111 protein-coding genes and 3 pseudogenes (1 of these 114 only partly in view) are annotated in these 113985 nt (G+C 65.1%); 55 read left to right on the top strand and 59 right to left on the bottom strand.

What is annotated here, in order from left to right:
* Nucleotides 1-959, top strand: the 3' portion of a protein-coding gene (locus AB0J47_RS29035; protein ID WP_364352861.1) for an amidohydrolase family protein. Its footprint begins 430 nt before the window's first position; 959 of the gene's 1389 nt are visible here — the last part of the coding sequence; its start codon lies beyond the left edge, outside the window; its stop codon occupies nt 957-959.
* A gap of 105 nt (nt 960-1064) precedes the next feature.
* Here the strand turns inward: AB0J47_RS29035 and AB0J47_RS29030 are convergent, their stop codons facing one another.
* The 6 genes from AB0J47_RS29030 to AB0J47_RS29005 all read right to left on the bottom strand — a co-directional run bounded on the left by AB0J47_RS29030 (nt 1065) and on the right by AB0J47_RS29005 (nt 7184).
* Complete coding sequence (locus AB0J47_RS29030) at nt 1065-2192, bottom strand: ABC transporter substrate-binding protein (protein ID WP_364352858.1); 1128 nt, start codon at nt 2190-2192, stop codon at nt 1065-1067.
* 51 nt (nt 2193-2243) lie between these two features.
* Entirely contained in the window at nt 2244-3110 is an 867-nt protein-coding gene (locus AB0J47_RS29025) for an ABC transporter permease (RefSeq protein ID WP_364352855.1), read from the bottom strand.
* A complete protein-coding gene (locus AB0J47_RS29020; protein WP_364352852.1) occupies nt 3107-3934 on the bottom strand; it encodes an ABC transporter ATP-binding protein in 828 nt (275 codons plus the stop codon). Before AB0J47_RS29020 ends, AB0J47_RS29025 begins: the two co-directional genes overlap by 4 nt.
* A gap of 69 nt (nt 3935-4003) precedes the next feature.
* The gene (locus AB0J47_RS29015) at nt 4004-5206 is read right to left on the bottom strand and encodes an amidohydrolase (RefSeq protein ID WP_364352849.1); all 1203 of its coding nucleotides are present in this window, start codon (nt 5204-5206) and stop codon (nt 4004-4006) included.
* Nucleotides 5207-5237: 31 nt separating this feature from the next.
* Nucleotides 5238-5981 carry a sulfite exporter TauE/SafE family protein gene (locus AB0J47_RS29010; protein WP_364352846.1) on the bottom strand — a complete coding sequence of 248 codons (744 nt, stop codon included), beginning with the start codon at nt 5979-5981 and terminating at the stop codon, nt 5238-5240.
* 123 nt (nt 5982-6104) lie between these two features.
* Complete coding sequence (locus AB0J47_RS29005; RefSeq protein ID WP_364352843.1) at nt 6105-7184, bottom strand: acetamidase/formamidase family protein; 1080 nt, start codon at nt 7182-7184, stop codon at nt 6105-6107.
* 180 nt (nt 7185-7364) lie between these two features.
* On the opposite strand from AB0J47_RS29005, the gene AB0J47_RS29000 reads away from it, so the two are divergent.
* The 6 genes and pseudogenes from AB0J47_RS29000 to AB0J47_RS28975 form a co-directional block, all read left to right on the top strand.
* Entirely contained in the window at nt 7365-8015 is a 651-nt protein-coding gene (locus tag AB0J47_RS29000; protein ID WP_364352840.1) for a GntR family transcriptional regulator, read from the top strand.
* Nucleotides 8016-8097: 82 nt separating this feature from the next.
* Entirely contained in the window at nt 8098-9381 is a 1284-nt protein-coding gene (locus tag AB0J47_RS28995) for an amidohydrolase family protein (protein ID WP_364352837.1), read from the top strand.
* A gap of 296 nt (nt 9382-9677) precedes the next feature.
* Entirely contained in the window at nt 9678-10118 is a 441-nt protein-coding gene (locus tag AB0J47_RS28990) for a hypothetical protein (protein ID WP_364352834.1), read from the top strand.
* Between the two features lie 17 nt (nt 10119-10135).
* On the top strand, nt 10136-10627 hold the full coding sequence (locus tag AB0J47_RS28985; RefSeq protein ID WP_364352831.1) for a hypothetical protein: 492 nt from the start codon (nt 10136-10138) through the stop codon (nt 10625-10627).
* A 167-nt stretch (nt 10628-10794) separates the two neighbouring features.
* A complete protein-coding gene (locus tag AB0J47_RS28980; RefSeq protein ID WP_364352828.1) occupies nt 10795-11019 on the top strand; it encodes a hypothetical protein in 225 nt (74 codons plus the stop codon).
* 744 nt (nt 11020-11763) lie between these two features.
* A pseudogene (locus tag AB0J47_RS28975) lies at nt 11764-11868 on the top strand (dihydroxy-acid dehydratase); the annotation flags it as partial.
* 74 nt (nt 11869-11942) lie between these two features.
* Here AB0J47_RS28975 and AB0J47_RS28970 read toward each other — a convergent pair.
* Nucleotides 11943-12866, bottom strand: coding sequence for a helix-turn-helix transcriptional regulator (locus AB0J47_RS28970; RefSeq protein WP_364352825.1), 924 nt, complete (start codon nt 12864-12866; stop codon nt 11943-11945).
* A gap of 117 nt (nt 12867-12983) precedes the next feature.
* On the opposite strand from AB0J47_RS28970, the gene AB0J47_RS28965 reads away from it, so the two are divergent.
* Nucleotides 12984-14027 carry an NAD(P)-dependent alcohol dehydrogenase gene (locus AB0J47_RS28965; RefSeq protein WP_330256289.1) on the top strand — a complete coding sequence of 348 codons (1044 nt, stop codon included), beginning with the start codon at nt 12984-12986 and terminating at the stop codon, nt 14025-14027.
* 1041 nt (nt 14028-15068) lie between these two features.
* On the top strand, nt 15069-15515 hold the full coding sequence (locus tag AB0J47_RS28960; RefSeq protein ID WP_364352821.1) for a hypothetical protein: 447 nt from the start codon (nt 15069-15071) through the stop codon (nt 15513-15515).
* A 497-nt stretch (nt 15516-16012) separates the two neighbouring features.
* Here the strand turns inward: AB0J47_RS28960 and AB0J47_RS28955 are convergent, their stop codons facing one another.
* The gene (locus AB0J47_RS28955) at nt 16013-17152 is read right to left on the bottom strand and encodes a hypothetical protein (protein ID WP_364352818.1); all 1140 of its coding nucleotides are present in this window, start codon (nt 17150-17152) and stop codon (nt 16013-16015) included.
* A gap of 59 nt (nt 17153-17211) precedes the next feature.
* Nucleotides 17212-18090, bottom strand: coding sequence for a hypothetical protein (locus AB0J47_RS28950; protein ID WP_364352815.1), 879 nt, complete (start codon nt 18088-18090; stop codon nt 17212-17214).
* A 359-nt stretch (nt 18091-18449) separates the two neighbouring features.
* Here AB0J47_RS28950 and AB0J47_RS28945 point away from each other — a divergent pair, with 359 nt between their 5' ends.
* Complete coding sequence (locus AB0J47_RS28945) at nt 18450-19268, top strand: alpha/beta fold hydrolase (RefSeq protein WP_364352812.1); 819 nt, start codon at nt 18450-18452, stop codon at nt 19266-19268.
* On the opposite strand, the gene AB0J47_RS28940 is transcribed toward AB0J47_RS28945, so the two are convergent.
* Nucleotides 19265-20707 (bottom strand): XRE family transcriptional regulator, encoded by a 1443-nt coding sequence (locus tag AB0J47_RS28940; RefSeq protein ID WP_364352809.1) that lies wholly within the window; start codon nt 20705-20707, stop codon nt 19265-19267. The two genes, AB0J47_RS28945 and AB0J47_RS28940, sit on opposite strands and share 4 nt — an antisense overlap.
* A 196-nt stretch (nt 20708-20903) precedes the next feature.
* Between AB0J47_RS28940 and AB0J47_RS28935 the strand changes: the two genes are divergently transcribed.
* Genes AB0J47_RS28935 through AB0J47_RS28925 form a run of 3 tightly spaced genes read left to right on the top strand, consistent with a single transcriptional unit; the run spans nt 20904 to nt 23388 of the window.
* Complete coding sequence (locus AB0J47_RS28935) at nt 20904-21587, top strand: hypothetical protein (RefSeq protein ID WP_364352806.1); 684 nt, start codon at nt 20904-20906, stop codon at nt 21585-21587.
* Complete coding sequence (locus AB0J47_RS28930; protein ID WP_364352803.1) at nt 21584-22729, top strand: radical SAM protein; 1146 nt, start codon at nt 21584-21586, stop codon at nt 22727-22729. Before AB0J47_RS28935 ends, AB0J47_RS28930 begins: the two co-directional genes overlap by 4 nt.
* A gap of 5 nt (nt 22730-22734) precedes the next feature.
* Nucleotides 22735-23388, top strand: coding sequence for a hypothetical protein (locus tag AB0J47_RS28925; protein WP_364352800.1), 654 nt, complete (start codon nt 22735-22737; stop codon nt 23386-23388).
* Here AB0J47_RS28925 and AB0J47_RS28920 read toward each other — a convergent pair.
* Nucleotides 23385-24011 carry a carbohydrate kinase family protein gene (locus AB0J47_RS28920; protein ID WP_364352797.1) on the bottom strand — a complete coding sequence of 209 codons (627 nt, stop codon included), beginning with the start codon at nt 24009-24011 and terminating at the stop codon, nt 23385-23387. The two genes, AB0J47_RS28925 and AB0J47_RS28920, sit on opposite strands and share 4 nt — an antisense overlap.
* Before the next feature lie 299 nt (nt 24012-24310).
* Nucleotides 24311-24778 (bottom strand): NUDIX domain-containing protein, encoded by a 468-nt coding sequence (locus AB0J47_RS28915; protein WP_364352794.1) that lies wholly within the window; start codon nt 24776-24778, stop codon nt 24311-24313.
* 205 nt (nt 24779-24983) lie between these two features.
* Here AB0J47_RS28915 and AB0J47_RS28910 point away from each other — a divergent pair, with 205 nt between their 5' ends.
* The 4 genes from AB0J47_RS28910 to AB0J47_RS28895 all read left to right on the top strand — a co-directional run bounded on the left by AB0J47_RS28910 (nt 24984) and on the right by AB0J47_RS28895 (nt 29916).
* Nucleotides 24984-25169, top strand: coding sequence for a hypothetical protein (locus AB0J47_RS28910; protein ID WP_364352791.1), 186 nt, complete (start codon nt 24984-24986; stop codon nt 25167-25169).
* Nucleotides 25170-25269: 100 nt separating this feature from the next.
* A complete protein-coding gene (locus tag AB0J47_RS28905; protein ID WP_364352788.1) occupies nt 25270-25587 on the top strand; it encodes a hypothetical protein in 318 nt (105 codons plus the stop codon).
* A gap of 1325 nt (nt 25588-26912) precedes the next feature.
* A complete protein-coding gene (gene ltrA, locus AB0J47_RS28900; protein ID WP_364352785.1) occupies nt 26913-28691 on the top strand; it encodes a group II intron reverse transcriptase/maturase in 1779 nt (592 codons plus the stop codon).
* Nucleotides 28692-28893: 202 nt separating this feature from the next.
* On the top strand, nt 28894-29916 hold the full coding sequence (locus AB0J47_RS28895) for an NADP-dependent oxidoreductase (protein ID WP_364352782.1): 1023 nt from the start codon (nt 28894-28896) through the stop codon (nt 29914-29916).
* Nucleotides 29917-30037: 121 nt separating this feature from the next.
* Here AB0J47_RS28895 and AB0J47_RS28890 read toward each other — a convergent pair whose 3' ends face one another.
* Together AB0J47_RS28890 and AB0J47_RS28885 are read right to left on the bottom strand one after the other, a co-directional pair.
* The gene (locus AB0J47_RS28890; protein WP_364352779.1) at nt 30038-30316 is read right to left on the bottom strand and encodes a hypothetical protein; all 279 of its coding nucleotides are present in this window, start codon (nt 30314-30316) and stop codon (nt 30038-30040) included.
* A 193-nt stretch (nt 30317-30509) separates the two neighbouring features.
* Nucleotides 30510-30632 (bottom strand): annotated as a pseudogene (locus AB0J47_RS28885) (hydroxyisourate hydrolase); the annotation flags it as partial.
* A 233-nt stretch (nt 30633-30865) separates the two neighbouring features.
* Between AB0J47_RS28885 and AB0J47_RS28880 the strand changes: the two are divergent.
* Both AB0J47_RS28880 and AB0J47_RS28875 read left to right on the top strand, forming a co-directional pair.
* Nucleotides 30866-31555, top strand: coding sequence for a hypothetical protein (locus AB0J47_RS28880; RefSeq protein ID WP_364352776.1), 690 nt, complete (start codon nt 30866-30868; stop codon nt 31553-31555).
* 5 nt (nt 31556-31560) lie between these two features.
* Entirely contained in the window at nt 31561-32076 is a 516-nt protein-coding gene (locus AB0J47_RS28875) for an HAD domain-containing protein (RefSeq protein ID WP_364352773.1), read from the top strand.
* Nucleotides 32077-32079: 3 nt separating this feature from the next.
* Here AB0J47_RS28875 and AB0J47_RS28870 read toward each other — a convergent pair whose 3' ends face one another.
* The 3 genes from AB0J47_RS28870 to AB0J47_RS28860 all read right to left on the bottom strand — a co-directional run bounded on the left by AB0J47_RS28870 (nt 32080) and on the right by AB0J47_RS28860 (nt 33757).
* Nucleotides 32080-32166: a hypothetical protein gene (locus tag AB0J47_RS28870; protein ID WP_364352981.1), complete on the bottom strand. Its 87-nt coding sequence runs from the start codon at nt 32164-32166 to the stop codon at nt 32080-32082.
* A 210-nt stretch (nt 32167-32376) separates the two neighbouring features.
* Nucleotides 32377-32508, bottom strand: coding sequence for a hypothetical protein (locus AB0J47_RS28865; protein ID WP_364352770.1), 132 nt, complete (start codon nt 32506-32508; stop codon nt 32377-32379).
* A 163-nt stretch (nt 32509-32671) separates the two neighbouring features.
* Nucleotides 32672-33757 (bottom strand): sulfite oxidase, encoded by a 1086-nt coding sequence (locus AB0J47_RS28860; RefSeq protein ID WP_364352978.1) that lies wholly within the window; start codon nt 33755-33757, stop codon nt 32672-32674.
* Between the two features lie 367 nt (nt 33758-34124).
* On the opposite strand from AB0J47_RS28860, the gene AB0J47_RS28855 reads away from it, so the two are divergent.
* The 6 genes from AB0J47_RS28855 to AB0J47_RS28830 all read left to right on the top strand — a co-directional run bounded on the left by AB0J47_RS28855 (nt 34125) and on the right by AB0J47_RS28830 (nt 38968).
* The gene (locus AB0J47_RS28855; RefSeq protein WP_364352767.1) at nt 34125-34400 is read left to right on the top strand and encodes a hypothetical protein; all 276 of its coding nucleotides are present in this window, start codon (nt 34125-34127) and stop codon (nt 34398-34400) included.
* The gene (gene tal / locus AB0J47_RS28850) at nt 34397-35509 is read left to right on the top strand and encodes a transaldolase (protein ID WP_364352764.1); all 1113 of its coding nucleotides are present in this window, start codon (nt 34397-34399) and stop codon (nt 35507-35509) included. Before AB0J47_RS28855 ends, tal begins: the two co-directional genes overlap by 4 nt.
* 15 nt (nt 35510-35524) lie before the next feature.
* Nucleotides 35525-35908: a DUF488 family protein gene (locus AB0J47_RS28845; protein ID WP_364352761.1), complete on the top strand. Its 384-nt coding sequence runs from the start codon at nt 35525-35527 to the stop codon at nt 35906-35908.
* Between the two features lie 46 nt (nt 35909-35954).
* Nucleotides 35955-37478, top strand: a complete 1524-nt coding sequence (locus AB0J47_RS28840) for a helix-turn-helix domain-containing protein (RefSeq protein ID WP_364352758.1) — start codon at nt 35955-35957, stop codon at nt 37476-37478.
* A 355-nt stretch (nt 37479-37833) separates the two neighbouring features.
* A complete protein-coding gene (locus tag AB0J47_RS28835; RefSeq protein WP_364352755.1) occupies nt 37834-38352 on the top strand; it encodes a GreA/GreB family elongation factor in 519 nt (172 codons plus the stop codon).
* A gap of 25 nt (nt 38353-38377) precedes the next feature.
* A complete protein-coding gene (locus AB0J47_RS28830) occupies nt 38378-38968 on the top strand; it encodes a CBS domain-containing protein (RefSeq protein WP_364352752.1) in 591 nt (196 codons plus the stop codon).
* A 157-nt stretch (nt 38969-39125) separates the two neighbouring features.
* Here AB0J47_RS28830 and AB0J47_RS28825 read toward each other — a convergent pair whose 3' ends face one another.
* Together AB0J47_RS28825 and AB0J47_RS28820 are read right to left on the bottom strand one after the other, a co-directional pair.
* Complete coding sequence (locus tag AB0J47_RS28825; RefSeq protein WP_364352749.1) at nt 39126-40307, bottom strand: cation:proton antiporter; 1182 nt, start codon at nt 40305-40307, stop codon at nt 39126-39128.
* A 4-nt stretch (nt 40308-40311) separates the two neighbouring features.
* Nucleotides 40312-40794: a TrkA C-terminal domain-containing protein gene (locus AB0J47_RS28820; RefSeq protein ID WP_364352746.1), complete on the bottom strand. Its 483-nt coding sequence runs from the start codon at nt 40792-40794 to the stop codon at nt 40312-40314.
* Between the two features lie 361 nt (nt 40795-41155).
* Between AB0J47_RS28820 and AB0J47_RS28815 the strand changes: the two genes are divergently transcribed.
* Nucleotides 41156-41632, top strand: a complete 477-nt coding sequence (locus tag AB0J47_RS28815; protein ID WP_364352743.1) for a nitroreductase family deazaflavin-dependent oxidoreductase — start codon at nt 41156-41158, stop codon at nt 41630-41632.
* 380 nt (nt 41633-42012) lie between these two features.
* Here the strand turns inward: AB0J47_RS28815 and AB0J47_RS28810 are convergent, their stop codons facing one another.
* Nucleotides 42013-43086 carry an NADPH:quinone reductase gene (locus AB0J47_RS28810; RefSeq protein WP_364352740.1) on the bottom strand — a complete coding sequence of 358 codons (1074 nt, stop codon included), beginning with the start codon at nt 43084-43086 and terminating at the stop codon, nt 42013-42015.
* Complete coding sequence (locus AB0J47_RS28805; RefSeq protein ID WP_364352737.1) at nt 43061-43594, bottom strand: PadR family transcriptional regulator; 534 nt, start codon at nt 43592-43594, stop codon at nt 43061-43063. The genes AB0J47_RS28810 and AB0J47_RS28805 overlap by 26 nt, the downstream gene beginning before the upstream one ends.
* Nucleotides 43595-43709: 115 nt before the next feature.
* Between AB0J47_RS28805 and AB0J47_RS28800 the strand changes: the two genes are divergently transcribed.
* Complete coding sequence (locus tag AB0J47_RS28800) at nt 43710-44129, top strand: ester cyclase (protein ID WP_364352734.1); 420 nt, start codon at nt 43710-43712, stop codon at nt 44127-44129.
* Nucleotides 44130-44448: 319 nt separating this feature from the next.
* Here AB0J47_RS28800 and AB0J47_RS28795 read toward each other — a convergent pair whose 3' ends face one another.
* From AB0J47_RS28795 to AB0J47_RS28770, 6 genes are all read right to left on the bottom strand, one after another.
* Nucleotides 44449-44898 (bottom strand): tyrosine-type recombinase/integrase, encoded by a 450-nt coding sequence (locus AB0J47_RS28795; RefSeq protein WP_364352731.1) that lies wholly within the window; start codon nt 44896-44898, stop codon nt 44449-44451.
* Nucleotides 44861-45430 carry a hypothetical protein gene (locus tag AB0J47_RS28790; RefSeq protein ID WP_364352728.1) on the bottom strand — a complete coding sequence of 190 codons (570 nt, stop codon included), beginning with the start codon at nt 45428-45430 and terminating at the stop codon, nt 44861-44863. The genes AB0J47_RS28795 and AB0J47_RS28790 overlap by 38 nt, the downstream gene beginning before the upstream one ends.
* A gap of 72 nt (nt 45431-45502) precedes the next feature.
* Complete coding sequence (locus AB0J47_RS28785) at nt 45503-46288, bottom strand: MerR family transcriptional regulator (protein WP_364352725.1); 786 nt, start codon at nt 46286-46288, stop codon at nt 45503-45505.
* A gap of 37 nt (nt 46289-46325) precedes the next feature.
* A complete protein-coding gene (locus tag AB0J47_RS28780) occupies nt 46326-47120 on the bottom strand; it encodes a CPBP family intramembrane glutamic endopeptidase (protein WP_364352722.1) in 795 nt (264 codons plus the stop codon).
* A 129-nt stretch (nt 47121-47249) separates the two neighbouring features.
* Nucleotides 47250-48812 (bottom strand): serine hydrolase domain-containing protein, encoded by a 1563-nt coding sequence (locus AB0J47_RS28775; protein WP_364352719.1) that lies wholly within the window; start codon nt 48810-48812, stop codon nt 47250-47252.
* 632 nt (nt 48813-49444) lie between these two features.
* Entirely contained in the window at nt 49445-50107 is a 663-nt protein-coding gene (locus AB0J47_RS28770; protein ID WP_364352716.1) for a GntR family transcriptional regulator, read from the bottom strand.
* 124 nt (nt 50108-50231) lie between these two features.
* Between AB0J47_RS28770 and AB0J47_RS28765 the strand changes: the two genes are divergently transcribed.
* Both AB0J47_RS28765 and AB0J47_RS28760 read left to right on the top strand, forming a co-directional pair.
* Nucleotides 50232-53153, top strand: a complete 2922-nt coding sequence (locus AB0J47_RS28765) for an AMP-binding protein (protein ID WP_364352713.1) — start codon at nt 50232-50234, stop codon at nt 53151-53153.
* Between the two features lie 166 nt (nt 53154-53319).
* Nucleotides 53320-54630 (top strand): MFS transporter, encoded by a 1311-nt coding sequence (locus AB0J47_RS28760; protein WP_364352710.1) that lies wholly within the window; start codon nt 53320-53322, stop codon nt 54628-54630.
* Between the two features lie 270 nt (nt 54631-54900).
* On the opposite strand, the gene AB0J47_RS28755 is transcribed toward AB0J47_RS28760, so the two are convergent.
* From AB0J47_RS28755 to AB0J47_RS28745, 3 genes are read right to left on the bottom strand one after another with little or no spacing between them, the layout of a single operon-like run.
* The gene (locus tag AB0J47_RS28755; protein ID WP_364352707.1) at nt 54901-55920 is read right to left on the bottom strand and encodes a dihydrodipicolinate synthase family protein; all 1020 of its coding nucleotides are present in this window, start codon (nt 55918-55920) and stop codon (nt 54901-54903) included.
* Nucleotides 55921-55976: 56 nt separating this feature from the next.
* Nucleotides 55977-57461 (bottom strand): NAD-dependent succinate-semialdehyde dehydrogenase, encoded by a 1485-nt coding sequence (locus AB0J47_RS28750; protein WP_364352704.1) that lies wholly within the window; start codon nt 57459-57461, stop codon nt 55977-55979.
* Between the two features lie 9 nt (nt 57462-57470).
* Nucleotides 57471-58451 (bottom strand): ornithine cyclodeaminase family protein, encoded by a 981-nt coding sequence (locus AB0J47_RS28745; protein WP_364352701.1) that lies wholly within the window; start codon nt 58449-58451, stop codon nt 57471-57473.
* Nucleotides 58452-58510: 59 nt separating this feature from the next.
* On the opposite strand from AB0J47_RS28745, the gene AB0J47_RS28740 reads away from it, so the two are divergent.
* Nucleotides 58511-59302: a GntR family transcriptional regulator gene (locus tag AB0J47_RS28740; RefSeq protein ID WP_364352698.1), complete on the top strand. Its 792-nt coding sequence runs from the start codon at nt 58511-58513 to the stop codon at nt 59300-59302.
* Between the two features lie 10 nt (nt 59303-59312).
* Here AB0J47_RS28740 and AB0J47_RS28735 read toward each other — a convergent pair whose 3' ends face one another.
* Nucleotides 59313-60584: a helix-turn-helix transcriptional regulator gene (locus AB0J47_RS28735; protein WP_364352695.1), complete on the bottom strand. Its 1272-nt coding sequence runs from the start codon at nt 60582-60584 to the stop codon at nt 59313-59315.
* Nucleotides 60585-60766: 182 nt separating this feature from the next.
* Here AB0J47_RS28735 and AB0J47_RS28730 point away from each other — a divergent pair, with 182 nt between their 5' ends.
* Genes AB0J47_RS28730 through fdhD form a run of 4 tightly spaced genes read left to right on the top strand, consistent with a single transcriptional unit; the run spans nt 60767 to nt 65666 of the window.
* Entirely contained in the window at nt 60767-61852 is a 1086-nt protein-coding gene (locus AB0J47_RS28730; protein ID WP_364352692.1) for an S-(hydroxymethyl)mycothiol dehydrogenase, read from the top strand.
* Nucleotides 61849-62481 (top strand): MBL fold metallo-hydrolase, encoded by a 633-nt coding sequence (locus tag AB0J47_RS28725; RefSeq protein ID WP_364352689.1) that lies wholly within the window; start codon nt 61849-61851, stop codon nt 62479-62481. Before AB0J47_RS28730 ends, AB0J47_RS28725 begins: the two co-directional genes overlap by 4 nt.
* Before the next feature lie 48 nt (nt 62482-62529).
* Nucleotides 62530-64836: an FdhF/YdeP family oxidoreductase gene (locus AB0J47_RS28720; protein WP_364352686.1), complete on the top strand. Its 2307-nt coding sequence runs from the start codon at nt 62530-62532 to the stop codon at nt 64834-64836.
* Nucleotides 64833-65666, top strand: a complete 834-nt coding sequence (gene fdhD, locus AB0J47_RS28715) for a formate dehydrogenase accessory sulfurtransferase FdhD (protein ID WP_364352682.1) — start codon at nt 64833-64835, stop codon at nt 65664-65666. Before AB0J47_RS28720 ends, fdhD begins: the two co-directional genes overlap by 4 nt.
* A 7-nt stretch (nt 65667-65673) precedes the next feature.
* Here fdhD and AB0J47_RS28710 read toward each other — a convergent pair whose 3' ends face one another.
* Nucleotides 65674-66597: a LysR family transcriptional regulator gene (locus AB0J47_RS28710; RefSeq protein WP_364352679.1), complete on the bottom strand. Its 924-nt coding sequence runs from the start codon at nt 66595-66597 to the stop codon at nt 65674-65676.
* Between the two features lie 100 nt (nt 66598-66697).
* On the opposite strand from AB0J47_RS28710, the gene AB0J47_RS28705 reads away from it, so the two are divergent.
* From AB0J47_RS28705 to AB0J47_RS28675, 7 genes are all read left to right on the top strand, one after another.
* Nucleotides 66698-67876, top strand: coding sequence for a cytochrome P450 (locus AB0J47_RS28705; RefSeq protein WP_364352676.1), 1179 nt, complete (start codon nt 66698-66700; stop codon nt 67874-67876).
* Nucleotides 67876-68211: a non-heme iron oxygenase ferredoxin subunit gene (locus AB0J47_RS28700; protein WP_364352673.1), complete on the top strand. Its 336-nt coding sequence runs from the start codon at nt 67876-67878 to the stop codon at nt 68209-68211. Before AB0J47_RS28705 ends, AB0J47_RS28700 begins: the two co-directional genes overlap by 1 nt.
* The gene (locus AB0J47_RS28695; protein WP_364352670.1) at nt 68208-69386 is read left to right on the top strand and encodes an FAD-dependent oxidoreductase; all 1179 of its coding nucleotides are present in this window, start codon (nt 68208-68210) and stop codon (nt 69384-69386) included. The genes AB0J47_RS28700 and AB0J47_RS28695 overlap by 4 nt, the downstream gene beginning before the upstream one ends.
* Before the next feature lie 116 nt (nt 69387-69502).
* On the top strand, nt 69503-70369 hold the full coding sequence (locus AB0J47_RS28690; RefSeq protein WP_364352667.1) for an ABC transporter substrate-binding protein: 867 nt from the start codon (nt 69503-69505) through the stop codon (nt 70367-70369).
* Nucleotides 70370-70449: 80 nt separating this feature from the next.
* On the top strand, nt 70450-70803 hold the full coding sequence (locus tag AB0J47_RS28685) for a hotdog fold thioesterase (protein WP_364352975.1): 354 nt from the start codon (nt 70450-70452) through the stop codon (nt 70801-70803).
* Nucleotides 70804-70912: 109 nt separating this feature from the next.
* On the top strand, nt 70913-72430 hold the full coding sequence (locus AB0J47_RS28680; RefSeq protein WP_364352664.1) for a bifunctional 3-(3-hydroxy-phenyl)propionate/3-hydroxycinnamic acid hydroxylase: 1518 nt from the start codon (nt 70913-70915) through the stop codon (nt 72428-72430).
* A 30-nt stretch (nt 72431-72460) separates the two neighbouring features.
* Entirely contained in the window at nt 72461-73399 is a 939-nt protein-coding gene (locus tag AB0J47_RS28675) for a VOC family protein (RefSeq protein WP_364352661.1), read from the top strand.
* Nucleotides 73400-73413: 14 nt separating this feature from the next.
* On the opposite strand, the gene AB0J47_RS28670 is transcribed toward AB0J47_RS28675, so the two are convergent.
* Nucleotides 73414-73611 (bottom strand): hypothetical protein, encoded by a 198-nt coding sequence (locus AB0J47_RS28670; protein ID WP_364352658.1) that lies wholly within the window; start codon nt 73609-73611, stop codon nt 73414-73416.
* 50 nt (nt 73612-73661) lie between these two features.
* Between AB0J47_RS28670 and AB0J47_RS28665 the strand changes: the two genes are divergently transcribed.
* Entirely contained in the window at nt 73662-73808 is a 147-nt protein-coding gene (locus AB0J47_RS28665; RefSeq protein ID WP_364352655.1) for a hypothetical protein, read from the top strand.
* Nucleotides 73809-73941: 133 nt separating this feature from the next.
* Here AB0J47_RS28665 and AB0J47_RS28660 read toward each other — a convergent pair whose 3' ends face one another.
* The 4 genes from AB0J47_RS28660 to AB0J47_RS28645 are packed head-to-tail and all read right to left on the bottom strand — an operon-like array spanning nt 73942 to nt 78461.
* Nucleotides 73942-74913 carry a fumarylacetoacetate hydrolase family protein gene (locus AB0J47_RS28660; protein ID WP_364352652.1) on the bottom strand — a complete coding sequence of 324 codons (972 nt, stop codon included), beginning with the start codon at nt 74911-74913 and terminating at the stop codon, nt 73942-73944.
* Nucleotides 74910-76856: an acetoacetate--CoA ligase gene (locus tag AB0J47_RS28655; RefSeq protein WP_364352649.1), complete on the bottom strand. Its 1947-nt coding sequence runs from the start codon at nt 76854-76856 to the stop codon at nt 74910-74912. Before AB0J47_RS28655 ends, AB0J47_RS28660 begins: the two co-directional genes overlap by 4 nt.
* Nucleotides 76853-77428: a cupin domain-containing protein gene (locus AB0J47_RS28650; RefSeq protein ID WP_364352646.1), complete on the bottom strand. Its 576-nt coding sequence runs from the start codon at nt 77426-77428 to the stop codon at nt 76853-76855. Before AB0J47_RS28650 ends, AB0J47_RS28655 begins: the two co-directional genes overlap by 4 nt.
* Before the next feature lie 13 nt (nt 77429-77441).
* Nucleotides 77442-78461 (bottom strand): fumarylacetoacetate hydrolase family protein, encoded by a 1020-nt coding sequence (locus AB0J47_RS28645; protein ID WP_364352643.1) that lies wholly within the window; start codon nt 78459-78461, stop codon nt 77442-77444.
* A gap of 102 nt (nt 78462-78563) precedes the next feature.
* On the opposite strand from AB0J47_RS28645, the gene AB0J47_RS28640 reads away from it, so the two are divergent.
* Entirely contained in the window at nt 78564-79160 is a 597-nt protein-coding gene (locus tag AB0J47_RS28640; RefSeq protein ID WP_364352640.1) for a TetR/AcrR family transcriptional regulator, read from the top strand.
* Nucleotides 79161-79193: 33 nt separating this feature from the next.
* Here AB0J47_RS28640 and fahA read toward each other — a convergent pair whose 3' ends face one another.
* From fahA to AB0J47_RS28615, 5 genes are all read right to left on the bottom strand, one after another.
* The gene (gene fahA / locus AB0J47_RS28635) at nt 79194-80399 is read right to left on the bottom strand and encodes a fumarylacetoacetase (RefSeq protein ID WP_364352637.1); all 1206 of its coding nucleotides are present in this window, start codon (nt 80397-80399) and stop codon (nt 79194-79196) included.
* Nucleotides 80396-81229: a hypothetical protein gene (locus AB0J47_RS28630; RefSeq protein WP_364352634.1), complete on the bottom strand. Its 834-nt coding sequence runs from the start codon at nt 81227-81229 to the stop codon at nt 80396-80398. The genes fahA and AB0J47_RS28630 overlap by 4 nt, the downstream gene beginning before the upstream one ends.
* A complete protein-coding gene (locus AB0J47_RS28625) occupies nt 81226-82419 on the bottom strand; it encodes a homogentisate 1,2-dioxygenase (protein WP_364352631.1) in 1194 nt (397 codons plus the stop codon). The genes AB0J47_RS28630 and AB0J47_RS28625 overlap by 4 nt, the downstream gene beginning before the upstream one ends.
* Nucleotides 82420-82501: 82 nt before the next feature.
* Nucleotides 82502-84115, bottom strand: a complete 1614-nt coding sequence (locus AB0J47_RS28620; protein WP_364352628.1) for an FAD-dependent monooxygenase — start codon at nt 84113-84115, stop codon at nt 82502-82504.
* A gap of 10 nt (nt 84116-84125) precedes the next feature.
* The gene (locus AB0J47_RS28615; protein WP_364352625.1) at nt 84126-85088 is read right to left on the bottom strand and encodes an MBL fold metallo-hydrolase; all 963 of its coding nucleotides are present in this window, start codon (nt 85086-85088) and stop codon (nt 84126-84128) included.
* Between the two features lie 119 nt (nt 85089-85207).
* On the opposite strand from AB0J47_RS28615, the gene AB0J47_RS28610 reads away from it, so the two are divergent.
* Together AB0J47_RS28610 and AB0J47_RS28605 are read left to right on the top strand one after the other, a co-directional pair.
* A complete protein-coding gene (locus AB0J47_RS28610) occupies nt 85208-85747 on the top strand; it encodes a MarR family transcriptional regulator (RefSeq protein WP_364352622.1) in 540 nt (179 codons plus the stop codon).
* Nucleotides 85748-86101: 354 nt separating this feature from the next.
* Nucleotides 86102-86776, top strand: coding sequence for a TetR/AcrR family transcriptional regulator (locus tag AB0J47_RS28605; RefSeq protein WP_364352619.1), 675 nt, complete (start codon nt 86102-86104; stop codon nt 86774-86776).
* A gap of 418 nt (nt 86777-87194) precedes the next feature.
* Here AB0J47_RS28605 and AB0J47_RS28600 read toward each other — a convergent pair whose 3' ends face one another.
* Both AB0J47_RS28600 and AB0J47_RS28595 read right to left on the bottom strand, forming a co-directional pair.
* Nucleotides 87195-90506, bottom strand: coding sequence for a protein kinase (locus tag AB0J47_RS28600; RefSeq protein WP_364352616.1), 3312 nt, complete (start codon nt 90504-90506; stop codon nt 87195-87197).
* Between the two features lie 186 nt (nt 90507-90692).
* Nucleotides 90693-90929: a hypothetical protein gene (locus AB0J47_RS28595; protein WP_364352613.1), complete on the bottom strand. Its 237-nt coding sequence runs from the start codon at nt 90927-90929 to the stop codon at nt 90693-90695.
* 151 nt (nt 90930-91080) lie between these two features.
* On the opposite strand from AB0J47_RS28595, the gene AB0J47_RS28590 reads away from it, so the two are divergent.
* The 5 genes from AB0J47_RS28590 to AB0J47_RS28570 all read left to right on the top strand — a co-directional run bounded on the left by AB0J47_RS28590 (nt 91081) and on the right by AB0J47_RS28570 (nt 95148).
* Nucleotides 91081-91686 (top strand): hypothetical protein, encoded by a 606-nt coding sequence (locus AB0J47_RS28590; protein ID WP_364352610.1) that lies wholly within the window; start codon nt 91081-91083, stop codon nt 91684-91686.
* Nucleotides 91687-91856: 170 nt separating this feature from the next.
* Nucleotides 91857-92462: a DUF4232 domain-containing protein gene (locus AB0J47_RS28585; protein WP_364352607.1), complete on the top strand. Its 606-nt coding sequence runs from the start codon at nt 91857-91859 to the stop codon at nt 92460-92462.
* Between the two features lie 430 nt (nt 92463-92892).
* Entirely contained in the window at nt 92893-93570 is a 678-nt protein-coding gene (locus tag AB0J47_RS28580; RefSeq protein WP_364352604.1) for a hypothetical protein, read from the top strand.
* A 19-nt stretch (nt 93571-93589) separates the two neighbouring features.
* A complete protein-coding gene (locus tag AB0J47_RS28575) occupies nt 93590-93928 on the top strand; it encodes a hypothetical protein (RefSeq protein ID WP_364352601.1) in 339 nt (112 codons plus the stop codon).
* 164 nt (nt 93929-94092) lie between these two features.
* Nucleotides 94093-95148, top strand: a complete 1056-nt coding sequence (locus AB0J47_RS28570; RefSeq protein ID WP_364352598.1) for a DUF4185 domain-containing protein — start codon at nt 94093-94095, stop codon at nt 95146-95148.
* A gap of 71 nt (nt 95149-95219) precedes the next feature.
* Here the strand turns inward: AB0J47_RS28570 and AB0J47_RS28565 are convergent, their stop codons facing one another.
* The 13 genes and pseudogenes from AB0J47_RS28565 to AB0J47_RS28505 form a co-directional block, all read right to left on the bottom strand.
* Nucleotides 95220-96653 carry an NAD(P)/FAD-dependent oxidoreductase gene (locus AB0J47_RS28565; RefSeq protein WP_364352595.1) on the bottom strand — a complete coding sequence of 478 codons (1434 nt, stop codon included), beginning with the start codon at nt 96651-96653 and terminating at the stop codon, nt 95220-95222.
* Nucleotides 96650-98407 carry a DUF3556 domain-containing protein gene (locus AB0J47_RS28560; protein WP_364352592.1) on the bottom strand — a complete coding sequence of 586 codons (1758 nt, stop codon included), beginning with the start codon at nt 98405-98407 and terminating at the stop codon, nt 96650-96652. Before AB0J47_RS28560 ends, AB0J47_RS28565 begins: the two co-directional genes overlap by 4 nt.
* A 33-nt stretch (nt 98408-98440) precedes the next feature.
* Nucleotides 98441-99919, bottom strand: a complete 1479-nt coding sequence (locus AB0J47_RS28555; RefSeq protein ID WP_364352589.1) for an AMP-binding protein — start codon at nt 99917-99919, stop codon at nt 98441-98443.
* A gap of 128 nt (nt 99920-100047) precedes the next feature.
* Nucleotides 100048-101280 (bottom strand): helix-turn-helix domain-containing protein, encoded by a 1233-nt coding sequence (locus AB0J47_RS28550; RefSeq protein WP_364352586.1) that lies wholly within the window; start codon nt 101278-101280, stop codon nt 100048-100050.
* Between the two features lie 18 nt (nt 101281-101298).
* The gene (locus AB0J47_RS28545; RefSeq protein ID WP_364352583.1) at nt 101299-101925 is read right to left on the bottom strand and encodes a TetR/AcrR family transcriptional regulator; all 627 of its coding nucleotides are present in this window, start codon (nt 101923-101925) and stop codon (nt 101299-101301) included.
* A 15-nt stretch (nt 101926-101940) separates the two neighbouring features.
* On the bottom strand, nt 101941-102942 hold the full coding sequence (locus tag AB0J47_RS28540) for an NADP-dependent oxidoreductase (RefSeq protein WP_364352580.1): 1002 nt from the start codon (nt 102940-102942) through the stop codon (nt 101941-101943).
* A gap of 39 nt (nt 102943-102981) precedes the next feature.
* Nucleotides 102982-103305 carry a putative quinol monooxygenase gene (locus AB0J47_RS28535; RefSeq protein WP_364352577.1) on the bottom strand — a complete coding sequence of 108 codons (324 nt, stop codon included), beginning with the start codon at nt 103303-103305 and terminating at the stop codon, nt 102982-102984.
* 48 nt (nt 103306-103353) lie between these two features.
* Entirely contained in the window at nt 103354-104454 is a 1101-nt protein-coding gene (locus AB0J47_RS28530; RefSeq protein WP_364352574.1) for an acyl-CoA dehydrogenase family protein, read from the bottom strand.
* Nucleotides 104451-105644, bottom strand: coding sequence for an acyl-CoA dehydrogenase family protein (locus tag AB0J47_RS28525; RefSeq protein ID WP_364352571.1), 1194 nt, complete (start codon nt 105642-105644; stop codon nt 104451-104453). The genes AB0J47_RS28530 and AB0J47_RS28525 overlap by 4 nt, the downstream gene beginning before the upstream one ends.
* 57 nt (nt 105645-105701) lie before the next feature.
* A pseudogene (locus AB0J47_RS28520) lies at nt 105702-105797 on the bottom strand (beta-ketoacyl-ACP reductase); the annotation flags it as partial.
* A gap of 25 nt (nt 105798-105822) precedes the next feature.
* Nucleotides 105823-106575, bottom strand: coding sequence for an SDR family oxidoreductase (locus AB0J47_RS28515; RefSeq protein ID WP_364352568.1), 753 nt, complete (start codon nt 106573-106575; stop codon nt 105823-105825).
* A 29-nt stretch (nt 106576-106604) separates the two neighbouring features.
* The gene (locus AB0J47_RS28510) at nt 106605-107822 is read right to left on the bottom strand and encodes an acetyl-CoA C-acetyltransferase (RefSeq protein WP_364352565.1); all 1218 of its coding nucleotides are present in this window, start codon (nt 107820-107822) and stop codon (nt 106605-106607) included.
* 357 nt (nt 107823-108179) lie between these two features.
* Nucleotides 108180-108368 (bottom strand): hypothetical protein, encoded by a 189-nt coding sequence (locus tag AB0J47_RS28505; RefSeq protein WP_364352562.1) that lies wholly within the window; start codon nt 108366-108368, stop codon nt 108180-108182.
* Nucleotides 108369-108568: 200 nt separating this feature from the next.
* Between AB0J47_RS28505 and AB0J47_RS28500 the strand changes: the two genes are divergently transcribed.
* From AB0J47_RS28500 to AB0J47_RS28485, 4 genes are all read left to right on the top strand, one after another.
* Nucleotides 108569-109234 carry a DUF2267 domain-containing protein gene (locus AB0J47_RS28500; protein ID WP_364352558.1) on the top strand — a complete coding sequence of 222 codons (666 nt, stop codon included), beginning with the start codon at nt 108569-108571 and terminating at the stop codon, nt 109232-109234.
* A gap of 1 nt (nt 109235) precedes the next feature.
* Entirely contained in the window at nt 109236-109439 is a 204-nt protein-coding gene (locus AB0J47_RS28495; protein ID WP_364352555.1) for a hypothetical protein, read from the top strand.
* A gap of 67 nt (nt 109440-109506) precedes the next feature.
* Nucleotides 109507-111513, top strand: a complete 2007-nt coding sequence (locus AB0J47_RS28490) for an erythromycin esterase family protein (protein ID WP_364352552.1) — start codon at nt 109507-109509, stop codon at nt 111511-111513.
* Nucleotides 111494-112408, top strand: a complete 915-nt coding sequence (locus AB0J47_RS28485; RefSeq protein ID WP_364352549.1) for a universal stress protein — start codon at nt 111494-111496, stop codon at nt 112406-112408. The genes AB0J47_RS28490 and AB0J47_RS28485 overlap by 20 nt, the downstream gene beginning before the upstream one ends.
* 48 nt (nt 112409-112456) lie before the next feature.
* Here the strand turns inward: AB0J47_RS28485 and AB0J47_RS28480 are convergent, their stop codons facing one another.
* Complete coding sequence (locus AB0J47_RS28480) at nt 112457-112636, bottom strand: hypothetical protein (RefSeq protein ID WP_364352546.1); 180 nt, start codon at nt 112634-112636, stop codon at nt 112457-112459.
* Between the two features lie 26 nt (nt 112637-112662).
* Nucleotides 112663-113016 carry a carboxymuconolactone decarboxylase family protein gene (locus AB0J47_RS28475; protein ID WP_364352543.1) on the bottom strand — a complete coding sequence of 118 codons (354 nt, stop codon included), beginning with the start codon at nt 113014-113016 and terminating at the stop codon, nt 112663-112665.
* Nucleotides 113017-113336: 320 nt separating this feature from the next.
* Here AB0J47_RS28475 and AB0J47_RS28470 point away from each other — a divergent pair, with 320 nt between their 5' ends.
* Nucleotides 113337-113816: a GNAT family N-acetyltransferase gene (locus AB0J47_RS28470; RefSeq protein ID WP_364352540.1), complete on the top strand. Its 480-nt coding sequence runs from the start codon at nt 113337-113339 to the stop codon at nt 113814-113816.
* Nucleotides 113817-113985 lie beyond the last annotated feature (169 nt).

Raw genomic sequence — 113985 nt, 5'->3', positions numbered from 1 at the left:
GGCCGCTCGAGTTTCTCACCCGCCAGATCGACGCCACCAGCGACGCGGGCATCCGATTCGTCGCCAGCGTCCGCCTCGACGATGAGCAACTGCCCGAAGACGAAGCGCTCGGGACCTTCGGTGCGGTGATGGATTACGCGAAAACGACGGTGCCGCCGAATCTTTACCTGGGGGGATCGGTCTACGGATCCGTACAGTGGTCGACCTCGCCTGCCACCGCCGAGCGTGAACGCACCATGATGGACCGTCACGGTGTCACCAACCAAGCCCATTTCGTCGAAACCGCGGAACAACTCGACATCCAGCAAGCCAAGTTCGACTGGTACGACGAAGCCGGAGTCCTTGGCCCGGATTTCGCGTTCGGCCACTTCGTCCATCCCACCGACCGAATGATCGACCGCGCGGCCGAGACCGGATGCGCCATGGTGTGGCAGCCGATGTCCAACGGCCGCCTCGGATCCGGGATCGCCGATATACCAAGGATCTCGGCCACCGGCATGCGTGTAGGGATCGGGCTGGACGATCAATCGTGCACCGACGTGTCCGACCCCTTCGAAAACATGCGCACCGGCCTGTACACCCAACGCGCGCTGCACAGCGACGCAGCCATCCTGACACCGGCACAGATGCTCCGACTGCACACACTCGGCGCGGCATCAGCCATCGGCGCAGCAGACCGAATCGGCTCGCTGGAGGTCGGAAAATACGCGGACTTCATCATCGTCGATCCGTTCGACCCCGACACTGGACCAGTCTGGGACCCTGTCGCCACCTACGTCTTGGCCTGCTCGACACGCAACTTACGCGCGGTGTACGTCGGCGGGCACTGCGCATGGGCCGGTAACCGCTCGACCCATCCGCTCGCCGATCAGGCCACTCGCGAACTGCACCAACGAATGGTCCGAGTAGCGGCGGTCAACGGCTTTCACCCAGCCCTTCGGTCACAAACCCACCATTAGCCCGGCATTGGTCGCTGCCCACGGCGGCAGGGCGGACCTGACCTCGTCATTCCCCTGGCTCGTCGCCCGCCTCGGGCTCCCCGTACCCGAGGCGACCTGAGCGGACTACTGGGCCCGCAAACCGACTGCGGGGTCGATGAATTGGTTGGTAACCAGGTCGGCGGCGGCGACGCCGTCGGGAACCTGCTGACCACGACCGCGCAGCGTATCGGTCACGGCGGTGATGACGCGGTCGACCCGGGCGGTGTCGAAATTGCCCAGGGTGTCATCGGTTCCGTTTCCGACGATCTTCTCCGCGAGCTGAACCTCAACCGAGTTCGCATTGCCCGCCGCGGTGATCGGCGGACCGTCCGGAATGGTCTGTGCGATGCGCAGCAGTGCCTGATTCGTCGGCTCCGGGTTGGTCACGTAGTCGATCTCGGCCTGTTGCAGTTTCGGGACCAGCTTGGTCAGGCATGGACTCAGTTCGGCGAGTTTGTCACTGCGGACCGACCATTGATGCGGGTAGATCTCGTAGCCCGCCTTGTGCACGAGCAGATACTTCGTCGGCTCGAGCCAGCCCTTGACATCGTGTTCCCAGCGGTAGGGCTCATTGGAGACATAACCCTGCTGCATCACCTTGCCGCGCTCGGCGACGAACCGGCTCGGCGTCCCGTCGAAGGAGGCGTCGGCTTGTTCGGGCCGTATGTAGCCCTTGGCGATCAGGTAGTCCATGTAGATCTTGCCCTCGCTGTACACGACGGTCGCCCCGGTCGCGGCCACGTCGTTCCAGGACTCGACATGATAGGTCGCGGGATCCCACATCACGATCTGCGGATTGATATCGAGAGATGCGAAAACGCCAGTGACATTGAATTTTCCGCGCGCCTGCAGCGCCTCATCGGTCGGAATCATGCCGAGGGTGATGCTGGCGTCCTGATACATCTGCGCCGGAACCGGCTGCCCACCGAGGAAGGGACCGCCCAGGCGCACTTCGACATTGACGCCGGTATCGCCGAGTGGGCCGGAGTAGGCGCCCTTCTTGACGTCGACGGTGCCATCGGGTCCGACCAGTTGGAAGGCGGCGGCGCGTTCCGGTGTTGCGTACCAGTCCGTTTGGATCACGACGGTCGAGGGGCAGACGCCCGCGAGTTCACCCTTGCCGGTCGGTGCGGGTGTAGAAGTGGCACCGCTACAGGCGGTGAGCAGTGCGGTGCCGGACAGCGCGGCAGCGGCGAGGAGGCGTTTCTTCACGGGATTTCCTTGGGGTCGAGCGGGTTCGGAGCAGAGCGAAGCGGGTCGGCGTTACCTGCCGCGACGGACACCATGTGCGCGGTCGACGCGCCGTGCGAGGAAGTCGAAGCACCAGAAGAGGATCAGACCCACCAGCGAGGACAGCAGCAGCGCCGTGAGCAACTCCTCGGTGGCCAGGCGCTGGCGGTAGACATCGATCATGCGACCGATGCCCGGCTGGCCCTGGCGAAAGAAGAAGTCGGCGACGATCGAGCCGATCACCGCCATCCCACCGGAGATCTTGAACCCGGAGATCATGGCCGGAAGCGCCGCGGGCAGTTGCAGTTTCAGCAAGCGCTGCCAGCGATTGGCGCCGTGGAGGGTGAGCAGATCGTGTTCGGCCGCAGCCACCGATTTGAGGCCGAACAGCGTGTTGGTAATGATGGGGAACAACGCCACCATCACGCATACGATCACGCGGCTGCCGAACTCGTAGCCGAACCAGAAACCGAACAGCGGTACCACCGCGAGGATCGGAATGGTCTGCAGGATCACCGCATACGGATACAGCGAATACTCGGCCCACCGCCCCTGACTCATGAGCACCGCGAACCCGACGCCGAGCACGATGGCGATGCCGAGCCCGACCAGCGCCACCTGCACCGTCGACCACAGCGCGGTCAGAATCTCGGTGCGCGCCACCGAATCCAGCAGACCGTGCGACACGACCGCCTCGGGTGCGGGCAGCAGGAATCGCGACTCTTCGGCCAGCAGAAAGTGACTCGCGATCGACCACAGCGCGATGACCATGACGAAAACGACGGCCGGTGCGATGATGCGAATCGGTGCGATCGGCGTGCGCCGGTACCGTTTTCCGGTGGCCGATTCGATCTGACTCGCGGTCGCCGCCGTGACCGGACTCGCAGTGGCGGCGGTCATGCGGCAACCGCCTGTCCGGAGCCGCGCAGCGCGGCGGACACATCGGCGGCGATATCGGCGAACTCGGCCGTATACCGTAGCTCCGGTGCGCGTGGAAAGCCCAGTGGTACCGGAATATCGGCGCATACCCGGCCCGGCTGCCCGGCCAGCACGACGATCCGGGTGGACATGAAGACCGCCTCGGCTACCGAATGAGTGACGAACACCCCGGCGAAACCATCACGGCGGAACAGCGTCCCGACCTCCTCGTTGAGCCGCTGGCGGGTGATCTCGTCCAGCGCGCCGAAGGGCTCGTCGAACAGGAACAGTTCGGGCCGCACGGTGAGGGCGCGCGCGATGGAGGCGCGCATCCGCATACCGCCGGAAAGCTGTGCGGGCTTGTGCTTCTCGAACCCGGCGAGACCGACCCGCTCGATGGCGTCGCGGGCGGCAGCCCGGCGGGTCGCCTTGTCCACGCCCGCGAGTTCGGCGGGCAGTTCGACATTGCGCAGCACACTGCGCCACGACAGCAGGGTCGACTCCTGGAATACATAGCCGAGTTGGGCGGTCGCGACGTCGACAGTGCCCGCGGTGGCCCGCTCGAAACCGGCGGCCAGCCGCAGCAGCGTGGACTTACCGCAGCCGGACGGGCCGACCAGTGACACGAATTCACCATCGCGAATAGCGATGTCGATATCGGCGAGCGCCTGGGTGCCGTTCTCGAAGGTCAGGGATACGCCGCGGAACGCGAGGGCCGGTGCGGCATCCGCGGGACTGCGGTCGGCAGCGGTCGTATACGCAGATGCGCCCTGCGTCGTCGACGCTGGAGAAGCCGTTGTGCTCATGGACTAGTTCTATCGGCGGGTGATTGCCGAACGCGGTCGGCGCGATTACACGCCTGTTTCGTATACAATTTATTTCTCGGTAACGACCACACCGTCCCGGACGACGATCCGGCCACGTTTGAGCACCAGTTTGCGAGGCGGCAGCGCGACCACCGCGGCCGCCGGTGTCGGTGCGTCGACGACGAGCAGATCGGCCGATGCTCCGGCCATGAGCCCGTAGTCATCGAGTCCGAGAACCATTGCGCCACCGTAGGTTCCGGCGAGCAAGGCCAACTCGATCTCGGGATCGGCGACCAGCCGGTCCCGATACGCGACGCTGTTGATCCGACGCAGCATGTCGCCATCGCCGTACGGGGTCCACAGGTCCCGCACACCGTCATTTCCCAGCGCCAGGGTGGCGCCCGCGTCGTGCATGACCCGCACCGGCACGACGGGCGCCTCGCCAACCGCGCAGGTCACCATGGAAACACCTGCCTCGGCGAGGTTTTCGGCGACTCGCCGCTGCTCATCGGGTGCGAGGGCGCCCATCGCGTACGCGTGGCTGATCGTGACCCGCCCCGCCAGGCCGGTAGCGCGGGTGCGCTCGATGATGAGGTCGAATTCCCAAGCGCCGAGGGCGCCGCCGTCGTGCAGGTGAATGTCTATCTTCGCGCCGTGGCGTTCCGCGAGGCCGAAGATCACATCGAGCTGCCCCACCGGATCACGGTCATAGCCCGCCGGATCGAGACCACCGACGACCTCGACACCGTCCGCGAGCGCCGACGCCATCAACTCGGCGGTCCCCGGTCGGGTCAGCAGCCCGCCTTGGGGGAACGCGACCAACTCGACATCCACCCGATCCGCGTGCCGCGCGGCGGCTTCCCGCACCGCTTCCACACCGCCCAGACCGACCTCCGGATCGATATCGATGTGGCTGCGCACCTGTGTGGTGCCCCCGCTGATCATGGCGTCCAACAGGTTTGCGGCGTAGTCCGCGCTGGGCAGGCCGAGTTCCGCCCGCCGGCCCTCACCATTCGCGATGCGCCCGGGCAGGGTTCGGCCACCGGTGTTGGGTACCCATGGGCCGCCGAACAGCGTCTTGTCCAGATGGCAGTGCGTATCGACCAGGCCAGGAAGTACCAGCGCGCCGGCCAGATCGATGATCTCGCCGTCCGGCGCATCCAGAGCGGGCGCGATCTTCGCGATCCGTCCGTCGACGATGAGGATATCCGCGGTGTCGGTCGGCAGCCCAGGAATCCAGGGGCGTCCGCCTCGCAGCAGCAGGTTGTTCATTGAGCGTCCTCTCGGTATTCAGGGTGAGTAGTCAGCTGAGCAGCATCGTTGCCCCCGCACCCACGCCGAAGATGATGACCACGGCGCGGAAAGCGTTGGGGTGCAGCCGGTCGGCGAGCTTCGCGCCCACGACGCCGCCGATGACGCAGGCCGGTGCGAGGACCGCGACCGAGAGCCAGTGCACGGGGCCGAACAATGCGACGGCAACCACGGCGGTCGTCGAAACCGTGAGGGTCAGTATGCTTTTCAGACCGTTCAGGCTGGTGATCGTGGCGTCGATGCCGAGGGCGAGTGTGGTGAGGACGACGATGCCCATGCCGCCGTTGAAATACGCGCCATAGGCACCGCCGAGGAATACGCCCAGGAACAGGGTTGTCCTGGAATCACCTTGTCGCGCGGTCAACTTCCGCGATACCAACGGCTGGGCGGCGAACAGTGCCGTCGCCGACAGAATCAGATAGGGCACCAGCGCGGCGAAGATCTGCGGCGGCGCGGCGAGCAGGGCGATCACGCCGCCCACCGCACCGGCCGCCCCGGTCGCGACCAGACGCGGGACGAGCGCGCGATAGTCGTCGAGTCGCCGTCGCAGCGCCGCCGCACCACCGAAATAGCCGGGCCAGACCGACACCGAATTGGTCACCGTGGCGGCGACCGGCGGCAGTCCCGTGGCGAGCAGTGCGGGAAATGAGAGCAGACTGCCGCCCCCGGCAATGGCGTTGCATACCCCCGCGCCGAAACCCGCGATGAGCAGTAGGGCCAGATGTGGGAGATCCATCCATGAAGTCCTTCCAACGGGTCCACGAAGACGGCCGCGGGCGGCGCGGCGCGAGACTCCGGCGATCAGCCGTTCACGGCGCCACCGCGCCGCGCTCGGACGCGGAGAACCGGATGCACTCGCTCACAGCCCCTCCAAATGGCTCTTTCTGACACAGCAGTGCACGCCCTTCACCACATCCACCACCTGAGAGATGCGGAAATCCGCTGCGGCACTGAGGTACGCGAGCGCGACGGCCGGGGGTATCCGATAGCGCGCACCGAGGAACGTGATGGCATTGCGGGTGGCCTGTTTCACCGCCTCGTCCAGATCGGTGTCCAGGCCGAGCAGCAGGTGGTCGGTCGCGGTCTCCGCATACGGAAGAGCCAGGGCGGCAGCCATTTTCCGCGCCCCGGGATCGGCGTGCAGTGTCAGTCGCACGGTGGCGCGCAGCGGGGCCTCGAAGGCGGTGAGCGCGACTTCACCGTCGCCCATCGCGAAATGCGGGTCACCCGCGTAGAACATCGCGCCCGGCACCTGAACCGGAAGGTAAAGCCGCGCACCGACTCCCAGCATCCGCACGTCGATATTCCCGCCGTGCCGGCCAGGCGGCACCGAATGCACAGCCTGTTCGGTGGCCGCGGCCACGCCCATGATGCCGAGGAAGGGGTCGAGCGGAAAGCGCAGCGCACGACCGTCACCGACATCTATCACCCCGCGCTCGGCCGCGTCGACGGTGGCGATCGTGCATACCGGGGGCACCGGACCATCCGGATCGTGGTCCCCGAGCTGCGGAAATTCGCCGGGCAGTGCACCTTTGCCATGCCGATTGCTGATGACGCCGTAGGGCGCGCGCCGCAGCAGTTCGAGCACCTCGACCTCGAGCACGTCGCCGGGGCGCGCACCGCGCACCGCGATCGGGCCGGTCACCACGTGCGGCCCGTGCACGCTCGGGTCGTGTACGACCGAGCGTGCCACCTCCGCGGTGTCAGCCAGGATCTCTGTGATCCCACACGCTGCGAAGAAGGTCGCCGGATCCCGGCCCTGATCCTCGAGTATGCCTTCGTGGCTGATCGTGTCCAAACACACAGCCGTACCGGAGTCCACCGTGATCACCGGATTGGCGAGGGAATTCGGCAGTAGTCCCCAGGAGATCCGGTCGGGATCTGCGGGAAGGTATATGTCTGTGGAGCGGGCACCGGCACGCGACTGTAGTAAATTCATGGCATCCGATCCGACGGTTGAGGAGTGGATCGTATACAACCACTGCTCTCGGTCGTCCGCCACCGCTAGCGACTGCTTGCAGGGGCGCTCGAAAGAATCGGCCAGCGACTGCTTGCAGGTCGCTCGGAACAACACCACCCAGCGCGCTGTGGGAGCCATGTGAGCAGCACCACCCGGCGAATGACTCCGCAACAAGTGTGCCGAGCCATTCGCGACGACATCATCCGCGGCGTCTTCGCGCCCGGCCAACGGCTCACCGAGGACACCCTCGCCGAGCGCTACGGCGTATCCCGAGTTCCGGTGCGCGAGGCGCTACGCACCCTGGAGGCCGAGGGGTTCGCCTGGTCGCGCCCATACGCCGGGACCTTCGTCGCCGAACTGACCGAGGCCGACGCCGCCGATCTGCTCGAAATCCGCGCCTTGCTCGAACCGCTGTGCGCGGGCCGCGCCGCCGTGCGCCGCACCCCGGAGCAACTCGGCAGGCTCAAGGAACTCACCGAACTCGGCCAGGACGCCGTGCGCGACGGACGGTTCGACGAGCTCACCCGACTCAACAGCCGCTTCCACGAGGTGCTCGCCGAGGCCTCGGGCAGCACCCTGCTCAGCCAGCTGATCACCCAGCTCAGCTGGAAGATCGCCTGGGTATACGCGGTCGAACTGCCCAGGCGCGCCGAGGATTCCTGGCACGAGCACGAGGAGATCTGCGCCGCACTCGATGCCGGCGATCCGGAGCGCGCCACCCAGGTGGTCGCCGCACATATCGCCCACGCCACCTCGGCATACCGGCGCCGCGACCGCGCCGCTGATCCAGCGGCGCAACAGGATCGGTAACCCAGACGTCGCATTTCTCGCGGCGGAACGAAACACGAGGGTCGTATACAACCTTTGTCCGTTCTTCTCCCGGAGGTTGCCCATGGCGGATCTGCTGCTGCGCGACGCCCGCATCGCCGACGACGCGGCCTTGGTCGACATCGTCATCGACCAAGGCGTCATCATCCAGCTCGACCACCTACCGCCCGGGCGTGCCGACCACGAAATCGACTGCGCCGGACGCGTCGTCATCCCGGGACTTATCGAATCACACCTGCACCTGGACAAGGCACTGCTCGACCGCGAACGACCGAACCTCGACGGCACCCTGGCCGGGGCGATCGCGGTCACCGGCGAACTCAAGCGCACCTTCACCCGCGCGTCGATCCGCGACCGGGCACGGCGCGTTCTCGACCTGGCGATCACGAACGGCACCACCACGATTCGCGCCCATCCCGACGTCGACCCGATCATCGGGCTGCTCGGCGTCGAGGCACTACTCGACCTGCGCGAGGAATATCGCGGCAGAATCGACCTGCAGATCGTCGCCTTTCCGCAGGAAGGCATCCTGCGTGCCCAGGGCACCATCGACCTGCTGCGCGAAAGCCTGCGTCGCGGCGCAGATGTCATCGGCGGTTGCGCCTACAACGAAGCGACCGTCGCCGACTGCCGTCGCCATATCGATCTCATCTTCGAACTGGCCACCGAATTCGACGTCCCGATCGATATCCACGCCGATTTCGCCGACGACGCGACCGATCCCCGCTTCGCGCTCGCCGACTACATCGCCGAGGTCACCGAGCGCACCGGCATGCGAGGCCGAGTTGCGTTGGGCCACATGACTTCCCTGGCTGGACAGCCACCGAGGCAGCGCCGCGAAACCCTGAACCGTCTGGCCGCAGCAGGCATCGCGGTCGTCCCCCTGCCCGCCACCGACATACATCTCGGCGGACGCGCTGATACCACGAATATCCGCCGCGGCATCGCACCGATCCGTGAGCTCTGGGACGCGGGCATCACCACCGCGTACTCCTCCAACAACATTCGCAATGCGTTCACCCCCTACGGCAACGCCGACCTCCTCGACATCGGCCTGTTCCTGGCCCAGACCAGCCACCTATCCACTCCCGCCGAGCTGACCCGGATCCTGACCATGGCCACCACCCAGGCCGCCGCCGTCATCGGGATCGCCGATCGCTACGGCATCCGCCCCGGCGCCGCCGCGGATCTCGTCGTCCTGTCCACCCATCGCGTCGCCGATGCCCTACTCGATCGCCCGGACCGCTGCTACGTCATCAAAGCGGGCCGGATAGTCGCGCGTACAACGCGAACCCACGAACTGCTGCCCGCCGCCGATCCACCGGCACGGCAGCCACTGGCCAGCTGACATACGCCGAACAGCGATTCAGCCCAGCGAATCCGCTTCCGCGCGAAATGTCCAGCGATAGGCCAGCGGCGAGACACCGGTCGAATCATGCAGGTGCGGGCGCAGGGAATTGCCGGTGGCGAAAACCGACCGGGCCTGCAATGCGGTCCACGGTCATATCCGTCCGTGCTCGATGCCGCAGCCTCCCGCGGCGACATCCCCCAGCCTCCATGACCCTGATCTTGCGCTCGAAAGCAAGGGCCCACCTGTGATGAGTGGGCCGAACCCATCACGACCGTGCGAGAGGTCCGACGCTGATGTTCCCCGAAACCCTCACCGCACGAGCCGTGGTCTACGACAATGGATCCCGCGAAATGGGCTGCGCCGAGCTCACCGCCCGCCTGCGCGAGGTCGGCTCCGACCACACACTGCACACAGCCGCACGGGCGCTCGGCGACCTGGTGCGCGGTATCGCCCTGCCGAGAATCGCCGAGGCCGTCGACGGCCTGCTCGACATCGATCTCGGTGACGCGGCGGTCGCCGGCTGGCGCCGCTGCGATCACCTCCGCTCCGCTCCCGGCGCGGCCCCGAGGAAATCGTCGAGCTGCTCGCCCACGAAACCACCCACACCTACCGCCCGAACCTGGAGATCCTCGTCGACAGGCAGTCCGCCGGCTCAGTCGCCGTCGAGCTCGTCCTCATTCTGGAGATCCAGCCGCTGGCCGCCACCGTCCGCCACGGCGCCCGAACTTGGTTGAAATGGTTGGATACGGGGATGGACGGCGGCCACCTGGAATCGGGTCTTTCCAAAAGCGTCTGGACCGACGCCGACTTCTCGGAGATGGGCTGGCACGACGCCACCATCCACGGCCTGTGTGTACAGCCGACCGACGGCGTCCTGCCGCGGCTTCTCCTCGATCTCGACTACATCGTCCGCTGGGTCCATCCGGTCCCACCGGCGACATATTTCTCCTTCTGGATGGCCCCGGCGACGCTCGTCTTCGAAGACGTTTGGGACCTCGAGGGGGACCTCGATTTCAAGGGCACGACCCCGGACCTGGAGATCGATGACCTGCACCGACTGGTACCCGACGATCGACGGGAGGACCTTCCGCTCTGGCACATCGAAGGTCATGCGTTCGATCTGAAGTTCCGCGCAACCGGTTACCACCAATACTTCCGAAAGACCCCGACACTCGCTTCTCGACATGCGCTCTCTCACGCAGAACGGGGTGGGTGCACCTTCGCCGAGGTCGGCTTTTGCTGACACGCCTGCCCTTCGAACGGCGGTGCGTGAGAGGCGCGGTATCGGCGAACATGCCCATGGTGGGGCGTGACCGCCAGTGCGGCGGACCAGAACGTTGTCGCTCGAAACATCCGCTTCGCGCCGGACCGCCATCGAGGTGAGCCAGGCGGCGCACGACCGACGTGCATGTGAGGTGGTGGAGTGCCGCGAAGCTGCGTCTGGAGCTGGTGTCCGCGCGTCCCGAGCCACTGCTGGACACAGCGACGGCCCAGGTCAACGATCTGATCAAGGCCGAGAACTTGACAGATCTCAAATCCCGGGAGCGCGCGGTGGAGGGTGCCTTGTCCGCGTTCATAGCAGACGCGGCGGCGCGACTCCTGACCGATTACCACGGCGGCGTAAGCAGGCGCTGAACGGCCGCTTACCGAGCGGTTTTCCGCCGGTCACAGCCTGCGCGAGATTCGGCCGGACGGTCAGCTTCTGAGACAACGGCTGCCCCGCCGGACGACGGACAGCCACCAACGGGGGCGACGGATACAGACAAGCGGGCATGTCGACGGCTTCTGATAGTCGTATCCCGTACCAACCGTCAACAACGCCTCACAGCATGAGGACTTGACTCAAGGGACTCAAACGCCGTCTGGCCGACCATGTTTGGCGCATCATGATCGCCGACGAACAACACCACACGATCGGGGCGGGCTCCGCAGGACAGTCGAGGGCGACTACGAAATCCTGCGCGGCCGGCTCAACCCCGCACACCAACACTTCGGATCGGTCACTTCCGGAACCCGCCACCGAACAGGCTACGACCAAACCCGCTCCAGCAGCTTGACGAACACAGACGAACGAACCCCCGCCTGGCCAGGATCGGCTTCCCAGGTGCCCGGCAAGTTCTCGAAGTCGAGCGCACCCGAACCAGCGGCCGCAAGATCAGCGGGGCGAGATCATCGCCCAACTCGAGGTGCCGACGCTAACCGATGGCACGGTAGACACGCTTGGCGCACGTGCGCTCACCTCCGAACACACGCTCCTGCCCACTGTGCTGCAGCAGATAGCTCGCGGACGAAGGGCACAGGTGCACTGGTCACACTGCGGGGATCACTCGCACCCGAGGGCGCGGTCATCAAAGCAGCGGCGGCGTCACCACATCGCGGGGCCCGCTCGCACTCGTGTGCAACGGCGATCGCATTCGCCTCGATGTACCCAACCGCACCGTTGATCTCCTCGTCGACGATGAGGAACTCGACATACGCCGTACCCGACCTGGTGCTGCACCTCCAGCATGATCGGGGGGAGCGATGCGACCGGACGCGAACCCAGCCCAGCCGGGGCGTCAGGGGCGGGCTGAGTTGATGGGCGCTTGGGCGGCGTCCGTGCCCCAGCTGGCCAGGAGACACAGCGCCTCCGCCGACGGCGAGCCCGGTTCCGCGTGGTAGACACACAGGTACTGCTCCGCGTCGTCCGGGAGGTACAACGTCTCGTACGCCAGGGTCAGCTCACCGACCAGAGGGTGCCGCATCCGCTTCACACCATGCCCCTTTTCCTTCACGTCATGCGTGGCCCACAGCCGCCGGAACTCCTCGCTCTTGACCGATAGTTCCCCCACCAGCGCCGACAGTTCCGGGTCGTCCGGATGCTGGCCCGCGTACAGCCGCAGATAGCTGACCATGTCGGACGCCTTGGAATCCCAGTCCAGGAACAGCCGCCGGTAGTCGGGAGAAAGAAAGGTCAGCCGCGCCCAATTGCGTTCTGCGGGCGGCAGCTGCCCCCAGTCGCCGAAGAGCGCCGCCGCCATCTGGTTCCAGGCGAGGATCTCCGACCGCGCCCCGGCCACGTACGCGGGCATCCCGTCCATCGACTCCAGCAGTTGCTGCAACGTGACCCGCACCTGCTGCTGCTTGGGTGCCCGATACTTGCGCCGCAGTTGCTTGGGCTTGGCGAGGCGGGTGAGGTGCGCGTGCTCGGCGTCGGTCAGCCGCAGGGCGCGCGCGATCGAGTCGAGCACCTCCGCCGACACATTGCGCCCGTTGCCCTGCTCCAGCCGTGTGTAGTAAGCCACCGAGACCCCGGCCAGCTGAGCCAGTTCCTCGCGACGCAGGCCCGGCACCCGCCGGTGCCGCCCTTGCCAGGGAATCCCTACGTCACCCGGCTCGAGCCGGGCCCGGCGCGTACGCAAGAACTCGCTGAGCTCGGCGCGCTGGTCCAGGCCGTCGGAGTGCGCGGCCTGAGCGTCGTCCGGGGCAGGATTGTCGCTCATGCTCTCCAGTATTCCCGGTCGTACGACTACGAGCCTGATCCTGTCAGTGGTAGGACCACTGGACGTACGCAAAGCACGGCCTAGGCGAGTGCCGGTTCGTCCAGCACGCTGGAAGCCATGACCACCACTGTTGCCGCATATGCCGCGCCCAGCGCCAAGGCTCCGCTGGAGCGCACCACCATCGAGCGCCGCACGGTCGGCGAGCACGACGTACTGATCGCCATCAAGTTCGCCGGGATCTGCCACTCCGACATTCACCAGGCCCGTGCGGGCTGGGGTGAGGCCATCTTCCCGATGGTCCCGGGGCACGAGATCGCCGGCGTCGTCGAGGCGGTCGGTTCCGGTGTGACGAAGTTCAAGGTCGGCGACCGCGTCGGCGTCGGCTGCATGGTCGACTCCTGCCGCGAATGCGAGCCCTGCCGCAACGGCCAGGAGCAGCACTGTGTGCAGGGAAATGTGCAGACCTACAACGGCATCGGCAAGGACGGCGAACCCACCTACGGCGGCTACTCACAGAAGGTCGTCGTCGCCGAGGCATTCACCGTACGCATCCCCGAGGGCCTCCCCCTCGACGTCGCGGCGCCGCTGCTGTGCGCCGGCATCACCACGTACTCCCCGCTCAAGCACTGGGGCGCCGGCCCCGGCAAGAAGGTCGCTGTGATCGGGCTGGGCGGCCTGGGACATATGGGCGTCAAGATCGCCCACGCTCTCGGCGCGGAAGTCACCGTCCTGTCGCAGTCGCTGCGCAAGAAGGACGACGGCCTGAAGCTGGGCGCCGACCACTACTACGCCACCAGCGATCCGAAAACGTTCGAGGAGCTGGCCGGTTCCTTCGACATCATCCTCTCCACGGTGTCCGCGCCGCTGAACTTCGGCGCCTACCTGAGCCTGCTGAAGACGGCCGGCGCGCTGGTGAACGTGGGCGCTCCCGAGGAACCCATCTCGCTGAACCTGTTCTCGCTGATCGGGGGCGCCAAGATCCTCGCCGGCTCCATGATCGGCGGCATCGCCGAGACCCAGGAGATGCTCGACTTCTGCGCCGAGCACGGCCTGGGCGCAGAGATCGAGCTGATCGAGGCGAGCCAGATCAACGAAGCGTACGAACGGGTCGACAACTCGGACGTGCGCTACCGCTTCGTGATCGACACGGCCACGATCTGATCGACACCTCGTTGGTCGGGGGCGCACTCACCGTGCCATCGGCCTGATCCCACGGGTAATCGAAGCCCTCCTCGGGCTCCGGCAACATCGCGCACAGAGAGATCGCCGGATCCAGGAGGGCTCGGACGCTTGGTTACGCTTCGTCCTCCCCTGATTTCTCGTCTTTCCATGCCGCACATAGGGTGCACCGAAAGTCGGCTATGCGCTACCGGATGCCCTGGATCACTACACCCGCCGGCCCATCCGAAGAATCCGATACAAACCAGAATGCAAACCGTGGGGTTTCCGCGGGGCTGGGCCAAATAGAAACAGGTCAGGACCGGCACAATACCGGTCCTGACCTGCTATTTGAGTGGGCCTAACACTCCACAACCCGAACCCGCTGTCGGTCGAAGGGCCAGCGATTCGGATCATGCCAGGAGGCAAGCGGCAGGTTCGAACCACAGCTTGACCGGCTGATTTCACCGATCTGTGGGCGGTGGTGTCCCTCGCTGCCGCCTTGGATACCACCGCGCACATCCAAGCTTCAACGCGGGGCGTTCGCTCAGAATGCTGTATGAGCGGACGTTCGTCTGCTTCCCCCAGGTCCGCGACCTGTTCGAGATGGATCGACCACGCTCCGCAGGCCCACCTTCCACCACGACTGCGTCGTATGACCGTGCGGCCGATGAGAGCGTCCTCATCGAGTCGAACGATCCACCTACGTTCGACACCGAGACGACAGCGTCGGCTAGTAACGGCGTGGCACCCCTGTGGCACGGCCGATTTCATCCGCCTAGACTCTGCCCGGTGAGCGAGCAGCGTCCGCCCACGGGGGGAGCCCGTGCGAACCATTCTGAGCAACGACCTTCTTCACCGACACACGGAACATCACCAGCCGAACCAGCACCCCGACATCGATCCAGGATCGGTGATCTTGGGCCAACTTGGATCACCGCGATCTCGGGGCTCATTGTCGCCCTGACCGGGTTGGGGGTGCTCGTCGGACGGCAAACAGCGCCAACGAGTTCGGAGGCAACGGCCCAAACAGTCACATCAGTTGTGACCGTTGCCGCCGAAGCATCACCACGTACCAGCGCTACCGGCACGCACCAGACGACCACAGCTACGGCCGGACAGGCGGCAGGGACCGCTCTCGTCGAGAACTGCCCGATTGTCCTCGCGCAAGACTTCGATCTTCCTGTCGGAAGGATGGCGGAATGCCCGTTTCCAACCAGCGATACAACTGTCGGAATCGGCTGGCAGGGCTACACGCTGAAAGTGACCGACAACAAGGCGACGTTTGCAAAACTGGACGGTGAGTCAGCCAGCCTTGAAGGCTGCAAGAAAAACACCCGCTACGTCAGGGTGATCGACGCACCCGCCGCTGGCGACGTGATCTGCTACGTGAACAAAGGAATCGTCGCAGCGATTACTTTCACGAAAACGATTGCTGCCGGACAGTATTCGGATCCAGCCGAATTCAACATCACGATCTGGCAGACGTGAAGCGCCAGCAGATCCTCCGGTTCATCGACCTAGTGAACCCCGCACGTCCAGGCTCCGTTTGGGAAGGTTTCTGCGGCGCTCCCGCAAACTCATCAACTCCGTGTTGACCTCCCGGGCTCCGACATCGAGGTCACGGTGCTCGATACCGAGATCCGTGAGCCGGCCTGTTCCTGATCGAGAGAAACCTTGCCTCCGGCGACAGCATGCTGGCAGCCAACTGCGCCGCGTCCACGCTCCCCTGGGTAGCCCCTCCGCATCCAGGTGCTCCTGGTATCGGTTATCTTGCGTCTTCCGCCGGGCGCGTTCCTAATAGGCCGTCAACGGCCAGCACCGAATACACCGACACAGACGCCCTGATCGGTCTCGCCACAATTTCAAGCGAAACCGTGGGGCTGGATCAGATAGAGCAGGTCAGGCCCGATCTCCGGGACCGGGCGTCCGTCGGCGACGATAGCCGCGCGCAACTCGCCGGACGCGCCAACAGCTTTCGCAGTGATTCATCGTTCAAGGACACCGTGTACCGAGAACAAGTCAGCGAAGAAGCTACGCAACATCTCCGGAGCCTCTGGTTGCATCAACTCGTATCCACCGAATCGGAACACCTCGTATCCGCGAAGCCGTAGCGCACGATCCTCGGTAACCATCTTGGCGTATTCCTGAGGCGATGCCTTGTCGCCATTAGCGTAATGCTGCTTACCATCTACCTCGATGACGACTCGAACATGATCAGGCAATAAGAGGAGGAAATCCATTCGCTCTCTCCTCAGACGATTCGGCTTCCCCAGCGTTCGGCGTTCGGCACCAGTTAGCGGGTCGAAATGAAGATAGACCTGCGGCAACAATGCAGGAGCTTTCCAACCCGACTCACCTCGATAGTTCTCGCAGTATATACGAAATACGATTCGTTCGACCGAGTTGTTTCCAAGCGAGGAGTCAAGCCGCCGATAGAGACTGCGCGCGCTTTCAATCTCCGACTCCGAGCCCGAGCTGTCATGACCACTCCACCACGTTACGAGGGCCCCCCAACTCAGTCCGGTCCCAGCCAAGGGCTTATCATATATCAAGCAGTGTTCGCCAAATTTCACGATCTCAATGACATTGTTTACAGCATCGCGCAGCACAATTTCAGGTTTAGGGCCAGACGACGCAAAGATAATGTTCTTTAGCTGCCCATCGACGCCACGAGCGGAAGTGCTAGCGTCGTTCAGTTCTTCGAGATCAGATAAACCATTCCAGATCGGCTCAAAGAGTTCGCTCAGATAACCACGCCGAGCAGCCCACCCACCCCCACCGCTCATTCCCTCACGGCTCCAGTAGTCATGAAACCCGGTAAAATCCCGGAAGGGCAGTTTAAATTCAAGTCCGAGCCGTCGTAGCACAGCTCGCAAAGCTCGTAGCGCGACCGGAATCTCATCATTGCTGAGCTTGTGAGTAGAATCGGTGCCAAAGCTACGAAGTTCATCGTGAACCAACTGAGTAAGCGCCTGTGCAACGTCAAGATCGCTGGCCTTCTCGATTGCGCCCTTGGCAATAGCGGCAAGCAAGTCGTTGTCGAGCACTTCCCTAAACGCCCACGGGTCGCCATTCATAGCCCAAGTGGAGTCGCGCTCAGTTTTGAAGAAGCCGCTTGGCTGCATTGTCTGATACCTTGTCCATTTATCTTATTGTATCAAAGTTTAAATTTCACTTTAGACGTCTATCCTCGCGCAATTCGCCGCCGCTCATCAAGATAGGACTCGATAGCGTATTCTTCCTCGGCGTCTAACTCTTCCTGTGTGGGCTGGACAGGCTCCAGATGGTACTCGTTACCCATGTCAGCCTCAAAAAGAAGCTCTTCATCCAGTCTTAGCGAACAGACTCGGCAAAAGAATTCTTTGGGTGTTGCGGTAAGATCAATATATTTTCCTAAATTTCCATCGTAGTCACCGTCTGTGATGATTCCGCTTCTTCTGATGACGTATTCTAGCCATCCATCGAAGCCACACACAGGACAAAGCCTACGGCGAAATCTTTCATCAGAGTTTTCTGAGTCATCGAAGTAACTGTCAGGCTCCTTTTCTGCGAGCTCAAACAGCGCATCGTCATCCAACCGCTTACGCAAGCGCTCAAGCTCGCGGAAAGCCAGCCCTTTAAGTTGCTCAAATCTAATCCGACGTTCACGCTTTTGCCGCCTTAAGCGCTCATCCACCTGCGCGATAAGGGACATTCCCCAGTAGGCAACGCGATGCAGTTCGGCATTCTCACTGCCAACTACGGCCAATAGTTCTTCACTGAGTTCGACCATCTTGTTCAATGCTTCTTCAAGCTCAGATCTGTCGACCAACCCCATATGTGCAGCAGCGTTCCGCACATCAAATACCAGTGCGTGTCGCTGCTGGTCGTAATTTAGCGTGTACGCCTCTTTTAGTAAATTCATGCAGTCTGCGACAGAGCGAGACTTTCCCCTATGAACCGCAACGCCCGAGAACCCGGAAAACAGCAAGGCGCTCTTTACATCTCGTTCGGCTATCAGAGTCGGGGAAATGGTCGCTAACGCGCATTTCGCAAGTAGCTCAACCGACGTTCCGATAGACATTGCACAATCCAAGAGCTCTAATTCGTCGTCCGACGAGGATGTGAGTGCACGCCTTCCATGAAGCGATGCCGCACGGAAGAGATGTAGAGCCAGGTCAGCGTGAGCGACCGCGCGTCCGATTCCGGGCCATATCATTGGGATCTTCCTCGCCATGCCGACCTTCCCCGTCTGAGCGACGCACTCGTGCAGCACCTACCTCGGCCCGTCGTTGCGTCCCCGCACATATGCGTCTTATACATACTCCGCTTTACGCCAAGGTCGTAGCGGTTTTGTGTTCTCGGCAACCTGTCGAACAAGCCACCGACCACGACGTGGGACGACCGCTCGAAGCGTCGACCTGAATCTGGTTGACTGGCTCCGTGGTTCCGACGAGCACCATCACCCGCATACGTACCCTCGACGGCCTGCACCTGGCAGCCACCCTCGTCACTCCCGGTCAACCCACCACGCACGCCGTCGTGCTGGTGCATGGTGGTGGCGTCACCCGCGAGGAGGGCGGCTTCTTCACCCGTCTCGCGACTGGCCTTGCCGATGCTGGTATCGCGTCGCTGCGGTTTGACCTTCGCGGCCACGGCGACAGCGAGGGCCGCCAAGAGGAACTGACCCTCTCCGCCATCCTCAACGACATCCGCGTCAGCCTCGCCGCTGTGCAGGATGCCACGGGTGCCAGTGACCTGGCGCTGCTCGGTGCCAGCTTCGGGGGCGGCATTTGTGGCTATTACGCTGCCAAACGCCCAGATGATCTGTCTCGGTTGGTGTTGCTGAATCCTCAGTTCGACTATAAGAAGCGCACCATCGACACTCGCGACTACTGGACGAACGATGTCATCAGCGACGAGAAGGCCGAAGAACTCAACGAAACCGGAGCGATTCAGTTCACGCCGACACTCCGGCATGGTCGGCCGCTGCTCAACGAGGTGTTCTGGCTGAAGCCGAACGAAGTCCTCGGCGAGATCAAAGCATCGGCTCTGATCGTCCATGGCAACGCAGACACCTTGGTCCCAATCGACGGTTCCCGTGCTGCCGTTACCCAATTCACCGCACCCGTTGAGCTGGTCGAAATCGAGGGATCACAGCACGGGTTCGCCGTCCATGACGATCCGCAGTACCTCAACCCGAAAAGCCAGGAGTTCCAGGCCGAAGTGATCCGCATCGTGGCGGACTGGCTCACGGCTTAGCGCGACGGCATCAAGGCTTCACGGAGCTGCCGCACATTCGGCCGGTGGTTCCAAGGGGCGAGCGTCCGCACTACGTCCACAACGACATTCATCGTGCGCTCCGAATGGGTCTCGCGCGCCACCGCGACCGATTTGGTTGCCACCGTGGCGGCCTCGTCTGGTTCGCCGCTGAGTGCGAGTGCTTTTGCCTGTCGAGCGCTGAAGAAGCCAGCATCGCGCCGGGACAGTCCCCCGTCGGCGAGCACCTGACCGAACAGTTCAGTGGCCCGCTGCGGCTTGCCGGCCTCGGTGTAGCAGCAGGCTGAGCGAACCAGAAGCGTGCTCTCGTTGAAGTAGCTCACCAACTCTTGATCGTCGGCACCGCTGGCCTCGGTGAGGAGGTGTTGAGCCTGGCCAAGGCTTTGTTCGACGGCGGCTGCTGGCTCGCCAATCATGGCGAGTCCCAATGCTTCCTGCTGCACAACTTCCGCCTGCACCCGGATCGGAAGCTGCCACGGCCCCTCTTTGGCGGCTTGCGCCAATCCGAGCAGCGTCCCCGGGTCGCGCGAGTCATAGGCCATCTGGGATTTCTTGAGCAGGACGTATCCCTGCATGGGCAGGCTGCCCGCGGCCTGCGCCCACTCCATCGCGCGGTCGTACAGGAAGGTCGCCGTTACCGGGTCATGGAGGTCGCGGTACAGCCACCCTGCGAATTCCGCGCCATCTGATCCAACCGCCAGCAGTTGCCGACGCACGTCTGACTGAACATCCTTGCTGTGCCGTTGGATTGCGCCGAGCACGGCGAGCGTTACTGGCAACGCTTCGGCTGGACCGAGGGAACCGTCATCGGCTTTGCAACGCGCAAGCTGAGCACGGAAGAACTCCAGGACTGAGCCATCGAAGTAGCGGTGGGCGTCCTCCAATGCCCGGCTCACTCGCTCCAGATCGTCACTGTGGCTAATCGGCGGGATGCCGGTGCCATCGCCAGCTAACCAATGGGCAAGCGCCAGCGCGTTATTACCTGTCGTGCTTGTAGGTTCGACGGCTACAGCTGCCGAGCGCAGGTCGTCGGGCAGCTTGAACCACAGCAACTCGGGCGGAATTCGGAGAATCTGTGCCCACCGCGTCAATTTGGACAGTTGCTCTGGCGCTGAACCCTTTTCGATTCGACTGATCTGCACCTGTGTCATACCGAGCCAACTGCCCATCAGTTCCTGCGGCAGCTGTTGTCCGTGATACGGGTGGTTGCGGTACGCGAAGAAGACCCGGCCCATGTGCCAGGTGGCGAGAGCATCGCGCATTTGGTCGGTCTGCCAAAAGTCCGGCGGAAGCGTCGGCGGGCGGTGCCGCTGTCCCCGTGCCATGACTTCGCAAGCACCACAAACAGATTCGGCGTTGTAGCGGCTCAAGCGGTTGCCACAGCGCGCGCAATAGCGCTGGTAGTGCGGCGTTTCGGTCATGTGAACCGCTCCGGATCGTCCACGACGGTTGCCTTATCCCCCGTTTGCCCTGGTCAGAGAAAGCTACCACTGGCTTCCGTGATCGGTATGCGTTCCATGTATATCGCGTATTCGCCGTGGTCGTGGTGGTTTTTTGGCCGAAATCCGACGCTTGGGGACCAGACACATTCAGGCCCTCAAACGAAAGGAGTAGGCCGTGGCCCTGTCCCTTGTTGTACCCATCTTCGGTCCACCGGCCGCAGGCAAAACCGCTCTCACACTGCGCCTCGGATCGGCACCAGGGCGGCGTATCTTCCGACTGCGCGAGCACGTCCCCACAGACGTACTGGCCGCCACCGCGACCAGCAGCGAACGACTGGGCTGGATCGACGAGTTCACTGTCGGGGAAGCGCTGCGCTCGTACTTCGATGCCGCGCACGCCGATCCAGACGCGCATACCGTGCTGCTGGACAACTTCCCCGGTTCTGCGAGCCAGGTCGACCAACTGCTCACCACCCTTTGGGCGTTGACGCCACCCGGTCATATCGAGGCGATCGAAATCGTAACCGACGCAAGGACGCTCAAGCAGCGGGCGAAGAACCGAAAGGTGTGCCACCAGTGCGAGCGTGATCCCATCCGCGATCCCCGACTTTCAGCCATACCCAGCCGGGATGACCCCTGGCAGTGCGCCCACTGCGGTGGCTTGTTGCATCCACGGCGCGGCGACTCGCCCCGGCTGTTCAAGGCCAGGTTGCAGCGCTACCACCAGACGGCTGCCGGTATACGAGCAGGCTTCACCGACTCCGGTCTTGCCCTCACTCAGCTCGACACCACCAACACCATCGACGGGGCGGCGAACCTGCTTGCCCCGCTCCTTATTTCACGGAGTTCCACACGATGAATACTGTTCCATTGCCCATGCCCAGCCTCAAACCGAGCAGTGATGGGTACGGCCACGCCCGCATGCCGCGCGGTGCCACCGTTCCTCAGCCGGACCGGATCGACCGCGTGGCCTACGGCCGCTTCCGCAACGTATACCTCTACATCACCGAGGCGTGCCAACTTCGCTGCGAGCACTGCTACATGGGCGAACGGCTAGACCGGGCGTTGAAGATGCCGCTGCCCAAGATCGTGGACACGCTCACCACGTGGCGTCGGCTGGGCGGGAGCAAATTGACCATCCTCGGTGGCGAGCCCACGCTCCACCCCCACTACTGCGAGGTGATCCGACTGAGCAAACAGCTCGGCTACGAGCACGTCATCACCACGACGAACGCTCAGAAACCGGCACTTCGGCGCTTCCGGCAGCTCGGGCCGGAGGACTTCGCCTACGTACAGGTGAGTCTCGACGGCGGCAGCCGCGAGACCCACGATGCCGTGCGTGGTGCGGGCACGTTCGATGAAGCCATGGAAACCACGCGGGAGCTGGCCGAACGCGGGTTCGACACTCGCATCATCTGCACGGTCAACAAGGCCAACGAACGAGATGTGTTCCAACTCCTCGACATTGCGGATGTCCTGGGGGTGAGCCTGGTGAAGTTTCACGTCTTCTCGACCATCGGCACCGGGCACGGCAATGCGGAGATGGCCATGACACCGCCGGAATGGGTGAGTTTCTGCGACACGCTCAATGATGTTGCGCCCCAGTACAAGACAAGGGTGTGGTACCAGCCGACGTATGCCCGGCGCGATCAGATGGAGCGCTACGCCGCCGAGGGCTATCAGGGGTGCATCGGCCGAACACTGGACCGGATTTCGATCTTCCCGGACGGCCGCTGCTACGTCTGCTCCTACCTGTTCGACACCGAGCTGCACTTCGCCCAGATGGTCGACGGGCAAGTGCAGCTCAACCACAGTGCCAACGAGTTCGAGCTGTTCACCAGTGTCCTCGCCGAAAGCTCATGCGGCGGATGCAAAGCCGGTGCCTGCATGGGCGGGTGTCCGGCCGAAGAGGTGGTGATGGGCCAGTCCTCGTGCACGGCCTACGAGGACATTGTGCCCGTCTGCCGCCTGTGGAAATCCAGCGCCAAGCCCGAGGAGTGAACCCAATGGACGATATGGATCGGATCGCCGAAAATCTGCGCTGGATCGACTGGGGCGACATCGACGATGTCGAGCTGAACTGTCGTGAGGCATTGAACGAACTTGCGGCCGAACCGCGAATTGTGCGTGCACGGCTGGAGGAACTACCCAACCGGCCCGAGCTGCTCGACCTGTGCGAGCACTACGACATCCTGGACAAAATCGTGCTGGCCAGCGGGGACGATCCGGGAGTACGGGTACGGCTGCATGTATTCCTGCCGGGCTACTTCGACCGCCCGCACAATCACCGCTGGTCCTACGCCAGCAAGATTCTGCGCGGGCACTACCGGCACTACTTGTTCGGCAACGCCGAGCTGGACGAACAGGTGGAGCCGAACAAGCTGCCAGTGCTGCACGTTCGAGAGGAGCCGGTGGGCACCAGCTACGCGCTGCACCACTCGATGGTGCATGCAGTAGTCGCGGAGCAGTTCACGGTGTCGCTCGTGATACGCGGGCCAGCCGTCAAGGACCGGTTCTTGGTTATGGATCGGCAGACGAACGAGGCGTGGTGGCAGCTCGGGGCCAAGGATGAGTCCGAAGCGGAGGCCAAGAAGAAACAGATGAGCCGTACGCGATTCGCGGAAGTAACTGGCTGGATGGATGAGTGGGGGTTGTTCTAGCTGGCGGCGAACTGTTGGCGACTGGCGACTAATGCCCGCAGTTCGGCCAAGGTCGGCAGTGGGGCACCCTGGTGTCGTGAACACCGGAGTGCCCCACTGGCCGATCCGAGCAACATACTTTGCCCCATGGACCAGCCAGCCCAGAGGCCATAAAGCAGGCCACCCGTGAAGGCAGCACCCGCGCAGTGCGTATGTCGAACCTCCACCGGAAACGCTGGCACCGAGACCAGTTCCGACCGACTGAGCCCGACGGCACCATGGGCACCAGCGGTCACGATCACCCAGGCTGCACGAGTCTGGTCCAAGATGGATCGGGCCAGAGCTGGCGCATCGGCGTGGGCAGTGTCATCGACATTCGTTTGCACCAGCAGGCCGGAGTACCCGCGTACAGCAGCTGCCACCTCAGGCGAAAGCACGGAGCCACCGAGATTTAGCAACAAGGGCACCTCGGCGGCACGGGCGACCTCGATCACGCGAAGTGCGGCTGATTCGATCAGCTCGTAGCAATCCAGGTAAACGAATGCCGCATCCGCCAGCGGCGACAGGTCGGCACGCTCCAAACTGGCGGCAACGCCCGGCAAATGGGCGAACCATGTGCGGGTGTGCTGGTCGTCGCCTCTCACGACGATTCGTGGTGTGACGACATCCGGCCCGATCGCGAAGGCTGGACCTCGCGTTGTTCCAGCCAGCGGGCAACCCCTCGGCCGTGCTCATCGTCGCCAATGTCGTTGGCAATCAGCAGGGTCGGTGCTCCCAGAGATGCGAGCACCGCCGCTGTCATTGGCCCGTCAGCCGCTACCGACCATTCGATGGTGCGGATTTCCGCTCCGTGGTTGGCGAGGGGAAATACGGGCACCGTCCATAATTCCGCCTGCGCCAGGTAGCTGACGCATATCACCGGGCCAGACGGAGGCACAGTGAACTACCAGCCGTAGACCGAGAAGGAATCGCCAGCCGCGATGCGCTCTATTGCTGTGCGGCAGTAGGGGATCATGTGATCGGGCAGTGCATCTGCCGCGAACCATTCGAGCGCACTGCACTTTTCAGGTTCCAGGTTGGTTGGCTCCCCCTGCCATGTGTCCACGGTGAAGAAGAACGCTATCCGCCCGCCTGAGGACGAGTTGTGCATGATGTGGCTGAAGTGCACATCCTCCGGCGCGATGCTCACGCCGATTTCTTCCCTGGCTTCGCGGATCAGGGCGTCGACCACCGATTCGTCGGCTTCGAGATGACCGCTCGGCAGGTGCCAGGCTCCATCCTCGAAGCCGGTGTTCTGGCGCCGGCCGAACAGCACTTCAGTCCCTCGGCGCAGCAGCAGGTGAACGTCACCAGTCACCTTGTGCCGCTGCGGCTTTGCTTCTCGGGCGAGTGCGGTCGTTGTGTCAGTCATCGGTTGGTTGTCTCCTCTCGTAGTGGTTGAACTGGTTGTTTGATGCATTGAGCCCCTGAACGCACCGAGCCTAGATCTCCCGTCATCGGTGCGATATACACCGAACGTATACCGACCAACGGGTCACGATATGGATTGGTCCCGGATGCGGATTCACCCTCGTTACCAGGCAATTTCGGCCGTAAACGGAACGGGAGTGGTGGACATGCGTAGGCCGCGACACATCCGGATCGAATCCGGTGCGCTGAGGTTGGACTACCAGGGGTCGGCCGAACAGGCCCAGAATGTCGCCGATGAGCTGGCCCACGGATCGCCGGAGGTCGTTGTCACGGTCGATGACAACGTGACCGAAGACCTTCCAACATTGCCGTGCTCGCGGTTGTGGGAGTGAAATTCGCTGTGACCGAAGGGATTCCCCGTACTCACGGTAGCAGACGTCACGTCACGAGCATTTGTACCGAAACCACGCACCTGCGATTGAGGTTACGCGGTTGACTTCATCGCTGGTGGTGATCCTCTGGCCAAGTTCGCTGTTCTTCACAGCAGTAGCGTGTTTCCGAATCGGCAAGCGCTGGAAGTCAGTCCATCCGCCGGACGGGCGGGGTGGTGAGTTCATCAGCTGTCACCGCGACGACGAGGACCATTACTGCCATGAGGAAAATGACACGCAACCGATGAAGACAAACGCAGCCCAAGAGTTCTGGGTCAATGAAGATGACACGGAGATACTGCCACGACTGCAGGACATTGTGCCGCCGCTGCGGCAGACGCCAATACGGCGACCGCCATGGCTTCACGGCCGTTCTTGAGCCTTCATGACGTCGATCGCGAGTTTCACTGCGGCAGCCGTATTAGGCACGATCCAGTTCGGCTCGAACACGCTCTCCGAGCGTGCGTTAATCGCAGCAACTCGGCGACGCCAGAAAAATGGCGTTTCGAGTTTAGTAACATGGCTCGGAATGAAGCTCTGATACCAGCGGTGTCGAACGAACATATTTGTATACTGGAAAACGGCAACACCGCCGCATATCGGCAATTATCCCACCAGACCGGGTGGAGAGATCACCTTCAAACGTTCTGGATAACCGCTTCGCTCCGGTGGCAGAACAGATTTTTGTGCGGTGATCTTGATGCGTCCATTCCAGGGGGTGTTCCATGGCGGTATTCCGTGGCGGTTTCGGTGCGGTGCTCAAATCGCCCCACCCCGAACCTGCGAACCCACTGGTCAGATGGCACATATCCGGCTGAGTCTTACCCAGGATTGTCTATATATCACTCATATATAGACATCCGCCGTCGCGCCGTACACGGGGGTGTCGCTGCCGCCCGGGCTGGTGCCCGATCGTTCCTGTAGTGCCCCTCCTCATCTCCGCTTTCTGCCTTTGTTCGCGTTTGTCTTGCCCCCGGGAGCAATACCAGAGTGCCGTCGCCGCGCTCGCCGTAGACGGCGGTCTCCTGTCCTCGAAGGGAACGTCCTGTATTGCCGTTGCGACACGATGTCGCTCGATGCGAGTGAACTCGCAGATAGGAGGGCCGAATTCGGTTTCGGCTGTGTGAGTTTCGGGCTCGTGCTCGATGCCCGGCCCCGCTCTGACGTGCGCTGCTGGTAACGGCGGGGTGCGAAGCTCAGGGAAACGCCGAAGGGTTCTCGTTCCATCCGAGGGCCACGGGCCAGGGGCAGGCCGGACGGGTGAATCGCGTGAACCTTCGTTGATGTCTCGTAAAGAGGGCCCTGTCGATGGGATGTGTGTTGGCGGGGAGTAGGGGCTGGCTGCTGGGAAGTGGCAGGCGCCGGTCGGGCACGGCATCCGGCCGGGAGAGCACCGCCGTCCCCGGGATATAGAAGGCACCCTCCCCGGTCAAATCTCGCGCGTGTGAAACGTGGTAACCCCGACGGGGTCCGGGCATCGAATCTGTTGTCCGGTAGGCCGACTGTGAGGAAAGCTGAACTCCCCGAGCGGGATTGGGATGGCCCGAGAAGCGAATGCCGGTGGCCGAAAGGCAACGGGAAACCACGACCGCAATGACTGGCCCCTCCGCCAGATGATCGTGGATAACCGACCGGATACCGGACCTCGAGTGCCCGGCCCTGAAAGGGTGCTGACGCGGGCCAGGTGAGCCTGTGAGGTATTGGTTGACAACGACACTGGAACCGACGGACAAGTTGGACGCCGGAGCGGCGCGAGCTGTGATGGTGAACGGACCCGAGGGCGACGAATTCGACTGGGCCGCGCTGGATTGGCGGGCCGTCGAGGACAACGTACGGAGTCTGCGGCAACGGATCTTCACGGCGACGCAGGCGGGCGACCACAAGCGGGTCCGCAACCTGCAGAAGCTGATGCTCCGTTCCCGCGCCAACACGCTGGTCAGCGTGCGGCGGGTGACGGAGGTTAATGCTGGCCGCAAGACCCCGGGCATCGACGGGCAGGTCATCTCGACCGGCCCGGAGAAGGTGGAACTGACGCGGTGGGTCCACCGCCAGGCGAAACCGTGGACGGCCCGGCCGGTCAAGCGGGTGTATATCCCCAAGGCCAACGGGAAGCGGCGGCCACTGGGTATTCCGGTGATCGTGGACCGGGTGCTGCAAGCGCGGGTGGTCAACGCGCTGGAACCGGAGTGGGAGGCGCGATTCGAGCCGAGGTCCTATGGATTTCGGCCGGGTCGCGGCTGCCACGATGCGATCGAGGCCATCTTCCAGGTGGCCAAGGGCGCGAATCCGGCCCGTCAGTGGGTGCTCGACGCCGACCTGACCGCGGCGTTCGATCGCATCGACCACGACCGCCTGCTCGATCAGCTCGGCGGACTGCCTGCCCGCCAACGCATTCGGCGATGGCTGGCAGCGGGTGTGGTCGAGAAAGGGCAGTTCACTGCGACCGAGGCGGGAACACCGCAAGGTGGAGTGATCAGCCCATTGCTACTGAACGTGGCCCTGCACGGGATGGAACATGCCGCCGCAGTCCGATACGACCGGATCAGCCCTAAAGCTGCTGCGGCGCACCGCAACTCCCCGGTGCTGATCAGATATGCCGACGATCTGGTCGCCCTCTGTCACTCCAGGCAGCAGGCCGAGCAGATCAAAGCCCAGCTCGCCGCATGGCTGGCGCCGAGGGGACTGGCTTTCAATGAGGACAAGACACGCATCACCTGCCTCGACGAGGGCTTCGACTTCCTCGGGTTCAACGTCCGCCGCTACCGCGACATACTGCTGATCAAACCGAGCAGGGCGGCATTGAGACGGATCCGGGAACGGCTGCGCACCGAGATACGGTCCCTGCGGGGAACCAATGCGGCCGCAGTGATTTCACGGCTCAATCCCATCATCCGGGGGTGGGCCGCCTACTACCGGAACGTGGTATCCAGCGAGGAATTCAACGACCTGGATTACTACCTGTGGAAGCTCACCTACAAGTGGGCCAGACACACCCATCCGAACAAGCCGACACGGTGGATCGTCCGCCGCTACTTCGGTGCGTTCAACAAGTCCCGGCGTGACCGGTGGGTGTTTGGCGACCGCGACAGCGGCGCCTACCTGCTCAAGTTCGCCTGGACCAGGATTGTCCGCCACCAGATGGTCGCGGGCACAGCATCACTCGATGATCCTGCCCTCACCGACTACTGGAAAACCCGGCGGCGCAAAGGAATACGCCTTCCCATCGACAGCACCAGGCTGCGGCTGCTGCAAGCCCAGCACGGACGCTGCGCACGATGCGGCGAACTACTCCTACACGCCGACCACCCGCCACAAACCCCCGCTGAATGGGAACGGTGGCTGGCGGCCACCCGCAAGGCAATCACCAAGAATGCCATCACCTTACGGGACCGGGCACCGGAACAATCCGAACTCCGTCTTATCCACACACGCTGCCACCCCCGGCAGCACGGCACACCATCAGCCCGCCATGGGCTTGCTTGAGCCGGATGCATGGAAATCGTGCACGTCCGGTTCTGAGGGGGGCCGGGCGCAGCAATGCGCCCGGCCTACCCGGCTTGGTTGAGCGGTCGTCACGGTGAGATCGACTGCGCCGCAGGATGTCCGGTAGTGCCGAGTTTCGTATGAGTTGACCGGGACGATAAATGGTTCGAAGGCGATGTGGACGGTGAACTAGCATCGCCCGGTGGCGGATGTGGTGAATCGGCAGTGGGTCGTACGGCGGCGGCCGGAGGGCGCTTTGCGTGACGAGGATTTCGAGCTGCGAACGGGGCCTGTGCCGGTTCCGGGGCCGGGGGAAGCCCTGGTCAGGGTGCACTCCCTGGGTATTGATCCCACCCAGCGTGGCTGGCTCAACGAGGCCGACAATTACATCGACGCCGTACCGGTCGGCGCGGTGATGCGTGGTAGCGGTGTCGGCGAGGTGGTCCGCTCGAATGATCCGCGCTATCCGGTCGGAAGCTGGGTTGCGGGAATGGTGGGGTGGCAGGACTACGCTAGGGCGTCCGAAAGCGGATTGTTCGGGCTGAACGTGATTCCCGACGGTGTGCCGCCCACGCTCATGCTGAGCCTGTTCGGAGCACCTGGCCTGACCGCGTACTTCGGCCTGACGGACGTCGGTCGCCCTGAGCCGGGTCAGACGGTGCTGGTATCGGCCGCAGCCGGCGTGACCGGATCCATCGCGGGCCAGATCGCGAAAGCGTTAGGGTGCACGGTTATCGGGATCGCGGGCGGCCCGCGCAAATGCTCGTGGATCACCGATTGTGCGGGCTTGCACGCCGCCATCGATTACAAGAACGACGACGTCGACGCCTGTTTGACCCGCTTGGCCCCGAACGGCATCGACGTCTTCTTCGACGGTGTCGGTGGTCACATCCTCGAATGTGGTCTGGCGCACCTCGCACGCCACGCTCGTGTCGCGCTGGCCGGAGCCATCTCGTCCGGCTATCAAGGCTCCGACCCTTCACACGGCCCACGGAACTACATGCGCCTGGCCCTCGATCGAGCACGCATGGAAGGCTTCATCTTCCTCGACTATGTGGACCGATTCCCGGAAGCCTTCACAGCCTTGCGCGACTGGCACGACCAGGGAAACATTATGATCGCCGAAACCGTAAGCAGCGGACTGGAATCCGCACCGAGCGCGTTGCGCGCGGTCTTCGAGGGCGGCAACCTCGGCAAGCAGTTGGTCCAGATCGTGCAACCGTGATGCCACCATCGCGACAGTCGGCCATCAGCGATCGCGACGGACGAGCTGGGCGTGCCTGACGGCCGAACATCCGCCCATGGCAAAGTCGGTCTGCCACACCCGGTTCCGGTCCGTGGGCGGGTCATGGAACACCTTGCGCCGCAACATGGCCCACGACTTGCGGTCGGCGCGATATCTCCGCGGCGGCAGCAGCCCGCGACGCCGCAGCGCCCTCTCCACTATCGACGTGGACAACTTCATAGCCGTCGGCGCGCATCAACGCCGCGATCTTGCGATGCCCCCACACCGGCCACTCCTCGGCACGCTTCGCCGCGATCGGCTCGAACCGCTCCACCGTCGACGTCGGCCACGGCCCCCGCGACGGGTCACCGCCGCGCGCAACCAGGACAGCTGTATCCATGTGTTCCCTGCGGGCATCGGTGACTGTGGTGACGGAACGTGAACGTCGCCGCATGAATATTTCTGCCACGTCGACCGCTTTTCCGGTTGGCCGTGAGACTTCGTGGGCGGCCAGGGCGGTGCGGCGATCGTGACGACGGTCCCTGGAAGTGTCACCGTGGGTGTCGGCATGGGAATGGGCATGGGCTTGCGCGTCACCGTATTCGTGGGCGTGAATTGGGCTTGGACAGGGGCTCCGCTGGCGACAACAGCAACGGCACGTGACAGTGCCGTTCGTCGGCGACGGTGAAGGCAATGGTGACCTCAGGGTAGAAGGTCGCGACCCGCTCGACGGCTGGGCTGCGCGGGGCGGATGGCTCGCAACGGGCGGCCCAACCTTTCGGCATGCGTGGTGGTTGTTTCCTGTAAGGAGGTCGATGCCAATGACTTTCACTGGAGGTGCGCCGATGAACAGTGGCCGAACCGAGCAGGGGCGGACATGGTCGCGACGTTGCGCGGGATCGTGTGGGGGTGGGTTGTGAGGCTCCGTCGACTGCCGTACGGAGGATCCTTGTGTGGGCGTTCTCTTCCGCAGTGGATCGTCGTCGCGCTCGGTCTGGGTGTGCTTGTCATAGCGCTCGCCTCCGCCGCTGGCCCATACCGGCAGACCCGGGAGTTCCGGGCGGCCGTGGGGTGCGGGGCGAGTGCGGGCGACTGTTTGGCCAGCGAGCGGGGTTCCATTGCGGAGCGGCGCACCTACACCACGACGACGACGGAGACCGACTCCAACGGCCACATGAGCACGACCACGACCACCCACTACGAGGTCACCTGGCAGCGGACCGACGGGTCCCGGCAGACCTGCGAGGTGTCGTCGAGCTTCTACGGTAAGGCACGGGAGGGACAACCGGCCACACTGCGACTCTGGCGCGGGGAGGTCGTCGGCGTGGAGGTGACGGACGGGAGCGAGTGGTTCCTGCCGAAGTCCGGTAAGACGCTCGGCTACTGGCTGTTCCTGGCCTTTTTCGGCCTCGGTGTTCTGCTGTGGGGACTGTTGTTCGGCTGGTGGGACGGGTTGTTCATGCTCGCCTTCCGTACGTTCGCCTGGATGTTCATCGGCTTCGTGCCGGTAGGCATGACGACGGATGCCTTGGCCTACGGCCTGCGGCCCGGGGTCGGTCTCGGCATAGAGATCGCGTTAGGCGCCTTGTGCATCGGCGTCGCCGGTTGGATACTGATCGGCTCGCTCGACGGCAGGTGATGCGGGTGAGCGACCGCACGGCCCTCCCCCTACTTTTCCTGGATATCGACGGACCGCTGCTGCCGATCGGCGGGGATCCACGCCCGCGACCCCCGATTCCGGATCCGGAGTGGCACTTCGCGGGGCTGAAACGCGCGGCCGGGCTTGCGCTTTCGGCGCTGCCGTGTGTGCTCGTCTGGGCGACTGCGTGGGAAGAGGAGGCGAATACGGAGATCGCGACGCGGATCGGACTACCGCCGCTGCCGCGGGTCGCGTGGTCGCGGTCCACCGACGAACGTCAATATCGAGAAGACCGGCGGATCGGCTTGCACTGGAAGACACGAAATCTGGTGGACTGGGCGGCCGGACGCCCATTCGCCTGGATCGATGACGAGATCACCGATGCCGACCGGCACTGGGTGAGCGCGAACCATCCCGGGCATGCTCTGCTCCACCTCGTCGATGCCGTCCGCGGTCTCGATGACGCAGATCTCGTCGCGATCGGGGACTGGCTGCGAACGGTCTGGAATCAGCAGCCGTGACGCTCAGCTCCCCCCGTACGGCGAATACGAGAACGGTGACAGCGGCAGCGGTCCGTGACACTGCCGTTCGTCAGCGACGGTGAAGGCGATGGTGACCTCCGGCTAGAAGGTCGCGACCCGCTGCGCGGCGAAATAGTCGCCGGTGCCGAATCGCAATCGCTAGGGACGCAGCGGCGGTGTTTGCTGATCCAGGCCGATGGGTCGGCCGCGCGGCGGGGGTGCCAGTGGTTCTGGCCCTTTTCCGACGGCCCCCTCCTAACCAGCCGTGCCCGATTTCCGTGGCGGCTTGCTCTCCAGTGCTCATCGTGGCCTGCCAGTTGGGCATGCGGCGTGGCAGGCGCGGCAGACGAGGAGGGTCTTGCCGCGACGAGCCGCCATCTGCTTGACCCAATCCGGTTGTGATTTCCGGCTTTTCGGGTTGAGGTCCTTCAATGCTCTCGAGTGGTGGACCTCGACCTTGTGGGTGGAGCCGCATCGTTCGCAAGCGCGACTACGAATCCCGCCCCGGCCACCAGAAAGCCATGATCTGCATCGCCATGATCGCCGTCATGTCACGCCGCTTCGCCCGCATCTAACACAGTTGTCAGACGCTCACTTACAGGATCGTCAGTTTGATGTGGGCCCAGGCGTTGTTGCCGTATCCGCGGGGATTCCATATGGATGCTGGGCATTCGGGTTGTGTGGCTCCGGCATCGTCCCAGGCGCGAGCGGTGATGTTGAGTGGCCCGGGTCGCATGTCGACGGTCAGTGACCACGGCCGCCACGCCCACCGGCTGGGTGCGGGGTGCAGGTCGGCCTGCCGCCAGCTGCGGCCGTCGTCGACGGAGACGTCGACCCGTTCGATGCCGTGGCCGTCGCCGGCGATTGCCCATCCACGAACGGTACGGGAGCCACGCGGAATCTGATCGCCCTCGGTGGGCACGAGGATGTCGCAGTTGAGCGCCAGCGACGATAGCGAGATGCCCTCGCCCGGTGCGACCGCCTCTGGGTCGGCCTCGGGCGGAAGAATACGGTAGTCGAAGGCCTGAAAATAGTTCTGTGATGGCATGGATTGCACGGTGAGGGCGGTGACCCATTTGACGCTGCGAGCCCCGATGTAGCCAGGCACCACCACACGCACCGGGCCACCGTGAGCGCGCGGAAGTGGCTGAGAATTCATCTGCCAGGCCAACAACACCTCCTCGCGGAGCGCCTTGGACAGCGGGATGGAGCTGCCGTAGGACTGGACCGGCCGGGCCTCTTGGGCCACGTCGGGCGCAGCGAATGCGACGTGCAGACGGTCATCGTGGTCCACCCCGGCCGCCTGCAGCACATCGGCCAGCCTGGGCCCGACCCACTCGGCGGTCGAGATCGCGCCGTGCTCCCATGGCTCCTTGCCGGGGATCGGGCGCACCGCCAGCAGTTCAGCGCGCCGGTTGCCGGCACACGCCAGCGTCGCTACCACGCTGTGTTGCTCAAAACCGGTCGTCAGTTGGTCGTAGGTCACGGTGAGCGGATTGTCCACCCGGCCATCGACGCCCAACCGCCACTGCTCGGTGGGGATGTCGGGGAATGGACCGTGATTGCGCGCATAGAACGCGTCCACCGCGGTGATTTCGCTGCTCGCCAGCACCGATGGCGGCGGCTCGGCGTTGAACGGCAGCCGTCCCCGCACAATCATGTCCTTGCGCTTACCCCACATCTCACCGCCCCGCCAACGAGTAGTCGCGGACTGCGACTTCAATCCTATCGCCGGTTGAAGGGGATCTGCTGGGGTCGGCAGCCCGCAGAATCGCCAGGATCCCACCCAGGGTGTCGGCGCCTTCCTCACATCGAGCGCCCGCTGCCATCCTGGGCCTGCCGATACCGCCTGAACCCATGATGTGCTCGCCCAGCGCAAATCGTAAAAGTTTGGTCGGTCGGGCGCGTACCGTTCGATATGTGGCAAGGGCCCGGCCGCGGTGACCGGTGACCGGTGCTCGGCAGCGTCCGCGCGGCCCGGCCGCGGTGCTGTCCCCGCTGAGACTCCGCAGGCGCAATCGGTGAGATGAACAACCGCTGGAGGGCTTATGACGCCCGTCGAGGCTAATGGTCTGGTCGTGAGGCCGTATCCGCGCAGGGTCGGCCTCGAGAGCTCCTACATCGTCGAGTTCGTCACGACGACCGATCCCAAGCAGTTGGGGATCATGTCTCTGTTCACGTCGTTTTCGTTTTTCTTCGGCAGCGGGTTGATGGCGTTTTTGCTGCGTGCGGAACTCGGTCGTCCCGGGTTGCAGAAGGGCGATCCCCCCGCTCGGTCCCCTTGCGGACTCCACGTGTCTTCCGGGCAGGAGCAGCAGCGATGAACAGATTGGTTCGGCTCTACACCGAACACGGTCAAAGCCCGTGGCTGGACAACCTCACCCGTCCCTACCTGCGTGACGGTGTTCTCGCGGCAATGGTGGCCGATGGGATCCGTGGCGTGACGGCCAACCCGACGATCTTCGCTCGCGCCATCGAAGCCTCCGACGCATACGACGACCAGTTCGCCGCCTTCATCGCCGCGGGCTCCACCGTCGAAGACGCCTATTGGGAGTTGGTCGTCGATGACGTCCTCGATGCGGCGACCGTCCTGCGACCGACCTACGACGACTCCAGCGGTACCGACGGATACGTCTCTGTCGAGGTCGCACCGGAACTGGCTGATGACACCGACGCAACAATCGCTGCGGCGCGCATGCTGCACCAGCGGGTCGCCCGCCCGAACGTGTTCGTGAAAATCCCGGCCACGGCCGCAGGAATACCGGCGATAACGGCGATGATCGCCGAAGGCGTCGGTATCAACATCACCCTGATCTTTTCCCTGGCCCGCTACCAGCAGGTGATCGAGGCCTTCCTGCAAGGTCTGGAGACGTTCACCGCACACGGCGGTGACCCTGCCACCGTCCACAGCGTCGCGTCGTTCTTCGTCAGCCGCGTCGACACCGAAGTCGACCACCGTCTCGAACACGTCGGCACCACCGACGCGCTCGCGCTGCGGGGGCGAGCGGCGATCGCGCAAGCCCAACTCGCCTACCAGATCTTCCGCGACAGCTTCAGCGGCCCACGATGGGACTACCTTGCCGCTCACGGCGCGCATCCGCAGAAGCCGCTGTGGGCCTCGACGTCCACCAAGAATCCCGCCTACCCCGACACGAAATACGTCGACCGTCTCATCGCCCCCGACACCATCAACACACTGACCGAAACCACGATCGCGGCCTTCCAGGACCACGGCACGCTCACCCGCAGCGTTGACACCGAAGGCGCACCTCAGGCAGCCGCCGGGGTCATGCGTGAGCTTGCCGCCCTCGGAGTCGACATGGACGATGTCGGTCGCGCCCTCGAAACCAAAGGAGTCGCCAGTTTCCACGCCTCCTTCGCCGATGTGCTGACCGCACTACACACCAAAACCCGCCAACTCGAGCAGCAATAGAACCGGGGATCGATGATGTCGACTCGACACGATGTGCAAATCCGCAGAATCTATGACGACCCGACCCCGCATGACGGCACCCGTGTCCTGGTAGACCGGCTCTGGCCCCGCGGCGTCAGCAAAACCAGGGCCCACCTCGACGAATGGTGCAAACAGATCGCTCCATCCACCGAACTGCGCAGATGGTACGGCCACGACCCGAAACTCTTCGACGAATTCGCCCGCCGCTACCGCGACGAACTGACCGAACCCGAGCGCGTCGAAGCGCTCGCCCACCTGCGCGAACTGGCAGGCCAGAACAAACTCACCTTGCTCACCGGCACCAAGAACACCGACATCAGCGAAGCAGCCGTACTTGCCGATATCGTCGCACGACCGGGCAGATCCCCCAGAAAGTGACAGGCTACGACGCGACTGCACCTCTGGTTCGACACAGGAGCGGCTCATGGTGACGTTGGACCGGTTGGCGAACGTACTGGGTGGCTATGGGATCCGTTTGCGGTTGTGTTCGGTTCCACGGTCCACCCAATTGCGGAGTGTGGTGATCCACGGGGCCGATCAGGACCCCACGGAAGTGGGTGATGTGCTGCTGGGGATCGGGGCACGCTCAGTGTCGGAGGTGGTGGACTGGGCGGTGTCGGCGCGGGCTGTTGTCGCGCTCGTCCGTGGGGGTGAGCAGACCGCGGACGAGCCGGAGATCGAGGGGGTGGCGGTGATGGTGGTCGATCCTGCGGTGACCTGGAGCGAGGTGGCTGCGGTGGTCTATGGAATGGTGCTGGAAGGCCGCGAGACCGAGGCCGGTCGCGGCCCGACCGATTTGTTCGCCTTGGCCGACAGTCTGGCCGACGCGGTCGGGGGTGCGGTGACGATCGAGGACCGCCGGTCTCGGGTGCTGGCGTATTCGAGGCCGCAGCAGCACCTCGACCCCGCACGGGTCGAGACGATCCTGAGCCGGGAAATGCCGCAGTGGTTGCGGGACTTGTTCGACGCGCGTGGTGTCTTCGCACATTTGGCGGCCTCGGAGGAACCGTTGTTCGTTCCCGCGCAGGAAGAACATAGTGTGACGGGGCGGATGGTCGTGGCCGTGCGCGTGGGCCGGCAATTGCTGGGCTCGGTATGGGTGTCGTGCCCGGCACCGTTGCACGGGGCTCGACGGATCGCCTTGGCCGACGGCGCGCACACGGTGGCCCTGCATCTGTTGCGGTCGCGGGCCAGCGCGGACCTGGAACGTCAGGTGGAATCCGAACTGGTGATCAGTTTGCTGGAGGGCGCCGCGGACGCGGCGACGGTGGCCAGCAGGCTGGGGTTGGCGCCGGAGACTTTACGGGCGATCGCGCTGCGCGCACGAATCGCCGACGAGCAGCACGCCGCGCTGCTCCAGGTTTTCGAGCGAGCGACAACCGGATTCGGCTGGTCCCGTTCGAGCCGCAGCGCCTTGGTCGGTGACACCATCTACACCGTGCTGCCCGCCGATCAGGCGGCGACCGCACGACGCTGGATAAGCGAGCTACAGGCGGCGCTGCCTGCGCAGATAACGGTTCTGGCCGGCATCAGTGGTGTCGCCCGGGCCACGGAATTGGCGTTGGCACGCCGAGAGGCCGACGAATGTCTGGCGCTGCACGAGGCCCGCTCAGCGGATGCGGTGCCCCCCGCCTATGACGAGTCGTGGGACGAGATCCTGCTGCAACGGTTGCGCGCCGCGGGGCTTTCTGAACGTATCCCCGCACGGGGGCCGGTGTCGCAGTTGCGCCGCCACGACCGCGCAAACTCCACCGAGTACGTGGCAACGCTGCGCGCCTGGTTGCATGCCCAAGGCGACCCCGCCCAGGCGGGCGCGCAGCTCGGCGTGCACGAGAACACTGTCCGTAACCGTCTGCGCAAGATGGCAGAGGTGACCAACCTCGGCTTGGACGACCCCCGCAAACGACTCGCCATGATGATCGAACTCGCCGTCACCGACAACGACTGACCGTGCTGTGCCATCGCCACAAATCTCGACCCCGCGATTGTCGGATCAGCGCAACTGATCGCCTCGACAACCACGCCATCATGGAGTTGACAGGAACGCCGCAGGTAGCAGGAGCGACATGGTGAGCATCGATCGGCCCGATAACCGACCATAAGCCAGCCAGTCGCCGAAGACGCAGCTACGGACCGGACACGCCGCGCGAATCGATTCGGCACGAGCACCGCGAGAGCCGTGGATCCCGGGACTCAGACCCGGCCCGACATCAGGGCCTGCGCGTTGTCAGGGGCGGCACCGCCGCCTTGGCCCGCCCCTGACGACAAACTCCAACCCGTCTTATAAGGAAGGACACAAACACGTGACCAGCACCGCAGCTGTCTGGATGACATCTCGAGCCCGTAATCGGCTTCAGACCGAATTGCAGGAACTGCTCGCCCGACGCGACATCGAGCCCGATGGGGACAGTGACGATTACGCACGCAACCAGGCTCTACAGTCCGCGCGCCAGGCACGCATCGGCCGGATCCACCATCTGCTCAGCAACGCCCTCATCGGTCGCAACCCGCCCGACGACGGTATCGCCGAGCCCGGCATGGTCTTGACCGTCCGCTACGACGACACCAAACAGGTCGAGACGTTCCTGCTCGCAGTACGCGAAGCCGAAGACAACGAAATGGAGGTCTACTCCACGCAATCGCCACTGGGCAGTGCCATCGCCGGAGCGCGACCGGGCGAACGCCGTATCTACGACACACCCAGCGGCGCGACCATCGCGGTGACGCTGCTACACGCGGTCCCCTACGGACTGACGAACCCAGCCCCGGAAAACACGAGAACAGTCCAGCGAAGGATCTGCCCTGTCGTGCCCAACCGGTAGCTAGCCCTGAACGGAGTTGAACGGAATGAAGAACATGCGGGTATGCGAGGTCATGCAACGACCGATCATCGCGGTGCGGCACAACAACACGGCACGCGAGGCGGCGCTGATGCTCGCCGAACTGGGCTACGCTGCGTTGCCCGTTCTCGACCAGGACGATCGCCTCATCGGGGTAGTCACCAGCGGTGACCTCTTGCGGGCCGGCGAACTCAACGACCCGGTCAGTGCGGTGATGACCACACCAGCGATCTCGGTCCCCGATAACGCGGCACTGGCCGAGGTCATGGGCAGGCTGGTAACGCACGGACTGCGCAGTGTGCCAGTCGTTGATGCCGAGGGCCGCGTGATCGGCATGTTCAGCCGTGGCGACGCGTTGCGAATCATGCTCACCCCCGATGACGCACTCGCCGCCGGTGCACAAAACCTCCTCGATCAATACACCGGCGCACGGCGCTGGCACGTCACCGTCGATGAAGGCGACGCCACCATCTCCGGCCGGTTCGCCGACGAATCCGAACGGCGAATCACCGTCGCCCTCACCCGCACGGTGCCCGGCATCCGCACCGCGACCATCGCGACCAAACCGGTTGCCGCGGCCGCCGCAGCCGTGCACTAACCCGCAACCGCAACAGTCCGAATCCAACCTTGACGCAAACGACGTGACGCCACATTGATGGATTCAGGACTGCTGCACCGAACGTGGACAGATTGTGGCACTACGCCATCCGCGCCGGGCTCATCGAACCCTGACCACCACACCAGCCCGCACAGGATCAGGTTGTCGGCACCTTTCGCCGGTCGGCCCACACCATGATCGGCTCCACCACTCGCGCTGCGATCGGACCGAGCACCGCCATCAACAACACATACGTGGTCGCCATCGCTGCGAACTCGGCTGGTAGCGCGCCGGCGGTGACAGCGAGACCGGCGATCACGATCGAGAACTCACCGTGGGCGACCAGCGCGGTTCCCGCGCGTGCCCGCCCGTACCTGGCTACCCCGGCCTGCTTGGCCGCCCACCATCCGGTCGCGATCTTCGTCGCCACCGTCGCCACCGCCAGCACACACGCCCAGCCCAGCACCGGAGGGATACTGGCAGGATCGGTACTCAACCCGAAGAGCACGAAGAACAACGCCGCGAATAGGTCCCGCAGTGGTTCGAGGAGTTTGGTGGCGTTGTGGGCGGTCGAGCCCGAGATCGCGATTCCGAGCAAGAACGCACCCACCGCCGCGGACACCTGCACCGCGGAGGCGACACCGGCCACCAGTAGCGCGGAGCCGAGGAGTTGCAGCAGGAAGATCTCGCGGTCCTCACTGTCGACCAGCATCGACACGTATCTGCCGTACCGCAATGCGACGATGAGTACGATCATGACCGCTGCCAGTGCGATACCCAGGGTCTCGAGTCCGGCGAGGAATCCGAGTCCGGCCAGGACCGCGGTCAGCACTGGCAGATATCCGGCCATCACCAAGTCTTCGAACACCAGGATCGACAGGATCGTCGGGGTTTCCCGGTTACCGAGGCGACCGAGATCGTTGAGAACTTTCGCGACGATGCCGGAGGAGGAGATGTAGGTGACACCGGCCATGGCGATCGCGCCGGTGATACCCCATCCGAGCATCAGGGCGACCATCACACCAGGGGTGGCGTTGAGCACGATGTCGAGAACACCGGCGGCCCAGGATCTTCGCATGCCGGTGACCAGTTCGGCGGCACTGTATTCGAGGCCGAGTAGCAGCAACAGCAGTACTACGCCGATCTCGCTACCCAGGTGGATGAACTCATCGATTTGCCGCAGCTCGACCAGCCCACCGGAGCCGAACACCAGCCCCCCGACCAGATACAGGGGAATCGGTGACAAACCGATCCGTGCGGCGACGCGGCCCAGCAGACCCAAACCGAAAATTACCGCGCCCAGCTGAATCAACGCGAGCGCGGTTTCGTGTGCCACCATCGGATCAGCCGTCGGTCAGAATTCTGGCGGCGGCGTCTAGCCCCTCCGCGGTACCGACAATAACCAGCAGGTCCGCCGCAGTGAAAACGAAATCGGGGCCGGGCGAAGGTAACGGGTTCCCAGCCCGCATCACCGCCACGATGGATGCCTTTGTGCGCGTCCGCATCTCGGTATCACCGAGGCGACGCCCGTCGTAGGGGGAACCTTTGCGGACCGGCAACTGCCGGGTAGTCACTCCATCGAATTCCCGATGCTCCTCCCGCAACTGCGCCACCAACTGCGGGGCCCCCAGGAGGTTCGCCAGTGCCGCGGCTTCCTCGGCGGCAAGCGGAATCTGTTCGGTTGCTTCGGAGTTGTCGGCCTTGCTCACGATCAGATCGATCGAGCCGTCTTTGTGGTCGATGATTCCTATCCGGCGGCGCCCCCCTCTGAGCGGAAAATCTTTGCGTATACCGATACCCGGCAAGGGAGTCACCTCAACGTTCACCCGAACCACCCTAGCTTCCACTAGGACAGAAGTTTGTCCGGTTTGTCCGGTCCTGTGTGGGGGCCGAATGGACGACGGGTTTGTCAGTTCGGTCTATCGCCTTTCAGCTATGAGTCGCGGAAGTTCCCGCCGAACCCTGTCGTTCGCGGTGAATGCGTTCAGGGCTTCCACAAGGCGGGGTGATACTCGGGGCAATGCCGCGCTTACGGCTTGATCGGCATGGGCGCCGCACTGGGCGGCGATCCATCGTGTTCGAGCACCAATGACCCGCCGCCGGCTCGTCGAACGGATCGACGTCGCCCGCGTGGTACGGGAACGAGCCTGGTGCGCCTGGCTGCTGCAACCTACGGGAGGAACGGAAATGACCTCACCAAACCTCGTCGCAAAGGTGGGCGCCCGCGCCCTGCAGACCCGATGGCTGGCGCGCGCACCCATCTGGCTCTACCGAGCCGGGCTCGGGTTCCTGTTCGGCACACGGATGCTCATGCTGCAACACATCGGGCGCACATCCGGCGAACGCCGATTCGTCGTACTCGAGGTCGTCGACCGGCCCGCGCCGGACGAGTTCGTCATCGTCTCCGGGTTCGGCACGAAAGCCCAGTGGTACCGCAATATTCAGGCTCATCCACAAGTCCGGCTCTCCACCGGCCTGCGGCGCAACATCGCCGCGATCGCGACTCCGATGACCGACGACGAGTCAGCGACCGCGCTCGAGCGTTACGTCGACCACCATCCCGGCGCTTGGGACAAGCTGCGCGAGACCATCGAACATGCAACCGGCAGGCCGGTCGCCACGCTGCCGATGGTTCGGCTGAATGTATTGACCGCCGCGTCCTGATCACGAGGCGGATGATCAACCGCGTTGGCGATCACGGTTCCCTGGGCAGCTCACCACCCCGGCCGGCAAGACACCACGCTGCGGAGCGCAACGACTCCGACGGCTGCGCCGCAAAGCCCAACGCGTAGTCCAGGTACTCGGGGTTCCGGACTGGCAGGGCCCGGTATTCAAATAGGCGGAATTCGGACTCGTTGGGTCTGGCTACATCGGTGAACCGTGACGGTCGTTCATCGGAGAATCTCGACGGCGGTGTCGGCGGGCAACGTCACGATCGGACTTGACAGTCGTCGGTGGCCGTTTCGAACCGCGCACTATGCGGCTAGTTAGAGACTGGTGTCGGTGCATTCCTCCGGAATTTCGCCGTTCGGGGTGCTCCCCTGTCAGCGTGGGATCGTGAGGAGGACGCGGCCGCGGCTGCCAGCATCTACGCGGTCGTGGGCTTTGGCGATGTCGGTGAGCGGGTAGCGGTCGCCGACATCGACGGTGAGAGCGCCGACGGCGGCCGCAGAGGTCAGGTCGCGGGCGGCCAGTCGCTTGGCGGCGGTGGGGAAGTCGTCGCTGCCCATCAGGCGCAGGGTGACGTTGTTGAACAGCAAGGTCCAGAAGGGGATTTCAGTGCGGTCGGCGCGAGTTGCGTACGCGGCGATGGTTGCACCGTTCGCAGCGACGGCGTTGTCCAGGTCGGCGTTGTCAGACAGGGACACCTCGATGATCCGGTCCACTCCCCCGGGGGCGTGGGCGCGGATCCCGGTGGCGGGATCGTCAGCGTCGAGGGCGACGGCGTGGGGGACGACCGACGGATCGACCCGGTCCAATTCGGTGGCGCGGCGGACGGTGCCGATGACGGTGGCCCCGCCCCAGGCGGCGAGTTGAGCGGCCAGTGACCCGACCCCGCCGAGGACACCGTTGACCAGAACGACCTTCCCGTCGACCGGGCCGTCTGCGAACACGGTGCGGTGCGCGGTGATGCCGGGGATGCCCAGGCTTGCGCCCAGATCGTCGCAGACATGGTCGGGCAGCAGGACAGCCAGGTCCGCGGGTACGACGGCGTACTGGGCGGCGGTACCGAAGGGCCGGTAGGACTGGGCGCCGTAGATCCACACACGCTGCCCGGTACGGCGCGCCTCGACGCCGGCGCCGACCGCGTCGACAACGCCGGCGGCGTCACTGTGCGGGATCACCCGCGGGTAGGGCATACCTGACCCTGTCCAGCCAGCGCGCTTCTTGGTGTCGCCGGGGTTGACACCTGAGACGGCGACGCGGACGCGGACCTCCCCGGGGCCGGGAGCGGGGTCGGGCACCTCACCGACCTGCAGTACCTCAGCGGCGGGGCCCTGTTCGTCGTACCAGGAAGCAAGCATGGTGGTGCCTTTCGTTGTCTGCAGCTCGCCGATCCGCTCAGCGGCGAGGAGATCGTGTGGGTTGGCCCTAAGGGTCTGGCTGGGGATTGCCATCGCCGAGGACCTCGCGGATCCAGATGCGTTCAGCTTGGCTGGTGGCGCGGGCGGTGAGCAGCATGCCGCGCCGGTAGGGGTCACTGACATCCTCGGCGCGCAGCGGCCTGTCACCGTCGTAGAAGAAGCTCGCCGATTCCTCCAAGAAGGCCAGCCGACGTCGGAGTACCGCGTGCTGGTCGGCGACATCGGGCAACAGGGACAGGAACGCCAGGATCGTGAACCAGCGGGAGAAGTCGGTGAGCTCATGCGCGGCCGGCTCGCGCAGGCGCCGAAGCATGTCCTCGTGGCCCGCGTCGGTCAGATTCAGCACATACCGGCCGGCCCCTGCTTCCGGCGCGGGTCGCCGCTCGATCAGTCCCGCCTTGACCAGGCGGTTGACCGCCGGGTAGAGGGTGCCGTCGCTGACCGGCCGACTGTATCCGGTGAGCTGCGTAATGCGACGGCGCAGCTCGTGTCCCAGAAGGGGGCCGGCGGCCAGGAATCCGAGGAGGGAGAGTTCCAACACTCCTCCAGTGTCGCACATCGATTCGATGTGTACATCGAATCGATGTTATCGTGGCGATGGTCCTGCCGGGTTCGTTTCGAACACCACATCGCAGGCGGGGAGAGAGAAGTGCTAAATGTCGTCGAAATCTGTTGAATCAGTGATGCATCGCTTCGTCGAGTTCATCAACACAGCCGATGAGGATCTTGCCCGGGAGGTCATCGCTCCCGACGCGGTGTTTCATGCACCCAGTCACGCCGAACCCCTGCGCGGCCCTGCGGGCTATCTGGAGATCATCGCGATGATGCGCGGCGCGTTTCCTGATGTGCGGTGGACGCTGGACGAGAGCGTCACCGAGGGAAGCACAGTGGCCGCGCGGTTCACCATGCGCGGAACCCATGAAGGCGAGTTCTTAGGGGTCCCTGCCACGGGCAACAAGATCGCGGTCCAGGCCATGAACTTCTACTACCTCGCCAACGGCCGGATCGTCAAAGAGCGGGGCCTGCCCGATCTGCTCGGGGTCATGCAACAGATCGGCGCCGTACCAGCGCCGTGAGGAAGCTTCAAGCGCGGAGGGCTTACTCGGTGTCAGGCGGTACCGCTTCACCTGCGACAGATCCTCAACCCCTGCGTACGAACGCATCACGTATTTGATATGCACGTGCCATCAAAAATCGATGCAGCGACACCGCCCGGAGAGGGCACGATCATCGGCAGAAGAGTGCGTTCGACAGCCGCGCCGAACGATCAGGACATGCCAACTGGCGACGTCAATTTTAGTCGATACCAACGGATCCCGACTGTGCTGCGCGACGTCACAGTTGGCCGATGATCGACGTCCGATCTCACCAGCACAGCCATTGGGTCGGTAACGATCAGCGAATGTGGTCGCCTGGTGCGTAGCGGTTCCAGGTGCCGCCGACGTGGTCTCGGTGGCGGTGGGCGGTCGTGTAGTGGATGCCGAGGGCGTCGGCGATGACAGGTGCGGGTACTTGCAGGACGAGCTGCCGCAGGGCGGAGACCGTGTAGAGCGAAGTCGTGGACGCGTGCTCGTGGCCGACCTGTTCCTGGACGAACCGCGGGTCCCAGTTGTCCTCGATCAGATGGGTGACATAGGAGCGACGCAGCGAGTGGAAATCGAGCGCCGGGTCCAGCCCGACCGCGTCACGATAGGCGGCTAAGCGGGTGTTCATCCGAGTGAACCCGATCCGGGCGCTGCGTTCGGATGGCCAGCATGCGCCCTGGGCTGCAGTGGTCAGCAGTGGCCAGACCTCCTCCTTCCACTGCTCAAGGATCTCGGCCGACCAGGGCCAGACCGTCAACACGCTGCGTCGTTTCGGCGGGGAGCCCTTCTTGGCCTTGCCGTGGCGGACATAGACGACGCCGTAGTCGCCGAACTCCGCGCCCTCGGGGTTGCGCCCGAAAGTCGACCGCGTCGAGCATGCGAGTTTCGTTGCGGCGCAACCCGAATGCGTAGGCGGTCTTGAACAGCACCGCGTCCCGGAACGCCGGAAGCCAGCCCTTGCGGCCGCGGCCGCGGACCTCGTCGATCTGGGCGTCGGCATGGTCGAAGAACGCCTGCAACTCGTCTCGGGTGAACGCTCGCTTCCCGGCATCGGCCTCGGCCTCCTGGACGTGCACGGCGGTATTCCATTCGTGGACAACCTGAATCGGATGTGTGCCGAAGCGCTGCTCGCACTCGCCAGCCCATTGATAGGCGGGATCGATCAGGTAGGCGCAGAACAGGCTGATCGAGTTCTGGTAGTTCCGCAGTGTCGACCGCTTCAGATTCCGCAGCGCCCGCAGGTCACCGAGCCATTCGTCGGCTATCTGCGAACGGATGGCACCCCGGTGCACTACCCGCGTGACGCCCGTGCAGCCGCGCGATGTCTGTGGGCAGGCTGAGCTGGAGGACCGCGCACGGTGCGCTCAGTGGGAGTCCGATCTGGGGATGCGGATACCGGCAGCGCGGAGCTTGGTCTCGAACAGCGCGGCCGCCCGTGTCGTGGCCGACGTCTGCTCTTCGCCGTGGCGGGCGATCAGCGTGTACCGGGTCGCGGCCTCGGTGCGGGCTTGCAGGGCGGTGACGATTTTCAGGTGAGCGGGGTTGGCGAGGTAGTGGTCGGCCATCGCAGTGGCGAGCTCGGCGATGCGAGGGTCGTCCGGTTCCCAGGCCGCGGCCTGGGCGGCGCGCTTGATCAAGGCGACGTAGCGGGGATCCTCAAGGGCGTGCTCGAGATGGGTGAGGTAGTCGTCGAAGCCTTCCGGGACCAGGGCCTTGGCCAGCACCCAGCCCTCCCGGGCGGTCGCGATCTCGTCCGCGGGGAGGCCGAGGCCGGCCATCCGTTTCAGCAGCGCCACGGCGCGGTCGCCCAGCAGCGCCCGGTCCCCGTCGGTGAGCCGGTGCAGGGTGTCACGCCGCGCGATCATCTCCTCGATCCGTTCAGTGAGCTGACGCTCGACGTCGGCGAGCGCGGTCGCGAACGACACGGCGTCGGCGGCGAGCAGGGGCCCGATCTCGGCCAGCGGCACCCCGGCGGCGGCCAGCGTCCGGACCTGCACCAGCCGCGACAACTCGGCCGATCCGTACCGCCGGAAACCGGAGCTGTCGCGTTCGGGCTCCGCAACCAGGCCGAGCTTGTGGTAGTGCCGCACCGTCTTCACCGTGACACCGACGAAGGCCGCCGCCTGCCCGATCGTGACTCCGTTCCTCATCTGCTCAGCCTTCCTTGTGCTCGCAACCCCTGCGCCACTAGATGAGGTTCAGCGCAACCGCGATGGTGCCGAGCGTCGCCACTATGGAGGTCACGCCGACGTGCATCCCAATCGACAGCCGGATGTCCTTGTGCCGCCAGGCGAGCCAGTATCCCGGGAACGTGAAGATCACCCGCGACACGAACACCCACGGCGACCAGAAGTGGTACAGCGCGAACAAGACCGTGCTGAGGACCGGCGCCCAGCTGCCCAGATGGGCGATGCGGGGGAGCAGGAAACCGCGGAAGTACAGCTCCTCGATGAGCGGGAGGGAGATTCCGGTCAGCGGCAGGCAGATCACCATTGTGGTGAGCAGCGTCGAGTGCGAGTATCCGTCGAGGTCGAGGTAGGTGTTGTTGCCGCTGCCGCCGGTGTCCGCGTACGGGAGCCATGAGAGGAATTCGAAGACGAAGTTGTTCAACGGTGCCAGCGCGAACCCGAGCGCCATCATCCACAAGATGAGCGGGATGACCATCGCCACAAGCTTCCCGCGCGGGACCGGCTTGTCGGTGTAGTGCAGCACGCCGTGCATCGAGAAGTGGCCGTTGTGCGTGTGGCCCAGCCACAGCAGCCCCACCTGGAGCGGTATCAGAACCAGGCACAGGGCGACCGCCCAGCCCGCGAAGGCCGGATAACCGATGACGGTGACGAATGGCTCGCCGATGAGCAGGTAGGCGGCAACGATCAGGGCGCCCGGGACAAGATGCAACACGATGGACATCGGCAGGGGGTGTCGGTCGCCCAGCAGTCGCTTGACTATTCCGTTCGGTCGGGTGTCTTCGAAGGCGCGCATGGCAAGAATTCCTCGAGCAGTTTGTGAATGGGTACGTGAAGTCGGAAACTGCCCGCCCAGCCGGGCAGGTGGAACAAGACATGTGAACGGGGGCACGCCGATTGAGTTCGGCGTGCCCCGGTTCGCGTGCTACTGAGCCAGATCGGCCTGTCCGCCGCCGAACACCTCGGCGAGGAGCCTGTGCTGTGCGTTCTGAAACAGCACCGCCACAGACATTGCGGAGTCGTCAACGCAGGTCAGCGCGGCGGTCATGGTCTTGCTGCCGTCGGGCGTGCTGTACATCAGCGTCGCGTAGCCCGCATGGCCGCCGTTGTGGGTGATGACGATGCCGCCGTCCGGGGCCAGGTCTCGCACGAACACTCCCAGGCCGTAGTCCATGGTCGGGATGCCCGTCGGATGCGGCGTGCACATCTCGGCTAGCAGCTCGGCCGGTAGGAGCTTGCCACTGAGCAGCGCGGAGATGAATGTGTGCAGATCCCGGGTGGTCGAGATCATGTCACCGCCGCAGGGGTTCCAGGAGGGGTTGTGGCGGGTAACGTCGACGGTCTTCTCCTCGCCGTCCTCCTCGTACCGGTAGTAGGCGTGGGGGTGCGGCTCGGGAATCTCCGGGGAAGCGTCCGGCACCACGGTGCCCGACAGCCCGAGCGGCCCCAGGATCAGCCGCTGCATCTCCTCGGCGAACGATCGGCCAGTGACCTTCTCGATCAGCAGCCGGGCCAGCACGTAGTTGGTGTTGGAATAGCTCCAGCCCGTCCCCGGCTCGAACCGCGCGGGCTTGGACAACGCCAGCTCCACCAGCTCCTGCGGGCGGTAGGTGTGGAATCGGTTGTCCACCCACTCTTTACCCAAGGGGGTACCCGGCGCGGGGATCCCCAGCACGATCGTCCCGTCCTCGTACATTTCGCCGGTGAAGTTGAACACTCCACTGGTGTGCTGCAACAGCATTCGCACCGTGATCTGCTCGTCCAGCCCGAACTCGGGCAGGTAGTCCGCCGCCGGGGTGTCCAGCTCGATCTTGCCCTCGGCCACCAGCCGCAGCACCAGGGTCGCGGTGAAGGTCTTGGTATTGCTGGCGATCCGGACGTGCCCGTCGATCGGCGGCTTCGCGGTCCCGCCCAGCTCGGCCACCCCGGCGCTGCCGACCCACTCGCCCCGCTCATCGTGCACGCGCAGCGACACCCCGAGGAAACCGGATTCGACGATCTCCTCGATCGCCTTTTGCAGCGCCGGGCGATCCTGTCCGACAGCGGTATTCGGCACGGCGGCCCCGCTGTCCGCGGTGGTTACCCCAGTGGCGTCGAGGGCGGCCGTGATCTTGCGGGCCATCTCGGCTGTCGTGGGGCTGGGCTGGCTCTGGTGGGTCTGGGCTGCTTCGATGGCGACGAGGACGGTGGTGCGGAAGTTGTCGGCCTCGGCCGGATCCTGCTGCTCGAGCAGGTTCATGGATTCGGTCAGGGCCGGCAGCACCTGGTCGGCGAGTTCGGCCACCGACTTGCCCGTCACGTCGATGTCCTTTGATTTTGCGGCGAGTACGTGCCCGACCGGGCCGGTCGCGGTATACAGGGCGAGGGAGCCTTCTGTGGCGATCTTGTGGGGCTTGCTGGCGGCACCGGCGGCGGCGATCAGCGAGACGGCGCCGTACGCGGCAGTCCGCAGAGTGCTCTTGTCCTGGTCGGAAAGGGTGATCGACATGGTGGTTGCTCCATCGAATCTGTTATGTCCCGGTCGGCGTCGTGCCGCTGCGACGAGCTTCCACCCTGACCTAAGGTCAACTGCAATCGTGATCTAGCTCATAGCTACACCCTTTGGGGTTTGGGACAGCTTCGGAAGCAGGACGCCGTTCTGTCGGGCGGCAGTCGCATCTCACACGGGCCGATGGTGTTCCGTAAGGCGATCCGCCACCGGTACACCCCGTCGCACGGCTCGGAACCCAGGTCACGGGTGTTCCGGAGAGGTGTTCCGTGAATCGTCCCGGTCAACCCCCGGTATCCGGAACCCTGGCGCGCATGGGTGAGCCATTTCGTGTGGGGTACTGCCGCTGTTCAACCGACGAACAGGACGTCGAGATCCAGACCGAGCAACTACTCGTGCTCGGAGTACCTCGCGAACGGGTCTTCATCGACAAAAGGCTTCTCCGGCACCACCCGCCCACCGCGCCACGTACCAGGTGACACGTTCTTACCGGCACCCCATCGCCGCTGGTCAAGCCATTGTCGTTGTTTTCCGCACGATTACTACTGGGACCGCTAGCTGCCACGACAGTGACCGAAGCCAACCCGCCTTCGAGTCGAATCTTGTTGAAGCGCTTCTTGATTCGGCCTCGGTCAGCGCCCGGTCAGCTGCCGCCAAGTCCGCACCAGTTGGCTGAACTCCTTGACCTGCACGAGCACGTGTTCACGGGCGGCGTTCTCCGCGGCTTCGGAGTCTCCGGAAGCGATGGCGTCGGCGATCTCACGGTGTTCGGCCAAGGATCTGCGCATGCGGTCCGGTACTCGCAGCTGTAGCCGCCGGTACGGCTGTAGGGCTCGTTTGAGAGTAAGGGCCTGCTGCCGCAGATACTCGTTGCCGCAGGAGTCGTAGACGACGCCGTGGAACCGGGCGTTGGCGTAGTAGTAGCCGTCGGCATCGCCGGTCGTCGCGTGGTTTTCGCACTCCTTCAGCGCGCGTTCGAGTTCATCCAGCTCCGCCCGTTCGATGCGGCGTGCGCAGAGCCGTGCCGCCATCCCTTCGAGTTCGGCCATGACCTCGAAGCGTTCGGCCAGCTCGGAGATGCTGAGCTCGGTGACGTAGGTGCCCTGTTTGGGGCGGATCTGCACCAGTCCGGAGCGCTCCAGGGCCAGCAGGGCTTCTCGGATCGGCGTGCGCGAGCATCCGAACTGCTGCTCGAGCTGTAGGGCATCCAGGCGTTCGCCGGGTCGGTAACGGCCGTGGACGACGGCGTCCTCGAGCGCGTCGCGTACCCGCTGGGATTCCGGGACTCGAGCCATGTACACCTCCGAGAGCAGATTACTCGACCGCCAGGGGTGGCGCGCCTCACATTTATACCCTATCGTCTCTGTTGTATACATCACGGCCTCTAATGCATACCGAGGCCGTGGGAAGGAAATCGCGATGGGGCAACAAGATGGCTGGCTGCTGACCGACCTGTTCCGAGCTCTCGGGCGACAGCACGACAGCGATCCGGCGGACAGACATTCGCTGGTATCCCCGCTGGACCAGCTGCTCGCCGCCTGCGAGGTGCTGATGAGCGATATGGGCGAGGCCTCGATGCGCGCGGTCGCGACTCGGGCCCTCGCCGCCTACGCCGAGCTGGGCGATAGCGACAAACTCGGCTTCTTCACCCACATCACCACGACCTACGACGTCGACGGCGATCAGGTCCGGGCCGCCTTCCGGCGGTGGGATGACGCACGCAACGCCGGATCCCGGAGCGAGGAGGAGCTGGTCCGGCTCTTCGACGTAGTCGAACCGGCCCGCCAGCAATTGCTCCGCCGGATGAACCACGCCCCCGACGCCACCCTGGCCCTGGTCGAGATGCGCGCGGACCTGCGACGGCTGTTGCGCCGTCACCCGGAGTTGCGGCCCCTCGACCACGACTTCCACCATCTGCTCACCTCCTGGTTCAATCGCGGCTTCCTCCGTATGGAGCAACTCACCTGGGATTCACCGCAGGAGCTGCACCAGCATCTCCTGCACTACGAGAAGGTCCACCCGATGGCGAGCGCGGCCGAACTCCGCCGCCGTCTCGAGCCCCAGGATCGCCGCGTCTACGCCTTCTTCCATCCAGCGACCGCAGACGTGCCACTGATATTCGTCGAGGTCGCCCTGGTGCGCGGCATACCGGACACGATCACCCCATTGCTGGAGCCCGGCCCGGAGCTGAACCCCTCGGCAGCGGATACGGCGGCGCTGTACTCGATCAACAATGCCCTGGACGGATTGGCTGGAGTGTCTTTCGGCAGTTTCCTCATCAAGCAGGTCATCGAGCAGATCGGGGAGCAATTGCCACATCTGACGCAATTCGTCACGCTCTCCCCCATCCCCGGATTCCGGCGCTGGCTCGACAGGCAGGCCGAACAGGATAAGAATCTGCGGCTGATCGTCCGGGAGTTGGCGGACATGGCGGCGCCGACGGATCTGGGGGCGGCGGACATCGAGCAGATCCATTCCCGGCTCTGCCACGCGCTGGCCCACTACATCGCCGGCGAGCGGGATAACGACGGACGACCTCTCGACCCGGTGGCGCGATTCCACTTGGGCAACGGCGCCACGGCCTGGCGGCTGAACTGGCCGGCAAACACCTCACCGGAGGCCTGGCGGCAGTCCTACGGCGCGATGATCAACTACCGCTATGAACCGGCGAAGCTGGAGCGCCAGCACGAGGACTTCGTTCGCCGCCGCATCGTGGCACTCGACGGGCCACTGCGGGACATGTTCACCGATTCTCCGGCAGCATCCCAGCTTCGAGATACCGCCATCACCACAGACGACGAGAGAGGAACATCCCCGATGTCGCCCTTCCCGACCATCTACCGATCCTTCGCCGAGCAGGCGCGGCGGCGGCCGGACAAGACACTGTTCGAACTGCCCGACAACCGGTGCATCACCTACCGCGAGACCGCGGAGACTGCGCGACGGATTGCCGCCCGACTCGTCGCCGACGGCGTCACCCCCGGCGACCGGGTCGCAATGCAGGTGGACAAATCTCCGGAGGCCATCGCGCTGTACCTCGCCACCCTGCGGATCGGAGCCGTCTTCCTGCCACTGAACACCGCCTACACCGGGGCGGAGATGGATTATTTCCTCGGCGATGCACAGCCGCGCGTGCTCGTCTGCTCCCCGGATCGCCGAACCGACCACGCCCACCGCGACGGAGAAGGGCTCATTGTCGAGACCCTCGGCGTCTCCGGCGACGGCACCCTCCTCGAGGGCGACGACCGCTACGAAGAGGTCTACGACGCCACAGCCGAAGACCCGGCGGCCATCCTCTATACCTCCGGCACTACAGGTCGTTCCAAGGGTGCGGTGCTCACCCACGGCAACCTCGCCTCCAATTGCCGTGCGCTACTGGAGACCTGGCAGTACACCGCCGAGGACCGGCTGATCCATGCCCTGCCGATCTTCCACGTCCATGGGCTGTTCGTCGCGGCGAACATGACTCTGGCGGCGGGTGCCAGCATGTACTACCTACCCAAGTTCGACTCCGAGGCGATCATCGATCTGCTGCCCCGGGCCACTGTGCTCATGGGTGTGCCCACCTTCTACACCCGCCTGCTGAAAGACGACCGGCTCACCCCGCAGACCTGCGCCTCGATGCGGCTGTTCGTCTCCGGCTCCGCCCCGCTGCTCGCGAGCGACCACGAGGCCTTCGAAACCCGTACCGGCCACGCCATCCTGGAGCGTTATGGCATGACGGAGACCGGCATGAACACCACCAACCCCTACGAAGGCGGGCCGCGCAAACCCGGCACCGTCGGAAAACCGTTCCCCGGCACCGAGATTCGAGTAGTAGACCGCGAGAGCGGTCAGGCACTGCCGGACGGCGAGGTCGGCGTCGTGGAGGTCCGCGGCCCCAATGTCTTCGCCGGTTATTGGCAGATGCCCGAGAAGACCGCAGCCGAGGTTCGTGCGGACGGTTTCTTCATCACCGGCGATCTGGGCCGTATCGACGAGGACGGCTATTTGTGCATCGTCGGCCGCGACAAGGACCTCGTCATCTCCGGGGGCTACAACGTATACCCCAAGGAGATCGAGGAGCTGCTCGACACCCACCCCGACGTGCTGGAATCCGCCGTGATCGGAGTCCCCCACCCGGACTTCGGGGAGACCGTGGTCGCCGTCGTCGTCCCAGCTCCGGGCCGGGCGCCCCAGGCCGGGGAGTTGCTGGAATTCATCGCCGGCGACCTCGCCCGATTCAAGCAGCCCCGTGCGGTCCGCGTCGTAGAGTCGCTGCCCCGCAATGTCATGGGGAAGGTGCAGAAAGCCGAACTGCGGAAGCGCTACGCCGACCTGCTCGCCGGCGTGGGTACGTGATTCGAGGGCAGTCGGACTGGCCGCCCGACTCCTCTCTCCTCTCGGTCAGGAGAAGACAATGCGCCAGTTTCTGGTCCGGATCGACACCGCGAGCTGACCCGGCAGCTTACCGAATGTCCCTGCGCCCCAGGGCTATCTCCAGTTCCACCTGCGAATCGAGAATACAGTGCAGATCAACGACGATCCCATACAGACCACCACCGCCGACGACCCCGTCCGGCTCACCTCCACCCAGCGTCGCGCCTTCTGGGGCTCTTTCGGCGGCTGGGCCATGGACGGATTCAACTGGACTGTCTTCGGACTCGTCCTCGCCCCAACCATGACCGCCCTGCTGCCACGCGCCGGCATCGAGCCCACCGCCGCCAACATCGGCTGGTACGGCCAGATCAGCGCCGCCCTGTTCCTCCTCGGCTGGGGTTGCTCGGCAATCTGGGGCCCGATCGCCGACCGCTTCGGCCGCAAACCCGCGATGACACTGTCCATCCTGATATACGGCGTATTCACCGCACTGGCAGGCCTCGCCACCAACATCTGGGAATGGAACGCCTTCCGCTTCCTGGCCGCCATCGGCGTCGGCGGCGAATGGGCCATGGCCGGAACTCTGCTGGCCGAGGTGCTCCCCGAACGCGTGCGTGCCCGCTTCGGCGGCGCCATGCATTCGGCCGCCTATGTCGGCGTGCTCGCGGTATCGACGCTGTACCTGCTGGCCGGGCCGGAGCTCGGCTGGCGCGGCATGTTCCTCATCGGCGGACTGCCTGCGCTGGCGGTATTCCTTATCCGCAAAACGACCCCGGAACCTGAACGCTGGCAACAGGAATCGACCGAGAACACCCGCCGATCGTTCTGGCAGCCGGTCATCGAGGTCCTCACTCCCCCGTATCGGGCACGCACCCTCGGCAACCTGTCTCTGCTGGTGGTCTGTGTCATCGGCCTGTGGGCCGGATCCACCTACGTACCCACCGCCGTAACCGAGCTCGCCCAGCACGCCGGATGGACCAAAGAGGCGACCGTCCGCCTTGCCGGCGTGTCCTCCATGACTGTTGCCGCGTTCACTATTCTCGGCTGCTTCCTCGTCCCCGGCATCGCCAATCGGTACGGCCGCCGGGCCACCCTGGCCGGGCTGTACGTTCTGATGATCATCGGCGCTGTCGGTGCGTATGCCGTCGCGTACCCGCTCCACTCGATCCCACTGATCTTCGTGTTCCTGCCGATCCTCGGCCTGGGCGGAGCGAACTTCGCGGTCTTCACCATCTGGCTGCCCGAGCAATACCCCACTCGGATGCGCGCCACCGCATTCGCCTTCACCACTACGTTCTCTCGCTGGTTCGCCGCCGCCGGCACGTTCCTCATCGGCTATGGCATCCACGAAACCGGATCTCTCACCATCCCTTTGAGCGCAACCGCGCTGGTATTCGTGCTGGGCATCGGCCTGGTCCGCGCCGCGCCCGAAACCCGCGGCGTAACACTGCCCGACTGAGATGGGGCACCACCATGGCAGCGCCGAAACCGACCCGAACCCTGCGGCTCGACCACATCCTGTCGTGTGCCACCGATCTCGCCTGTACCAGCGGACACTCCAGGGTCCGCGAGGAACATGTCATCCTGGCCGTCCTGCGCGATCCGCAACTACGTAGACGGCATGCCGTTGATCGGTTCGGAGTCGTCTCGTCCGTTAGTGCCTGAAGGGCGCGGCCGACCGGAAATGCCACCCTCCGGTCGGCCGACGCCACTGATCAGTGGACGTTTTCTACGCGGGGTTGCGGCCGATGAAGAAGTCCCGGAACGGGTCCATGCTCGGCTCCAGGCCGGAATCGATCAGGCCCTTGCGCAGCGCGGCCATCTGGTTGTCATGGATGCGCATGGTGGGCATGCGCAGCGGCCCGCCGTTGTAGCCCTGGAGCCACCCCTGGAATTTCCACGCCTGGCGGTTCAGCACGGAGCCGCCGTGCACTGCGCCGAACAGGCCGGCCTTGACTTTGCGGGCCGGGTGCAGCTGCCAATAGATCTCGGTGGCCTCGTCGTACTTGCCGTCCCGCAGCAACTGCATGACCCGGGGAATCATCGGGCCGAAGAACTCGTGATCGCTGGTGGCCGACAGCTGAATGGGCATGACCTGCGAGAGTGGGATGAGCTCACCCTCGATCGGGTTCGAGATAACGACTTCCTTGCCGAACAGCCGCGTGCATTCGATGACGCTCTGGATGCTCGGGAATCCGCCCTCGGCTTTGATCACCGCGACATTGGGAATCTCGTCGATCATGCGGCGGATGAGCCGGGTGGGGATATCGGATGGGTGGATCCGGCTGCTGAAGCCCCAGGACACCATCGGGAACAGAATGATGGCGAGATTCGTCGCATCGGCCACCGCCTTGGTGTAGTCGAAGATCTCCTGCTCGGACTCGGGATAGAAGTTCGGTGGGTACGACAGCAGCACCAGGTCGGCGCCGACTTCCTCCGCTCGCTTCACCGCCTCGATGTTCTGCTCGAGGTCGTTCCAGCTCGCGTGGTGGACGATGTAGAAGTCATTACTGCCCTCATCCTTGGCGATCCGCAGGAAATTCACGTATTCCGGCAGCGTGATGCTGACTTCGGAAATCCCCAGGCTGCCGATGAAGCCGTGCTCCTTCGCCAGCCGGATGTCGTGGCGGATGCCCTTCTCGTTGATGTCGCGTAGGTCGTTGGTGAACGACGGAATGGTGCAGTTGATCGCACCGACAAGCTTTTCCCGAGCCCAGTCCCGGACTTCAGAAAGGTTGTACTCGGCCATGTGGGCCTCCTTGCCGCTGTTTCGATAGATGGGGGCGACTTCTCGAGCGGCCGCGATCAGAGCGCTCCGCTGCCCGCCCATGCCAGGTACTTCATCTCCAGGTATTCGTCGATGCCGTAGATCGATCCCTCCCGGCCGAGGCCGGACTGTTTGATGCCGCCGAAGGGCGCGGTCTCGTTGGAGATCAGGCCGGAGTTGATGCCGACCATGCCGGCTTCGAGGGCCGCCGCGACGCGCCAGATCCGCTCCGCATCGCGACTGAAAAGGTAAGCGGCCAAACCGAATTCGGTGTCGTTCGCCTGCCGGATCACATCGGCCTCGTCGGTGAACGGAATCAGCGGAGTGATCGGGCCGAAGGTCTCCTCGCGGGTGATCTTCATGCCCGCGGCGACATCGGCAAGCACGGTCGGCTGATAGAACAGGTTGCCGCGCTCGTGCCTCGCGCCGCCGCACACCACCCGCGCACCGTGCTCGACGGCGTCGCCGACGTGCTCCTCGACTTTGGCGATCGCCGCACGATCGATCATGGGGCCTTGCGCGACACCGGGTTCGAAGCCGTCGCCGACCGTCAGCTCGGCGACTCGCGCGGCCAGCCGCGCGGTGAAGCGCTCGTAGATGCCCGACTGCACATACACGCGGTTCGCACTGATGCACGCTTGGCCGGTGTTGCGGTACTTCGCCGCGAGCACACCGGAGACGGCGACTTCGAGGTCCGCGTCGTCGAAGACGATCGCTGGCGCGTTACCGCCCAGCTCCATCGACGCCTTCTTGACAGTCGCCGCGCACTGCTCGAGCAGCAGCCGCCCGACCTCCGTCGAACCCGTGAAACTCACCTTCCGGACCAGCGGATTGCCGGTGAGTTCCGGACCGATCTCGCGCGCATTGCCCAGCACCACGTTGAACACACCGGCCGGCACTCCGGCACACCGGGCCAGCTCCGCGAGCGCCAGCGCCGTCAGTGGCGTCTGCTCCGCGGGCTTGACCACCATCGTGCACCCTGCGGCCAGCGCTGGCGCCGCCTTGCGGGTGATCATGGCGGCGGGAAAGTTCCACGGCGTGATCGCGACACAAACACCCACGGGTTCTTTGAGCACCAGAACTCGGTTCGCGGGATCCGGCGCCGGGAAGATGTCACCGCGCACCCGCTTGGCCTCTTCGGCGAACCACTCGATGAACGACGCGGCATAGGCGACCTCGCCCTGTGCCTCGGACATCGGCTTGCCCTCTTCGACGACGATCAGCCGGGCCAGGTCCTCGGCATGCTCGGTCACGAGGTCGAACCACCTCCGCAGAATCTGGGCGCGCTCCTTCGCGGACCTGGCCCGCCACCCAGGCAGCGCCCGGTGCGCGGCATCGATGGCACCGGCCACCTGGGCCCGGCTCAGGGACGGAAGCTCGGCCAATTGTTCTCCCGTCGAAGGGTTTTCGACGGTAAAGCTGCCGGAGTCGCCGTGTTCGACCCACTCGCCGTCGATATAGGCCGCGCTGCGTGAGAGCGGGGCGTCGGCGAGCGTCGGCTTATCGGTGAGAGGAATTCCCATGGTGCGTCCCTACTTTCGAACGGGCTGGATCCGGATCGGCAGTTCAGACCCGAGCCCTGCTTTGCGGGCGGCATCCGCGCACACGGCGGCGACGGCCAGGTCCTGGACAGCGGAGCCCACGGACTTGTACACAACGATCTGCTCCGCGGTCGTGCGGCCGGGGTGCCGCCCGGACACCAGGTCCGACAGTGCGGCGATCCGGTCGGTCACGTCGATTCCCGCTGCGGCCGCGGCGATGAGGTCGCCGCTGTCGTGCAGCACTTCCTCGAGTACGTCGGCAATGACGACATCAGCGCGCGCGATCACCTCTGGATCGACTTCGCGCTGTTCCCGCACGGTGGAGCCGATCGAGACGACTGTCGTGCCCGGTTGGAGCCACTCACCGAGCAGGATCGGCGACTCGTCATAGGAGCGTGCCGCGCAGATCACCAGATTCGCGCCCGCCAAGGCCGCCTGCGGCGACTCTGCCAGAACGATCGAGGTGTCCAGATCCGCCAATTCCTCGGCGAAGTGTGCGCGGCTCTGCGCGCGCGGGCTGAACACGCGCACGGCATCGAGCTCGCGTACGGCGGCGAGTGCGCGAACGTGTTTTTTCGCCTCGAAGCCCGAACCGATGACGCCTACGGTCACCGGTCCGGGTACGGCCAGCAGGTCGGCCGCGAGCGCGGAGGTGGCCGCGGTGCGGAAGCCGGTGATCGAGTTGCCGTCGAGCAGCGCCACCAGTTCCGCGGACTGCTGATCGAACAGGGAGATGAGATAGGAGAACTGACGCACGCCGATCGCACCGGCGATGGTCTTCGAGCCCATCAGTCCACCGCTGCCCGGCACACCGCTCATCGTCCGCAGCATCGAGGTGCCGCCGCGTGCGATCGTCCGCTCCGGGAAGCGCGAATCTTCGGACGCCGCTCCGTACGCCTCACTCAGCGCGGCGATCGCCGTCTTCCAGTCGAAGACCGACTGCACCGTGGTGTCATCCAGCAGGAGCGTCAATCGTCTCCCCTTCCTCTCCAAGCGGTAGCGATACTAAACGGATCGTATCGGATGCGGATATGATGCACCATAGCGTTGGACATTGGATATTGGATCTGCTGGACAGCCACGAGCTGGCGACAGCACAGGGAGTGGTGAATATGGATTCGATCCATCGACGGGTCGCGGACAAAGTCTGCGATCGACTGCGTGAACGGATCGTCGGTGGCGAACTGGCTCCCGGAGACCGCATCGACCCGACCGAAGTCGCCGAATCCCTCGGCGTCAGCCGCACCCCGGTGCGCGAGGCACTCCTGCAACTGGAGGCGCAAGGGCTGATCGAGCGACTCCCCTACCGGGGCGTGGTGGTGACCGGCATCGATCTGGCCGAGGCGGAGGACATCGCCGCGCTGCGCATCCATCTGGAGACGTTCGCCACCCGCATCGCGGTGCCTCGTCTGCGCCCGGAGAACCTGGACCGCATGCGGGAGGCCAATGCGGAACTGACCCGGGCCATGGCCGGCCCGACTGCCGCGCAGACCTCCTTCGGACGGTTCAACTGCGCGTTTCATCAGGCGCTGTACCAAGCGGGCGGCTCAAAGACGCTGTCGCGCATGACGAGCGACCTGTCCTCGCAGGCCGAGCGCATCCGAATGCACTTCGACCTCCGGCGAGGCAATGCCGTGGCCGAGCACGAACGCATACTCGGCGCGTGTGCGGCAGGCGAAGTCGAGGAGGCGATGGCGGCGACCCGTGATCACCTGCTCGCGGTCCACCTGCGGGTGATGCCGGACGGCTACCGGATTTCGCCGGGTTCGGCACTCGAAGTCGCCCTGCTCGAAACCGGTTGGGAACCAACGGTATCGGCGTGACGTCGCGCGGCTACGGAGCGAGTCCGGCCCGTATGCCGATCGCCGCAGCCTCTCCACGCGAGGACACCGCGAGCTTCCTGAGCAGCGCCGTGACATGAAACTTGACCGTGCTCTCGGCAACACCCAGCTGCACCGCTATGGCCTTGTTGCGCTTACCTTCCGCGACCAGCGCGAGCACCTCTCGCTCGCGGGCATTCAAGCGCGCCAGTTCCGGCTGGTCGGGCTGTGACGGCGGTGGGTCGAGCGGAAGCCGGATCAGCACCCGGCTCCCCCAGTCCGGCACGGACTCGATCTCCAGATCCGCGCGCAGTGTATGCACCCGGCCTTCGAGGTTGCGTCGCAACGTGTTCGAGTTCCAGCGGCCCGCGGCACGATCTCGGATATCGACGACGAGCGCACCCGATTCACATCCCCAGGCGATGCGCAGGCGGTCGAGATCGGGTTGAGTGGCCAGGGCGAACACTGCGGCCTGCGTCATCGCGCGGGCGCCGACAGCGACCTCACCTGGAATCGGTCGTCCGTCCAGTGGTGGCGCGACGAATTCCGTTTGTATCTGCCGGTGACGCACTAGGGATCCGATTTCGCGCTGCATCCGCTCGAACGCCGCGACCGGCGGTTCCTCGGCGAATGCCCGATCAGTGGCCTGCCGGGACCGCAGTGCGATCAGCGCATCCGAGGCGGCGCCCGTCGCTACTGTCCGGGCCTGATGGTCGTCCAGGCCCGACGATCGCAGGGCCACGAGAATGCCCGCCAGTGCTGCTTCATGTGAGGCGGTCAGTTCCGTGGTGGTGCGAGCCCTCGCGTCCGACGCCGCACGCGATTCGGCAAGGTACTCCGGGCTCGCATGGATCACCTGTTGCCGAATCGATGTCGCGACGATCCCGAATGCCGCCGCCAACTCCGCCTGGTCGGGTAGCTCCCCTGGCGTGCGCGGGACCAGCACCAGCAAGGTGTTCGAGGTGTCCCGAATCGCCCAGACCCACCGGCCCTCGCCGTTCAGGGTGGCCGACCCCGCATAGGAGCCACCCGGTGCGACCGCCGATTTCAGCTCCTCGAGCTCAGCGATGGTGATTCGATCGATGATGTCGGCGGCACCGGCGAGCTTGCGTGGACGGCCGGTGCATTCCCGGGTGAAGATCACCAGTGCGCGATGCGGCCACTGTTCGGCGAGGAAGCGCGAGAGTCGGCGGGCGATGTCGGCGAGTGGACCATCGACCACTTCCCGCAGCCCTTCGAGGGTGCACACTCGCTCCACAGGAGGCAAGGCTACCGGAGTTCTCACGTCGTCGATTGCAAAACGAAACGGTCCGTATAGAATGAGTCGAGCGCGAGTCAGCCCGCCAAAGGGATAGGTCGCACTATCCGTCCGGCCAGGTCCTCGATCGGATCGCCCGGAGCTAGCGTCGCTGCCTAAGCATGCGCGTGAACGCATGGCTCGATCATTCATCGGAGGAACAGCCAGTTATGCCGCAGCAGGTTCGTGGAGTCATCGCCCGTAAGCCGGGGGCACCGGTCGAGTTGACCGACATCATCATCCCCGACCCCGGGCCGGGCGAGGTCGTCGTCGCCGTCGCCGCGTGCGGCGTGTGCCATACCGACCTCACCTATCGGGAGGGCGGTATCAACGACGAATTTCCCTTCCTGCTCGGCCACGAAGCGTCGGGCACGGTCGAAAGCGTCGGCGCGGGAGTCGATTCCGTCGAGGTCGGGGATTTCGTGATTCTGAATTGGCGGGCCGTGTGTGGCAGCTGCCGGGCCTGCCGGCGGGGCCGTCCGCAGTACTGTTTCGACACCTTCAACGCCACGCAGAAGATGACGCTGACCGACGGAACCGAACTCACCCCAGCGCTCGGTATCGGCGCGTTCACCGAGAAGACCCTCGTCCATGCCGGCCAATGCACCAAGGTCGACCCTGCCGCCGATCCGGCGGTCGCCGGCTTGATCGGCTGCGGCGTCATGGCCGGCCTCGGCGCCGCGGTCAATACCGGGAATGTCGGCCGTGGGGATTCGGTGGCGGTGATCGGCTGTGGCGGAGTCGGGGATGCCGCCATCGTCGGTGCACGGCTGGCTGGAGCGTCCACGATCATCGCCGTGGATCGCGACGAGCGGAAATTGGCGTGGGCTGCCGACCTCGGCGCCACCCACACCGTCAATGCCGCCACCACCGACACGGTAGCCGCCGTCCAAGAGCTCACCGGCGGGTTCGGTGCCGACGTGGTCATCGATGCCGTGGGCCGCCCCGAAACCTGGCGGCAGGCGTTCTATGCCCGCGATCTGGCCGGCACCGTGGTGCTGGTAGGCGTACCAACCCCTGAAATGCGGCTGGAGATGCCGCTGATCGACTTCTTCTCCCGCGGCGGCGCGCTGAAATCTTCGTGGTACGGCGACTGTCTGCCGGACCGGGATTTCCCGATGCTGATCGACCTGTACCAGCAGGGACGCCTGCCCTTGGACAAGTTCGTCACCGAACGCATCACCCTCGACGAGGTGGAGCAGGCATTCCACACCATGCACCAGGGCAAGGTGCTGCGGTCGGTGGTCGTGCTGTGAGTGGCCGGCTCCGCATCGAGCGGGTGGTGACTTCCGGAGTCTTCGAACTCGATGGCGGTTCCTGGGAGGTCGACAACAATGTCTGGGTGGTCGGTGACGACGACGAGGTCATTGTCGTGGACGCGGCCCATGACGCCAAACCCATCTTGGAGGCCATCGGCGACCGCAATGTCATCGCCGTCGTATGCACCCATGGGCACAACGATCACGTCACCTTTGCCCCGCAACTCGCCGCAGACGTCTACGCACCGGTCCTGGTACACCCGGGAGACGACGCACTCTGGCAGCTGACACACCCGAGTGAGTCGTACTGGCCGCTCACCGACGAACAGCGCATTGCCATAGCCGGGACGGAAATGCACGTCATCCACGCGCCGGGCCATTCGCCGGGTTCGGTGTGCCTGTATCTCCCCGAAGCCGACACGCTCTTCTCGGGCGACACCCTGTTCGCGGGCGGACCGGGAGCCACCGGACGGTCGTTCTCGGACTTCCCCACCATTATCGGTTCGATCCGCGATCGCCTGCTCACGCTCCCGGAGCACACCCGTGTCTACACCGGCCACGGTGACGGCACGACCATCGGCGCCGAAGCACCCCACCTGGCGGAGTGGATCGCCCGCGGGTTCTGATCTGCCCAGCGCCCCTTCGCATTTCGAAAGAGAGAGTGAATTCCCGCCATGAACCGCAACGCGCCGACACGGGACTTCGACGAGTCCGAGCTCTCCGTCACCGCCCCGAAAACCCAGGCGGCGGGCGTGACAGCGGTGACGGTGGCCTTGGACCGTGCCGTCGCGGAGATGGGTGTGCTCCGCACGGCGCGCACCCTGACCCGCGTCAACCAGCGACACGGCTTCGACTGCCCGGGCTGCGCATGGCCGGAGCCTGCCGGGCACCGCCGCCCGGCCGAGTTCTGCGAGAACGGAGCGAAGGCCGTCGCGGAAGAGGCGACGCTGCGCACCGTCGGACCGGAATTCTTCGCCCGGCATTCGGTGCGGGAGCTTGCGGAGAAGACCGGGTACTGGCTCGGCCAGCAGGGACGCCTGACCCATCCAATGGCCTTGCGGCCCGGCGACACTCACTACTCCCCCATCGACTGGGCCGACGCCTACCGATTGATCGCGGCCGAGTTGCGCGACCTCGCCACTCCTGACGAGGCGTTGTTCTACACCTCCGGCCGCACCGCCAACGAGACCGCGTTCCTCTATCAACTGCTCGTGCGTAGCTTCGGCACCAACAACCTGCCGGACTGCTCGAACATGTGCCACGAATCCTCCGGCACCGCGTTGACCGGCTCCATCGGTATCGGCAAGGGCTCGGTGTCGATCGACGACTTCGAGAAGGCCGATCTGATCGTGGTGGCTGGACAGAATCCCGGCACCAACCATCCACGCATGCTGTCGGCGTTGCAGAAGGCCAAGGCGGCGGGGGCGAAGATCATCGCGATCAATCCGCTGCCCGAGACCGGGCTGATCGGCTTCCGTGATCCACAGACGGTCAAGGGCCTCACCACCGGCGTCACCATCGCCGATGAATTCCTGCAAATCCGCCTCGGCGGCGATATGGCACTGTTCCAAGGGCTGGGCAGATTGCTGTTCGAGGCCGAGGACCGCGCGCCTGGCACCGTGGTCGACCGGGAGTTCGTCGACACTCGGACCGCCGGCTTCGCCTCATACGAAAAGCACATGCGCGCAGTCGATCTCGCCCTCGTCGAGGAAGCGACCGGCTTGACACGCGAACAGCTGGAACAGGCTGCCGCACTGTTGGCCGGGTCGAAGGCGACCATTCTGTGCTGGGCCATGGGCCTCACCCAACAGCGCCACGGGGTAGCCACCATCGAGGAGGGCACGAACCTGCTGCTGCTACGCGGAATGATCGGCAAACCGGGTGCGGGCGTGTGTCCGGTCCGCGGGCACTCGAACGTACAGGGCGATCGCACCATGGGCATCTGGGAGAAGATGCCCGAAACCTTCCTCTCCGCACTGGATTCCGAATTCGGCATCACCAGCCCGCGCCGCCACGGCTATGACGCTGTCGACGCCATTCGCGCCATGCGGGACGGGCGCGCCACGGTGTTCTTCGGAATGGGCGGCAATTTCGTGTCCGCCGCTCCCGATACGAACGCCACCGAGTCCGCGCTGCGGAATTGTGCGCTGACCGTCCACGTCTCGACGAAACTCAACCGCAGCCACGTCGTGCACGGCAGCACAGCGCTCATCCTGCCCACTCTCGGCCGCAGCGACCTCGACCTCTCCGCCACCGGAGTCGAACAGCAAGTGTCGGTGGAGGATTCGATGTCGATGGTGCATCTGTCCACCGGACGGCTGCGACCGGTCGGCGATCATATGCGCAGCGAGGTCGCCATCGTGTGCGAACTGGCCGAGGAACTCCTCGGCTCCGACCACCCCGTCCCCTGGGCGGAATTCCAGCACGACTACGACGCCATCCGCGACGCCATCGCCCGCGTGGTGCCCGGCTGCGCCGACTACAATAAGAAAGTGCGTCACCGCGACGGCTTCCAGCTTCCGCACCCACCCCGCGACAACCGCGAGTTCCACACCGCCACCGGCAAGGCCAATTTCGCGGTCAACGACCTGCACTGGCTGCCAGTCCCCGAGGGCCGTCTCATCCTGCAGACCTTGCGCAGCCACGACCAGTACAACACCACCATCTACGGACTCGACGACCGCTATCGCGGAATCCACAACGGGCGCAAGGTCGTTCTGGTGCATCCGGACGATATCGCCGCCCTTGGTTTCGCCGAGGACGACCTCGTGGACTTGGTGTCGGAGTGGACCGACGGCATCGAACGCCGAATCACCGATTTTCGGCTGGTCCCCTATTCCACCCCGCGCGGCAATGCCGCCGCCTACTACCCCGAAACCAATCCGCTGGTCCCGCTGGACCACGTCGCCGAACGGTCCAATACACCGGTCTCCAAAGCCGTCACGATCCGGCTGGAAGCCAGCGGTCAGGTGCGAGCATGAGTCGAATCACGACCCGTCGCAAGGTGATTCGGATAACCCGCGCCGGGGAAGTCCGCCGCCCCGACACCCTCGCCGTCGAAGAACCCCTCGAACTGCGCATCGCCGGCGAACCATTGACCGTCACCATGCGCACCCCGGGCAGCGATATCGACCTGGCGTACGGATTCCTGTTCAGCGAGAACATCATCGACTCGGTCGATGACATCGCCTCCGCCCGTTACTGCGCCGGAACCGACGCCGACGGCCACAACACGTACAACGTTCTCGATATCCGGTTGCGCACTCCCACACCGCTGCCGAGCCGACGGTTCATCACCAACAGCGCGTGCGGCCTCTGCGGCAAGACCTCGCTCGACGAGGTCCGAACCCGCACCCGATTCCGGCCGCGCTACGGCGATTTCACGATCGATTCGACGGTCCTGTACGCCCTGCCCGATGAGCTCCGGTCACAGCAGGCGGCCTTCGCCGTCACCGGTGGACTGCACGCGGCGGGTTTGTTCACGCGGGACGGCACCGCCCTCGTGGTCCGCGAGGATGTCGGGCGGCACAATGCGGTCGACAAGGTGATCGGCTGGGCTGTGCGCAAAAACCGGATCCCCGCAGCGGATCTCGCCCTCATCGTGAGTAGCCGCGCCTCGTTCGAGCTGGTGCAGAAGGCGGTGCTGGCGGGCATTCCCGTGCTGGGCGCGGTCTCGGCCCCCAGCTCACTGGCGGTGGACTTGGCCGCTGACGCCGGGATCACTCTTGTGGGCTTCCTGCGCGGCGAGACCATGAACATCTACACCGATGCGCAGCGCATCGACATCGACAAGGGCGTCGTGGCGCTGTGACATCCGGTCAGCGGGCCGGGGCAGGGCCGGTGCGCAGCAGTTCACGAGCCAGGTCCGCGAAAGCCCGTGCCCGTCGAGTCATCCGCGCGGTGGAGTTCATGACGAGCAGGACCTCGACCGGCGCTCCCATCCCCTCGAGATCGATCGAGGCGACCTCGCTGCCGTCGTAACTGCGCTCGGTCCCCGGGCGGTGCAGCAGCACAGCCCATCCCATGCCGCGGCCTACGAACGTGCGCACCGTCTCGACGCTTCTGGTCCGGAAGCGGATATCTGGGGTATAGCCCGCCTCGGTTATTCGGCCGGTGAAGAACTCCAAGCTGGGCGGCATATCGATCATCACCATCGGCTCGTCGATCAGTTCGGACAGCGCCACAGTGCGTCGCGTGGCGAATCGATGCCCGGCGGGCAGCACCGCGTAGGGCGGGCAGGAGTACAGCGGCAGCGTCGTGACATCGCTGCCCAAGCCGATGTCGTACATGATCGCCAGATCGCACAGTCCGTCGGCGAGCCGCCCCTGCAGGCCCTCGACGGTGTCCTCGACGAGATCGATCTCCAGTTCCGGATAGCGGATCGGCACCTCCTCGAGAATCCTGCCCATGACGAACGGGGTGATCGTCGGGAAGCAGCCGATGGCAAGCTGTCCCGAAATGTCCTGTCCGATGGTGCGCACGGCGCTTTCGAGCTCACCCGCATGGCCCAGCACCTGCCGGGCATCGACGAGCAACTGCCGTCCCGCGGCCGTGAGCGCAGGCGCTTTGGCAGGTCGGCGGACCAGCACCTGAACGCCGAGCGCTTTCTCGAGCTGACTGATGGCCAATGACACCGCGGTCTGCGAAACGTGGAACTCCGCAGCCGCCGCGCTCAATGTTCCGCGTTCAACGGTGGCCACGAAGAATTCGAGCTGGCGCAAGGTGACGTCGAGCGACTTCATAAGAATAACTTAGGTCAAATGCCCGATATATGTGCTTTTCATACGAGATGGCGCGGATCACACTCATGAGGGTGCAACACCCTCGATGAGGAGGAATTCGGTGCCGACACCGCAAATCGATCTCGACCTCGACGCCATGATGGTCGACCCCTTTCCCACCTTCGCCACCCTGCGCGAGGCCGAACGCTGGACCTGGTCCGAAACCATGAAAATGTGGCTGGTCAGCCGTTTCGATGACGTCGTCTTCGTGGACTCGCATCCGGAGATCTTCTCGACCGAGATTCCGGGCGCGCTGCTCACTCGCACCCTCGGGCAGACCATGATCCGCAGTGAAGGAGACCTCCACCGACGCCTCCGTGGCTCCGGTGACGAGCCGCTCAAGCGCCGCTCGATCCAACGCGCCTGGCCCGAGGTCATCGACGACCTCGCCCGGCAGTACCTCGAGCCACTTCGCGGTCGTGACCAGGCCGAGCTGGCGGCCGATTTCGCCAATGGCTTCACCGGGGCCTGCCTGCGGGAGGTGCTCGGTCTCCTCGACGCCACACCCGAGGACATCCACCGCTGGTCCGACGCCTACATCGGCGGATTCATCAACAACACCGACGACCCCGATGTGTGGAAGGTCGTCGAGAACGCGCGCGCCGAGAACACCGAAGCGGTCCGGCTGGCCATCGAACGTGTTCGCCGCGAGCCCGACGCTACGGTGGTCTCGGCCATGGTCCACGCTAGCCCGGACGAGCCGCTGTCGCTCGAGGAGATCGCGGCTAATATCCAGCTCATGATCGCCGGCGGTTTCAATGACGCCCGTGACGCGATCGCTACCCTGCCGTGGCTGCTGATGACCCACCCCGAGACCCGCCAGCGGGTTCGCGAGGACAGTGCGGCATTCGAACGCGCCATTGACGAATCCGTGCGGTGGCTGACACCGGTCGGCAGTTACCCGCGCCTTCTGATTCAGGACTTCTCCGGCCCCGCAGCGGATTTGAAGGCCGGCGACACCGTTCTGGTGCTGGCCATGTCCGCTGACTACGACGAGCGGAAGTTCGCCGATCCGGAGAAGTTCGACATCGACCGCCCGGCACTCGAGGATCACCTCGGCTTCTCCGTAGGCGCGCACTTCTGCCTCGGCAGCCACCTGGTGCGCGCGATGATGCGCGCCGCCGTCCCCTTGATCCTCGACCTGCCCGGTATTCGGCCGGCCGCCGAACCACGGTTCATCGGCTGGCAGTTCCGGGGTCCGGCATCCGTGCCGGTGTTGTTCGACCAGATGGAGAAGTAATGAGCGACACCATGATTCGAATCAAACTGTGCGACCGCGCGGACGTCCCCGCGAACGGCATCATCCGCGTCACCGATGTGCCGGGCATCGACACCCCGCTGGCCGTGGCCGAGTCCGATGGCGAGATCTTCTGTATCGCCGACACCTGTAGCCATCAGACGGCCGCACTGTCCGACGGCTGGGTCGAGGACGGATGCGTCGAGTGCCCGCTGCACGAATCGCGCTTCGATCTGGCGACAGGGGCACCCGATGTCCCCCCGGCCCGTGAGCCGATCGCCACCTTCCCGGTGGTGGTCGAGAATGGCGAAGTCTTCCTCCTCGAGGAGCGATCGTGACTCATATCGCCGTGGTGGGCGCGTCGCTGGCCGGCCTTCGCGCCGCCGAAACCCTGCGTGCGGAGGGGTACGACGGCGAAATGACGATCATCGGCGACGAATCCCATCCACCCTACGATCGACCGCCCCTGTCCAAGGACTTCCTTCTCGGCAAGATCGAGACCGTCGATATCGCGTTGGCGGACAGCGCTGCCCGCGAGTCCCTTGCGGCACGATGGGTGCTCGGCTGGGCGGCGACGAGCCTGCGGCCGGGGCAGGTGACCATCGGCGACGGCGAAACCCTGGCCGTCGACGGTATCGTCATCGCCACCGGCGCGCGGGCCCGGCGAATTCCGAAGGGCGACAAGCTGACCGGAATTCACGTCCTGCGCACCCTCGACGACGCCGTCTCGCTCAGGGGGGCGATGGAGTCCGCGCAGCAGGTTGTCATCGTGGGCGCTGGCTTCATCGGTGCCGAAGTCGCCTCCACAGCAGGCGCTCTGGGTAAACGGGTGACCGTAGTCGAAGCCGCGGAACAGCCCTTCCACGCCCATCTGGGTCGAGTGGCCTCCGATCTGCTTCGCCGGACCATGAGCGATCACACCGTCGAGATGATCACCGGTCACACCGTCGCCGAATTCGATGGCGCACAGCGGGTCTCGGCAGTCGTACTGGACGACGGTACACGGCTGCCCGCCGACCTGGTCCTGGTCGGAATCGGTGCGATCCCCAATACCGAGTGGCTCGAGGGCTCCGGTGTGCTCTGCGACAACGGCGTGCTGACCGATCCCTGGGGCAGAACCAATATCGCGGGCGTCGTGGCCGCTGGCGACGTGGCGCGTTTCCAGCGCGGCGACCGCCAGATCCGAATCGAGCACTGGACGACAGCTTCGGGCATGGCGGCCACCGCGGCGCGGACATTGCTCGCTGACCTCACGGGCGGATCGCCTTGTGCCCCGCATCTCGACGCACCCTACTTCTGGTCCGACCAGTTCGGCCATCGGATTCAAATGGTCGGCCGAATCGAGGCGGATCTTCCGGTCGACATCGTCGAGGGGGCTGTCGACGATGCCCGGTTCGTGGCGGTCCAGCGCCGTGACGATGCCGTCACCGCGGTGCTGGGTTGGAGCATGCCCCGCGAATTCACGCAGTGGCGGCGCCGGAACAACGATTCCCTCCGGGCGGCGGCCCACTGACGGTGTGCAGAAATTGCCCAACGTGAACCTGATCTCCGCCGAGCCGGTAGTGAACTAGACGTATCGTTCAGAATAAGGACCATGCGTCATCCGGTGACTCAGAAAGGTAGATCCTTATGACTGTCCGACTGCACCAGTCGGTGTTCGTCCACCCGCCGCTGTATGTCGTGGCCGACCAACTCGGCTTCCTTACGGAAGCCGGGGTCGAGGTCGACACCACGCTCACCCGATCCTCGGACCAACAGCGCGCCCAGCTCGTCGGCGGCGACTGCGACCTGGCCGTGACCGCCATCGACAATCTGATCGTCTGGAATGCGACCGGAGCCGAGGTCCGGCTGCTCGCACAGTTGGAGCGGACCACACCGCTGCAGTTGGTGGGGCGCAAGGGATTCGGCACGATCGATTCGCTACGGGGGGCTGAATTGGGCGTGGACGCCGTCGACAACGGGTTCGCCGTCGTACTGCGGCACGTCCTGCGGTCGCACGGGCTCAACTTCGACGATTATCTCCTGATCCCGGTGGGCGGGGTGCGCGAACGTTACGACGCCCTGCTCGCCGGCGACATCGCGGCAACCCTGCTCGGCCCGCCCCTGGACGAACTGGCCCGAGCCGAGGGCTTGCCGGTTCTGCTGGCGGTTGGCGACGAAGTGCCCGACTATCCGGGGCAGGGTCTGGTGGCCGGCACCGCCGGGCTGGCATCCACCGAAGCGATCAGCAAATACCTGTCCTGCCTGGACCGTGCCCGGCGCTGGCTCGCCACGGCCGAGGCCGGGCAAGCGATCGATGTTCTCGTCCGGGGCGGATACACCGAACCCTCGGCACGCGCGAGCCTCCACGCCACCCCGGAGTCGCTCACCCCGGCACCCTCCGGGCTGCGCCGCCTCTACTCGATCCGCGCTGAGCTGGAGATGATGCCACCCGGCGAACCCGGAGCCGGCGAACTTTTCGAGCCCGCTCCGCTGGCCGCCGTGGTGTCCGTGTGAACGCCGCCATCGACGACATCGACAACGGCCGCGTGGTCGACACGGTGCGCGCACTGCTGGATGCCGATCAGGTCTCGAGAATGCTCGGCATCGAGATCCTGTCCGCCGATCGGGGCAGCGCGCTGGCACGCATGCCGGTCCGCCCGGACATGGTCAATGGACACCGGATCCTGCACGGCGGCCTGGTATTCACACTGGCCGACACGGTATTCGCGTGTGCGGCGAATAGTTTCGGACCCGCGGTGACGGCGGCCGCCGACATCCAGTACCTGCGCCCGGCATACCTCGGTGACGTCCTGACCGCCGAGGCGGCCGTTCGCTCTCGCTCCGGGCGGACGCTGGTCTGTGACGTAACCATCCGACGTAGCGACGAGGTGATCGCCGAATTCCGGGCGCGCGGCAGCCTGCTCGGTGAGCGGAGTGCGGGGCAATAGTCCCAGCGGCCTGCACGAATTCGAATCGACACCAAGGGATTGTGATCCGCGCCGCACCGACGTACAGTTGTGATTCGATACGATACGTTTAGTACACAAGGGAGTGATGGTGTCGTACCACTACGAAGTTGCTGTCGTCGGTTGCGGACCGGTAGGGGCAATCGCTCTCGCCATGCTGGGACGTGCGGGCATCTCCGCGATCGGAATCGAGCGCGAAGCCACAACCTGGCCGCATGCCCGGGCCGTGCATTTCGACGGCGAAACGCTGCGGACACTGCAGGCATTGGGTATCGGTGAGCTGGCCTGCGCGCTCTGCGAGCCGATGACCGAATTCCGCATGGAGAACGAGGCGGGTGAGCTCCTGTTCGAGCTGCCCACCGGTCAGTTCGGCCCCCAGGCATGGCATGACGATCTCATGTTCCATCAGCCCGATATGGAAACACTTGTGCGCGGCGAACTCGAGCGATACCCGAACGTGCGGCTGTGTTCGGGTGTCACGCTCCTCGACTTCACACAGGACATCGACGGCGTGCGATGCCGAGTCGAGAATGCCAATGGCACAACAGAGTTCATCAGCGTCCGTTGGGTGATCGCGTGCGACGGCGCCAACTCCCAGGTTCGGCGCCAGCTCGGTATCGAGACCGAGAAACTGGGTTCCGACGACCCGTGGCTGGTCGTCGACGGACTGCTGCGCGACAGCCCGGGCCTGCCCGGCACGATGGCTTTCCTCGGACACCATTCCCGGCCGGGACTGTGGGTTCGACTGCCCGGCGAACGCGTCCGGATGGAATTCAAGGTCATGCCGGACGACGACCTCGAGGAGATCGTGACTCGTCCGGCGATCGAGCGCATCAGCCGCGGTGTGCTGCCGGTCGCCGATTTCGAGCCGGACCGGATCGCCGTCTACACCTTCCGCGCTCGAGTCGCCGAACAGTGGCGCGTCGGAAACGTCTTCCTCGCGGGCGACGCCGCCCACCAGGCGCCGCCACTGTTCGGCCAAGGTCTCTGTGCCGGTATGCGTGATGTCACCAACCTGGTCTGGAAGCTGAAGGCGGTGGCACGCGGCACCGCTGCGCCGGAACTACTCGACACCTACCAGAGCGAACGGCTACCCCATGCGCGCTACTGGGTGGAGAAGGCCGCCACCATGGCGCATCTGGTCCAGACAACCGATCCGGCGACAGCGGCCGGTCGCGATGCGCATATCCGCAGCCATCCCCAGGACGTCTATCCGCCGCTTCCGGCACTCGGCCCGGGACTGCACACCGGTCCCGGCGACCCGAATGCGGGACACCTCTCGCAGCAACCCATGCTGGCCGACGGGACTCGCCTCGACGACATCGTGGGCGTGCGCTTTCTGCTCGCGACCACTGCCGAGATATTCGCCGGACTCCCCGAGAATACGCGGATCGAAGTCGAGACCAATCCCGAGATCGTCGTTCTGACCGGCACGGAACAGGTCGCAGAGCTCCTCGCCTCAGTCGACTCGAAGGCCATTGTCGTGCGGCCGGACCGCTACGTGCTCGGCACCGCCGATACGGCAGCGCGACTGGCGGAACTGCTCACCATAATCCCCGCCCTTACCGCCGCGCCCCGGGTGGCCGCCGCACCCGTTGTGGCCTCGTAGCCGGCGGACCGAATTTCGAAGGAGAAATGAATGTCGTTCAGTCCGATCACCCATCTGCGTCACGTCGACATCGCCGTGCCCGACTACGACAAACAAGTCGAGTTCTATGCGAAACACTGGGGTTTGGCCAGCACAGGTGGCGAGCGTGACGTGAGCTACTTCGCCGCCGAAGGCTCACCCGAGCAGTACATCGTGCGGGTCCGGAAGGCTGCGGAGAAACGCCTCGACCTGATCTCGCTCGGCGCGGCCGACCGCGCGACCGTCGATGGACTCGCCGCCCGTCTCGGCAGGGAGGGCGTGCAGCTGATCAATGAGCCGGATATCCTCCAAACCCCCGGTGGCGGTTACGGTTTCCGGTTCTTCGACCTCGAGGGCCGCACCATCGAGGTGTCGTCGGATGTGGAGACCCGCAAGCATCGCAAGATCGAGGAGAAGGAAGACATTCCGGTGCGCCTGTCGCACGTGGTGTTCAATTCGCCCGAGCCGGAGAAGATGACGGCGTGGTACGAGAAGCATCTGAACTTCCGGCTGTCCGACACGAATACCCATCCCCGGATGGGCGGGCTGTTCTGGTTCCTGCGCTGCAGCGACCAGCACCACAGCATCGCGGTCTCCCGCGGTCCGCATACCGCGCTGAACCATGTCTCGTTCGAACTGCGCGGCCTGGACGAATACCTCTATGGCAGCGGGCGTCTCATGCGCGCCGGAGTCCCCAAGATCTGGGGCCCCGGCCGGCATCGCGCCGGTGACAACACCTTCACGTACTTCCACGACCCCAACGGCAACACTATGGAGTACACCACCGAGCTCGCCACCATCGACGAGGACACCTGGCACCCCAGCATCTACGACGTCTCCGATCCGGCAACCTCCGATATGTGGGGGATCGCGGAGACCGCGGACGAGTGGATCAGCAAGCAGATGTTCAACGACCCCGACAAGGGCCAGTTCGTCGCACCGCCTATGTGAGATATCGGGCTCGGTCAGCGGGCGGGAGGCAGCGAATTTCCCGCTGCCCCCGCCCTTTTCGGATCCCGGGGCGTTACGACAAGTTTCATGATCACCTCGAGCAGCCCGAGGGTTTCCCGAGACGGATCGAGCAGGGATTGGATGCGCAGGCCGTCCATCATCGCGAGCACCCGGGTAGCCTTCTCGTCCGCCGATAGGTACGCGCTGTCCATCGAGGGGGTAGCGCACTGCTGCTGAAGCGCGTGCGGATGCGCTAGCGCCGATGAAGAACTCGACGCGCGGGATGTGGGGTCTGTGGCCGCTCGGTATTCCCGACGACATCGCCCGCGTCGTCCTCTGCTGCGCATCGGATCTGTCGGCCTTCATGACGGGCAGCACGCTGCTCGGCGACGGCGGCAGCACCGTCTGACCAAACCTTCTTCGGTTGCCGCATTGGAAGATTCGGTGCCGCCGGGGGCCGAGCACTGGATGCCCCGGCGGCATCGACCGAGGGCCCGACCGCGGTGGTACTGCGGTCGGGCCCTCGGTGCGCTCGCCCCCGATCAGCCCTGGGTGGAGGCCGATCGACAGACGGTGCGCTGCTTTCCGAGGCCGGTGATCTCGGCCTCCATCACGTCCCCCGCGCGCAGGAACCGCCCATGGTGTGAGCCGTTGCCCGCAGGCGAACCGGTGATGACCATGTCGCCCGGCTCGAGCGTGGTGTAGCGGGAGATATAGGAGATCAGCTGCGCGGGGCCGAACAGCATGTCGCTCGTCGATCCCTTCTGCATCAGGTCGCCGTTGAGGTGCAGGGTGATCTCCAGATCGAGCGGGTCCGACACGAATTTCGCCGGGGTGAGATACGGCCCGGTCGGATAGAAGGTGGGCGCGTTCTTCGCCCGCATCCAATCGGTGCCCATCATCGGAATATCGCTGCGGGGCACCAGGCTCCGCGTGGTCAGGTCGTTGCAGATGGTGTATCCGGCGACCGAGTCGATGGCCTCGGCCACGCCGACATCGCGAGTCCGGCGTCCGATGATCACGCCGAGTTCCAGTTCCCAGTCGTGGTTTTCGCCCACGGACGGCAGGATCACGTCGTCATAGGCACCGCTGATGGCTGTCGGCACGCCGACCCAGACATAGGGGTCGCCATGGGCGGCCCGCTCGTCGGTCTCCCGGGCTGCCTGCTCACGCAGTTCCGCCTCGGACGCGCCGGGGGTTCCGATGCGGTGGGCGACCGTGATCTGGATGATGTGCTCGCGGTAGTTGGCGCCCGCCGCGAAGATCTGCCCCGGCTGCTGCACCGGCGCGAGCACGCGCAATTCCTCCACCGGGCGGCCGTCGCCGGTCACCGTATTCGTGAAGTCCTGCAAGGACCGTAGGACGGGCTCCCAGTCGCGAAGCATCGCCGCCGTCGACGTATGTGGCAGGACTGTGCGCGTGTCGTACACGCGCCCGGCCACGACGATTCCCGGATACGGCGGCTGGTCTCCGTCTGCGAAGGTGCCGATGTGAAAGCTGACGTCGTTGCTCATACTGTCTCCAGAGTGTGTCGTCGGTGTGCGAAGTCCTCGTATTCCCGCAGCAGGCCGCTGTCGTCCACCGCGCCCAGGTCCACCACATCCGTCAGGGCCGCGCCCTGGAGCATGCGCTTGACGGGGACCTCCAGCTTCTTCCCGGTCCGCGTATGCGGGATGGCGCGCATGAACACAATGTCGTCGGGTACATGCCGCGGCGACAGCAAGGTACGCAGCGCTTCCGCGATCCGGGGCCGCAGCGCGTCGTGATCCACACCGTCGATCGCCGCCACGAACAACACCATGTCGTAGTCGTCGGCGCCGAGTTCGGCTCCCACGACCAGGGATTCCCGCACTTCGGGGAAATCCTCGACGACACGGTAGATCTCCGCCGATCCGATCCGGATGCCCTGGCGGTTCAATGTGGAATCCGAACGCCCATGGATCACCGAACTGCCGTCAGCGTCGAATTCGATGAAATCGCCGTGGCGCCAGATGCCGGGGAACATCTCGAAGTAGCTGGCCAGGTAACGCCTGTTGTCCGGGTCGTTCCAGAATCGCAGCGGCATAGACGGCATCGGCTTGGTGATGACCAGTTCGCCCTGCTCCCCCGCCACCGGATTACCGTCAGCGTCCCATGCGGCGACCGCGACACCGAGCGCCGGTGCCTGTAGTCGCGGCTTGCGAACCGGCAGTTCCGGGACGCCGCCGACGAAGATGGAACAGATGTCGGTGCCACCGCTCATCGATGACAGCCACATATCGTCGAAATGCTCGTAGACCCAATCGAATCCGGCTTCCGACAGGGGTGATCCGGTCACCTGGAGCGTGCGCAACCGGCTTCGGGGCGGCTGCACGCCGGCCTTCAGGCAGGCGTGGATATAGCCAGCGCTGAGTCCCATGATGTCGACGTCGTGTTCGGCCGCGACCTGCCAGACGCGGCCCAGTTCGGGCCGGACCGGGCTACCGTCGAGCAGCACCACCGTCGCGCCGACGCCAAGGCCGGAGATCAGCATGTTCCAGACCACCCAGGCCGTGCTGGCGACATTCATATAGTGATCGCCCGCCCGCACATCGCTGTGGATGCGCAGCATCTTCAGATGCTCCAACAGCACACCGCCGTGGCCGTGCACGATGCCCTTGGGGATTCCCGTTGTGCCGGAAGAGAACAGCACCCACAGCGGATGCTCGAATGGCAGATCGGTGCATTGAAGTTCGATGTCTGCGTCGGTGACGGCAGCCCAGGTTCGCACCGGAACATCGAAGGCGGGCCGTTGCCCCGGACGCAGATCATCCACCCAGATCACGTGCTCGAGATCCGGCAATTCGGCTGCCACCTCGGTCATTTCGGCGGCTCGCTCGTGCTCGCGCCCACCGTGCCGGTAGCCGTCCGCGGCGATGAGTACCCGCGGGCTCAGTTGAGCGAAGCGGGAGACGATTGCACTGGTGCCGAATTCCGGCGAACACACCGACCAGATGGCACCGACCGCCGCACACGCGAGCAGCGCGACGACGGCCTCGGATCGGTTGGGCAGTACCGCGGCCACCCGGTCACCGGGCAGCACGCCCATCGACCGCAGCGCCGCGGCCAGGGCCGCGACCTGCCGGTGCAGCTCGGCGCGCGACACGGCATGCGACCGGTTGTCGTCGTCCACAATGATCAGCGCAGTCTCGGGGGCCTTGCGCAGCATGTGCTCGGCGTAGTTGACGGTGCGGCCCGGAAACCAAGCGCCACCGATCATTTCGTCCGGAGCGACCGGACCGGTCGGTGCGCCGCCCAGCCGGACATCCTCGAAGTCGGCGATGGCCAGCCAGAACCGGTCCGGATGTTCGGTCGACCAGCGCCACAGATCCAGGTATTCGGCATCCCGGAGTTCGGGGGGCAAACCCGCCCGGAAGCGGGTCACCTCCGCGGCGGCCACACGCTCCGAGCTGGGCCGCCACACCACATCACTGGTCACGGCCGCGCCTCGTCGAACAGCGGCAGCGAACCGAGCAGGATGAACGCCATCCGGCACGGCTTGTCGCTGCGGTTGGACCACGAATGGCTGGTGCCACGCTGGACGACGACGTCGCCGGGTTTCATCAAGCACTCACCCTCGTCGGTCATCAGCCAGATCTCACCGTCGAGCACGATGCCGTAGTCGAGGGAGTCGGTGCGGTGGAACCAGAAGTGCCGGGAATCCTCCTGCGCCGCAGCGCGCGCGTGCTCGCCACCGAATTCGCTGAACATCGTCTTCGCCGCGCGGTCGCTGTATGCGGCATCCGGCGGGAAGGTGGCTATCCGGAAGATGCTGCCGCCCACCTTGGGGTACATGGGCACCTGCGTGTCGGCGGTGGCCGTGTCCTCGTTGCCGGCATTGGAGATATCGCCGGGTTCGGTGAGCCAGGCGACACTCGCACCGAATCCCGGAATATCCTCGGATACAAAGATATTCGGGCAATCGCCGACGCTGACGATGATCGATCGGCCGTTCTCGTCGTGGCCCGTCACGATCCGGCGAACGGGCGCGATCACGGTGTTTTCGGTCATTGGGCGTTTCCTCTCAGACTGTGGCCGTGCCGAAGGGGTACGGACGGGGCTCCGGCCACCACGGCGCGGTCGCGGGTTCGGCACTCAGCCGGTTGCGCAACACGCCGACGCCACTGATCTCGAGTTCGACGACATCGCCCGGCCGCAGCTTCTTGTCGATTTCGAGGCCGGAGCCGTTGGGTAGCGTGCCCGAGCCGATGAGGTCACCCGGCTGCAGGTTGTCGCCGATGGAGACGTAGGCCAGCAGTTCGGCGGGGGTGTAGATCATGCCGTCGGCCTTGGTGCTGGTCCACTCCTCGCCATTGACATGGACGGAGCCGGTGATGGCGTCGAAGTCCTGGAACTCGTCCATGGTCGTGATCCACGGGCCGATACCGTAGGCGAAGTCCTTGCACTTCTGCGGGCCCATACCCATCCCCATTTCGGAGCCCTGCACATCGCGGGCGCTGAAGTCGTTGAAGATGGTGAGACCGAACAACTTGGACTGCGCCTCGTCGGGCGTGAGGTTGCTGCCGTAGCCTCCGACGATCAATCCGATTTCGAGTTCGTAATCGACGAATTCGGAGTAGCCCGGGTAGGGCACCTCCTGGTCGTGCCCGTAGACCACACCCGTGGACCCCTTGAAGTAGCCGGGAGTCTTGAATAGCTGCGGGTTCGGCAGACCGCCGCCGACCTTCTCGTGGAACTGCTTCATATGCAGCGGGAAGGTCAGGCCGTCGCGGATCACCGGCGGATCGACAGCGGGCTGCCAGTCGACCTCGCCGATCGGCAGCGACGCATCGTCACCCGCCTGATCCACCGCCCAATGCGCGGCCTCGAGGAATACCGGACCGGCCGCGATCGCGGCGGCCATGCTCGACGGGAAGTACGCGGCCGCGAGCCGCCGTGCGGCCGCGTCGGACGCCGACCCGCGCTGACGGCCGATGCGGTACGCCTGGGCCAGATCCACCACTCGGTCTCGGTCCGGTTCGACCGCTACGAGCCTGGTTTGGTCGCCGTCCGGCGTCGAACGGGAGATTCGGCTGAGCTTCATTGCTAACCACCCTTTATGTCATCCGAAACGTTTCGTATCGTATATGGATATAGAACCATGCCAATACCGTGTTTGACAATGGATTCGGGATAACATCCACTTGTGGCTGTACGAAGCGAATCGAGTCGACAGGCGATCCTGGACGCAACCATGGACCTACTGGTCCGGGATCGGAGACGGGCGACAACCGTCCAGAAGCTGACCATCGAGATGATCGCCAAGCGGGCGAAGGTCAGCAAGGCGACCATCTATCGGTGGTGGCCCAACAAGGCCGCCGTGGTCATAGACGCCTTCATGGAGGGGCATCTGCCACAGGTCCGCATCCCGGAGGATCTTCCGGTCCGCAAGGCCCTCGAAACCCATGTGAAGTCACTGGTCGCGCGGTACGCCGGACCGCAAGGGCGGCTGATCGCCCAGATCATTGCCGAGGGACAGTACGACCCGGCGACCCTCGCCGATTTCAAGACCCGGTTCTGGAACGACCGATACGCCGCGGTGGACAAGCTGATTCGCCGAGGGGTCGACGAGGGCGTGTTCCGTTCCGACATCGAACCGGGCGATGCGGCCGAGATGATCTACGCGCCGATCTACTTTCACTTGCTCTTCGGTACCGGCCCGCTAGACGATTCGCTTGCGGAGCGGCTCGTCGACCAGGCTATCCGTGGACTCGCGGCATCAGCGGCGGGTACTCCGGACTGACTCGCGGTACTGGCCGTCGCACAGAACAATGCGTCAGGAACCCGCCGCTTCCGGCGGTTGAATGCGGGCGGTGACCTCGCCGAGGCTGATCAGCGCACCGGAAGGACCGGGGGCGGATCCGCTCAGCGTCACGATATCGCCATCTTCCAGGAAGGTGCGGGTGCCGCCATCGGGCAGGTGCACCGGCTCGGTTCCGTTCCAGGTGAGTTCGATCAGCGAACCGCGCTGATCCACAGCCGGTCCGGACACCGTGCCCGAAGCGAACAGATCACCCGTACGCAGGCTCGCACCGTTGATCGTCATGTGCGCGAGCATCTGCGCCGGAGACCAATACATCTGCGCGTACGGCGGCCGAGACACCGTGTGCCCGTTCAGCGCGAATTCCAGCCGCAGATTCAGTCCCCATGGCTCCGACTCCGCGAGATACGGCAACGGTTTCGGATCCTGTGGCGGCGTCGGTACCCGCGCGGCGGCCAGTGCTTCCAACGGAACGATCCATGGCGAGATCGAGGTGGCGAACGACTTGCCGAGGAACGGCCCGAGCGGTACGTATTCCCAGGCTTGGATATCGCGGGCCGACCAGTCGTTGACCAGGCACACCCCGAAAACATGGTCGGCGAAATCCTCGGTGGACACCGGCTTTCCCAGTTTGCTCGGTGCGCCGACCACATAGCCCACCTCGACTTCGATATCGAGGCGCGCTGACGGCCCGAACATCGGCACCGGATCCGACGGAGCCTTGCGCTGCCCCCGGGGACGAATCACCGAAACGCCGGAGGCGATGACCGTGCCCGCCCGGCCGTGGTAGCCGACCGGTAGATGCTTCCAATTCGGCAGCAGCGCAGCCGAATCCGGGCGAAACATGGTGCCCAGGTTGGTGGCATGGTGCTCGCTGGCATAGAAGTCGACGTAATCGGCTACCTCTATCGGTAGGTGCAGTCCGACCTGGTCCACCGGATGTAATATCTCGGCCGCGCGGGCTCGTTGCATCGGGTCGGTGAGCAAGTCGATGATCCGACGGCGGGTTGCTGTCCAGAATTCCCGCCCACAAGCCATGAAGTCGTTCAACGAAGCACTTTCGAACACCTGGTCGCCCAGAGCGGCCCGTAGATCGAGCACGTGATCGCCGATCCGGACGCCGACGCGGGCAACTTCGCCCGATGGCGAGAAGACTCCGTAGGGCAGGTTGTCGATTCCGAAGCCGGAGCCCTCGGGTACCGGCGCCCAAGTGGTGGTCATTGTGAAACCCTTTCCGTGTCAATAAGTCCGAAGGCCTGGGCCTCGGCCACCGGGATGGTCGTGCTGCACGATCCGTAGCTGGTGAGCAGGCTGCGTGTGGCCATGATGGCCGCGCCATCCAGGGTGGTGGCGGTGCGCACCAACCGCAGGGAGTCGTCGGTCAGCAAGGTGGCCTCGATCGCTTCCGCGTCCGTGCCCCCCGCAGCGGCCGCGGCGGCGAGCACCAGATTCAGGAATCCGTGGTGGGTGAATCCGGTCCGCTCATCGGTGTAACGAACCGCGTGATGCAAACCAGCGGTGGCTTTCACGGGAACGCCCGCTCCAGCAGCGGCGACCAGTGCCTGCGCCAGTGCGGGCGCCGAGGGGAACAATTCCGACCGAATGCCGCCGCAACGGAGCTTCAGGCCGACGCCGAGCCGTGCCAGTTCGGGGGCGAGGTCGGCGATGTCGGAGTAGGCCGCGGGCTCGACGAAAATCGGCACGCGGTCCGGCAGCTGGGCGACCGCCTCCGCCACCGGCGCGTTCGCCGCGGCGAGTGGGAACTCGATCAGCACCAAATCGAGAGCCGGATCGGCTGCTATGTCCGACAGCACGGTGGCCAGTCCGGACACGCCTTTGTCCGCGATCAGGCCGACGCGAATGCGGTCGTCGATTTCGAGTTGGGCGCGAAGTTCGCCGATACGGCTCGCCGGGCACAGGAATCGGTGCGTCAGTACCGGATTGGTCGCAAGGCTGTCGGCCCGGTGCCGCGCGACCGCTTCGGGCATGCTCAATGCGGTCGGCGGGAACAGTCCGGCATCGTCGACCAGGCCGTCCAGCAGTCCGGTCATGAGTTCGCCCGCGACCAGCTGCCGACGTAGACGCCGTCATCGCAGGCCATTGCGCCCTCGCCGAGCTGCAGCGGCCGGAAGGTGTCGACCATGACGGCGAGTTCGTCGAAGAATTCCTTACCCAGGCTGCGCTCGACCGCTCCGGGCTGTGGGCCGTGCGCGTGCCCGCCCGGGTGTAGCGATATTGATCCCTGCCCGATTCCGGTGCCCTTGCGCGCCTCGTAGTCGCCGCCGCAATAGAACATCACTTCGTCGGAGTCGACATTCGAGTGGTAGTACGGCACCGGCACCGATAGCGGGTGGTAGTCCACCTTGCGCGGCACAAAGTTACAGATGACGAATTTGTCCCCCTCGAACACCTGATGCACCGGCGGCGGCTGGTGCACCCGGCCGGTGATCGGCTCGAAGTCGGAGATATTGAAGGTATACGGGTAGAGGCAGCCGTCCCAGCCGACAACGTCGAATGGGTGGTGCGGAACCAGATAGCGCGTACCGGTGATCCCGTTGGGTCCCCGGTGTTTGACGAGGACTTCGACGTCGGTCTTCTCCGACAGCAGCGGCTCAGCGGGGCCGTGCAGATCGCGTTCACAGTACGGGGCGTGTTCGAGTAGCTGGCCGAAGCGCGACAGGTAGCGCTTGGGCGGCGCGATATGACTGTTCGCCTCGATAACATAGGCGCGCAACGGTTTTCCTGATTCCGGCAGCCATCGGTGCGTGGTCGCCCGGGGCAGGACGACGTAGTCGCCCTCCCGCACCGGCAGCGCTCCGAACACGGTCTCCACGAGGCCCGCGCCCGACTCGACGTACACACACTCGTCGCCGATGGCGTTGCGGTACAACGGTGATTCCGCACCGGCGACGACATAGGAGATACGGACGTCGTCGTTGCCGAGTGCCAGTCGACGACCCGTCACCACGTCGATCGACTTCCACTCCTCACCTGCAAACAGCGCGGGCAACAGCAAATGCCGCGGGATGAGCGGATGGTTGGGAGTCAGCGAAAGGTCTCCGGGCTCCCATGTCGCCGCTTCCCGGATCGCCGAGGGGATATGCCGGTGGTACAGCAGCGACGAGTCACTGGAGAAGCCCTCCTCCCCTATCAATTCCTCGTAGTACAGCGCACCGCCGCCGGTGCGGAACTGGGTGTGTCGTTTGGGTGGGATCTGTCCCACCTGGCGGTAGTACGCCATGTCAATCTCCTCGGTTATAGTCAAAGCATTGACCGTTTAGGTGGTCGGCCATGCTGAAACGAAGCCCTCGAAGGTCGCGCTGTCAGGCCACCACGGCGACCTCGGCCGGCGCACCGCCGGCCCGCCGGATCGCACCGGTCAGTTCCTCGACAGTCGGTTCGACCAGTGCCGCGGCAATGTAGGCGTCGGGCCGCACCAGCCAGACTTCACCGGGTTCGGATCGCAGTGCGGCAGTAAGGGTCCCGTCGCGGTCGATCGCCGCGATCTCCAGCACCCGGATCGGCGCGAGCGTGGCGGTGGTCGCGCACCGCGCCAGGGTCTGCACATCCACACCCGGTCCGGCCAGCAGCAGCAAGCCGTCGCGAGCGAACTCCCGTAGCCGCCCGTGCCCGCCATCGGGCAGGGTGACCGGCGCGTCGGGCACGATGATGCCCGGGGCAGTGGGAGCAACGGTGCCACGGGGCGGCCGACCATGGAAGGGACGGCCGGGATCCGGGGTGGTCAGCGGCGAATCGACATACCAGAACGGCTCTGACAGCCGACCCGAGTCGACCGCCGCACTGGTAGCGGGATCCACCGCCGCGCGTTCGAGGGTGTCGCGGCGCACCCGGCGCTGCTGGTCATCGCGCGGCACCAGGAAGTTCATGGTGTCGGTGGTGACCTCGATATTCTCCAGAGCGGCCGCGTGCCTCTCGACGTGGTAGCTCTCCAGCAGTTCCGCCGGCGCCCAGCCGTTGAGCACGAAAGCCAGCTTCCACGCGGCGTTCTCGGCGTCCGCGACGCCGGAGTTCAATCCACGCGCGCCGAATGGCGACACCAGGTGGGCGCAGTCGCCGGCCAGCAGTACCCGGCCTACGCGCATGCGGTCGACGACGCGAGAGTGGAAGCGGTACACCGAGTTCCACACGATCTCGTAGTCCGCGTCGCCGATGATCCGGCGAATCCGCGCGTCCAGCGCGCCGCTGGCTCGCTCCGCGTCGAGGTCGTAGTCGCCGGGCACCTGCCAGTCGATGCGGAACGTCGAGTCCGGGCAGGGATGAATGAGCACCTGCCGCCCGGGATTCCACTCCGGGTCGAAGTAGAAGCGGCGTTCGGTGGCCCAGTCCGGCAGATCGACCCGGATATCGCAGATCAGGAACCGATCATCGAAGGATTCACCGCCGAAGTCGACGCCGAGCTCACCGCGCAGGTCATCGCTGCGCGGGCCGCCGCACGCGACAGCGTACGCAGCCGTGACGGTCGCCTCCCCCGCCGGAGTGGCGCAGTGCAGGCGGACACCGGTGTCGTCTTGCGCGATTCCGGTGACGGTATGGTCCCAGCGCACGTCGATCAGTTCGGACGCCGCGATGGCTTCGTCGAGGATCTGCTCAGTGCGGGTCTGCGAAATATTGACGAACGCCGGGAACGCCGACTTGCCGTAATCCGGCAGGTCATAGGAGAACAGTTCGCGATTACGGTAGAAGGTGCGGGCCGTGGTCCAGGTGACACCTTCCTTCGCGATCCGGCGTCCAGCACCGATGGATTCCCACACATCGAGCACGTCACGCTGCTGACAGATGGCCTTGGAGCCGATCTCGTCGCGCTGCGGCCGGGCGTCCAGCACGATCACGGGGATACCCCAGCGGGCCAGCAGCAGCGCGGTGGTCTGACCGACCGGCCCATTGCCGACGACGGCGACCGTCTTATCGGTTGTCATGTCGAATTCCTCAGTCCTGCAGCCGGTTCCAGACTTCACGGTCACGATCGGCGGTCCAGATGACGGGCCGCTCGATACCGGACAATTCGTCCCACACGCGGGAGACATCGAACGGCAGGCAGTGTTCGAAAATCGGCCAGCGCCCGTAGCGGTCGAACAGCGCCACATGCGTGGCCTCGAACGCCTCCTTCAGGGTTCCGCCACGCTGGTGCACCGTGCCCACCTCGGTCAGCATGACCCGCAGGAAGTGCCGGGTCTGCTCGATCGCGGCCTCGCACGCATCGCGCCCCCGGGCCACCGCGCCGCGGCCACCGATGAGCTGTTCGGCGCCCAGTGCTTTGACGGCGTCGAGGGTGCCGGTGGCCCATTCTCGATGGAAGGCGTCGCCGGTGTACAGGGCGGCCTCGGCCTCGACCAGGTCCCCGGCGAACAGGATCTTGTGCTGGGGCAGCCAGGCCACGATGTCGCCCTCGGTGTGTCCGCGGCCCAGGAACTTCAGCTGTAGGTCGCCGCGGCTGCCACCGAGGTCGATGGTGACCGAGTCGGAGAAGGTCTGAGTGGGCCAGGCCAGTCCGGGAATGGTGTCGGGCTCTTTGAAAAGCCGCGGCATGCGCCCATACTCGGAATCCCAATCCTGTTGTCCGCGTTCGGCGATGAGTTTGCGCGTGTTGTCGTGCGCGATGACCACTTCCGCGTCGTAGGCGCTGGCGCCGAGTGTGCGCACCGCGTGGTAGTGCGACAGGATCAGGTATTTGACCGGCTTGTCGGTGTGCTCGCGCAGCTTCGCCAGCCACTGCCGCGCCGCGACCGGCGTGGCCAGTGCCTCGAAGCAGACGACGAAATCCTCACCCTCGATCGCGCCGATATTCGGATCCCCCTCGGCGGTCAGCGCGTACACGCCGTCGGCGAGCACCTCGAGCGTCTGCACCTTCTCTCCGAGATCCGCCGAAGAGGCGAAAGCCTTCGTGGTCATCAGCCCTCCATTAGTAAATGGTTTGATTAATTCAGCCGAGTGTAGCTTGAACCACACCATTGGCAAGACCCGTTCCCCGTCACTCCCGCCGGCTGCGCGGACGTCATTACGCTGTGCTCATGACCACGGCTCCGGAGTCACCCCGCAACCTCGACTACCTGACCTTCGTCGACTACGCGGTGAACAAGGCCAATCGCGAACTCCCCCAAGTCGATCCCACGGCCATGCGGATGGTGCTGACCCTGCACCGGGTCACCAGCGCACTCGTCTACGACCTCGAAGCGTCGGTCCACCGCCCCCATGGTTGGAGCTGGCCCGGTTTCCGCATCCTCTTCGTCCTGTGGCTGGCCGGGCCGCTGGAGGCCAAGCGAATCGCCGAACTGTCCGGCAATAGCCGAGCCACGGTGTCAGCCCTGGTCAACACCCTGGAACGCGACGGCCTGGTCACGAGGGAACGCGCCGAGCGCGACCGTCGCGCGGTGCGGATCGCCTTGACGGAAGGGGGTCATGACGCCATCGCGGACGCTTTCCGTCAGCACAACGAGCGCGAGCAGGCGTGGGCCAACGCCCTCACTAAACCAGAACAGACGATCTTCATCGGCCTGCTCGAGAAACTCATGTACGGCATGGCCGACGTCGCTGAGAAACGCCGCAGCTGAGTCCGACCCGCGGGCCCTCTGCTCGACAGCGATGTCACATCGAGCAGCCGACCTATCGTCGTCTCACCTTCTACGCGGGCAACCGTGCGCCGACGCAGGCGTGGATACCGCGTAGCCCCGCAGCGTCGAACGGCGAAGTGTGTGTGTTCGAAACGGTTCGTGTCATATCGGAGCGTCGTGGCACCTGTTGATTGCTCGTTCCGAACAGAATTGGCGATACCATCCTGATGTGGCTGTACGAACCGAATCGAGTCGCCAAGCGATCTTGGATGCGACTCATGGTCGACCAGGCCATCCGCGGGCTTGCGGCACGCCCGGCGAAACCGACAGTGACCGCGAAGTAGGCACAAAACCGTGACTGCCGATCGGGACGTCGAACCTCGCCGCAAACGGGCGGATGCGGTTCGCAACCGTCAGCGCATCCTGACCGCCGCGGAACAGTTGCTGGCCGAGCGCGGGATGGAAATTACGCTCGACGCCGTTGCCGGCGCGGCAGGTATCGGCGTTGGCACCGTCTACCGCCAGTTCTCGAACAAGCGGGAGCTGATCAACGAGTTGTTCGAGGGATACCTTCGGCAGATCATCGACTCGGCCCAAGCGGCAACTCGCGACCCCGACCCCTGGCGAGGGCTCACGCGATTTCTGGAAGCCACCTGCGAAATCATCGCGGGCAATCGCGGATTCGCCACCGCGATGAGCGAGTTGCAAAATGACGCAGGCCTTTTCGAAATCCATCGCGGCGAGCTCATGCTCCCGATCGCGGTGCTACTCGACCGCGCGAAAAAGGCCGGCGTGGTCGTACAAGGCATGGAACCGGTCGATGTTCTCGCAATCATCGGCATGATCCACTTCGTCGCGGCAATCACCGAACCGGTCGATCCGGAGAACTGGCGGCGGTATCTTGCCGTGCAGCTCAACGGCTTCCGAACCGACGCTGCCCCAGAGTTGCCACTGCGCCCCGCCGCATTGTCATCGGATCAGCTGAACCGCGCCCGCTCGGCGGCGGCCGCGCGCCGCAAGCAGCCCTGAGCCGCCGACGCACCGGACACAGGGTGTACGCGGGGTCCCCGACCTCAACCGAATCACCTTCGAAACCTACGGCGGCCCATCCCGGGGCATGACCCGAAGTCGGGGCGGCACATTACTCGATGATCACCTGTCTCCGCTGGCGGAAGACTGTGCGAAGTGGTCGACCCCCTCCGGACACAGCGGACGGATCCGCGCCATCTTCTCGGAGTACATCCACTCGGCTCGGTTGTCCATCGGCGCATCGCCGACCAGGAGCGCGGTACCCAGGTGCTGCCACGCCACCGCTAGCGGGCGGGCTGCCGCAATCCCCAAGCAGCGTCGCGAACGGGCGATCCCTCAGGAACCTCACGCTGACGGGTTCGGATTACGTTGCGGCACGACGTGATTCATTGAGGCTCTCGCGATCGATACAGCAGCACTACCGTTCAGATCGGTGTCGGGAACTCTGTTGTTCGGTTTCGTTCACGATCCACGCCGCGATTTGTGTGCGTGAGGTGAATCCGAGTTTGGCCAGGATGTGTTCGACGTGGCCTTGTGCGGTGCGTTGCGAGATCACCAGTTTGGCGGCGATCTGCTTGTTGCTGAGTCCTTGGGCGACAAGCTCGGCGACCTGCCGCTCCCGCTTGGTCAATCTCGCGGACCCATCGGACGCGGGCACCTTGTCGGTGGACTGTTCCCCGAGCGCGTACGCGACAGCAGCGCCCAAGCTCATCCCCCGGCCCTGCCGCAAGGCCGCATCGAATCCGCGAGCGCCGAGGGCACGACGCGTCAATTGCACACATTCCTCGTGAAAGCGCGACATACTCCGCAAGACGGCCCGCACGCTGCTGCCCACCAGCCAGTTGCCCTGCGCGGCTCCCATCAGAACGGCCGCGCGCTCGACGTCGCCGTGATCGGCGACAGTCCAAGCCAGCGCCTCGAGACTGAACGCGGCGATTACCGGGCTGCTCGGCCGCCGGTTGACGCGCAAAGCCTCCTCGAGCAACTGCCGGGCACGGTCGGGCTCGCCGTGTCGCCAGGCGGCAACGCCCAAGCCGCGCAGCGCAGTCGAACGATAGAGCAGTTCGCCTTGCGCTTCGGTGATGGAAAATACCCGGCTGTAAAGCTCGCTCGCCCGGGTCATGTCGCCGCGCAGTTCGTATGACCAAGCCAGGATGGCTAGCGCGCTGACGTAGAGCTCTCCCACCTGGTTCGAGCTGAGCATTTCGACCGCGCGTTCGAGACAGGTGGATGCTTCGTCGGCTTTACCGCTCGCGAGTGCGACAATGCCGGCGGCGTAGGCGAGCTGTCCCTGAATCGTGGGGGTTGAGGTTTGTGCGGCAAGCACGCGTCCCTCCGCCAGAAAGGCGGCGGCAGACTGGAAATCTCCCTGTGGCGCGGCAACCTCACAAGCGGCGCGTAGCGCAGCGATACGGTCGGGTGTCGATTGCGCGCCGGGATGGGCGAGAACCCGGTCGAGCCATAGTCGGCCTTCCCCGTACAGACCGCGAAAGCTCCAGAACTCGTGCATCGCCGCGGCTATGCGTAACCCTGCTTCAGCCGCCGCCGGAGTGTTCTCGGATAGATAAGACTCGAGCGCTTCACGCAGATTGGGTTGCTCACGTTCGAGCCGGACGATCCAATCCAGCTGCCGGGGGCTGATCCATTCGGCCTCGGCGTCCAGCGCCAATTGTTGATACCAGGCGCGGTGTCGTCGGCGCAGCTCGGCGTCTTCACCGGACGCACGCAGCTTTTCCCGACCGTAGTCGCGGACCGTCTCGAGCATCCAGAAACGCACGACGGCATGCGATTCATTCCGAACCACGATCGACTTGTCGACCAGGGCGGACAGCACATCGAGCGGACTGTGCCCGGCAGCGTCGAGTTCCGAGCCGAGGTCGGTGCCGCATATTTGTTCGACGGCGTCGAGTTCGAAGCTGCTTGCGAACACCGACAGCCGGGCCCACAACCGCTGTTCGACCGGGGTGCACAACCCGTAGCTCCAGTCGATACACCACCGCAGCGTCTGTTGCCGTGTCGGGGCTGTACGACTGCCACGGGTGAGCAGCGCGTACCGATCGGTGAGCCGCGCCAGGATCTGCTCCGGTGACATCGCGCGCATCCGAGCCGCGGCCAACTCGATCGCCAATGGCAAACCATCCAGCCGGGCACAAATCCGGGACACGGCGACCTTGTTGTCCTCGTCGAGTTCGAAGCCCGGCACCGCCGCTGCCGCGCGGTCGGCAAACAATGTCACCGCGTCGAAACCGGGCAGCCCACCGAGCGTCGGCTCCCGGTCGGGATCCGGGACCGTCAGCGGCGACACGCGCAGCACCGCTTCCCCTGCGATATCCAACGGTTCACGACTGGTACACAGCACCCGCACCCCGGGGCAGGTCCGCAGCAGCGTCTCGACCAGCTTTGCCACGGCCGCCACCACTTGCTCACAATTGTCGAGCACGAGCAGTGTTTCCCGCGAGCTCAGAAATCGGGCAAGAATCGACGAACTCGCCGCCGCGTCCCGCATGCCGAGGGTGGCCGCCACCACATCGACCAGCAAGGCTGGGTCGGACACATCGGCCAGCTCGACCAACCACACCCCGTCGGGGAAATCGCGGCGCACCTGCGATGCCGCCCGCAGCGCCAGCCGCGTCTTCCCAACACCTCCGATCCCGGTCAACGTCACCAGCCGCGACGCCACCAGCGAATTCTTCAGTTCGGACATCTCGGTGCGCCGACCAACAAAGCTGGTCAGCTCGAGCGGCAGATTACCTTCACCATCAGCACCGCTCACCGCTGGCGAGTGCGGTTTCCGCGCTGGTGGCTGCTGGTCTGGGCCGTCGTGAATCGGTTCGCCCCACAACGCCATCTCGCCCACCGGGAATCCGAGGCGGCGCTGCACCTGCCGAAGCCTCTCCCCCAGAGCCACGGCCGAGGGCCGCTCATGGCGATCGCGGCTCATCGCGGCTTCCACCACTACCGACACCTCGTCCGCGACGCCGCTGTCCCGCAGGTCCGGAACCGGCTCGGTGGTAATCCGCAAAAACTGCGTCACCACGTCCTCCCCGCTGCGACGTTCGAAAGCGGCATGCCCGGTGAGCGCACAGAACAGCGTGGCTCCGAGCCCGTACACATCCACGGCCGACGTCGGAGTGTCTCCTTCGAGTACCTCCGGTGCGGTGAACGTCGGCGACCTGGTCAACGTGCCCGCAGCGGTCTGGAACCCGCTGGCCATGTGCGCGATACCGAAATCGGTCAACACCGGTTCGCCGTACTCGGTGAGCAGGATGTTTCCTGGGTTCATGTCCCGATGCACGATATCGAGACGATGCGCGCTGGCGAGCGCGCCGGCGACCTTCACCCCGATCGACAACACCTGCTCCACCGGAAGTGGGCCATGCCGGCGGATCCGCGCATCCAGGGAATCCAGGGGGTAATACGGCATCACCAGGTAGCGGCGGCCACTTTCGGTGGCGCTGGTTTCCAGCACGGTGACAATGTTCGGGTGCCCGGTCAGCCGCCCCATCGCCCGCTGCTCGCGAACGAATCGCGCTTGATTGTCGGTGTCCAACTGCACTGTCAACACCTTCACCGCCACTGTCCGGTGCAACGACACCTGACAGCAGCGATACACCACCCCGAAACCGCCGCGTCCGATCTCCACGGCATCCTCGAAGCCAGCAGCGGCCAGCTCCGCCGTGACCGGCGTAATCACCTCACGACGGGTGCGCGGCGAATCATTATCGGTCATCGGTAGGGGCAATCCGAAGAGACATTCTCCGGCAACCAGGCAACATGCGCTCACCTTTCGCCAACCCCAGCGTATGCCGAAAACAGCAAAGGAAGGGATGCTGAGCTGGGAAGGCATACAGTGCGAAACCGACGGTCCAAAACCCCGATGGCTGGCAGCACATTTGCGAGATCGGCGTATACGGAGCTATCCCTCGTCGGAGACCGAACGCAGAAGTCGCCGCAACAGATAGAAACCGTCGCGCGGCGAACCGGCCTCGACGATCGGCACGTCGCCCAGCGTGCAGATGCGGACCGCGTCCGCCCCGGCCAGCCGGACGCGCAGGCCGGGTTTGCCGGAACGCGGGATATATCCTGACGCTCCGGGTGGCGCCGTTGAGCCGGGGCAACAGCACGGCTGCGAACCGGTCGGCCTCTTCGCCACCTTCCACGTACTGGAATCTGCTTGCCGCGCAAGCCTATTGGTTCATCAGCGTGATGTTGCGCGCGGTCGCTTCCGAAAACGAATCCTGCTGAGCGACTGAACGATCCAACGCGAGAGAATCATCGAATCCCTCGTGAAAGCGGAGAAAAGTATGCCCGATGCTGTCGAGCAGAGCCGGCAACGAACCCAGCAAGCACACGAAATTCTCGCGAGACTCCGGCTCCTGGAGCACTGGCGGGCATTCGGAACACCAGTCCTGGTAGGAGCCTTGGCCTACGAACTGGCCATGGCACCCGATATCGATATCGAAATCTACTGCGACGAACCGCGCATCGAAGACGGCTTCGCCGTGCTGCGCGAGTGCGCGCTGCACCCTGATGTCCGCAACGCGCGGTTCGGCAACCATCTCACCGACGCCGACGAGGGCCTGTACTGGCGGCTCGGCTATCACGCCGACGACGGCACCGAATGGAAAATCGACATGTGGTCGCTACGCCGTGATCATCCCGGTCCCCGCTCCGCCGACTTGATCGACCCCATTCGAGCAGCACTGACACCCGAGGCCAGGCGCACGATCCTGGAACTGAAAGCACTGATCCAAGCCGGTTCGATTCCACAACGCCCTTCCATCGACATCTACCGCGCCGTCATCGACGGCGGAATCCGTTCCAGCACGGAACTTTCCCCCTGGCTCGAAGCCCACCACCGTGACGGCTTGGTCTTCTGGAAGCCAGCACCGGCCCCGACCGATCACTGATCGCGCAAAGGGTGCTAGATCCGTTGTTCAGGTGCTGTCGAAATGTCGAAACGAGCCCCTCGTTGGGCCTGAGCATCCGGGACCGGTCCGTATTCGGTTGTGGCAATGGCGTTTCCGCTGCGCTTTCGTCCACCCGCGGAGTACGGTGAGCTGCTGTGAGGAGAAGGCGGATGGCGTGGTGGCTGCTCACCGCATCTACGGCGGCGACCGTCACCGGTTGTGGCTCCGAACAGTCGGCCCCGCCTGGGACGACCAGCCCCAGCGCGGACTCGGCGCTGCATGCGGTTTCGCCGCCGTCGACCGCGCCGCCACCGGCCGCGCGTACTTCGGATGCCGTTGCCACGCAATGTCGGACGTCGGATCTCGCGGCCGGTCTCGGACCGGAAACCGCGGCCGCCGGAACCGTCGCCTTCCCGATCGTGTTCACCAACAACGGGTCCGGTCCGTGCGTACTCGACGGATTCCCGGGTGTCTCCTACGTTATCGGCCCGGACAGCGCACCCGTAGGCGCGCCCGCCACGCGTGACGGTGCCTCGTCCGGCCCAGTCCAGTTGGCGCCCGGTGGGCAGGCGTCGGCGCTGGTGTTCGCAATCAACGTGCACAACGTTCCGCCCGAGCAATGTCAACCGGTGTCGGTGCCGGGGCTGCGAATCTACCCGCCCGACAACACCGTATCGCTCTACCTCGAACGCGCCGGGACAGCATGCAGTCTCGCGCAGGCGACCACGACCCAACTGAGGATCCACACCGTCGTAGCGGGCACCAGCGGCCGCTGACCCGGAGGCGGCGACCAGGCTTCGTTGCGGCATCGCCGATTACGACGCGGTCACAGTAGTTCACTACTGCTGACGTCGCGGCCGCGGGGCCGGAAAATCGGTAGCTACCACTCGATTCCGGTCCCACGGGTCCGGTCGACCTTCTCGGAGGGTAGTCATGGTTGATTCCCTTTTCGCCGACGTGTCCGAGTTCCAAGTACCGGTCGACGACTCTTACCCGTACCAAATCTTTTCGTTCAGATCCAACGATGGCACGTACCGGGACCACAACTTTTTCACGAACTATGCGTGGGCCGCCGACGCAGCCGACGCCGGACGAATTTCCTGCTTCATCGTCTACTTCTACTGGCGACCGAACTGGCTCGACACCGCCGACACCCACAGGAGCATGGTCGGCCAGGCGGGCGGTCCGCACCCGAGGATGATCTCCATGATCGATGTGGAATCGGGCGGCAATCCCGGCGGCGACCAGTCCGACGGCATCAATCGCGCCTATTGGCGGCTGGCCGACTGGCTCGGCTCGACGCGCCGGATCATCGGCTACGCCAACCGGTCCGACTTCAACAGCATGTGGCCGGTGCGCCCGGACGGGCTCAACATGATTGGCGCCGGCTACGGCAGCAACCCGAACCTGCCCGGCCAGATCGCCCACCAGTACACCGACGGCCAAGGCTACGGCGGCGGCCTCCCCGAGGGCGCCTCGCCTTTCGGCAACTGCGATATGAACTCCGCCGACGGATTCTCGCCGGAGGACTTCGCCAACCAGTGTGGCGTCGGGGTGGTCGCGCCGGATCCGGTCACCGACATGTGGATTCAGTTCATGGGCATCGGTGGCAACGGCTGGCCCCAACTTGCCGGCCGCACCCTCGTCGACGGCGTTGCGACTGTCGGCCAAGCCCTCGGTCTCCCCGGGTTTGCGCCACCCTCGGGGCCCACTCAGGTGCCGCTGCCCCGCGATACCGACGGCCGCATCCGCGACGAGTGGATCCAGATGCGCGGTGACCAAGGCAACGGCTGGCCGCAACTCGGCGGCCGGTCCCTCGTCGACGCCGTCGCGGCAATCGGGCAGAAACTCGACATCGCCGGCTTCCAGCCGCCCGCCCAATAGTCGTGATCGGAGTACTCGCATGCCCACAATCCCCAGCGCGAACGGCCGCTTCTTCGTGATCACCGACTGTGTGCCACAGGTCCAGGCGGCCGCGACCGCCGCCGCCGCCGGCGGCGGCACCCTGGCCGGCCTGACCTCCACCAACCTCGCCGAGCTCAGCTTTCCGAAGGGGGCGTTCACGGACGTACAAGCTTGCGACACATCACAAGCCGGGCCCACCGCATGGTTCGGCACCTTCAACGGCGGGGTCCCCGAGCGCAGCGTGTACGCCATCGATCTCACCACCGGGCAGGTCTTCAACGACAACTCCAGACGGGCAGCGGCATTTTCCCGATTCGTCCTCGCTGAAGCCAAATAGACCGGATCCATAGCGGCCGAAACCTGGTCAGCCGCAGTGGGTTCTGCGGCACCGGTTCCGTCCGACGCGCTGGCGGTGGACGTCGGCCGTCAGCCCGGTGACGATGATCGCTCGCCTAGGCACACCAGTAACGAATGAACGCATGAGCAGGGAGGACCTCGGCGATGTCGACACATTGGGGCACGGCCATCAACGGGTACAGCGGAAGTACCGCGCGGCAATTCGGGGTAGGTGGCGCCGATCTCGGTATCCCCTACGACCGCAGCCATTTCGGAGCAGGGCGATCCGGATTCGTGTTCGGCGATGCCTTCACCGGCGACAGCGAAGGTTCGGGCACCTGGCTCGGCTCGCCGATCGTGCTGTTCAGCCCCAACGTCCCGGACACCACCACCATTTTCACCGGCGCCGCCGGCGGGGCGCAGGCGAAACAGGTCCTCACCTACACCCATAACGCCGACAATGGCTACGGGATCGAGGTCACCCGCATCCCCAACGACGCCTTCGTCGACCCGAACGGGCGCACTTGGTTGACCTACACCAGCGTCCACGACTGGAACGCCTCCGTCGATCGGTACGGGGCGCTGTTCTGCGGGCTCGCCTACTCCGATAACGACGGCACCACCTGGACGGACTACGCGACGGTGTGGCGCAACGACGGCAGCGACGGCTACGGCGGCTGGAGCCCGTTCATGATGCAGTCCTTCGCGGGCATCGGCAACAACAACGGCGACGGCTACCTCTACATCGTGTCCAAGGAATGGGGGCGCGCACACAACCGAAACGGGCCGATTCTGATGCGCGTGCCGTGGCAGCAGATCGCCACCCGCGCCAGCTACCAGTACTGGGGCTACAACGGCTCGGCCTGGCAGTGGGGCAACCCGACCCCCACCCCGTTGTTCGCGGGGATGGGCCCGATCGGGGAGCTGAGTGTGAAAAACATTGCGGGTACTTGGGTTATGTCCTACTTCGATGTCGACGGCTACTGCATCTCCACCCGTACCGCAGCGGCGATCGACCAGGTGTGGACCAATCCGAGACAACAGATCCACGGCGCCGTACCGTGGTGGCAGTTCTGGGTCCGCTCCTTCCCGCAACTCTACGGCGGCTACATCCACCCCCGCTCCACCTCACCCACCGACGTGACTCTGTATGTCTCGCAATGGAACACCACCACGAACAACCCCTACTGGGTCATGCAATTCGACGGCATCACCCCGTAGTCGTGCCGACCGGTCGGCTGGCACTGCGGCGATTTGTTGTCGATGGTCGTAATGGATCTCGACATCGAGCGCTACGCGGATGCTTGGTTGGGGGCGGCGAACGTTCGCATCGCCGCGGCCGCTGCGTTGTATCCACTCATCCCGTGCGCTCCGGGCCCTGGTGGGGCGGCGGCCGAGCAGATGAACATCCGGTCCGCTATATGGTAGGGGCGCAGCGTGATACGTGATCCGCCGAAGAGTAGTTGGCGAATGTTCTTGTCGCCGGTGAGGATGTCTCCGCCCACATAGTTGGGGTTGTAGGCCTCCAAGGCGGTGGGGCCGACCACGGTGGTGGCGACGACGCGGTCCCGGAACCCGGGCGCGAAGCGCTCGACCGCGTCGAGCAGTACGTCGGTGGCGTCCTCTGAATAGCCTTGTGGCACATGAGCATACAGGTCGATGGGGTGTAGATTTCCGCGTGATCGTGTGGGGTCTGCGAGGTACTGCTGTCCGACCACGATGAAGGGCCGGTCGGGAAGCCGGCCTCGATGGATTGCGCGTTCGGCGTGAACCACGTCGGCGGCGCTGCCGCAGACGTGCAGGCTTCCCGCTTTGCGGGCGTGCGGGTTGGTCCACGGGATGCCGCCCTCGACGGCCAGGCTGACCTTGTAGGCGGCGGGCCCGTGTTGAAATCGCCGGTACTCGCGGGAGATCCGCGACGGCAGCCGGTCACCGGCGATATCGGCGATCGCGGCCGGGGCGAGATCGAACATCACAAGGTCGGCTGGCGGCAGTTGATCGAGCGATTCGACCCACAGGCCGGTCTCGATCTTTCCACCCAGATCTGTCAATGCGGCCGCCATGGCGTCCGCGATTGCGCGCGAGCCGCCCACCGCGACCGGCCACCCGTAGCGATGGCCGGCGGTGGTGATGCCGAGACCGATTGCCGCGGAGAGGATCCGGTGCTGTGGTTGCCAGCCGTGCGCCATGTTCCCGGCGAACAGTGCCCGTCCCCGCTCGGTCCGGAACAACCGGCCGAGCGCGGCGGCGGGGATCAGGGTCGGGATGCCGAATCGTGCCAACCGCAGCGGATGTGACGGTATCCGCAGCAGCGGTCGCATAAAATCGGCCGCCAACAGATCGTATCCAGCGGAGGGGCCGGCGAACAGGCGGTGCCAGATCGAGCCGTCGGCGCCGAGGCCCACGGCGGTGTCTTCGAGGGACCTGTACAGCACTCCCGCTGTTCCGTCGTCGAGTGGGTGCACGCAGTCGATTTCCGGCCACGCCCATTCCAATCCGTATCGGGCCGTATCGATTCCGGTCAAGAACGGCGACCCGACGGCCATGGGGTGGGCCATCGCGCAGTGGTCGTGCAGCAGCCCGGGCAGCGTGAGCTCGCCGGAGCGGGTGCCGCCGCCGATGGTGGCGGCACCCTCGAGCACGGTGACCTCGACGCCGTGACGGGCCAGTGTGACGGCGGCGGCCAGTCCGTTCGGGCCGGAGCCGACCACGATCGCCGTGGTCATCGCACACGCGCCGAGGGCAGAACCCGGTTGTCACGGCGGAGAGGATGAACCGGGAACGGATCGCCCGGCTCCGGCCACGGCTGGCGGGCCAGCATGTCCTCGACCAGCACGTAGCCCTCCTCGATGACTCCGGTCCTGGCGTCGACGATGCGATATGCCTGGCGTTGCCGGTGGATGGGCTGGGATTCGAGGACGACGATGCGCAGTTCGCCTTCCTCGAACTGGCAGCGACGCTGCAGCGCTGCCAGCAACTGTTCGTTGTGCAGATGCCCTTCACCGAAGTTCCAGCCCAGCAGCGGGCCGGCGACAATCTCTCCGTCGCGGATGGCGTAGTCGTCTTCGTTGTCGACGGCCCGTGGGATCAGACCGTTGAGCGCTCGGCCGTGGGTGTGCATCGATCGCCAGCCCATCCCGGTCTGGATCAGGATATCGGCGATCTCGGGGCCGTACAGCTTGGTCAACTGGATGACCGGCAGCGCGGCGCTCTTGGTCACATGCTGCTCGAGCTTCAGCTCGGCGTCCCCACGGAAACACCAGGTGCTGGTGGCCCAGTTGCCGGCGTAGTAGCGCATCGACGTCAGGAACGAAACCCATTGCGGCCGAACATGTCCGAGGATGACAACGAGTGTGGAGAACCCGATCAGCATGAACACCAGCGGAGATCGAAGCCCCGAGACATGGATGTAACCGTAGTGACCGAACAGGTAGAACAGGCTGAAGATGAAGAAGATGTTCCATTCCAGCGGAACGCCCATCGGCACGGTGGAGATGATGTGCAGGTGGAAGACCGCCATGAAGATGATCGCCGCCCAGGTCAGCGGGCCACCATGGCCGAGGAAGACCAAGTAGGCGGGAACCAGGTATTCCACGACGGTGCCGCCGTGGGCCAGCAGGACCGGGATCCGTGACGGGCGCAGGTCTTGCGGCGGGTTGCGGTACATCTTGCGCTCCAGCCATTTGATCCGCATGACCGGGCTGTTGCTCATCATGACCGCTACCACGTGCCCGAAGTGATGGTTGAGCTTGGACGTGGCCGCACCCCACCATAGTGCCAGCATGACCAGCTTGAATCCGATCATCATGTCGGAGAACGGGACGAAGAACATCAGCAGCATCAACAGGTAGTGCTCGGGGCGGGCGGCCAGGAACACCGTCTTGTCCCGCAACCCCAGCGCGCCGAGGGCGACGACCAGAGCCACGACGATCGTGGGATCGAGCAGGCCTACGTGAGTGCCGTCTACCGGTGCAGTGCCCTGACCGGGGGCGAGCAACGCCCAGATTCCGGATCCGAGGACGACCGCATACAGGACGACGTCGATGGTGCCGCGCTCGTCACCCCGGGTGAACGGCACCTTCGCCGGCCACGGCGGCAGGCGCAGCGTGCCGGGGCGCAGGAAGTACAGCAGCCCGCCGATCGGCGGCAGGAACCGCATGGTGAGCGGCCCGAACCCACACCCGAACCCGAGGATTTCGAACAGCAGGGTCCACACGACCAGTTTCTGGTAGACGATCGGCTCGGTCCACCACGACGTGATGTCGGCGAGCACTCCGAGACCAGGGGTCAGCGAGATTACCGCTGCCGCGCCGAGGACGTACAAGGCGCACTTGACGATGTAGAGCAGGTAGACGGCATAAGGGGTGCCGAAGCCGTGCTCGACCCAGTGTTCCGCGACGGTGCGGAGCCGTTCGCCGCGCGGGCGGGTCTTCCATTCGGCGTAGTCGATGTCCGGAAGGTCCGGTTTTGTGAATCCCATGGCAGATTTCTTTCGAGTGGAAGCTGAGGGGTGTCAGAGGTGCGCTTCGACCGGGCGGGCGCGCAGAGTCCGCTTGTCGATCTTCCCGACGGGGTTCTTCGGGATCTCGTCGACGGCCACGATCACTTCGGGAATCTTGTACTCGGCCAAGGACTTCCGAAGATGATCGAGCATCTGTTCCGGCTCGATCCCGGCCCCATCGCGATAGGACACAAAGGCGACGGGTACTTCGCCGTAAATGGGGTGCGGTCGCCCGATCACGGCGGCCTCTAGCACCCGAGGGTGGGTGTAGATCGCGGACTCGATCTCCTTGGGGTAGATGTTCTCGCCGCCGCGGATGATCATGTCCTTGATGCGGTCGACCAGGGTGAGGTAGCCCTCGGCGTCGATGCGGCCGACGTCTCCCGTGTGCAGCCAGCCATCGACGATCACCTTCGCCGTCTCATCGGGCCGACCCAAATATCCCCGCATTACGGTCGGGCCTTTGATCACGACCTCGCCCGCCGATCCGTCACCGAGGAAATTGCCCTCGCTGTCTACGACGGCGATCTCCTGACCTGGCAGGGCGATACCGACGGTGCCGGGTTTGCGGACACCGTCGAGCGGAGTGCCCGTGCTCGCGCACGTCCCCTCCGACAGGCCATAGCCTTCGTAGATCGGGACGCCGTAGCGCTCCTCGAACCGCGCGAGCAGTTCGACAGGCATCGGAGCCGCACCGCAGAGGGCGAACCGGACCGAGGAGGTGTCGGGCTGGATCTCCGCCGGCAGCGCCGACAGCATGGCGTAGATGGCGGGCACCGCGGAGAAAAAGGTCGGCCGCGCCGCCTCGACCCTGTCGAAAAAGGTCCGCGGCGAGAACCTGCCCGCGACAGTGGTCTGGCCGCCGGCGAGCAGCGGCGACAGCACGCTGACCACGATGCCGTTGACGTGGAACAGCGGCAGAATCAGCAGACTATGGTCGTCAGCGGTCAGCCGCATGCCCACGACCATCGTCTCGGCCATCGCCATGATGTTCGCGTGCGTCAGCTCGACGCCCTTGGGGCGTCCGGTGGTACCGCTGGTGTAGATGATCAACGCCAGCGCGTCGTTCGAGAACTCGGTCGCCTCCGCACCACCGACGCGGCCTTCGTGCCGATCCAGCTCTGGCACCGAAAGCGGCTGCGGTGCACGGACATTGCCGGACTCACCGTTATCGGCGCAGACCAGTACGCGAGCGCGGGAATCGGTCAGCTGATATTCCACCTCGTCCGGGGTCAGTGACGGGGCGATCGGCGTCGCCGCGGCACCCAGCCGCCAGGTCGCGAACAATGCCACGATCAATTCGAGCCGGTTGGGCAGCATTACGGCGACAACATCGCCGACACCGATCCCCGCCTTCGACAACCGATCGGCGTACTTCTGCACGAGGTCGAGGAACTCGGCGTTGGTGATCCGCCCCAGGTCGTCGTCGGTAAGACAGGGTTTGGTGGGGAAGATCCCGGCGCGTACATCCGGGAGGGCGGCGAAGTGCATGTCGATCTCCTTGCTAACGCAGCAGCTCGCTGGCGTGAATGCAACGTTAGGAAGGTGATGTGACGTGGACCATATCGCGAGCGCATGAAGATAGCCGGAGTGATCGTGCGCACCGCACGACGGATGACTCAGTCACCCACGGGCTGCAGCACTGTCGACCCCAACCATCGGCAGGCCAGCAGGGCGACCTCGACGTCCAGCCGTCCCTCCCGCAGTGAATGCCCCAGTACCGCCTCCGCCTTGCGGATCCGGTACTGGACAGTATTGCGGTGCAGTACCAGCCGCTCGGCGGTTGTCTGGAAGCTGCCGTTGGTTTCCAGGAAGACACGCGCGGTCTCGCGCAGCTGTGCCGTGGCATCGTCGTCACGCGCCAGCGACCCAAGGATTTCGTTGATCCACGCTCGCGTTGCGGCCAGATCCGAGCACATCAGCGCGATCGGCCCGACCTGTGCCGAACACGACACCGAGGCACGCTGCGGTGGCGGCGCGGACATCGCGACCACCTGCGCTTGTGTCGCCTGACGATGAGTCAGTCGGAAGCCCTCCAGCCCGCTGGCAGGTCTACCCACCGCCACCCATGTCGCCGTCGGAGTGCACATCGCGGCGGAATCCATTCCCAGTTCCGGTTGCGGGAGCCACGCCCACAGGGTCGATTCGTCGGCCGGGATCAGCAGGGGTTGTCCTCGGCAGGCCAACTGGTCGGCGATGGCTGTCGCCACTTGTTTGGCCGCACGCAGTTGATCGGCACCCGCGTCGGACCAGACAACCAGGCCCAAGTGGGTTCGGTCGAGCCGATATCCCAGCGCACGTTCGCTGTCACCCGGGTCGTAACGCTGTCCGGACAGGATCGAGCGGACCCGAGCGGTGCGGACAGCCATCTGGTTCTGCAGCCACCGTTCCCGCTCGTCCTGGTAGGCGGTCACGACTTGTTGGGAGACCCGATCGATATAGGCGAACGAGCGGTCGGTCATTTCGGCCACCGCCGCTGTGACCAGGTCGAGGTCGTTCGTCGCGGCGGTGACCTCGCCGAGCATGTGGTCGTTGAACAGCCGCTGCCCGATGCGGTAGGCCCGCAGCAGCGCGGTGATCGAGGTATCGCGCTGGGCCATGCGACGGGCGTACTCCAACGCCTCCGCCGGCGCATCGATCTCGTCGATGTCCAGCCCCAGTTCGTAGATATGCAACGCGATCACGACATTGCCGGTGACGCTGGCGCGCAGTAGTGACTCCACCCGGCTGTCGCCGCGCAGCTCCGGCTCGATCTGGAGCATCTGCTCCGTCAAACGTTCGGACAAGCCCAGCGCATGCCGGCTCAGTCCGCCCGCGATCCTCGCGAGCAATTCTGCGGCGTCGGTCTGCATGTGATCACCTTGTGATATTCACGATCGAGCGCGCCCGGGCGGGCTCGATTTCCGACCGCCCACAATCCGTAGGGCAAGCTCCGCGTAATAGTCGCCGATGTCCTCCGGTGACCAGGAGCCACCCTCGTGATACCAGCGCGCGATATCTATTCCCAGCGAAAGCAGGGCAGTGGCGGCCATGTGGGAATTCGAGTTCTCGAAAACCCCGGTGGCGACACCTCGCTGGATCAAGCTCCGGACCTCTCCTTCGATCGAGCGCCGGATTTCCTTGATCTCCTGTTGATGTTCTGCGCTCAGAGCGGCGAGCTCATAGTTGATGATCCGGGCCACGGTGTGGGCGCGTGCGTGATGGATCGTGAACTCCCGCATCAACGCGATCAGTTGGTCGGCGGGGTCTTGTGCCGAAGCGATGGCAGCGCGGATTCGCTCCAGGGTGTCCAGGTGACCGGTGCGCGAGATCTGGTAGAGCAACTCTTCCTTGGAGCGGTGGTACACGTAGATTGCACCCGTGCTCACCCCGGCAATCGATGTGATATCGCGGGTCGTCGAGCCGTGGAAGCCGCGTTCAGCGAAGGCAACCACCGCCGCGTCGAGCAGCCGAGCGCGGGTCTGGTCCGCACGCGAGAGGTCCTCTGTATCGGTCACCTGGACAGTATGGCTCTACACAGTGAGCACGAGTTTGCCGGTGTTGGCACCGGTGAACAGCATGTTCAAGGTTTCACCGAAGCAGGCGACACCGCCGTCCACAACATGCTCCCTGCTCTTGATCCTGCCTTCGGCCAGCCAACCGGAGATCTCCGCGACCGCCTCACCGTAACGGTCCGCATAGTCGAAAACGACGAAGCCCGTCATGGACGCCCGGTGAACCAACAGCGACATATACCGTGAAGGTCCCGGAGGTAGTTTCTCCGCGTTGTATGCCGAGATCGCACCACAGATGACGACGCGGGCACCGCGCCGAAGATTGGCAAGCGCGGCATCGAGGATGTCACCGCCGACATTGTCGAAATAGACGTCGATTCCGTCCGGAGCGACCTCCCGCAACCGCTGTAGGACGTTCTCGTTCCGATAGTCGATGGCCGTGTCGAAACCGAGTTCCTCGGTCAGCATCCGACATTTCTCTGGGCCGCCCGCGATCCCGATCACGTTCGCGCCCTTGATCTTCGCGATCTGACCGGCGATGCTGCCGACAGCACCCGCGGCCGCGGAAACCACCACCGTATCTCCGGCCTGCAGCCCACCGACCTCGAGCAAACCGAAATAGGCTGTCATCCCAGGCATTCCGAGCGTCCCCAACCAGGTCGGGCCGGCCGCCGTACTCATATCGACCTTCTGCACCCCCCGGCCATTATGGATCGCGTATTCGGTCACGCCGAAAATTCCGCTGACGGCATCGCCGACGGCGAAGTCCGGGTGCGTCGACTCGACAACCGTCGCGATATCCAGCGATCGCATGACCTCCCCGACACCGACCGGCGGCACATACGATCGCACGTCGTTCAACCAGCCGCGCATCGCCGGGTCGAGGGAGATGAAATCCACCTTGACCAGGATCTGCCCCGGGGAGAGCGCGGGTAGCTCCTCGGTCGTCAGGTTCCATGTGCCCGCGTCGGGTAGCCCCGACGGCCGTTTCGCGAGCCGCACCTGCTGGGTTGTTGTCACGTAAACTCCTCTTCTTCGCAGAACGCAGAACAGACCGGGTCAGACAGCGCCGAGTTCCGGGTCACCGGCCGGAAGCGGGTCGAAGACCGAGATCTCGGCCGGGCCGGTGAGTGCGTTGCCCAGCGCTTGCCCGATCTCGCGCATTGCGGTGCTTCGACCGTGCGCACGCAGGGCCTCTTTCGACGCCCATTTCTCGATCATGACGAAATGGCCCGTTGTCCCGGTCTTCCGGTGCAACGCATACATCAGGCAGCCCGGTTCGGCGTGCACTGCCGCAGCCGCGGTCGTCAAGGTCTGCTCGACGAGTTCCTCCTCCCCCGGCTTTGCAATCATGGTCGCCACCACCACATACGGATCGGCCACTGGTTACTCCTTTGTATTGGTCGTTCTCGGAATTGGGCAGATTCAGCCCTATTCCAACGGCAGCCCGACGAGGTCGGCCAGCACCCCCCGATGGTGGCCGGGACTTCCCAGCCCGATCTGGTCGGCCTTGGCGCGCTTGAGGTACAGATGCGCCGGGTGCTCCCAGGTCATGCCGATCCCACCATGCAGTTGGATGGCTTCCTCGGCGGCCCGCACCGCGATATCACTGCAATAGGACGCGGCGACGGCGGTGGCGATCCCACTGTCGGGGTCGCCCGCCGCGAATGTCCCCGCGGCATACCGCGCGGCGGCCGAAGCCGACTCGACCTCGACGTAGAGGTCGGCAAGGCGGTGCTTGAGCGCCTGGAATCCACCGACCACCCGACCGAACTGACGGCGCAGCTTCAGATACTCGACAGTTGTCTCCAGGCACCAGGCCGCGATCCCCGCTTGCTCGGACGCCAGGAGTGCGGCACCGATCGTCAAACCGGATTGCAGTGCTGCCCAACCGGATTCGGCAGCGACAACGACCCGGCCGGGCACAGAGTCGACAGTGACGTCGGCCAGCGGACGGGTCATATCCAGCGAGACCACCGGCTCGATCGCCACCGCGGTAGCCGCCAACGCATGCACCTGTGTACCGTTCGCCGTCTGCACGGCGGCCAGCAGTACATCGGCATCGAGCGCACCGGCGACACTGGTGACGCGGCCGGACACCCGGCCCTGCGCATCAGCCGTCAGCGTCGGGACCTGCGTCACCGACGCAGTGGAGAACGGCGTCAGCAGCGCTGCGCTGCATTCACCGCCGCCGAGCTGACCGACCAGCGCGGACTCGCCCGCGAGCAGGACGGTCGCGGCGATCACGCTGCTGGTCAGAAACGGTACCGGTGCGACGAACCGGCCGAACTCCTCGAGTACGACAGCGGCGTCACGGGCCGTACCGCCGGCCCCGCCGCGGTCCTCGGGGATGAGCAGACCAGCGATCCCGAGGTCGTCGGCAATCGATTTCCACAACATCCGGGTCAGTGTCCGATCGCCTTCGTAGGCCCCCACAATCGCGGACGGGTCACATCGGCTCGTGAGCAGGTCACGTACCGCGCTCCGCAGGGAGGTCTCGACATCGGTGTCGAGGAGCAGGATGTCGCTCATCGGCTCAGGTCCTTCCAGGCGATGTCCTTGTCCGCGCGGTGTTCGCTCGGCAGGCCGAGGACCCGTTCGGCGATGATGTTGCGCAGGATTTCCGAGGTTCCGCCCTCGATCGAATTGCCTTTGGCCCGCAGGAAGCGGTAGCCGGCGCCCCGACCGGCGAAATCGACTCGGTCCGGGCGCACCATTGTCCAATCGTCGTATCGCAGGCCGTGCTCACCGTGCAGTTCGACCTCCAGTCCGGCGACCTGCTGGTTGACGCGGGCGAACGACAGCTTGACGGCGGAGGTTTCGGGTCCGGGCTGGCCGCCGGCCACCTGCTGACGCAGTCGGGTTGCCGCCAGCCGGGAGACCTCGGCATCCACCCACAATCGCAACAACCGGTGGTGCAGTTCGGGGGTGCGCTTTTCCGGGTGTTCTCGCCAGAGGTCGGCGGCGACACCGAGTACTCCGCTCTCGCGGGGCAGTGCGCGCCCCCCGATCGAGACGCGCTCGTTGTTCAGCGTCGTGGTCGCGACTCGCCAGCCTTCCCCTTCCTTGCCCAGGCGGTGCGCATCGGGGATCCGCACGTCGGTGAGGAAGACTTCGTTGAATTCCGCTTCGCCGGTGATCTGCCGCAGCGGCCGGACCTCGACTCCGGGGGCGGTCATATCGCAGATGAAGTAGGTCAGCCCCGCGTGCTTGGGTTGGCTGGGATCGGTGCGCGCCACCAGGATTGCCAGCCGCGCTTTGTGCGCGACCGAGGTCCATACCTTCTGCCCGTTGACGACCCAGTCGTCGCCGTCGCGCACTGCCCGGGTGGCGATCGCGGCCAGGTCCGAGCCGGCGCCCGGTTCACTGAACAGCTGGCACCAGATCTCCTCCCCGCTCCACAGCGGACGCAGGAAGCGCTGCTGTTGTTCCGTGCTGCCGTGGGCGAGGATCGTCGGCGCGGCCATACCCAGGCCGATACCGTTGATCGCCGCATTGTTGTCCGGAGATCCGGCCTGCTCGAACAGGGCATCGACGAACGGTTGCGCTTCCCGGTCGACGGCCCGGCCACCGAGCCCGATCGGAAAGTGAACCCAGGCCAAACCCGCGTCGAACCTGGCTCGGTGAAAGGTCACAGCATCGGTGGTGGCCGGATCGTGCTCCGCGAGTACGGCTTCCACCCGGCGGCGCAGATCGTCACGAACCGCGTCGGGATTGGTCATCTGTCATCCTCCTGATCGGCAATCACGCGCGGCACCAGCACCGCGACCGTCTCGGCCAGCCATGCCGTCACCAGCCAGCCGCCGGGCGACGTCGGCGCCGATACCGCGAGCGGCACCGGTCACGACCGCGGTCCGCGGTATCGGATTGGTCATGAATGCTCGTCGAATGCGCGCCATGTCAGACCCCACCTGTGAGAGTGATGCCGCCGTCCACGACCAGCAACTGCCCGGTCAGCCAGCTCGCGTCGTCGGAGAGCAGAAACGCCACCACACTGCCGATGTCCTCGGGCACGCCGAGCCGCTTCAGCGGGTAGGCCGCAGCGACCTCGTCCTCCCTGCCCTCGTAGAGAGCGGTGGCGAACTTCGTCTTCACCACTGCCGGGGCGACGGCGTTGACCCGCAGGTTCGGGCCGAGCTCGACCGCGAGTTCCTGGGTGATGTGCGTGAGCATCGCCTTGCTGGAACCGTAGAAGCCGATACCCGGCGCGGGCTTGAGACCGGCCACCGACGACACATTCACGATCGCGCCACCGTAGTCCTTCATCCAGGCCCGATACGTCTGCTGAACCCATGACAGCGCGGCCAGACAGTTGACCTCGACGATCTTGCGGGCTACCTCCAGCGACAGATCGACCATCGGCCCGAAAGCCGGGTTGATGCCGGTGTTGTTGACGAGGAGATCGGCGCTACCGAACGTGTCGATCGCCCGCTCGACGGTCTCGATCTGGTGGTCGACGTCATCAGCGCGACCCGCGACGGCCAGCGCCCGGTCGGGGCCGCCCAGTACTTTCACCGCTTCATCGAGCGCGTCCTGTTTACGGGCGGTGATCACGACCCTGGCCCCCTCGTCGACCAGGCGCTGCGCGATGCCGAGCCCGATGCCTCGACTGGCACCGGTGACGATCGCAGTCTTGCCTTCGAATCTGTTCACAAATATGTCCTTTGAAGAATGTGTGCCCGTTATGACAGGCGCTCGAGCACCATTGCCATGCCTTGACCGCCACCGACGCACATGGTTTCCAAACCGATCTGCTTGTCGTGGAACTGCAGGGAGTTGATCAGCGTGCTGGTGATGCGGGCGCCGGTCATGCCGAATGGGTGACCGACCGCGATCGAGCCGCCGTTGATATTGAGCTTGTCGAAGTCGACACCCAACTCCCGCGCCGAGGGAATAACCTGTGCGGCGAAGGCTTCGTTGATTTCGACCAGGTCGATATCGTCGATGGTCATCCCGGCACGAGCCAGCGCCTGCTTGGACGCCTCCACCGGCCCCAGGCCCATGATTTCGGGGGACAGCGCGCTGACTCCGGTCGCAACGATCCGAGCCAGCGGCGTCAGGCCCAGCTCGGCGGCCTTGGTGTCGGACATGATCACGACCGCGGCGGCACCGTCGTTGAGCGGGCAGCAGTTGGCGGCCGTCACCGTGCCATCGGGCCGGAATACCGGCTTCAGTTCGGCGACCCTGTCCAGGGTGACTCCGGACCGCGGGCCATCGTCCTTCGAGACAACGCTGCCGTCGGGCAGCGTGATCGCAGTGATGTCACGCTCCCAGAACCCGTTGGCGATGGCGACCTCGGCGAGGTTCTGGCTGCGCACGCCGAAAGCGTCTTGTTCGGCACGGGTCACACCGCACAGCTGTGCCACGTTCTCGGCGGTCTGTCCCATCGCGATATAGATGTCGGGCAGCAGATCCTCCGTGCGCGGATCGGTCCAGAACTCACCTCCCGCAGCGAATTTCGCGGTCCGGCCCACCGCGTCGGCGAACATCGGGTTCTCGGTGTCGGGCAGGCCGTCGGCGTTGCCCTTGATGTAGCGGCTCACGGTCTCCACACCGGCGGAGATGAAGACGTCGCCTTCTCCGGCGCGAATCGCATGCATCGCCATCCGGGTTGTCTGCAAACTCGACGAGCAGTACCGGTTGACCGTTGTGCCCGGCACTCGATCCAGGCCCGCCAGAACCGCCACCACGCGCCCGAGATTGAAGCCCGACTCACCGGCGGGCTGGCCACAACCGAGCATCAGATCGTCGATGTCGTTCGGGCCGAGGGCCGGCACCTTCGCCAGCGCGGCCTGCACGATCTGCGTCGCCAAGTCGTCGGGCCGGAGGTCTCGCAACGCCCCCTTGCCAGCGCGACCGATCGGTGACCGGGCGACAGAGACGATGACGGCTTCGGGCATGAGTGTGAACCTTTCACGCAAGTTACTGAGCGCTTGTTAACCTCCCGCCACCATGCTGGACCGAGCGGCGATGGTCAATACGTCACAGCCGATTCGGACTGTGACGCCGGGCACATTGTCGGGGTGCGACTTCGTCGGAGAACAGGTCGGAAAACATATCTCTATCTGCGAGTTCGCAACTTCGTTCCGAACTCGCATTCACCTTTGGGAGTGGCCGCCACCGGCTCGCCGCGCATCCGGGATCGACGGCCACAAAGCGCTTTCCAGCAGCACGAGCGCGACGATCCCGATGCTCCAGCCGATCAGCCCATGCCGGATCGCGCAGACTTTTCAGATAGACGTTGCGCCGCGTGGTCTTCACTCCTGTCCGTAGTAGGTGAGGAAGACCTCTTCGAGATCCGGTTCATGGCTGACAATGTCAACCACGTCGTAGGGTGCGATGGCCTTGAGCAGTTCGGCGGTCGAACCGTCTACATCGATGTGCCCAGCGCGGGAGGCCCGCCGGCTGGGCCGCGGCCGAGTCCCGGGCCACACCTGTCGCCGCATTCGACTCGGAACATCCACCTAGGAGACTTCGGCCAGCCGAGCACAGACCGATCAGCCCACTCGTTCACGCGGCGGAGCCGAAACCGGGACCATCGGCTCACACAGGGGCAACCTTCGGCCCTTGGATGATGGCCGCGCGGGACACAGGCTGAGCGATAAGAACCCACCACCGCACCCGGTCAGCATTCAGGAGGCCAACCATGTCGCACCATGACGATCCCCTCGCGCCCGCCGTGCAGACTGCCCACGACTGGCTCCGCACTGTCGCCGACAGTCTCGATACCGACGATCGAGCTTTCGCCTACCGGGCGCTGCGCGCCTGGCTGCACACTGTGCGCGACCGCATCGGCGTCAGCAGCTCGGCGCATCTGGCGGCGCAATTGCCCGAGATACTGCGCGGTGCCTACTACGAGGGCTGGGTGCCCAGCCATGTGCCCGTCCGGCATGGCAGCACCGAATTCCTCAGGCAGTTCGCCAGGGAGTCGGGCGTCGACGAGGACGAAGTCGGCCCGGTCGCGGGCGCGGTCACGGCGGCATTGTCGGACCTGTTCTCTCCCGGACAGTTGGACCGGATGTTCGCGGTCCTGCCGATGCAGCTGTACGGCGTGCTGTGCGGTGCGCGAATGACCATCGACGAATCGCTGATCGAATGGCAGGCGGTCGCCGAGACGCAGACGGTCGATCCGCTTGCCAGTCTCCAAGACCGCGTCCAAGCCCTCGGCGACGCCGTTGCCATGCTGGCGCGCGGCATCGAACGGCTGCCCGTCGAGGAACCCGACCGCGACCGATCGACGCAGGCGGCCCAGCAAGCACACCGCATTCTGCTCGCCGAAGGTCTGGTCGGCGCCGAGACGCCCGAGCGCTGACATGCTGCGTGCAACGATCCCGCTGAGCCGGGTCTCGGGCATCCGAGTCGGCGCGCACTGGTCTACGGTGGTCCTGCGACCCGACTTCGACGTCATTACCGCGATCGACCCGCACGGCCGACTCATCGGAGTGGTCACCGCGACGGATCTCAGCCTCGCCGTCCAGCGCAGCGCGCTCGGCCTGCCCGCCCGCCGACCGGAATGATTTCGGGCACCGAATACGGCACTCTGACACGATAATTCGGCCCATTTGCGGTGATAGGAGGCTTTCGATGAGCCCTACGCAAGTCGAGCGAAAAACGCCGCGGCCGATCTTCCGGAATCGGCATGAAGCGGGCCGGGTGCTCGCCGGTCTACTCGAACATTATCGCGGCGATCCAGATGTCCTGGTGCTCGGACTGCCGCGCGGCGGTATTTCGGTCGCCTGGGAGGTCGCCGCCGCGCTGAGCGCACCGATGGACGCACTGGTCGTGCGCAAACTCGGCGCCCCGGGCCACCCCGAGTTCGCGATCGGCGCACTCTCCACCGGCGGCCGCATCGTCCTCAATGAGGATATGGTGCGCGCACTGCGGCTGACCGCCGATCAGGTGCGTGGCATCGCCCGCGACGAGGCCCAGGAGATGATCCGGCGCGAGGCCGCCTATCGCGCCGACCGAGGCCCGATCGAGGTGGCCGGGCGGACGGTGATCCTGGTGGACGACGGGTTGGCCACCGGCGCGAGCATGTTCGCGGCCATCGAAGTGATCCGGGCGGGCGAGCCGAAGCGGATTGTTGTCGCGCTCCCCGCCGCGCCGGAGTCGACCTGCCTGGAACTCGGTGCCTCGGTCGACGAAATGGTTTGCGCGACAATGCCATCGCCGTTCCGCGCGGTCGGTGAATGGTTCTGGGACTTCACCCAGGTCACCGACGCGCAGGTGCGTACTCTGCTCGGCATCTCGACCACCGGCGTCGCGGTCCCGCCCGTCGACACAGCGGCGACCATCCGCGCCGCCGCCATCGACGCACCCGAGGGCCTCCCAACCACTCAGGTGCTCGAGGAAATCATCGGCGATGCCCGGTTCGTGCTGATCGGCGAAAGTTCGCACGGCACACACGAGTTCTACCGGGCCCGCGCGGCGATCACGCGCTGGCTGATCGAGGAGAAGGGCTTCACCGCCGTCGCCGCCGAGGCGGACTGGCCCGACGCCTACCGGGTGAACCAGTACGTGCACGGGCGCGGCAGCGACAGCACCGCCGAACAGGCACTGCGCGGGTTCGATCGATTCCCGACCTGGATGTGGCGCAACACCGAGGTCCACGACTTCGTCATCTGGCTGCGCGTGCACAACGGCGAGCAACAACACGACGACCAGCCGCAGGCCGGCTTCTACGGACTCGACCTCTACAGCCTGCATCGCTCCATGCACAAGGTCGTGGACTACCTCGACCGGGGCGATCCGCAGGCTGCGCAGCGCGCCAAGATTCGCTACGGCTGTTTCGACTACGTCGCGGGCGACGACGGCCAGGCCTACGGATTCGCCGCCGCCTTCGGCGCGGGCAAATCCTGTGAGGCACAAGTGATCCGGCAACTGCTCGAACTACAGCGCGTCGAGATCGCCCGCGGCGAACTGGAAGCTTTCGGCGCCGACGAACTGTTCAACGCATTGCGCAATGCCTGGTCGGTGCGCGACGCCGAGGCCTACTACCGGGCCATGTTCGGTGACCGGATGTCCTTGTGGAATCTGCGCGAGCGGCATATGGCCGACACCCTCGACGCGCTCGTCGCTCATCTGGGTCGCGACGACGGTACACCAGCCCGAATCGTGGTGTGGGCGAACAACTCCCACGTCGGCGATGCCCGCGCCACCGAACTGGGCAGCGAAGGTGAACTCAGCCTCGGCCAGCTGATCCGTGAGCGCCACGGCGACGCCTGCCGCATTATCGGCTTCAGCACCTGCTCGGGCACGGTTACCGCCGCGCCGGAGTGGGGCGGGCCCGCCATCCGCGAAACCATCCGCCCCGCACTGTCATCCAGCATGGAAGAGCTGCTACACGACACCGGCAACCCGGAATTCCTGCTCCGCATGGACATTCCGGGCGAGGCTACCGACCTGCTGCGGCAACCGCGCCTACAGCGTGCCATCGGCGTGGTCTACCGCCCCGCCGCCGAACGCCGGAGCCACTACTTGCACACCAGACCCGCCGACCAATTCGACGCCCTCATCCACATCGACAGCACCACCGCGATCGAGCCTTTGGAACCGAAGGGACAGCGCGCTCATGACCCCGAACAACGATGATCCGCACCGACTGACCTCGGCCGAAGTAGTCGTCGGCGTCGACGGTTCAGCGGCATCCGACCTCGCCGTCCGCTGGGCGGCAGAAACGGCCTCGCAACGGCAACGCCGACTACGCATCGTGCACGGCCTCGATCTCTCCTCGATCGGTGCGGCGTTGCGAGCTTACGAGGTGATAGTGCCCCATATGCTCGAGAAGATCCGCCAACGCGGGCAAGACTACGTGCTGACGGCCCAGCGCCTGGCCCATCGGGTCGACTCAACACTCGCCGTGGAAACCGAAGTTTCCGAGGCAAACCCGGCCCAGTTGCTGATCCATCGATCCGAAACCGCGCATCTTGTCGCGATCGGTGCGGCGGGCACCGCCGGAACACTCGCCCACCTCGGCAGCACCCTGCTTGCGGTGACCAGCCACGGTCACGGCCCCATAGTGGTAGTCCGCGACACCGGCACCGATCAGCAGACTCGCAACGTCGGTCCCGTCGTCCTAGGCGTGGACGGGAGCCCGGTCAGCGAAGCCGCGATGGCGGTCGCGTTCGCCGAGGCGGACGCGCGTGAAACCCAACTCGTCGCGGTTCATGCCAGCAGCGAACGGTATCTCGACATCTTCACCCCATTCCCCTACATCCCCTCCGACCGCGACATCGAGATCGCAGGACACGCGCTCCTGGCCGGGCAGCTCGTGCAGTGGCAGGCGAAGTACCCGAACATCCAGATCATCCGAAAGGTGTACCTATCCGGGCCGCGCCGACCGCTGCTCGACTGGTCGAAGTCCGCTCAACTGCTCGTGGTGGGCAGCCGAGGACGCGGCGGATTCCGCGGACTGCTGCTCGGCTCCACGAGCAATGCGCTGGTTCAGCACGCGCAGTGTCCGGTCACGGTCGTGCACCCGCAGTAGGGCCCGCTTGTGCGGGAAGGTAGCGACATCCTATGTCCGCCAATGCCGTCAACTCTCCCCGTCGTCGGCAAATTTCTCCGAAACCGCCATGGAGGCCGCTCGCTGGGCTGCCGTCGACTCGAGCGATATCGCGGTGGTCGGCGCAACAAGACGACAGCACACGCTCACCGCCCCCCGCGCAGGCATGCCGAGCCGGGCGAGTTCGGCGTCGATGTCGACCTCGAACACAAATTCTCGGTGGATGTACGGCGCCGCTAGTCCGTGCGTTCGCTGTAGAACTCGGTAAACGCCGCGTAGGCGCGGGCGCCATAGACGGTTGCGGGGCCGCCGTTCATCAGGAAGCTGACGCCGATGGCCTCGGCCGCCTCCGCAGGGGTCGCGCCGCGTAGAACCGCGGCGTGCGCGTGCGCGGCGATGCAGCCGTCGCATTCCTTGCTCACCGCGATGGCAAGAGCGATCAGCTCTTTGGTTTTGGTATCCAACTCACCGGCGGCGAGCGCCGCATCATGCAACTGCTTGTAACCGGCGTACACCTGCGGGAGCGCGCGCCGCAGCTCGCGGGTGGGCGTACGCAGCTCGTCCCGGACCGTCGTGCCGTAGTTGCTCATATCGCTCCTTAATAATTATCTCCTGGGTCCACGATGCACGTGGCCGGCCGGGCGGCGATGCGGTCTTAGGTCCTGACCGCGGGCGGCTTTGGTCGCACAGCCCTGGATCGTCGGTCGATGTCGACACCGCCGTCGCCGACGTGCTGGCGCTCATGGAGCGATTCGATGGACAGGCAACGGATCGAGCATGGACCGGGCCCAGAGCTCAAAGTGCTGTTCGGTCCTTCGATTGGGGACCTTCGGCCCATCCCCGATCCGGCCCTCTTCAGCGATGCTTTGCTCGAGAAAGACTTCGATCTCGGCTGCTGGGAGTCCACGGCATGATCACCTCGACCGAAACCATCACCATCCGCCCGCTCGGCCCAGCCGATGCCGCGACCGTCGCGGATCTGCACGCTGGGATGCCCGATGCGGACGGTCTCTTCCGAAATCTCGTGCCACGTCCGACGGAGTTACCCAACGTCGCTCGCGCCCTCGCCCTGCGCGATGGGGCGCATTGTGTGCTCGGCGCTTTCGCCGGCGATCGGATCGTCGGCCTCGGTAGCTTCGTCGTGCTCGGCACGACCGAGACTGCCGAGGTCGCGATTGTCATCGACCACCATCAGGACAACCGGACCGGCGCATTCGGCCCCGAACTCCTGCACCGCCTGGTGCACCTCGCGCGTGAGCGCGGCATCGCACGATTCGTCGCAGAGTTGATTCCGGCGAATACCAGGATGATGCGGTTGGTCGCCGACACGGACTTCACCGTGACGGCCTACCGCCAGAACGGCATCGCGCGAGTCGGCATCCAGCTCTGACGGCCCCGAATGCGTACGATTGCGCGCCCCCGGGCGGGACGACACCTTCGGTCGCTGATCAGCGGACGAACTCCACCCGCGATCACGAACACCGCCCTAGGCTGAGTGAATGCTGCATAGAGACACAGCGAAATGACCAGGGTGTTTCTAGTGGACGACCACCATATCG

The organism is Nocardia sp. NPDC049737, from assembly GCF_040674755.1.
GTDB lineage: Bacteria > Actinomycetota > Actinomycetes > Mycobacteriales > Mycobacteriaceae > Nocardia.
Note: the sequence above shows the minus strand (reverse complement) of the source record. Positions and strands in the feature narration are given on the sequence as shown.

What these genes read in the sequence shown, in the direction of transcription:
- AB0J47_RS28970 (WP_364352825.1), bottom strand. Translation starts at nt 12,866, where the DNA reads ATGAGCGACAATCCTGCCCCGGACGACGCTCAGGCCGCGCACTCCGAC.
- AB0J47_RS28510 (WP_364352565.1), bottom strand. Translation starts at nt 107,822, where the DNA reads ATGCCCGAAGCCGTCATCGTCTCTGTCGCCCGGTCACCGATCGGTCGC.
- AB0J47_RS28720 (WP_364352686.1), top strand. Translation starts at nt 62,530, where the DNA reads ATGAACCGCAACGCGCCGACACGGGACTTCGACGAGTCCGAGCTCTCC.
- AB0J47_RS28630 (WP_364352634.1), bottom strand. Translation starts at nt 81,229, where the DNA reads ATGACCGGACTGCTGGACGGCCTGGTCGACGATGCCGGACTGTTCCCG.
- fahA (WP_364352637.1), bottom strand. Translation starts at nt 80,399, where the DNA reads ATGACCACCACTTGGGCGCCGGTACCCGAGGGCTCCGGCTTCGGAATC.
- AB0J47_RS28590 (WP_364352610.1), top strand. Translation starts at nt 91,081, where the DNA reads ATGCCCGATGCTGTCGAGCAGAGCCGGCAACGAACCCAGCAAGCACAC.
- fdhD (WP_364352682.1), top strand. Translation starts at nt 64,833, where the DNA reads ATGAGTCGAATCACGACCCGTCGCAAGGTGATTCGGATAACCCGCGCC.
- AB0J47_RS28645 (WP_364352643.1), bottom strand. Translation starts at nt 78,461, where the DNA reads ATGAAGCTCAGCCGAATCTCCCGTTCGACGCCGGACGGCGACCAAACC.
- AB0J47_RS28610 (WP_364352622.1), top strand. Translation starts at nt 85,208, where the DNA reads ATGACCACGGCTCCGGAGTCACCCCGCAACCTCGACTACCTGACCTTC.
- AB0J47_RS28615 (WP_364352625.1), bottom strand. Translation starts at nt 85,088, where the DNA reads ATGACCACGAAGGCTTTCGCCTCTTCGGCGGATCTCGGAGAGAAGGTG.
- AB0J47_RS29015 (WP_364352849.1), bottom strand. Translation starts at nt 5,206, where the DNA reads ATGAACAACCTGCTGCTGCGAGGCGGACGCCCCTGGATTCCTGGGCTG.
- AB0J47_RS28710 (WP_364352679.1), bottom strand. Translation starts at nt 66,597, where the DNA reads ATGAAGTCGCTCGACGTCACCTTGCGCCAGCTCGAATTCTTCGTGGCC.
- AB0J47_RS28585 (WP_364352607.1), top strand. Translation starts at nt 91,857, where the DNA reads ATGGCGTGGTGGCTGCTCACCGCATCTACGGCGGCGACCGTCACCGGT.
- AB0J47_RS28670 (WP_364352658.1), bottom strand. Translation starts at nt 73,611, where the DNA reads ATGGACAGCGCGTACCTATCGGCGGACGAGAAGGCTACCCGGGTGCTC.
- AB0J47_RS28915 (WP_364352794.1), bottom strand. Translation starts at nt 24,778, where the DNA reads ATGACTGACACAACGACCGCACTCGCCCGAGAAGCAAAGCCGCAGCGG.
- AB0J47_RS28555 (WP_364352589.1), bottom strand. Translation starts at nt 99,919, where the DNA reads ATGCACTTCGCCGCCCTCCCGGATGTACGCGCCGGGATCTTCCCCACC.
- AB0J47_RS28950 (WP_364352815.1), bottom strand. Translation starts at nt 18,090, where the DNA reads ATGTCTATCGGAACGTCGGTTGAGCTACTTGCGAAATGCGCGTTAGCG.
- AB0J47_RS28775 (WP_364352719.1), bottom strand. Translation starts at nt 48,812, where the DNA reads ATGTCGATCACCCTTTCCGACCAGGACAAGAGCACTCTGCGGACTGCC.
- AB0J47_RS28860 (WP_364352978.1), bottom strand. Translation starts at nt 33,757, where the DNA reads ATGTGGGGTAAGCGCAAGGACATGATTGTGCGGGGACGGCTGCCGTTC.
- AB0J47_RS28910 (WP_364352791.1), top strand. Translation starts at nt 24,984, where the DNA reads ATGCGTAGGCCGCGACACATCCGGATCGAATCCGGTGCGCTGAGGTTG.
- AB0J47_RS28570 (WP_364352598.1), top strand. Translation starts at nt 94,093, where the DNA reads ATGTCGACACATTGGGGCACGGCCATCAACGGGTACAGCGGAAGTACC.
- AB0J47_RS28750 (WP_364352704.1), bottom strand. Translation starts at nt 57,461, where the DNA reads ATGGGAATTCCTCTCACCGATAAGCCGACGCTCGCCGACGCCCCGCTC.
- AB0J47_RS28785 (WP_364352725.1), bottom strand. Translation starts at nt 46,288, where the DNA reads ATGAGGAACGGAGTCACGATCGGGCAGGCGGCGGCCTTCGTCGGTGTC.
- AB0J47_RS28665 (WP_364352655.1), top strand. Translation starts at nt 73,662, where the DNA reads ATGAAGAACTCGACGCGCGGGATGTGGGGTCTGTGGCCGCTCGGTATT.
- AB0J47_RS28855 (WP_364352767.1), top strand. Translation starts at nt 34,125, where the DNA reads ATGACGCCCGTCGAGGCTAATGGTCTGGTCGTGAGGCCGTATCCGCGC.
- AB0J47_RS28770 (WP_364352716.1), bottom strand. Translation starts at nt 50,107, where the DNA reads ATGGCTCGAGTCCCGGAATCCCAGCGGGTACGCGACGCGCTCGAGGAC.
- AB0J47_RS28620 (WP_364352628.1), bottom strand. Translation starts at nt 84,115, where the DNA reads ATGACAACCGATAAGACGGTCGCCGTCGTCGGCAATGGGCCGGTCGGT.
- AB0J47_RS28825 (WP_364352749.1), bottom strand. Translation starts at nt 40,307, where the DNA reads ATGGTGGCACACGAAACCGCGCTCGCGTTGATTCAGCTGGGCGCGGTA.
- AB0J47_RS28930 (WP_364352803.1), top strand. Translation starts at nt 21,584, where the DNA reads ATGAATACTGTTCCATTGCCCATGCCCAGCCTCAAACCGAGCAGTGAT.
- AB0J47_RS29010 (WP_364352846.1), bottom strand. Translation starts at nt 5,981, where the DNA reads ATGGATCTCCCACATCTGGCCCTACTGCTCATCGCGGGTTTCGGCGCG.
- AB0J47_RS28660 (WP_364352652.1), bottom strand. Translation starts at nt 74,913, where the DNA reads ATGAGCAACGACGTCAGCTTTCACATCGGCACCTTCGCAGACGGAGAC.
- AB0J47_RS28495 (WP_364352555.1), top strand. Translation starts at nt 109,236, where the DNA reads ATGCTGCGTGCAACGATCCCGCTGAGCCGGGTCTCGGGCATCCGAGTC.
- AB0J47_RS28530 (WP_364352574.1), bottom strand. Translation starts at nt 104,454, where the DNA reads ATGAGCGACATCCTGCTCCTCGACACCGATGTCGAGACCTCCCTGCGG.
- AB0J47_RS29005 (WP_364352843.1), bottom strand. Translation starts at nt 7,184, where the DNA reads ATGAATTTACTACAGTCGCGTGCCGGTGCCCGCTCCACAGACATATAC.
- AB0J47_RS28580 (WP_364352604.1), top strand. Translation starts at nt 92,893, where the DNA reads ATGATCGATGTGGAATCGGGCGGCAATCCCGGCGGCGACCAGTCCGAC.
- AB0J47_RS28755 (WP_364352707.1), bottom strand. Translation starts at nt 55,920, where the DNA reads ATGGCCGAGTACAACCTTTCTGAAGTCCGGGACTGGGCTCGGGAAAAG.
- AB0J47_RS28990 (WP_364352834.1), top strand. Translation starts at nt 9,678, where the DNA reads ATGTTCCCCGAAACCCTCACCGCACGAGCCGTGGTCTACGACAATGGA.
- AB0J47_RS28845 (WP_364352761.1), top strand. Translation starts at nt 35,525, where the DNA reads ATGTCGACTCGACACGATGTGCAAATCCGCAGAATCTATGACGACCCG.
- AB0J47_RS28650 (WP_364352646.1), bottom strand. Translation starts at nt 77,428, where the DNA reads ATGACCGAAAACACCGTGATCGCGCCCGTTCGCCGGATCGTGACGGGC.
- AB0J47_RS28475 (WP_364352543.1), bottom strand. Translation starts at nt 113,016, where the DNA reads ATGAGCAACTACGGCACGACGGTCCGGGACGAGCTGCGTACGCCCACC.
- AB0J47_RS28995 (WP_364352837.1), top strand. Translation starts at nt 8,098, where the DNA reads ATGGCGGATCTGCTGCTGCGCGACGCCCGCATCGCCGACGACGCGGCC.
- AB0J47_RS28810 (WP_364352740.1), bottom strand. Translation starts at nt 43,086, where the DNA reads ATGGCAATCCCCAGCCAGACCCTTAGGGCCAACCCACACGATCTCCTC.
- AB0J47_RS28985 (WP_364352831.1), top strand. Translation starts at nt 10,136, where the DNA reads ATGGACGGCGGCCACCTGGAATCGGGTCTTTCCAAAAGCGTCTGGACC.
- AB0J47_RS28780 (WP_364352722.1), bottom strand. Translation starts at nt 47,120, where the DNA reads ATGCGCGCCTTCGAAGACACCCGACCGAACGGAATAGTCAAGCGACTG.
- AB0J47_RS28700 (WP_364352673.1), top strand. Translation starts at nt 67,876, where the DNA reads ATGAGCGACACCATGATTCGAATCAAACTGTGCGACCGCGCGGACGTC.
- AB0J47_RS28955 (WP_364352818.1), bottom strand. Translation starts at nt 17,152, where the DNA reads ATGCAGCCAAGCGGCTTCTTCAAAACTGAGCGCGACTCCACTTGGGCT.
- AB0J47_RS29000 (WP_364352840.1), top strand. Translation starts at nt 7,365, where the DNA reads ATGACTCCGCAACAAGTGTGCCGAGCCATTCGCGACGACATCATCCGC.
- AB0J47_RS28675 (WP_364352661.1), top strand. Translation starts at nt 72,461, where the DNA reads ATGTCGTTCAGTCCGATCACCCATCTGCGTCACGTCGACATCGCCGTG.
- AB0J47_RS28685 (WP_364352975.1), top strand. Translation starts at nt 70,450, where the DNA reads ATGCTCGGCATCGAGATCCTGTCCGCCGATCGGGGCAGCGCGCTGGCA.
- AB0J47_RS28525 (WP_364352571.1), bottom strand. Translation starts at nt 105,644, where the DNA reads ATGACCAATCCCGACGCGGTTCGTGACGATCTGCGCCGCCGGGTGGAA.
- AB0J47_RS28840 (WP_364352758.1), top strand. Translation starts at nt 35,955, where the DNA reads ATGGTGACGTTGGACCGGTTGGCGAACGTACTGGGTGGCTATGGGATC.
- AB0J47_RS28890 (WP_364352779.1), bottom strand. Translation starts at nt 30,316, where the DNA reads ATGGATACAGCTGTCCTGGTTGCGCGCGGCGGTGACCCGTCGCGGGGG.
- AB0J47_RS28965 (WP_330256289.1), top strand. Translation starts at nt 12,984, where the DNA reads ATGACCACCACTGTTGCCGCATATGCCGCGCCCAGCGCCAAGGCTCCG.
- AB0J47_RS28560 (WP_364352592.1), bottom strand. Translation starts at nt 98,407, where the DNA reads ATGGGATTCACAAAACCGGACCTTCCGGACATCGACTACGCCGAATGG.
- AB0J47_RS28815 (WP_364352743.1), top strand. Translation starts at nt 41,156, where the DNA reads ATGACCTCACCAAACCTCGTCGCAAAGGTGGGCGCCCGCGCCCTGCAG.
- AB0J47_RS28575 (WP_364352601.1), top strand. Translation starts at nt 93,590, where the DNA reads ATGCCCACAATCCCCAGCGCGAACGGCCGCTTCTTCGTGATCACCGAC.
- AB0J47_RS28500 (WP_364352558.1), top strand. Translation starts at nt 108,569, where the DNA reads ATGTCGCACCATGACGATCCCCTCGCGCCCGCCGTGCAGACTGCCCAC.
- AB0J47_RS28925 (WP_364352800.1), top strand. Translation starts at nt 22,735, where the DNA reads ATGGACGATATGGATCGGATCGCCGAAAATCTGCGCTGGATCGACTGG.
- AB0J47_RS28470 (WP_364352540.1), top strand. Translation starts at nt 113,337, where the DNA reads ATGATCACCTCGACCGAAACCATCACCATCCGCCCGCTCGGCCCAGCC.
- AB0J47_RS28765 (WP_364352713.1), top strand. Translation starts at nt 50,232, where the DNA reads ATGGGGCAACAAGATGGCTGGCTGCTGACCGACCTGTTCCGAGCTCTC.
- AB0J47_RS28940 (WP_364352809.1), bottom strand. Translation starts at nt 20,707, where the DNA reads ATGACCGAAACGCCGCACTACCAGCGCTATTGCGCGCGCTGTGGCAAC.
- AB0J47_RS28565 (WP_364352595.1), bottom strand. Translation starts at nt 96,653, where the DNA reads ATGACCACGGCGATCGTGGTCGGCTCCGGCCCGAACGGACTGGCCGCC.
- AB0J47_RS28490 (WP_364352552.1), top strand. Translation starts at nt 109,507, where the DNA reads ATGAGCCCTACGCAAGTCGAGCGAAAAACGCCGCGGCCGATCTTCCGG.
- AB0J47_RS28690 (WP_364352667.1), top strand. Translation starts at nt 69,503, where the DNA reads ATGACTGTCCGACTGCACCAGTCGGTGTTCGTCCACCCGCCGCTGTAT.
- AB0J47_RS28740 (WP_364352698.1), top strand. Translation starts at nt 58,511, where the DNA reads ATGATGCACCATAGCGTTGGACATTGGATATTGGATCTGCTGGACAGC.
- AB0J47_RS28485 (WP_364352549.1), top strand. Translation starts at nt 111,494, where the DNA reads ATGACCCCGAACAACGATGATCCGCACCGACTGACCTCGGCCGAAGTA.
- AB0J47_RS28625 (WP_364352631.1), bottom strand. Translation starts at nt 82,419, where the DNA reads ATGGCGTACTACCGCCAGGTGGGACAGATCCCACCCAAACGACACACC.
- AB0J47_RS29025 (WP_364352855.1), bottom strand. Translation starts at nt 3,110, where the DNA reads ATGACCGCCGCCACTGCGAGTCCGGTCACGGCGGCGACCGCGAGTCAG.
- AB0J47_RS29020 (WP_364352852.1), bottom strand. Translation starts at nt 3,934, where the DNA reads ATGAGCACAACGGCTTCTCCAGCGTCGACGACGCAGGGCGCATCTGCG.
- AB0J47_RS28830 (WP_364352752.1), top strand. Translation starts at nt 38,378, where the DNA reads ATGAAGAACATGCGGGTATGCGAGGTCATGCAACGACCGATCATCGCG.
- tal (WP_364352764.1), top strand. Translation starts at nt 34,397, where the DNA reads ATGAACAGATTGGTTCGGCTCTACACCGAACACGGTCAAAGCCCGTGG.
- AB0J47_RS28505 (WP_364352562.1), bottom strand. Translation starts at nt 108,368, where the DNA reads ATGCGGCGACAGGTGTGGCCCGGGACTCGGCCGCGGCCCAGCCGGCGG.
- AB0J47_RS28730 (WP_364352692.1), top strand. Translation starts at nt 60,767, where the DNA reads ATGCCGCAGCAGGTTCGTGGAGTCATCGCCCGTAAGCCGGGGGCACCG.
- AB0J47_RS28600 (WP_364352616.1), bottom strand. Translation starts at nt 90,506, where the DNA reads ATGACCGATAATGATTCGCCGCGCACCCGTCGTGAGGTGATTACGCCG.
- AB0J47_RS28800 (WP_364352734.1), top strand. Translation starts at nt 43,710, where the DNA reads ATGTCGTCGAAATCTGTTGAATCAGTGATGCATCGCTTCGTCGAGTTC.
- AB0J47_RS28550 (WP_364352586.1), bottom strand. Translation starts at nt 101,280, where the DNA reads ATGCAGACCGACGCCGCAGAATTGCTCGCGAGGATCGCGGGCGGACTG.